At 44.2% G+C, this 115,343-nt stretch carries 100 protein-coding genes, 2 pseudogenes and 1 other annotated feature (1 of these 103 cut by a window edge); of the genes and pseudogenes, 72 read left to right on the forward strand and 30 right to left on the reverse strand.

Features of this window, described 5'->3' with window-relative positions:
• Positions 1-349 precede the first annotated feature (349 nt).
• From abc-f to A8F94_RS20045, 4 genes are all read left to right on the forward strand, one after another.
• On the forward strand, positions 350-2,269 hold the full coding sequence (gene abc-f / locus A8F94_RS20035) for a ribosomal protection-like ABC-F family protein (RefSeq protein WP_066205111.1): 1,920 nt from the start codon (positions 350-352) through the stop codon (positions 2,267-2,269).
• Positions 2,270-2,410: 141 nt separating this feature from the next.
• A complete protein-coding gene (locus tag A8F94_RS20040; RefSeq protein WP_066204490.1) occupies positions 2,411-3,574 on the forward strand; it encodes a Gfo/Idh/MocA family protein in 1,164 nt (387 codons plus the stop codon).
• Between the two features lie 16 nt (positions 3,575-3,590).
• Entirely contained in the window at positions 3,591-3,752 is a 162-nt protein-coding gene (locus A8F94_RS25945; RefSeq protein WP_175384480.1) for a hypothetical protein, read from the forward strand.
• Between the two features lie 627 nt (positions 3,753-4,379).
• Positions 4,380-5,900, forward strand: a complete 1,521-nt coding sequence (locus A8F94_RS20045) for a malate:quinone oxidoreductase (RefSeq protein ID WP_066205115.1) — start codon at positions 4,380-4,382, stop codon at positions 5,898-5,900.
• A gap of 75 nt (positions 5,901-5,975) precedes the next feature.
• Here A8F94_RS20045 and A8F94_RS20050 read toward each other — a convergent pair whose 3' ends face one another.
• Positions 5,976-6,965, reverse strand: coding sequence for a Gfo/Idh/MocA family protein (locus A8F94_RS20050; protein ID WP_066204493.1), 990 nt, complete (start codon positions 6,963-6,965; stop codon positions 5,976-5,978).
• A 183-nt stretch (positions 6,966-7,148) separates the two neighbouring features.
• Here A8F94_RS20050 and A8F94_RS20055 point away from each other — a divergent pair, with 183 nt between their 5' ends.
• On the forward strand, positions 7,149-7,865 hold the full coding sequence (locus A8F94_RS20055; RefSeq protein ID WP_139070147.1) for a hypothetical protein: 717 nt from the start codon (positions 7,149-7,151) through the stop codon (positions 7,863-7,865).
• Between the two features lie 421 nt (positions 7,866-8,286).
• Here A8F94_RS20055 and A8F94_RS20060 read toward each other — a convergent pair whose 3' ends face one another.
• On the reverse strand, positions 8,287-11,622 hold the full coding sequence (locus A8F94_RS20060) for a polysaccharide deacetylase family protein (RefSeq protein ID WP_066205119.1): 3,336 nt from the start codon (positions 11,620-11,622) through the stop codon (positions 8,287-8,289).
• 838 nt (positions 11,623-12,460) lie between these two features.
• Here A8F94_RS20060 and A8F94_RS20065 point away from each other — a divergent pair.
• The 8 genes from A8F94_RS20065 (at position 12,461) to A8F94_RS20100 (ending at position 23,013) form a co-directional block, all read left to right on the forward strand.
• Entirely contained in the window at positions 12,461-15,700 is a 3,240-nt protein-coding gene (locus A8F94_RS20065) for a BTAD domain-containing putative transcriptional regulator (protein WP_066204503.1), read from the forward strand.
• Between the two features lie 459 nt (positions 15,701-16,159).
• Positions 16,160-17,368 (forward strand): substrate-binding domain-containing protein, encoded by a 1,209-nt coding sequence (locus tag A8F94_RS20070; protein ID WP_066205124.1) that lies wholly within the window; start codon positions 16,160-16,162, stop codon positions 17,366-17,368.
• Positions 17,369-17,460: 92 nt separating this feature from the next.
• Positions 17,461-18,234 carry an ABC transporter ATP-binding protein gene (locus A8F94_RS20075; protein ID WP_066204505.1) on the forward strand — a complete coding sequence of 258 codons (774 nt, stop codon included), beginning with the start codon at positions 17,461-17,463 and terminating at the stop codon, positions 18,232-18,234.
• Positions 18,212-18,919, forward strand: a complete 708-nt coding sequence (locus A8F94_RS20080; protein ID WP_066204508.1) for an ABC transporter ATP-binding protein — start codon at positions 18,212-18,214, stop codon at positions 18,917-18,919. Before A8F94_RS20075 ends, A8F94_RS20080 begins: the two co-directional genes overlap by 23 nt.
• A gap of 132 nt (positions 18,920-19,051) precedes the next feature.
• On the forward strand, positions 19,052-19,912 hold the full coding sequence (locus A8F94_RS20085) for a branched-chain amino acid ABC transporter permease (protein ID WP_066204511.1): 861 nt from the start codon (positions 19,052-19,054) through the stop codon (positions 19,910-19,912).
• Positions 19,913-19,919: 7 nt separating this feature from the next.
• Entirely contained in the window at positions 19,920-20,930 is a 1,011-nt protein-coding gene (locus A8F94_RS20090) for a branched-chain amino acid ABC transporter permease (protein WP_066204514.1), read from the forward strand.
• A complete protein-coding gene (locus tag A8F94_RS20095; RefSeq protein WP_066204517.1) occupies positions 20,930-21,109 on the forward strand; it encodes a hypothetical protein in 180 nt (59 codons plus the stop codon). Before A8F94_RS20090 ends, A8F94_RS20095 begins: the two co-directional genes overlap by 1 nt.
• Positions 21,110-21,477: 368 nt before the next feature.
• Positions 21,478-23,013 (forward strand): class I adenylate-forming enzyme family protein, encoded by a 1,536-nt coding sequence (locus A8F94_RS20100; RefSeq protein WP_066204520.1) that lies wholly within the window; start codon positions 21,478-21,480, stop codon positions 23,011-23,013.
• Between the two features lie 139 nt (positions 23,014-23,152).
• Here the strand turns inward: A8F94_RS20100 and A8F94_RS20105 are convergent, their stop codons facing one another.
• A complete protein-coding gene (locus A8F94_RS20105; RefSeq protein ID WP_066205128.1) occupies positions 23,153-23,788 on the reverse strand; it encodes a LysE family transporter in 636 nt (211 codons plus the stop codon).
• 519 nt (positions 23,789-24,307) lie between these two features.
• On the opposite strand from A8F94_RS20105, the gene A8F94_RS20110 reads away from it, so the two are divergent.
• From A8F94_RS20110 to A8F94_RS20135, 6 genes are all read left to right on the forward strand, one after another.
• A complete protein-coding gene (locus A8F94_RS20110; RefSeq protein ID WP_066204523.1) occupies positions 24,308-24,796 on the forward strand; it encodes a DUF1456 family protein in 489 nt (162 codons plus the stop codon).
• A gap of 213 nt (positions 24,797-25,009) precedes the next feature.
• Entirely contained in the window at positions 25,010-25,387 is a 378-nt protein-coding gene (locus tag A8F94_RS20115) for a rhodanese-like domain-containing protein (RefSeq protein ID WP_254660912.1), read from the forward strand.
• 12 nt (positions 25,388-25,399) lie between these two features.
• Positions 25,400-25,663, forward strand: a complete 264-nt coding sequence (locus A8F94_RS20120) for a metal-sensitive transcriptional regulator (protein WP_066204525.1) — start codon at positions 25,400-25,402, stop codon at positions 25,661-25,663.
• Between the two features lie 131 nt (positions 25,664-25,794).
• Positions 25,795-26,091 carry a rhodanese-like domain-containing protein gene (locus tag A8F94_RS20125; protein ID WP_066204528.1) on the forward strand — a complete coding sequence of 99 codons (297 nt, stop codon included), beginning with the start codon at positions 25,795-25,797 and terminating at the stop codon, positions 26,089-26,091.
• 307 nt (positions 26,092-26,398) lie between these two features.
• On the forward strand, positions 26,399-27,448 hold the full coding sequence (locus tag A8F94_RS25175) for a peroxiredoxin family protein (RefSeq protein WP_077247839.1): 1,050 nt from the start codon (positions 26,399-26,401) through the stop codon (positions 27,446-27,448).
• A 234-nt stretch (positions 27,449-27,682) separates the two neighbouring features.
• Positions 27,683-28,219 carry a DsbA family oxidoreductase gene (locus tag A8F94_RS20135; RefSeq protein ID WP_254660923.1) on the forward strand — a complete coding sequence of 179 codons (537 nt, stop codon included), beginning with the start codon at positions 27,683-27,685 and terminating at the stop codon, positions 28,217-28,219.
• Between the two features lie 218 nt (positions 28,220-28,437).
• On the opposite strand, the gene A8F94_RS20140 is transcribed toward A8F94_RS20135, so the two are convergent.
• On the reverse strand, positions 28,438-29,154 hold the full coding sequence (locus A8F94_RS20140) for an anthrax toxin lethal factor-related metalloendopeptidase (protein WP_066204530.1): 717 nt from the start codon (positions 29,152-29,154) through the stop codon (positions 28,438-28,440).
• Between the two features lie 234 nt (positions 29,155-29,388).
• Here A8F94_RS20140 and A8F94_RS20145 point away from each other — a divergent pair, with 234 nt between their 5' ends.
• Together A8F94_RS20145 and A8F94_RS20150 are read left to right on the forward strand one after the other, a co-directional pair.
• Positions 29,389-30,777 carry a TldD/PmbA family protein gene (locus tag A8F94_RS20145; protein ID WP_066204534.1) on the forward strand — a complete coding sequence of 463 codons (1,389 nt, stop codon included), beginning with the start codon at positions 29,389-29,391 and terminating at the stop codon, positions 30,775-30,777.
• Positions 30,778-30,780: 3 nt separating this feature from the next.
• Complete coding sequence (locus tag A8F94_RS20150) at positions 30,781-32,115, forward strand: TldD/PmbA family protein (RefSeq protein ID WP_066204536.1); 1,335 nt, start codon at positions 30,781-30,783, stop codon at positions 32,113-32,115.
• A gap of 200 nt (positions 32,116-32,315) precedes the next feature.
• Here the strand turns inward: A8F94_RS20150 and A8F94_RS20155 are convergent, their stop codons facing one another.
• The 3 genes from A8F94_RS20155 to A8F94_RS20165 form a co-directional block, all read right to left on the reverse strand.
• Complete coding sequence (locus A8F94_RS20155) at positions 32,316-32,795, reverse strand: hypothetical protein (protein WP_066204539.1); 480 nt, start codon at positions 32,793-32,795, stop codon at positions 32,316-32,318.
• 136 nt (positions 32,796-32,931) lie between these two features.
• A complete protein-coding gene (locus tag A8F94_RS20160) occupies positions 32,932-33,297 on the reverse strand; it encodes a hypothetical protein (RefSeq protein WP_066204542.1) in 366 nt (121 codons plus the stop codon).
• Positions 33,298-33,405: 108 nt separating this feature from the next.
• A complete protein-coding gene (locus A8F94_RS20165; protein ID WP_066204545.1) occupies positions 33,406-34,425 on the reverse strand; it encodes an acyltransferase in 1,020 nt (339 codons plus the stop codon).
• Between the two features lie 183 nt (positions 34,426-34,608).
• Here A8F94_RS20165 and A8F94_RS20170 point away from each other — a divergent pair, with 183 nt between their 5' ends.
• On the forward strand, positions 34,609-34,959 hold the full coding sequence (locus A8F94_RS20170; RefSeq protein ID WP_066204547.1) for a rhodanese-like domain-containing protein: 351 nt from the start codon (positions 34,609-34,611) through the stop codon (positions 34,957-34,959).
• 276 nt (positions 34,960-35,235) lie between these two features.
• On the opposite strand, the gene A8F94_RS20175 is transcribed toward A8F94_RS20170, so the two are convergent.
• Positions 35,236-36,900, reverse strand: coding sequence for a bifunctional metallophosphatase/5'-nucleotidase (locus A8F94_RS20175; RefSeq protein WP_066204553.1), 1,665 nt, complete (start codon positions 36,898-36,900; stop codon positions 35,236-35,238).
• A gap of 246 nt (positions 36,901-37,146) precedes the next feature.
• Between A8F94_RS20175 and phaZ the strand changes: the two genes are divergently transcribed.
• Entirely contained in the window at positions 37,147-38,052 is a 906-nt protein-coding gene (gene phaZ, locus A8F94_RS20180; RefSeq protein WP_254660913.1) for an intracellular short-chain-length polyhydroxyalkanoate depolymerase, read from the forward strand.
• A gap of 63 nt (positions 38,053-38,115) precedes the next feature.
• Positions 38,116-38,481, forward strand: coding sequence for an immunity 22 family protein (locus A8F94_RS20185; protein WP_066204557.1), 366 nt, complete (start codon positions 38,116-38,118; stop codon positions 38,479-38,481).
• 146 nt (positions 38,482-38,627) lie between these two features.
• Here the strand turns inward: A8F94_RS20185 and A8F94_RS20190 are convergent, their stop codons facing one another.
• Complete coding sequence (locus tag A8F94_RS20190; RefSeq protein WP_066204560.1) at positions 38,628-39,281, reverse strand: carboxymuconolactone decarboxylase family protein; 654 nt, start codon at positions 39,279-39,281, stop codon at positions 38,628-38,630.
• A gap of 172 nt (positions 39,282-39,453) precedes the next feature.
• Positions 39,454-40,170: a 3-ketoacyl-ACP reductase gene (locus tag A8F94_RS20195; protein WP_066204563.1), complete on the reverse strand. Its 717-nt coding sequence runs from the start codon at positions 40,168-40,170 to the stop codon at positions 39,454-39,456.
• Between the two features lie 154 nt (positions 40,171-40,324).
• On the opposite strand from A8F94_RS20195, the gene A8F94_RS20200 reads away from it, so the two are divergent.
• The 4 genes from A8F94_RS20200 (at position 40,325) to A8F94_RS20215 (ending at position 41,999) form a co-directional block, all read left to right on the forward strand.
• Positions 40,325-40,633, forward strand: coding sequence for a hypothetical protein (locus tag A8F94_RS20200; RefSeq protein WP_066204566.1), 309 nt, complete (start codon positions 40,325-40,327; stop codon positions 40,631-40,633).
• 19 nt (positions 40,634-40,652) lie between these two features.
• Complete coding sequence (locus tag A8F94_RS20205) at positions 40,653-40,913, forward strand: DUF7662 domain-containing protein (protein WP_066204569.1); 261 nt, start codon at positions 40,653-40,655, stop codon at positions 40,911-40,913.
• A gap of 61 nt (positions 40,914-40,974) precedes the next feature.
• Positions 40,975-41,247: a DUF1801 domain-containing protein gene (locus A8F94_RS20210; protein ID WP_077247840.1), complete on the forward strand. Its 273-nt coding sequence runs from the start codon at positions 40,975-40,977 to the stop codon at positions 41,245-41,247.
• 197 nt (positions 41,248-41,444) lie between these two features.
• Positions 41,445-41,999 (forward strand): GNAT family N-acetyltransferase, encoded by a 555-nt coding sequence (locus tag A8F94_RS20215; protein ID WP_066204572.1) that lies wholly within the window; start codon positions 41,445-41,447, stop codon positions 41,997-41,999.
• Between the two features lie 123 nt (positions 42,000-42,122).
• Here the strand turns inward: A8F94_RS20215 and A8F94_RS20220 are convergent, their stop codons facing one another.
• From A8F94_RS20220 to A8F94_RS20240, 5 genes are all read right to left on the reverse strand, one after another.
• Positions 42,123-42,923 carry a CPBP family intramembrane glutamic endopeptidase gene (locus tag A8F94_RS20220; protein ID WP_066204579.1) on the reverse strand — a complete coding sequence of 267 codons (801 nt, stop codon included), beginning with the start codon at positions 42,921-42,923 and terminating at the stop codon, positions 42,123-42,125.
• Positions 42,924-42,953: 30 nt separating this feature from the next.
• Positions 42,954-43,565 (reverse strand): hypothetical protein, encoded by a 612-nt coding sequence (locus tag A8F94_RS20225; RefSeq protein WP_066204582.1) that lies wholly within the window; start codon positions 43,563-43,565, stop codon positions 42,954-42,956.
• Positions 43,566-43,761: 196 nt separating this feature from the next.
• Entirely contained in the window at positions 43,762-44,760 is a 999-nt protein-coding gene (locus A8F94_RS20230; protein WP_066204585.1) for an LLM class flavin-dependent oxidoreductase, read from the reverse strand.
• 106 nt (positions 44,761-44,866) lie between these two features.
• A complete protein-coding gene (locus A8F94_RS20235; protein WP_066204587.1) occupies positions 44,867-45,223 on the reverse strand; it encodes a hypothetical protein in 357 nt (118 codons plus the stop codon).
• A 316-nt stretch (positions 45,224-45,539) separates the two neighbouring features.
• A complete protein-coding gene (locus tag A8F94_RS20240; RefSeq protein WP_066204590.1) occupies positions 45,540-46,607 on the reverse strand; it encodes an LLM class flavin-dependent oxidoreductase in 1,068 nt (355 codons plus the stop codon).
• A 448-nt stretch (positions 46,608-47,055) separates the two neighbouring features.
• Positions 47,056-47,265: a binding site (T-box leader), on the forward strand.
• A 254-nt stretch (positions 47,266-47,519) separates the two neighbouring features.
• On the opposite strand from A8F94_RS20240, the gene A8F94_RS20245 reads away from it, so the two are divergent.
• The 3 genes from A8F94_RS20245 (at position 47,520) to A8F94_RS20255 (ending at position 51,196) form a co-directional block, all read left to right on the forward strand.
• Entirely contained in the window at positions 47,520-48,695 is a 1,176-nt protein-coding gene (locus tag A8F94_RS20245) for a pyridoxal-phosphate-dependent aminotransferase family protein (RefSeq protein ID WP_254660914.1), read from the forward strand.
• A gap of 34 nt (positions 48,696-48,729) precedes the next feature.
• Positions 48,730-50,325 carry a phosphoglycerate dehydrogenase gene (gene serA / locus A8F94_RS20250; RefSeq protein ID WP_066205143.1) on the forward strand — a complete coding sequence of 532 codons (1,596 nt, stop codon included), beginning with the start codon at positions 48,730-48,732 and terminating at the stop codon, positions 50,323-50,325.
• Between the two features lie 88 nt (positions 50,326-50,413).
• Entirely contained in the window at positions 50,414-51,196 is a 783-nt protein-coding gene (locus A8F94_RS20255; protein WP_066204596.1) for an alpha/beta fold hydrolase, read from the forward strand.
• A 36-nt stretch (positions 51,197-51,232) separates the two neighbouring features.
• Here the strand turns inward: A8F94_RS20255 and A8F94_RS20260 are convergent, their stop codons facing one another.
• The gene (locus A8F94_RS20260) at positions 51,233-52,201 is read right to left on the reverse strand and encodes an NAD(P)-dependent alcohol dehydrogenase (protein ID WP_066205148.1); all 969 of its coding nucleotides are present in this window, start codon (positions 52,199-52,201) and stop codon (positions 51,233-51,235) included.
• Between the two features lie 561 nt (positions 52,202-52,762).
• On the opposite strand from A8F94_RS20260, the gene A8F94_RS20265 reads away from it, so the two are divergent.
• On the forward strand, positions 52,763-53,815 hold the full coding sequence (locus tag A8F94_RS20265; RefSeq protein ID WP_066204598.1) for an LLM class flavin-dependent oxidoreductase: 1,053 nt from the start codon (positions 52,763-52,765) through the stop codon (positions 53,813-53,815).
• 264 nt (positions 53,816-54,079) lie between these two features.
• Here A8F94_RS20265 and A8F94_RS20270 read toward each other — a convergent pair whose 3' ends face one another.
• From A8F94_RS20270 to A8F94_RS20290, 5 genes are all read right to left on the reverse strand, one after another.
• Positions 54,080-55,207, reverse strand: coding sequence for an HAD family hydrolase (locus A8F94_RS20270; protein WP_066205152.1), 1,128 nt, complete (start codon positions 55,205-55,207; stop codon positions 54,080-54,082).
• 75 nt (positions 55,208-55,282) lie between these two features.
• Complete coding sequence (locus A8F94_RS20275; RefSeq protein ID WP_066204601.1) at positions 55,283-57,022, reverse strand: ABC transporter ATP-binding protein; 1,740 nt, start codon at positions 57,020-57,022, stop codon at positions 55,283-55,285.
• A gap of 142 nt (positions 57,023-57,164) precedes the next feature.
• Positions 57,165-57,974 (reverse strand): CAP domain-containing protein, encoded by an 810-nt coding sequence (locus A8F94_RS20280; RefSeq protein WP_066204604.1) that lies wholly within the window; start codon positions 57,972-57,974, stop codon positions 57,165-57,167.
• A 484-nt stretch (positions 57,975-58,458) separates the two neighbouring features.
• Positions 58,459-59,490, reverse strand: a complete 1,032-nt coding sequence (locus A8F94_RS20285; protein WP_066204608.1) for an alpha/beta fold hydrolase — start codon at positions 59,488-59,490, stop codon at positions 58,459-58,461.
• Positions 59,487-59,870, reverse strand: a complete 384-nt coding sequence (locus tag A8F94_RS20290; protein WP_066204610.1) for a hypothetical protein — start codon at positions 59,868-59,870, stop codon at positions 59,487-59,489. Before A8F94_RS20290 ends, A8F94_RS20285 begins: the two co-directional genes overlap by 4 nt.
• A gap of 246 nt (positions 59,871-60,116) precedes the next feature.
• Here A8F94_RS20290 and A8F94_RS20295 point away from each other — a divergent pair, with 246 nt between their 5' ends.
• Together A8F94_RS20295 and trhA are read left to right on the forward strand one after the other, a co-directional pair.
• A complete protein-coding gene (locus A8F94_RS20295; RefSeq protein ID WP_066204612.1) occupies positions 60,117-60,359 on the forward strand; it encodes a hypothetical protein in 243 nt (80 codons plus the stop codon).
• Between the two features lie 147 nt (positions 60,360-60,506).
• Positions 60,507-61,142, forward strand: a complete 636-nt coding sequence (trhA, locus tag A8F94_RS20300) for a PAQR family membrane homeostasis protein TrhA (protein ID WP_066204614.1) — start codon at positions 60,507-60,509, stop codon at positions 61,140-61,142.
• A gap of 93 nt (positions 61,143-61,235) precedes the next feature.
• Here the strand turns inward: trhA and A8F94_RS20305 are convergent, their stop codons facing one another.
• Positions 61,236-62,126 (reverse strand): manganese catalase family protein, encoded by an 891-nt coding sequence (locus A8F94_RS20305; RefSeq protein WP_066204617.1) that lies wholly within the window; start codon positions 62,124-62,126, stop codon positions 61,236-61,238.
• Between the two features lie 51 nt (positions 62,127-62,177).
• Positions 62,178-62,402: a YuzF family protein gene (locus tag A8F94_RS20310; RefSeq protein ID WP_066204619.1), complete on the reverse strand. Its 225-nt coding sequence runs from the start codon at positions 62,400-62,402 to the stop codon at positions 62,178-62,180.
• Between the two features lie 165 nt (positions 62,403-62,567).
• On the opposite strand from A8F94_RS20310, the gene A8F94_RS25950 reads away from it, so the two are divergent.
• Positions 62,568-62,711: a hypothetical protein gene (locus A8F94_RS25950; RefSeq protein WP_175384481.1), complete on the forward strand. Its 144-nt coding sequence runs from the start codon at positions 62,568-62,570 to the stop codon at positions 62,709-62,711.
• 272 nt (positions 62,712-62,983) lie between these two features.
• The gene (locus A8F94_RS20315) at positions 62,984-64,441 is read left to right on the forward strand and encodes a protein adenylyltransferase SelO (protein ID WP_066205156.1); all 1,458 of its coding nucleotides are present in this window, start codon (positions 62,984-62,986) and stop codon (positions 64,439-64,441) included.
• A 478-nt stretch (positions 64,442-64,919) separates the two neighbouring features.
• On the opposite strand, the gene A8F94_RS26255 is transcribed toward A8F94_RS20315, so the two are convergent.
• Both A8F94_RS26255 and A8F94_RS25190 read right to left on the reverse strand, forming a co-directional pair.
• Positions 64,920-65,234 carry a hypothetical protein gene (locus tag A8F94_RS26255; RefSeq protein WP_066204621.1) on the reverse strand — a complete coding sequence of 105 codons (315 nt, stop codon included), beginning with the start codon at positions 65,232-65,234 and terminating at the stop codon, positions 64,920-64,922.
• Positions 65,235-65,420: 186 nt separating this feature from the next.
• Complete coding sequence (locus A8F94_RS25190) at positions 65,421-65,618, reverse strand: methionine aminopeptidase (RefSeq protein ID WP_077247841.1); 198 nt, start codon at positions 65,616-65,618, stop codon at positions 65,421-65,423.
• A gap of 222 nt (positions 65,619-65,840) precedes the next feature.
• On the opposite strand from A8F94_RS25190, the gene A8F94_RS20325 reads away from it, so the two are divergent.
• The 4 genes and pseudogenes from A8F94_RS20325 to A8F94_RS20340 all read left to right on the forward strand — a co-directional run bounded on the left by A8F94_RS20325 (position 65,841) and on the right by A8F94_RS20340 (position 70,802).
• A complete protein-coding gene (locus A8F94_RS20325; RefSeq protein ID WP_066204623.1) occupies positions 65,841-66,821 on the forward strand; it encodes a phosphotransferase enzyme family protein in 981 nt (326 codons plus the stop codon).
• A gap of 79 nt (positions 66,822-66,900) precedes the next feature.
• Positions 66,901-68,151, forward strand: coding sequence for an MFS transporter (locus A8F94_RS20330; protein WP_254660915.1), 1,251 nt, complete (start codon positions 66,901-66,903; stop codon positions 68,149-68,151).
• A 329-nt stretch (positions 68,152-68,480) separates the two neighbouring features.
• Positions 68,481-69,154: pseudogene (locus A8F94_RS20335) on the forward strand (C39 family peptidase).
• A gap of 91 nt (positions 69,155-69,245) precedes the next feature.
• Positions 69,246-70,802 carry a hypothetical protein gene (locus A8F94_RS20340; RefSeq protein ID WP_066204626.1) on the forward strand — a complete coding sequence of 519 codons (1,557 nt, stop codon included), beginning with the start codon at positions 69,246-69,248 and terminating at the stop codon, positions 70,800-70,802.
• Positions 70,803-70,854: 52 nt separating this feature from the next.
• On the opposite strand, the gene A8F94_RS20345 is transcribed toward A8F94_RS20340, so the two are convergent.
• Entirely contained in the window at positions 70,855-71,343 is a 489-nt protein-coding gene (locus A8F94_RS20345; RefSeq protein WP_077247842.1) for an STAS domain-containing protein, read from the reverse strand.
• A 372-nt stretch (positions 71,344-71,715) separates the two neighbouring features.
• On the opposite strand from A8F94_RS20345, the gene A8F94_RS20350 reads away from it, so the two are divergent.
• The 5 genes and pseudogenes from A8F94_RS20350 (at position 71,716) to A8F94_RS20370 (ending at position 73,982) form a co-directional block, all read left to right on the forward strand.
• Positions 71,716-72,006, forward strand: a complete 291-nt coding sequence (locus A8F94_RS20350) for a DUF5658 family protein (RefSeq protein ID WP_066204629.1) — start codon at positions 71,716-71,718, stop codon at positions 72,004-72,006.
• A 104-nt stretch (positions 72,007-72,110) separates the two neighbouring features.
• A complete protein-coding gene (locus A8F94_RS20355; protein WP_066204632.1) occupies positions 72,111-72,491 on the forward strand; it encodes a RidA family protein in 381 nt (126 codons plus the stop codon).
• 30 nt (positions 72,492-72,521) lie between these two features.
• A pseudogene (locus A8F94_RS20360) lies at positions 72,522-72,861 on the forward strand (DMT family transporter).
• 70 nt (positions 72,862-72,931) lie between these two features.
• Positions 72,932-73,087: a DUF1540 domain-containing protein gene (locus A8F94_RS20365; RefSeq protein WP_066204634.1), complete on the forward strand. Its 156-nt coding sequence runs from the start codon at positions 72,932-72,934 to the stop codon at positions 73,085-73,087.
• 181 nt (positions 73,088-73,268) lie between these two features.
• Complete coding sequence (locus A8F94_RS20370) at positions 73,269-73,982, forward strand: DsbA family oxidoreductase (RefSeq protein WP_066204636.1); 714 nt, start codon at positions 73,269-73,271, stop codon at positions 73,980-73,982.
• A gap of 508 nt (positions 73,983-74,490) precedes the next feature.
• On the opposite strand, the gene A8F94_RS20375 is transcribed toward A8F94_RS20370, so the two are convergent.
• Together A8F94_RS20375 and A8F94_RS20380 are read right to left on the reverse strand one after the other, a co-directional pair.
• Entirely contained in the window at positions 74,491-75,552 is a 1,062-nt protein-coding gene (locus A8F94_RS20375; protein ID WP_066204639.1) for a dihydrodipicolinate synthase family protein, read from the reverse strand.
• 1 nt (position 75,553) lies between these two features.
• Complete coding sequence (locus tag A8F94_RS20380) at positions 75,554-76,570, reverse strand: NAD-dependent epimerase/dehydratase family protein (RefSeq protein ID WP_066204643.1); 1,017 nt, start codon at positions 76,568-76,570, stop codon at positions 75,554-75,556.
• A gap of 417 nt (positions 76,571-76,987) precedes the next feature.
• Here A8F94_RS20380 and A8F94_RS20385 point away from each other — a divergent pair, with 417 nt between their 5' ends.
• From A8F94_RS20385 to A8F94_RS20455, 15 genes are all read left to right on the forward strand, one after another.
• Positions 76,988-79,828 (forward strand): carbohydrate binding domain-containing protein, encoded by a 2,841-nt coding sequence (locus A8F94_RS20385; RefSeq protein WP_066204645.1) that lies wholly within the window; start codon positions 76,988-76,990, stop codon positions 79,826-79,828.
• Positions 79,829-80,030: 202 nt separating this feature from the next.
• Positions 80,031-81,734: a hypothetical protein gene (locus A8F94_RS20390; protein WP_066204646.1), complete on the forward strand. Its 1,704-nt coding sequence runs from the start codon at positions 80,031-80,033 to the stop codon at positions 81,732-81,734.
• Between the two features lie 15 nt (positions 81,735-81,749).
• Positions 81,750-82,991, forward strand: coding sequence for a DegT/DnrJ/EryC1/StrS family aminotransferase (locus tag A8F94_RS20395; RefSeq protein WP_368072801.1), 1,242 nt, complete (start codon positions 81,750-81,752; stop codon positions 82,989-82,991).
• A gap of 46 nt (positions 82,992-83,037) precedes the next feature.
• Positions 83,038-84,870, forward strand: a complete 1,833-nt coding sequence (locus tag A8F94_RS20400; RefSeq protein WP_066204649.1) for a hypothetical protein — start codon at positions 83,038-83,040, stop codon at positions 84,868-84,870.
• A 41-nt stretch (positions 84,871-84,911) separates the two neighbouring features.
• Entirely contained in the window at positions 84,912-85,997 is a 1,086-nt protein-coding gene (locus tag A8F94_RS20405; protein ID WP_066204650.1) for an alpha/beta hydrolase family protein, read from the forward strand.
• A gap of 88 nt (positions 85,998-86,085) precedes the next feature.
• Positions 86,086-87,510, forward strand: a complete 1,425-nt coding sequence (locus A8F94_RS20410; RefSeq protein WP_066204653.1) for an extracellular solute-binding protein — start codon at positions 86,086-86,088, stop codon at positions 87,508-87,510.
• Between the two features lie 260 nt (positions 87,511-87,770).
• Positions 87,771-90,071, forward strand: coding sequence for a heparinase II/III family protein (locus A8F94_RS20420; protein WP_066204658.1), 2,301 nt, complete (start codon positions 87,771-87,773; stop codon positions 90,069-90,071).
• Between the two features lie 92 nt (positions 90,072-90,163).
• The gene (locus tag A8F94_RS20425) at positions 90,164-90,790 is read left to right on the forward strand and encodes a YesL family protein (protein ID WP_066204659.1); all 627 of its coding nucleotides are present in this window, start codon (positions 90,164-90,166) and stop codon (positions 90,788-90,790) included.
• Between the two features lie 210 nt (positions 90,791-91,000).
• Entirely contained in the window at positions 91,001-91,906 is a 906-nt protein-coding gene (locus A8F94_RS20430; protein WP_066205170.1) for an ABC transporter permease, read from the forward strand.
• A 20-nt stretch (positions 91,907-91,926) separates the two neighbouring features.
• Positions 91,927-92,799, forward strand: coding sequence for a carbohydrate ABC transporter permease (locus A8F94_RS20435; RefSeq protein ID WP_066204663.1), 873 nt, complete (start codon positions 91,927-91,929; stop codon positions 92,797-92,799).
• 71 nt (positions 92,800-92,870) lie between these two features.
• Positions 92,871-94,484 carry an extracellular solute-binding protein gene (locus A8F94_RS20440; RefSeq protein WP_066204666.1) on the forward strand — a complete coding sequence of 538 codons (1,614 nt, stop codon included), beginning with the start codon at positions 92,871-92,873 and terminating at the stop codon, positions 94,482-94,484.
• A 377-nt stretch (positions 94,485-94,861) separates the two neighbouring features.
• Positions 94,862-95,026, forward strand: coding sequence for a hypothetical protein (locus tag A8F94_RS26260; protein ID WP_254660916.1), 165 nt, complete (start codon positions 94,862-94,864; stop codon positions 95,024-95,026).
• A 207-nt stretch (positions 95,027-95,233) separates the two neighbouring features.
• Positions 95,234-96,586 (forward strand): Ig-like domain-containing protein, encoded by a 1,353-nt coding sequence (locus A8F94_RS20445; protein ID WP_139070149.1) that lies wholly within the window; start codon positions 95,234-95,236, stop codon positions 96,584-96,586.
• Between the two features lie 51 nt (positions 96,587-96,637).
• Entirely contained in the window at positions 96,638-97,321 is a 684-nt protein-coding gene (locus A8F94_RS20450; RefSeq protein ID WP_066204672.1) for a WxL domain-containing protein, read from the forward strand.
• A 67-nt stretch (positions 97,322-97,388) separates the two neighbouring features.
• Positions 97,389-98,411 (forward strand): DUF916 and DUF3324 domain-containing protein, encoded by a 1,023-nt coding sequence (locus A8F94_RS20455; protein ID WP_066204675.1) that lies wholly within the window; start codon positions 97,389-97,391, stop codon positions 98,409-98,411.
• Positions 98,412-98,479: 68 nt separating this feature from the next.
• On the opposite strand, the gene A8F94_RS20460 is transcribed toward A8F94_RS20455, so the two are convergent.
• Positions 98,480-98,992: a hypothetical protein gene (locus A8F94_RS20460; protein WP_066204678.1), complete on the reverse strand. Its 513-nt coding sequence runs from the start codon at positions 98,990-98,992 to the stop codon at positions 98,480-98,482.
• 95 nt (positions 98,993-99,087) lie between these two features.
• Between A8F94_RS20460 and A8F94_RS20465 the strand changes: the two genes are divergently transcribed.
• The 3 genes from A8F94_RS20465 to A8F94_RS20475 all read left to right on the forward strand — a co-directional run bounded on the left by A8F94_RS20465 (position 99,088) and on the right by A8F94_RS20475 (position 101,631).
• Complete coding sequence (locus tag A8F94_RS20465) at positions 99,088-99,672, forward strand: vWA domain-containing protein (protein ID WP_066205177.1); 585 nt, start codon at positions 99,088-99,090, stop codon at positions 99,670-99,672.
• A gap of 274 nt (positions 99,673-99,946) precedes the next feature.
• Positions 99,947-100,936 (forward strand): L-glyceraldehyde 3-phosphate reductase, encoded by a 990-nt coding sequence (mgrA, locus tag A8F94_RS20470; protein WP_066204681.1) that lies wholly within the window; start codon positions 99,947-99,949, stop codon positions 100,934-100,936.
• A 323-nt stretch (positions 100,937-101,259) separates the two neighbouring features.
• On the forward strand, positions 101,260-101,631 hold the full coding sequence (locus A8F94_RS20475; RefSeq protein WP_066204684.1) for a DoxX family protein: 372 nt from the start codon (positions 101,260-101,262) through the stop codon (positions 101,629-101,631).
• 42 nt (positions 101,632-101,673) lie between these two features.
• On the opposite strand, the gene A8F94_RS20480 is transcribed toward A8F94_RS20475, so the two are convergent.
• Positions 101,674-102,198 (reverse strand): phosphatase PAP2 family protein, encoded by a 525-nt coding sequence (locus tag A8F94_RS20480; RefSeq protein ID WP_066204687.1) that lies wholly within the window; start codon positions 102,196-102,198, stop codon positions 101,674-101,676.
• A gap of 184 nt (positions 102,199-102,382) precedes the next feature.
• Between A8F94_RS20480 and A8F94_RS20485 the strand changes: the two genes are divergently transcribed.
• The 9 genes from A8F94_RS20485 to uxuA all read left to right on the forward strand — a co-directional run.
• Positions 102,383-104,104 carry an ABC transporter ATP-binding protein gene (locus tag A8F94_RS20485; RefSeq protein ID WP_066204690.1) on the forward strand — a complete coding sequence of 574 codons (1,722 nt, stop codon included), beginning with the start codon at positions 102,383-102,385 and terminating at the stop codon, positions 104,102-104,104.
• Positions 104,105-104,355: 251 nt separating this feature from the next.
• On the forward strand, positions 104,356-105,723 hold the full coding sequence (locus A8F94_RS20490; RefSeq protein WP_066204693.1) for an MATE family efflux transporter: 1,368 nt from the start codon (positions 104,356-104,358) through the stop codon (positions 105,721-105,723).
• A gap of 440 nt (positions 105,724-106,163) precedes the next feature.
• Positions 106,164-107,504 (forward strand): MFS transporter, encoded by a 1,341-nt coding sequence (locus A8F94_RS20495; RefSeq protein WP_066205183.1) that lies wholly within the window; start codon positions 106,164-106,166, stop codon positions 107,502-107,504.
• 231 nt (positions 107,505-107,735) lie between these two features.
• On the forward strand, positions 107,736-109,496 hold the full coding sequence (locus A8F94_RS20500) for a glycoside hydrolase family 3 protein (protein ID WP_066204696.1): 1,761 nt from the start codon (positions 107,736-107,738) through the stop codon (positions 109,494-109,496).
• Positions 109,497-109,648: 152 nt separating this feature from the next.
• Complete coding sequence (locus A8F94_RS20505; protein ID WP_066204699.1) at positions 109,649-110,365, forward strand: GntR family transcriptional regulator; 717 nt, start codon at positions 109,649-109,651, stop codon at positions 110,363-110,365.
• An 854-nt stretch (positions 110,366-111,219) separates the two neighbouring features.
• Positions 111,220-111,861: a bifunctional 2-keto-4-hydroxyglutarate aldolase/2-keto-3-deoxy-6-phosphogluconate aldolase gene (locus tag A8F94_RS20510; RefSeq protein WP_217490925.1), complete on the forward strand. Its 642-nt coding sequence runs from the start codon at positions 111,220-111,222 to the stop codon at positions 111,859-111,861.
• Between the two features lie 4 nt (positions 111,862-111,865).
• On the forward strand, positions 111,866-112,879 hold the full coding sequence (locus A8F94_RS20515; protein WP_066204705.1) for a sugar kinase: 1,014 nt from the start codon (positions 111,866-111,868) through the stop codon (positions 112,877-112,879).
• 23 nt (positions 112,880-112,902) lie between these two features.
• A complete protein-coding gene (uxaC, locus tag A8F94_RS20520) occupies positions 112,903-114,315 on the forward strand; it encodes a glucuronate isomerase (RefSeq protein ID WP_139070150.1) in 1,413 nt (470 codons plus the stop codon).
• Between the two features lie 16 nt (positions 114,316-114,331).
• Positions 114,332-115,343 carry the 5' portion of a mannonate dehydratase gene (uxuA, locus tag A8F94_RS20525; RefSeq protein ID WP_066204707.1) on the forward strand. The gene runs 41 nt beyond the window's last position, so the window shows 1,012 of its 1,053 coding nt (coding positions 1-1,012); it begins with the start codon at positions 114,332-114,334; the stop codon falls past the right edge of the window.

Here is a 115,343-nt window from a genome sequence, read left to right on the forward strand (position 1 = left end):
CCACTTAGCTACCACCTAAATTGGGCAGAAAAAAAGCTCTATTGACGACCGTAACAATTAATTTTTAGTTACAAAGTCGAAAATACGCTATAGACGACTGTACGCGGTAATTATCGCTCACACGGTCGGCAAGAAGCTCTATTGACGACCGTACGAAGAAATAATTGGTCACAAAGTAGGCAAGAACCTATTAACGACCGTACTCGGTATGATTCGTCCACACGGTCGGCAAGGGTATTCCGGTAGCAGGGCTCCATACTTGTACTAAAAACAACAGCGACATTAGGTAAGGTATTCTTCTTTGCCCTGTCCATAAAGAGAGATTATGGATGAAAGAAGGGTAATTTTTATGATGGAGTTAAAGGTAAGAGGTTTAAAAAAATATATGGAAGCCACTCTTGTGGTGAATAATATCACCTTTGAAGCGTACGAAGGAGATAAAATCGGAATTGTTGGGGCAAACGGGAGCGGCAAGAGCACGATTTTGAAAATCATTGCCGGGATTGAGCCGATGCACTACTACCCGGGTTATCCGCAAACATCCAGCCCAGGCTATGATGAAGGGGTGATTTTCCTTCCAAAAGAAGCGACGAAAGCGTATCTTGATCAATCGCCATCCTATCCGGAAGGCTTGAAGGTCATTGATGTGTTAAATCTGGCTTTTGAGGAGGTCGATGCAATTGAACAGCAAATGCGCGAGCTGGAAAAGAAAATGCAAACAACGGATGAGGACCAACTGGAAAAAGCACTGAATAAATACAGCAAGTTGATTCAGCATTATGAGGCAAAGGGCGGATATGAGCGGGAAGAAAAGCTAAGCAAAGTTTCCACAGGGCTGAATTTTTCCGAAACCTTCCTTGATAAGGACTTCGATTTGCTGAGCGGCGGCGAGAAGACAACGGTTGTGCTCGGGAAGCTGTTAATCCATAACCCGGACATCCTGCTTCTTGATGAACCGACCAATCACCTGGATATGGAAGCAATTGAATGGCTTGAAGGATTTCTCAAAAACTACAAAGGAATTGTGCTCATTGTGTCCCACGACCGCTATTTTCTCGATAAAACCGTAACAAAGGTTGTTGAGATTGAAGACATGGAGTCCACATTCTATAAGGGCAACTACTCCTCTTTTATCAGTCAAAAAGAGGAGAATATGCGAATTCAATATGAGCATTTCCGCGAACAGCAGAAAAAAATCAACAACATGGAGAAGCAGGTGCCGAGCCTGAGGGATTGGGCTTTGCGGGCAGATAACAACAAGTTTTTCAGGCGTGCAGCTTCGATTCAGAAAAAACTCGATAAGCTGGAGCGGATCGATAAACCTATCTTCCAACGGAGAAACATGAGGCTGGATTTCAAGGCTGCTGAGCGTTCCGGGAATGAAACCATTAAAGCAATCGGGCTCGAAAAACGTTATGAGGATAAGGTGATTTTCAAAGGTGCTGATATGCTTATCCATTACGGAGAACGGGTCGGCCTAATTGGTCCGAATGGGAGCGGAAAAACGACCTTCCTGAACATGCTGCTGGGCGAGGAAACACCGGATCGTGGTGTTGTCAAGCTTGGCGCCAATGTACAGGCTGCATACCTGCCACAGAAAATCAATTTCCCTGACGAAGAATTGACTGTTCTTGAAGCGTTCAGGGAAGGAATTTCTGTCCTCGAAGGGAAAGCCCGTGAGTATCTGGCGAAGTTCATGTTTTATAAAGGCAGCGTTTTTAAAAAAGTAAGGCATCTCTCTGGTGGAGAGAGAATCCGCCTAAAGCTGGCAATGCTGATGTTCAAGGATATTAATCTGTTAATCCTTGATGAACCGACCAACCATCTTGACATTGACTCAATCGAAACACTGGAAACAGCGTTAGAGGAGTTCAAGGGGACGATTTTCTTCATTTCCCACGACCGCTATTTTATTAACAAAATCGGTGACAGAGTGGTTGCAGTTGAAAATGGTCTCCTTACTAGCTATCCAGGGAACTACAATTATTATAAAAGTGAACTGGATCAGCGGAAGGAGCTGGCCGTACCTCTTGCTAAAACAAAAAAGGACAATAAGCCGGCCATTCGGGTCCCTGAGCGGGATTGTAATCAGGCTGACAAAGCCCTTAAAAGGATTGAAAGACTGGAGCGTGAAATAAGCTTACTCGATTTGGAGCTGGCCGCCAGCCAACTCGATTATGAAGAGCTTCACAGGATGCATTGCAGGAAATTGGAATTGAGTAAGGAAATTGAGACAGCCATGGAAGTCTGGTTCAAATTACAAGCCTAATGAATTAAAAGCAGGAACCTTGCCAGGGTTCCTGTTTTGTTTTAAAAACTGCGGGCATATGAGGTTTGCTTTTGAAAGAAAGGAAGTGCTATGTTAGGTTTGTAGACTAGTATACAACTTATCCTATAAAGGTGGTATTCAATGAGTACAATTAAAGTGGGTGTCATCGGAATCGGCAATATGGGCAGCATCTATGTCAAGATGCTGGACAAAGGCCAAATTCAGGGAGCGGAGCTGGCGGCAGTTTGCAGCCGGAATGAAAAAAGGATTGAATGGGTCAAAGCCAATACAAGTAAAGATGTGAAAATATTTAAGGATGAGGATTCCTTTATAGAGGATTCGGGGATTGATGCGGTTCTAATTGTGACCCCACATTACAGCCATCCTGATTTGGCGAAAAAGGCATTTGCAAAAGGGCTTCATGTTCTTGTTGAAAAACCGGCGGGTGTTTTCACAAAAAATGTCCTTGAAATGAATGATGCAGCGAAGGCTTCCGGCAAAGTGTTCGCCATCATGTATAACCAACGGGCAAATCCCCTTTATCAAAAAATCCGCGAGCTGGTCCACTCGGGTGAACTTGGTGAAATTAAGCGGACGAATTGGATCATTACTGATTCCTACCGGCCGCAAAGTTATTATGATTCAGGTACATGGCGCGCCACCTGGAAGGGCGAAGGCGGTGGGGTTCTCTTGAATCAGGTATTGCATCAATTGGATATATGGCAGTGGACGACAGGACTGATGCCAAAAGCCATTCGTGCAGTCTGTGGTGAAGGAAAGTATCATGATATTGAAGTTGAAGATGATGTGACCGCTTTTGTGGAATATGAAAATGGGGCGACTGGAGTTATTATCGCTTCTACAGGAGAAGCTCCAGGTACGAATCGGTATGAAATTGTTGGCGACCGCGGGAAAATCGTTGCCGAGAATGAAGAACTTGTTTTTTATAAACTAGCCCAATCCGAACGTGCATTTAATGCCTCCTTCAAAGGTGGATTCGGTACCCCGGAATATGAGAAAATCACAATTCCTGTAGAAAGCGAGAACGGCAATCATGCCTTTATCATCCAGAACTGGATCGACGCAATTGCGAAGGGAACGCCTTTGCTTTCGCCTGGGGAAGAAGGGCTGCTTGCATTGGAAATCACAAATGCGATCTACCTATCTTCCTGGCTGAATGAACCAGTCAGTTTGCCAGTAGACCCGGACTTTTATTACGAAAAATTGCAGGGAAAAATCAATAGATCCACGTTTAAAAAAAAGAATGTAACGGCACAGACACTGGACGTAAAGGGGACGTATTAAGAAAGGAGCAGACCGAATGATTAAGGTTGTCTGCAAACAAAAACTCAAACCTGAAGTGAATCTTGAAGAGTATTTAAGCCTGGCCAGTGCACATCAAAGCGAACATAAAAGAATCGTCCCACAGCTCAGGAGCATGCGCGAAAGTACGGAAATCAGCATTTATAAAGAAGTTGAATGAAGTGGCAAAAAGCTTATCGGGCTCTTGCGTAAATATCATAGGTGCGAAAAAAGAGTCTTGATTCTTTTTTGCATCTTTTTTCTTTTTTGGCTTAGCAATTAGGGGTATTCCCAATCTTTTAATTCTCCACAACTATATAGAAATAATCTTTGTATATTTATTTGACTGTTAAAACGTCAAATAGTGCCTTCTTAATAGATTGAAATTAATATTTTCTAAATGCCTGTTGATTTCCGTTCCAGGCGCTTCGCTTTCCGCGGGGCGTGCGGTGAGCCTCCTCGCCGCCGTTGGCGTCTGTGGGGTCTCACCTGTCACGCTGCTCCCGCAGGAGTCTTCACGCCTTCCTCTCCAATCAACAGGACTTCAAAAAAGAATTTTTCAAATTCAACAGATATAAACAGATTTTGCTCTCGTAAACCTCTGTTTTTATAGGATAAAGGCCTTAATTTACAAGTTTCCCACTATTATAATAGCATAATGTTTAAATTTTCCTACTATTTGTGATATAATATTCAAAGTTTAATTGATACAGAAAAGGTGTGTGAATAGGACGCGCCGGCTTGCTGTAAGACAAAGGCAGGAGCGCCTACATCCTTTCTGCAAACTTAGGGGAGAAGGATGGTAGAAATGAGTAACGGACAAACGAAATCAGACGTAATTTTAATTGGTGCCGGAATCATGAGTGCGACTTTGGGAACTTTGCTGAAAGAATTAATGCCAGATTGGAAGATTACTATTTTTGAGAAGCTTGAAAGTGCAGGGGTAGAAAGCTCGAACGAATGGAATAATGCAGGTACCGGGCATGCCGCACTTTGCGAGCTAAACTATACCGTCGAAAAGCCAGACGGTTCGATAGATATAGGCAAGGCCATTAAAATTAATGAGCAGTTTAGGGTTTCACAGCAATTTTGGTCTCATTTAGTAAAAAAGAATTTAATTCATAATCCACAGGATTTTATTAGACAGCTTCCACATATGAGTTTTGTTAAAGGGGAAAAAGACGTCTCTTTTTTAAAAAGGCGATTTAAAGCGCTATCAGACAGTCCGCTTTTTCATGGAATGGAATATTCAGAGGATCCAGATATTCTCGAGAAGTGGATGCCACTAATGATGGAAGGCCGCAGATCGGATGAGCCAATTGCCGCAACAAAGATTGACTCCGGTACTGATGTCAACTTTGGAGCGCTCACACGAATGCTGTTTGAACATTTAAAGAGAAAAGGTGTCGAGATTAACTATAAACACAAGGTCGAGGATTTAAAACGGACAAGCGATAGCTTATGGGAATTAAAGATTAAAAATCTTGAAAGCGGTACCGTAGAACGCCATACTTCAAAATTTGTATTCATCGGTGCCGGTGGCGGAAGTTTGCCATTGCTGCAAAAAACGGGCATACCGGAAAGCAAGAATGTTGGAGGCTTCCCGGTTAGTGGACTGTTCCTTGTTTGCAAAAATCCGGAAGTGGTCGCCCAGCATCATGCAAAAGTTTATGGGAAAGCAGCGGTTGGAGCGCCTCCAATGTCTGTGCCGCACCTTGACACACGGTTTATTGATGGACAAAAATCATTGCTGTTCGGCCCTTTTGCCGGCTTCTCTCCGAAGTTTTTGAAGACAGGATCCTTGCTTGACTTCCCTGCTTCTATCAAGCCTAGTAATTTTGGAACGATGATAGCGGCTGGGGCGAAAAATATCCCTTTGACAAAATACTTGATTCAGCAGCTTATGCTATCAAAGGAACAGCGGATCGAAGAGCTTAGAGGATTTATTCCGAATGCCAAGAGTGAGGATTGGGACATCATTGTTGCGGGGCAACGTGTCCAAGTGATTAAGGATACTGAAACAGGCGGCAAAGGAACGCTGCAATTCGGTACCGAAGTTATCAGTGCCGCGGATGGCTCCGTAGCTGCATTGCTCGGTGCTTCCCCAGGTGCTTCGACAGCTGTCAACGTCATGCTTGAGGTCATGGAAAGATGCTTCCCGCAGCATATGTTTGAGTGGGCGCCAAAACTAAAGGAAATGATTCCTTCGTTCGGCGAGTCGCTGGCGAACAACCCGCAGCTTATTCGCGAAATAGAGACTTCTACTGCAGAGGCACTTGGTTTGGCTGCAGGCGAGCCGTTACATGCCACTGGAGTTAGTTCATTTTAATCCATAAAAAAGAGGGCATCCAGTTTTGAAATGGATGCCCTTTTCGTTCGCTCAAGATAGCTGCTAAAAAAATAATTAGCTGTAAAAAGATTTGGTCAGCTCATCCATGACCCAGCTCGCTCTGGAGCCTGTTTCACCCGTGCTTGGACAAACCCCGCTGCTTCCCGTCAACTCTGCTACAACGGTTTCAACCAGTGGCTGGTGAACGTGCCGGGGCGGCTCAAAGCTCCACTGCTCGCTGCCTGCGGCTGTTTCCAGGACGACCGGATCATTTCCAAATGTGGAAAACGTTATTTTGCCTTTGCTGCCGATGATTTCATTGACACCTTTATTTTCAAAGGCTGAAAAGCACCAGCTGCCTATACCGTGGGCTCCTGATTCAAAACGGTAGGTTCCTGTAACAATATCCTCCGCCTGGTAGCAGCCTGCCTGGTTTGAAGCGAAGCCTTTCACTTCTTTAATTGGGCCAAGCAAAAAATCCAATAGATCAAGAGTGTGGCTGCCAAGGTCATAAAACAACCCTCCGCCTGAAAGTTCAGGCTGAACCCTCCATGGTAGATTGGCAGGGTCTTTCACGTCTTCCGAAGCCATTTGATGCTGCGTGGTTGACACGAACCGAACGTCACCGATTGCGTTCATATCCAGCAGTTCTTTTATCTTTAAAAACCGCGGCTGTGCTCTTCGGTAGTAGGCCACATACAAAGGAACACCAGCTGCCTTGCATGCAGTGATCATCTCTTCGCATTCGGCAAAGTTTAAGGCCATCGGTTTTTCAACATAGATGGGTTTGCCAGCCTGTGCAGCCTTCAATGTATATTCTTTATGCGAGCCTGGTGGTGTAGCGATATAAACAGCGTCAACTTCAGGATCATTGATAAGCAATTCTGCATTATCATACCATTTAGGAACATTGTGCCGTCTCGCGTAGTCCTTTGCCAGTTCGCCATTTCTCCGCATGACCGCAACCAACTCTGAATTCATTGATTTCTGGAATGCCGGGCCGCTTTTTACTTCTGTTACATTGCCGCAGCCAATTATGCCCCATCGGACTTTTTTACCTATCATTACAATCCACCTGCCAGTTTTATTAAGATTGTCTTGATTATACAGGACGGAATAGATGAATTCATGCATATTAGTAGAATTGGAATGAATTGATTGGAAAACAAAACGATACGTTACCCCCTTAATAGGAAGTGGTCGGCTCGTATCCTTTCAATAGGATAAAACAACAAACGGGGTAATGAGATGAAGCGATTTAAGGGAGCCCTCCCAATGATTCTGGCGGGGGCTGTAACATTTTCTGTCACCAATGTAGTATTATTTGAGGACGCTACTAAAAAAGTAATCAAAGAGAGTGCCTCCGCTATTTCGGAAGGATTAAAAAAAGCGGATATAATCGGGCAGACTGCAAAAGCGGAAGCACCAAAAACAACGGTGAAAATGAAGCAAACAAAGCCTTCTCAGGAGAGACCTAAAACAAAAGAGCTTAACTCGGCAACGAAAAGCGACCAGGAATCTGGGGGCATAGCAGCAGGGACAAGGCAATCAGCGTTAACGGAGCCAGTGACAGTAAAGCCAGTCACAACAAAACAATCCGGGGCAAAGCCACAATCCACAGTCACTATAAATAAACCAGCTGCAACAGCTCCAACAAAACCTGCGGCGACAGCAACACAAGCTCCAACAAAACCTGCGGCGACAGCAACACAAGCTTCAACCAAAAAGGGGACGGCCGCAGCAAAACCGCAGCCTGAACCAACTAAGCCTCCTGCATCAGCTGCGCCGAAACAAACTATAAAGCCAGCGCCTGTTACCGAACCAAAGACAACTGGACCGAATCCAAATGCGTCCGAAAAAGCCACTACCAACCGCGGGAAAGAGGTCTCCCAAGCTGCGAAAGAAAAGACTGCCGCAAAGCAGGGACAAAAAGAAAACAATGAAACGAAAAATTTAAACGGATAATTAGCAGGTTGATTCATAAGGTCGTTTACACACGTTCCTTATGGGTCAACTTTTTTATTTGGGACATTTCCTGGAGAGGTAAACCACCGGGGATGTTTGGCTGATGCAACTAAATGGATTCTGTAAGATCGTTTACTTGGTGGTAGGTTTTCGATGCACGAACGGATTGTGTCTGAAGTGTGAAAATATCGGATATATGCCAAAGAATCCTCGGATATAATAAAATTTCCTCGGATAAATACTTCAAATCTCCGGATAAAATCTTAAACCCGGATAAACTTTTCTACTAACTGAGATAAATTCTTCGTTTAATAATACTCTATCAATGAAAAAAAGGTTAAATACCAAAAAGAAGAGGCGGACCTAAAATGTATTCTTAGGCCTGCCTCTATGTTAGTTCAAGGATTGCAATTTACTTTTGTTAGCCTGGCAAACTAGAACCATCTCTGTTGGTTGACTGGATTGCGTTGCCGTTTCGGTTTAGTTTGCCCCAGCCGACGGTTACTCCTTTGATGGCGGAGAAGATGGACTTGATGACCACGTATGTCATGATTTGCTTGTACAAAATTCGCTGCAGAAAGAGCGAGATTAGCGGCTTGGGGCTTTCCTTTTCCAAGCTGAACGCATAAAGGGCAGCCAGGAAATCCAACAGGTAAAACAGAATAAAGCCAATAACTGCTCTCTCAGGGTGCGGAGTAAACAGTGCCATGATGAACAAAAGGTCGGCAATCGGTGCTACGAGTTGATAAAAATACTGGAAGATCCACATGTTCGGAAGAGCGATATACCCTAATGAGTGATGCTTTGTATTAAATAAAGCATCCCGATGCTTCCAGAGGCATTGCAATGTACCATAAACCCAGCGGTATCGCTGCTTTGCCAGGCTTTTAACGTCTTCCGGAACTTCTGTGAAGGCATATGCCTTTTCTTCGAACTCGATTTTTTTACCGTTTCGCAATAGTGTAAGAGTAAGATCGGTATCCTCGGCAAGTGTATCTTCTTTAAAATAGCCTGCTTCTGCAACAGCGGATTTTCTCCATGCACCAATCGCACCCGGTACAACCGTTATGCAATTGAGTGCCGCAAAGGCCCGCCTTTCCAGGTTGAAACCAGTAACATACTCGATATGCTGCCATTTTGTAAGCAGGTTCCCTTTATTGCCGACCTTCACATTTCCGGAAACAGCGGCAACTAGGTTATCGGTAAAATGGCTTACGAGCAGGGAGATGGCATTTTCGGCAATCAGTGTATCAGCGTCGAGAGCCACTACGATTTCCCCTCGGGCTTCTTTAAAGCCAAGGTTCACTGCAGAAGATTTTCCGCCGTTGTCCTTTTTAATTAATCGAACGAGGCGATTGCTTCCATATGTTTTTTGGACAAGGTCAGCTGTACGGTCCTTTGAGCCATCATCAATGACTAGCACTTCAAAGCATGGATAATTGCTAGCCAATATTGAATCTACCGTTTTGCAAATAACCTTCTCTTCATTGTAGGCAGCAATTACAACACTTACAAACGGTGTGAAGTCAGGGTCAAGCGGTTTTTTTTCAGCTCTTTTAATCTGTTTCCTTGAAAGGAAAAGGAACAAAGTGAGTCTTATGATTCCTAACAGAATAACAGAATAGAATAGAACGGTAAGGCCTTTTTTCCAGCCCTGCATAATAGTGAATACTGCCTTGTTATAGACAAGATAAGGATTGCTCTCATCAACGGGAGGCATAATCTCTTCGTTGCTTTTTCCCAGCAATTCTCCGACAGTGGTAAACGAATAACCCCGGTCTTTAAGCTCCTTAATGACTAAAGGCAAAGCCTCGACCGTACTGGAACGGTCACCCCCTGCATCATGCATTAAAATAATATTTCCTTCAGGAAGCTGCTTCATGACTTCCTTGACTATTTCGGTCGATGACAAAGTTCTCCAATCATCGGAGTCGATCGATTCTCCAACCATTGTGTAACCCAGTTTCTGAGCTTCCAGGGCTGCTTGCTGTTCGCCCTTTTTCTTGAGTACTGTATCAGCATCATAGGTCGGCCGAAAAAGAGTCATTGAGTGGCCTGTGATTTGTTGAAATAACCGCTGATTGAGATTTAACTCCATTTTCATTTGAAACGGCGAAATCGATGTTACATCAGGGTGTGTAAATGTATGGCTGCCAATTTCATGGCCCTCATCATGCATTCGTTTCACCAGGCCCTGATGCTTGAGGGCATTTTCCCCAACAATAAAGAATGTTCCTTTAATATTATTCTTTTTCAAAATATCAAGAATTTGTGACGTGTAGGCTGGGTCCGGTCCATCATCGAACGAAAGAACGATTTTCTTCGAAGCGGGTTTGCCATATTGAGTCACTTTAAAAGGTTTTGGCAGCTTAGCGTAATCCACGGAATGAATTAAGCCGTTTGTATCCTGTTCGATTTTTCGATTGCCAGATTCGGCCTTTGAAACCTTTAAAATCTCCCCAGTACCGATCGCGATATCCTGCTTGTTGTCTGTCAACGTTTTCAAAGCTGCAGATGGGTTTTGCATTTGTTCAGGGTTATTTAGGAAGTTCCAAATCGACGGATCCTCGGAACCGAGGCGCCATAAGGCGATTCCACGTGAACCGCTATCAATAGCCAGCCTCATTTGGTTGTAAAATGTCGCAGCGTCGAGGAACCAAACCGTATGATTGTTGTTCCCTTGCTTATAACGGAGATAAGGATTCCCAGCCTTGCTGTTCCAATGGATTTGAAGGTTGGAGTGACTTCCCAACTCCATAATTTCGCTGAACGCAATGGGTTCTGCCGGCTGTTTTGAACCTTCCTTCCAGTTGTATCCATAGTTACCAAGACTCACAATCAGTTTTTCTGAGGGAATCTTGAGTTGGCTTAGGCTCTCCTTTGCCCATTTCTGTGGGGCAATCGGACCGGGCGAACTTTCGGCATGATGCCTATCATAGAGCATGACGAATACCCGGTCAGAACGTTTTGCAAGAGAAGAATAGTCGAAACTCGGATTGTCCGGCGGGACGTCTACAGTGACCATAAGTCCTTTGGGGTGAAAGACATTGTACAATTTGTCCATAAACTGGCTGAATTCATCCCTGTCTTTTGGATGGACTTCCTCAAAGTCTATGTTTATCCCGTCAAATTCATTTCGTTTTACATAGCGCATCATATTTTTAATAAATTCTTCCTCAGCCCCTGGAACTGTAAAAAGTCGGTGCAATGTATCACCATCCCACTTGTTATCTACAACATTATTAACGAGTGGAAGGATTTTAATATTATTTTTCTTTGCCTCTTCGACAATCGACTTGTCAATGGTAGTTTTAAGCCTGAGTTCGGACGTAAGCTGAAGCCACTCCGGTACAAGGGTAGTAATTGTTTCTTTATGTTTTTGGAAAGACAATTTACTATTTTCATCCCAGTTGACGTAAAATGCGTAAATCTCTTGTTTCGCAGAGAGCTGTTTATCAGTAAGCTTGCCTAGATTCTCAGGTGCATTCTTAGCTTTTGTTCTAGATAACTGGGATTCTAATTCCCGATCAATTAAACTTTCGTTAATGGGTTCAATTTTATTTTGTGCGGTATCCGTATCATTTAGCTGGAGCTCGGGAAATACTGGGTTTTTCGCCAGGCTTTCAATAAAAATAGTTGAAACAAAAACAACCAATAAAATAAAGCCGACAGCCATTCGTTTAATAATGGACCAGCGCCTTTTTGCGGGGTCAAGGAATACTGACTCCTGATTAGCCTCTGCTGTTTTCAAGCCCAAATTATAAAACCAGTGAAAGAAAAAATAGGTGATGAGGCCAACGAAGCCTCCAACAATCCCCGAGGCAGCGGCAGGGGAAGCTTCAAATCTAGCTTTAAAATCAGAAATGAACTGAATATCCTCCACTAGTGGCAAATCCAATAGAGGCAACTGCCGGATGTGCGGAACGAAAAAGGTAATCAATGTTCCAAGAAACAAAGCGATGATATTAAGGCGAAACAAAAGGGATGTAGCTACCAATACGAAAAGTAGCGGTATGTTGAAACGGTCTAAAGGCAAGAAGGCGAGAAAAAAACCAAGTGTACTTGCAATTGCCCCGGCACTTCCCGTCACAGGTGCGAACAAGGATCTGACAATCCACCTGAAAATCCGATCCACTCAATCTCCTCCTCATAGGTGTAGTATGTACCTTGGAACTCTTGTTGAATTTCTACTATTTGCAGAATGATAGGGTGGCCTGGTTGATAATCTTCTTTAGTGACTTTGCGGGAAAAAATAAAGTGACAGAGTATTAATAGACGTTCTAAGTGACTTTACCGTGAAAAATTATGTGACAAAGTTATTAATAGATACTCAAGAGTTTCATGACAAATCATTCACGTATAATTAAAAAAATTAAAATGGCCAACAAAAGATGTTTAGGTTTGAAGTCTGTGCTTTTGGGGGTAAATATAGTAGTTTTTACTGGAAATTAACGAAGACGGCTTTTCCCCAACTTGAGAACATTAGATTCCTAAAGATTCAATGGGAAGGTTACTTTATTTTAAACATCTTCTCCAAGAGTAAGAGTTTTATGTTAAAATAGTTTCAAAATTACAAAAAATGGGACGGAGATACTATGCAGGGAACATTGCCGTTAATCAAAACAAAATTGGTTGTCCCAGCTCAGCAAGACCAATGGATAAGAAGGTCGGCTGTTTCCAGGAAATTGAAAGCGGTTACTTCAAAACCACTGACGATTATCCAGGCTGGCGCAGGGTATGGGAAAAGCTCTGCGCTCGTTATGTATGTCCAGGATGAGAAACAGGATTGCAGCTGGTACACGATATCCCCCTCCGATGACGATATTCTTCCTTTTATATCGTATTTAATTGCCTCTGTACGGACGAAATTTCCTGAGTTTGGCCTGGAATTAGAAACCTATATTAAATCGATGGACCGATATATTCGGGATGAAGAACTTAGCAGGCTGTGTTCTATTTTTATAAATGAAATGATGACCATTCATGAGCCTATGGTTATGATTCTTGATGATTTTCATTCGATAGAGCATTCCTACCATATCAATGTCTGGATGGAAATGCTGCTCGAGCATATGCCGGGTAATCTTCATTTGGTCATTTCAACAAGGACAAGGCCAGGCTGGAAGATCCTTTCAAGAATGAAGGCGAGAAATGAACTGAACGAGCTAACAAAAGCGGATTTGCTTTTTGGTAAAGATGAGATTGAACTGTTGTTAAGTGATTCCTACGAGATGGAGCTCCCAGATGAGCAGCTAGAACAACTTTTCTCACTTACCGAAGGATGGGTTATTGCGATCGGGATGATTGCCCAGCAGCTTCCCCATTTGCGGAGCCTGGACGACTTGTTGGTCCAGCCGTCAAAGTCATTGGAAGATTTGTTTCAATACCTGGTTCACGAGGTCTTTTCGAAACAGCCGCCGATGATTCAGCAATTTCTCGAACAAACCTCGATATTCGAGGAAATCAGCATCGATGTCTGTGATTATGTACTGGGAATGAACGGCTCACTTGCGATGCTTCAACAGTTGACTGCAAAAAATCTGTTCATTCACCAGATTGGTGAAAGCCAATACCGGTATCATGCGCTGTTCCGCGAATTTCTCGAGGAGCGGTTCGTTGCTAACCAGCCCGCCCTGCATCGCCAGCTTATGCTGAACAGTGCCCGTTTTTATGAACGCAATAGCCAATGGGAAGAGGCCCTGTACTGCTATGAGAAAATTGGCCAATTTGATGCGGCTGCCGCGGTTATGAACGAGCAGGGGATGAGGCTGCTCCAAAACGGTAAGCTGGAAAGCCTTCATGAGAGGCTTACGAAAATTCCCTTGTCTGAAAAACAACGGTATTCCCGGCTGCTGTTCCTCGAGGCTGAGGTTAATCGGTTCCGCTCTAACTACAAAGATGCTGAAACATTATATGAACAAGCCATTCAAGCAGCCGAAACATCCGTTGATTTGGAATGGAAATGCAAGGCGCTTGAAGGAAAGGCCAAGATTTACCTGGATACCATACAGCCATTAAAGGCTGAACGGATTCTTGCCCAAGCGATCGAGCTTCGCGAAAAGAACCTTCCAGACAGCTCTGTTGAAGATACGGGGAGACTGTACCGGCTGCTTGCCGAGAATCTTATCAATTCCGGCCAGGCATTAAAGGCGGAAAAGTGGATGGAAAGGGCAAGGGCAATGGGAACGCCGGTTGAGGATGGAAACCTTCAGGCAAGGCTTTACCTTCGGACGGGAAGGTTTGAAAAGATGCGGCAACTATTGGAGCCTGCTATTCCACTGGCCGATTCGTCCAGTAAACAAGCGCTGCCGCAGTCCCATCGGGAAACCGATTTGCTGTTGGCACTGCTTGAGGCGTTTACAGGAAATGGCCGTAAAGCGAAGGAGCTGGCACAGTCGGGCATTCAACATGGCATAAAAATCCAGGCACCTTATGTAGAGGGCTGCGGCTGGATTCGGATGGGGCATGCAGTTCAGCTGATTGGCCAGTATGAACTCCATCTAGCCGAACAATGCTATCAGACATCCCTTGAAATCATGGGGCGCCTGAATGTTGAAAGAGGCAAAGCGGAGCCTCTAATGGGACTTTGTGTTTTGTACGGTAGCCGCCGCGAATATGAAAAAGCACTAGAGGCTGGCAGGCTTGCCCTCGCTGAAACTGAGACCGTCAAAGATATTTGGCTTTCTGCACTCATTACCCTTTGCATGGGAATGGCAGCGATCGATAACAACAAACTCGAGGAAGCAAGGAATTATTTTCATAAAGCAAGCGGGCTGGTTACGGAATGCGGGGATGAGTTTGGAAAAATGCTCGTTGCGTTTTGGCATGCCTATTATGCTTATTTGATTGAAGACGAACAGGAGTTCAAAGATTCCTTTGCCAGATTTCTTACCTTGATGAAAACAGGCGAGTATGAATTTTTTATAAAAAAAAGAACAATCTTCAGTCCGCGTGACATGCAAATCTTTGCACCGATGCTCATTAATGCCATCAAACAGGGAATCATGCCTTCCTACTCAGAAAAAATGCTGGAGGACATGAACTTGCCCCGATTAAGCGCGCATCCGGGATATACAGTAAGAGTCCAGGTACTTGGTCACTTTAAGGTCTGGCTTGGAGGCAGGGAAGTGTATGACCGTGAATGGCAAAGGGGAAAGGCAAAGGAGTTATTCCAGCTTTTTTTAACAAAGAAAAAACAATTTCTTTTGAAGGAAGATATTTTTCAGTTGCTTTGGCCCGAACAGCCGGAAAAGAGTGCCGACCGGGATTTCAAGGTGGCGTTGAATGCACTTAACAATGTTCTTGAACCAGCGCGAAAGGCCCGTTCGGCTTCGTTTTTTATCATAAGGGAAGGGAGTGGATATGGAATTAATCCGCTTGCCGCGATCGAACTGGACTCTGGGCAATTTGAAGAGCTGGCCGAAAGCGGATTGGTCGAGACCAACCCTGAAAAATCAGGAGAATACCTGGAACGCGCCCTTCAATTTTATCAAGGTGATTTTCTTCCTGATAAACGTTACGAGGATTGGTGCATCAATGAACGCGAGCGGCTGGTGGTCTATTTCTTGCGCAGCGCCGAAAAGCTGGCCCAGTTGAATGTCAGAAAAGAGAACTATGATGCCGCTATCCATTGGTGCCAGCGTATCCTAGAAAAGGACCGGACATGGGAGGAGGCCTACCGGCTATTGATGTTCTGCTATTACCGGAAAAACAATCGTCCTCAGGCAATCAAATGGTACAAAAAATGCTGCGAAATCCTCGAGGAAGAGCTTGGCGTCACCCCGCTCGAACCAACCAGGCACATGCATGAAATGATCATCCAAGCCCGCAGTTGAAGAGGCGGTTCTGGTTTGCCATCAGCAAAACTAAGTAAGGATATATAGTACTCTCTGATACGTCCAGCTTTATATATACATGCAATTCATACCTATGAGGCAGAGGGAATACGCACCAAACAGTTTCGTGGACAATTTGGGTGTCCGAGGTCGAGGAAAATGTCCAGCAAACAGGTTTTCGTGGACAATTTGGGTGTCCGAGCCCCCAAATTATTGCCGAAATTCAGAGTACCTATTTTTCAGCAACTGCGAGCCATTTTAAGTATCTCAAAAGGTACACTTTTAATTTATATATTTAATTAAAACATCGGTCTCCCTTAATTGAAGGGAGATTTTTTTAATGTAACTCATTTGCAACTTCCTGCTTTTAAGATGAACTCACAGCTTAAGGCTTTCGATTACCATTTTAAAAGGGGGAAGAAAAAAGTGAAGGCAAAACGGAATATTGGACTACTCGTTATGCTCGTAATGGTTCTCTTATTTGCAAGTGCATGTGGGGACGAAGAGGCTGGCGGTTCAACAAGTAAAGGCGGAGGTGGCGGAGGCGGTGAAAAGAACACCGAGCCAATCAAAATCGGTGTCCTTGCTTCCCAGACGGGCGGACTCGAAGCCTATGGAAAACAGACGCTTCGCGGATTTGAACTAGGCCTAGCTTATGCAACGGATGGCACCAATAAAGTTGCTGGAAGAGAGATTAAATTTATTGTAGAAGATACTGAAACAAAACCGGAAGTCGCTGTCCAGAAGGCAACCAAGCTACTCGAAGAAGACGAGGTTGATTTCCTGGTCGGATCATCAAGCTCTGGTGACACACTCGCTGTCCTGCCGCTTGCTGAAGAGTATGAAAAAATCATGATCGTAGAGCCGGCTGCCGCGGACAGTATCACTGGCGAGGAATTCAATAAGTACATTTTCCGTACGGCACGGAACTCGTCCCAGGATGCCGTTGCAGGAGCTGCTGCCATTGCCAAGAAAGGAACGAAGATTGCAACACTCGCTCCAGATTACTCCTTCGGGCGTGACGGTGTCGCTGCCTTTAAAGAAGCGGCCGAAAAGCTAGGCGCGGAAATCATCCATGAAGAGTACGCTGACCCAGCTGCTACAGACTTCACATCTAACATTCAAAAAATTGTAGACAAAAAGCCTGAATACCTGTTTGTTGTTTGGGCGGGTGCAAACTCCCCGTGGAACCAAATTGCTGACATGAAAGTTCAGGAAAAAGGCATTAAGATTTCCACTGGCGCACCTGATATTGCTGCGCTTGCAACGATGGAGCCGCTAGTCGGCATGGAAGGCTTCACGGTGTACTACCATGACCTGCCGCAAAACGACATTAACAAATGGCTTGTTGATGAGCATAAGAAGAAATTTAACGGCGATGTTCCTGACTTGTTCACTCCAGGGGGCATGTCCGCTGCAATTGCGATTGTTGAGGCTTTAAAGAAGACTGAAGGTGACACAGACACCGATACATTGATTAGTACGATGGAAGGTATGAGCTTTGAGTCACCAAAGGGTAAGATGACATTCAGAAAAGAAGATCACCAAGCACTTCAATCCCTTTATGCCATCAAGCTTGAGAAGAAGGATGGTTTCAACTATCCAGTTCCAGTCCTGATCAGGGAACTGTCTCCTGAAGAGACAGCTCCGCCGATTCGTAACAAATAATAGGATAATGAACTTCGGTCACGCAGCCGAAGTTCATTGTTCTTTTCAAAACAAGCGTAATTTTTTCAAAAAGAAACCGGGTGGTGAACAAGATGAATACGATTTTGGAAACAAAGGATTTAACGATCACATTCGGTGGCCATACGGCTGTTGATTCAGTGACCATATCTGTCCCGGAGAACCATTTCAAGTCGATCATCGGCCCGAATGGTGCCGGAAAAACAACCTTCTTTAATTTGTTGAGCGGCCAGTTGCTGCCGACAAAGGGCCAGGTTCTATATAAGGGAAGGGAAATTACAAAGCTTTCTCCAACAAAAAGGACTCGTGCCGGAATTGGCCGTTCCTTTCAGATTACAAATGTGTTCCCAAACTTGACCGTAATGGAAAATGTGCGCTTGGCTGTCCAATCCCAGGCAGGTATCCGTTATCAGATGTTAAGGCATTTCGAGTCGTATAAAAAGCTTGAGGAGGAAGCAACAGACTGGCTAAAGCTTGTCCTGCTAGAAGATAAGAAGGATGCCCTTGCGGCTAACCTCGCACACGGCGAGAAACGGAAACTTGAAATTGCCATGCTGCTCGCGCTGAACACCGAGGTGCTGCTGCTTGATGAGCCGACCGCGGGCATGTCACTTGAAGAAGTTCCGGCGATTCTCGAGGTCATTAAGAAAATCAAGCAGCGAGGTGACCGTACGATCATTCTAATTGAACACAAAATGGATATGATAATGGATTTGTCGGATTCAATCATGGTGTTGTTCAACGGCGCTTTATTGGCAGATGGAACTCCTGAGGAAATTATGAAAAATGAAACAGTCCAGTCTGCTTATTTGGGAGGGTTGCATAGTGAGCACGCTGCTAAAGCTTGATAACGTTGAAACGTATATAAGCCAATACCACATCCTTCAGGGAGTTTCGTTTGAAGTTCCGAAGGGGGAGGTCACCGTTTTGCTTGGCCGGAACGGTGCCGGAAAGACGACTACCTTAAGGACAATTATGGGCCTAAATCCTGCCACAAAAGGATCGATTCACTACAAAGGCGAGGATATTAAAACTCTTCCCCCTTATAAGATTGCCAACAAGGGTATCGGCTACGTTCCTGAAGACCAGGGCGTTTTTGCCGGGCTGACTGTCGAGGAGAATATCAAGGTTGCGATGAAAAAGGAAAACGAGTCAACAACCAAGAGGCTGAACTATATCCTTGACCTTTTTCCTGACTTGAAGAAATTTTGGAAAAAGCCAGGCGGCCAACTTAGTGGCGGGCAAAAACAAATGCTCTCCATTGCGAGAGCCTACGTAAATGACAATGAGCTGCTTCTCATTGATGAACCAAGCAAGGGGCTTGCGCCCATTGTTGTTGAAAAGGTGATGGATTCAATTCGGCAGATGAAAGAAACAACAACCATCATCCTTGTTGAGCAAAACTTCATGATGGCCAGCACAATTGGTGACAGTTTTTATATTGTCGATGATGGCCGGACAGTTTCAAACGGTCCGATGAATATTCTGAGAGAAGATGAAGAAATGCGGCGGAAGTTCCTCGGCATCGCATAGGAAGTAACAACGCCCGAGTATGTTGTGGGAAACCATCCCCACAACCTGGGCGCTAAGGGTGAAAAGAACAGCGGCTAATTGGAACTCATTCGTACAGCTGCACCCTTTTCCAAACGGAAGGAGGAGAAACGGTTGGAACTACTAATTAATTTAAGCATTAATGGCCTGGCGACAGGGATGCTTATATTCCTGCTGGCTGCCGGCCTAACTTTGATATTTGGGTTGATGGATGTCCTGAATTTTGCCCATGGCGGGCTATTTGCCTGGGGAGCCTATAGCGGTATATGGATTTATAATCAAACAGGCAGTTTTCTTTTTGGTATCGGCGTAGCCATTTTGACCGGAATGATTCTTGGCATTCTAATCGAACGATGGATTATCAAACCAGTCTATGGAAACCACATTCAGCAAATCTTGATTACTTTGGGATTAATGCTTGTCTTGTCTGAGTTGCTGAAGGTATTTTGGGGACCGAACCAAATCTCAGCAAAAACACCCGCCTTTCTGGCTGACAGCTGGGAAATTGGCGATGTACTGATTATTAAATACAGAGCCTTTATTATTGCGGTAGGTTTCCTGGTGTTCCTATTTGTCCAATTTCTTCTTAAGCGGACGAAAATTGGTCTGATTGTCCGGGCCGGGGTTATGAACAAAGAAATGGTTCAGGCGCTTGGCATTAATATTCAAAAGGTGTTTATGTTCGTATTTATGATTGGGGCTGGAATGGCGGCTCTGGGCGGGATGCTGCTCGGACCGTATTCAGGGGTCATTTATGCGGAAATGGGGATGGAGTTCGCAATCCTTGCCTTTATCGTTGTCGTTATTGGCGGGATGGGCAGCATTTCCGGCTCGGCGATGGCAGCCATTCTCGTTGGCCTGTCAGGATCATTCATGGCCTATTATGTGCCGGATTTGGCATTGGCAGCAAATATGCTCTTGATGGTCGTTGTACTAGTCTTCAGGCCGCAGGGCTTGTTCGGGGCAAAGGGGTGAGAAGAGCATGACACGATTATTTTCAAGTAAATTAACACTACTTTATGTGCTGGTTGCTGCATTCCTGGCCATTCTGCCGTTTGTCTACGAATCAAGGAGTCTTCTGATTCTTCTTTCGCAGGTGTTTATCTTTGCAATCTTTGCGATGAGCTACGATATCCTCCTTGGCTACACTGGGATTGTTTCATTCGGGCATGCGATGTTTTTTGGAATCGGCGCGTATACTGTCGGTGTCTTCATGAAACAGTTTGAGCCTGAAACGAACTATTTCCTGCTGGCGGTTCTGGTCACGATTTTACTGACAGGGATTGTTAGCTACTTTGTCGGGCTGCTGACCCTCAGGCTCAAGAGCCATTTCTATGCAATGCTGACATTGGCATTCTCCGGGCTGTTTCTCGTTCTTGCTGAAAAATGGCGGACTATCACGTATGGCAATGACGGCTTTACGTTCAGGGTGCCAGATTTCTTAAAGGACAGGACGGAGTTTTACTTAATTTGTCTTGCCACCATGGTTGTTGTATTCCTGCTGCTGCAGCGCTTCACCAATTCCCCGCTTGGGAAAGTGCTCCAGGCTATCCGGGAAAATGAGCAGCGTACAGAATCGCTTGGCTATAGCGTCCTGCAGTACAAGGTCATTGCGAGCGTGGTCTCAGGTGTGCTTGCGGGAATTTCGGGAATCCTTTACGCTGTGTCATTAAGATTCGTAAACACGAGCGTATTCGCGATGGATGTTACCCTTGATGCTCTGATGATGACGATTATCGGCGGTGTCGGAACGCTGGTGGGAGCCATCATTGGAGCGGGAATCATTGAATTTTCCCATCACTGGCTTGTTGAACTCGCCAAGGTACACGTCATCTTCGAGCGCTGGATCATCTTCTTCGGAATTATTTACATCCTTGCAGTCATGTTCTTCCCGAAAGGCATTGTCGGCTCGCTGCGAAAGCTTAGCTTTAAGCGGAAAAAGAAACAAGCGGTTCCGGTGAAAACAGAAGCGATCAGCCAGGGAGATTCCTAATGGAGGCCAAACAAGTGACATCATTTGTCCTTCGGTTCCAGCTGACAGATATTGAGCTGGACAGCGGACGGAAAAGCTGGCGGGTCAAAGTTACCCATGTTCAGGAAGACAAGGATATGCTTTTCGAATCGGTCGATTCAGCAATGGAGTTTATTAAAGAAGTAGTAGGAGAGTCATAGTTTTAGTCTGAGTGGAGCGCATAAGGTGCGCTCTTTTTCTATTGGTTTTCTTTAGTGGAATCCATGGTTTATGGCTGTAATCTAGTCTTTGTCTCATTACAATTCCATGGCTAGTGAAAACTAGCTAATGTAGCAGGCCTGTAATGGTTATAAGTTGCAATCGAGCGTTTAGTATCTATCAGGCAGTAACTATATCGAAAAGATTTTAACTACTGAAAAAGTGTGGGTTTTTAGAAGGGCTTTTCCAACAGCACAACCTGTAAGCAGCTGCCAACTACTTTAATGTCTACAAATCGCCCACTGTAACTGCCGTGCAACTATCTTTTCCTAAAATAAACCCAAGATGAAAGGGAAAAGGAGAGAGTGCTGTGAGGTGTGAGCTGGATTGGCTTGAATCAAGGGCGAAACTAACGCCGTCAGCCACCGCGATTTCCGATGCGGAAACAGATAGATCCTGGAGCTTTGAACAAATCAATACCCGGGCAAAGGCGATGGCCCGCTGGCTTTTCGAGCAGGGGATCCAGCAAGGGGACAGGGTTGCGCTGCTTGCACCGAACGATATCAGTTATTTCGATTTATTGTTTGCCTGCGGGAAGATTGGTGCTATTTTTGTTCCGCTCAACTGGCGGCTGGCACAAAGCGAGTTGTCGTTCATTATCCAAGATTGTACTCCTAAGATACTCTGCTTCCATTCCAATTTTGCTAAACAAGTATCATCGTTTTGGAATGGGCTGGATCTCAGTCTTTGCATCGATGGCAGTCACTATGAAGGGGTGATAACCCATTATACGGATAAACTCAGTCAAACAGCCGCCAAGTTTGCGGAAATTAACGACGAGGATCCGCTGGCAATGATTTATACAGGCGGTACGACGGGCTATCCGAAAGGTGCGGTTTTATCCCACAGGGCGATCCTCTGGAATGGGATCTCGACGATTGTCAGTTGGAACCTGACTAACGAAGACAAGACACTGACATACCTGCCGATGTTCCATACCGGCGGGCTCAATGCATTAACGATACCAGTTTTGATGGCAGGCGGCTCGGTCGCAATAGCAAGGGAATTTTCCCCCGAGAAAGCAGTAGAAAACTTGGTCAGATACCGATGTACAATTGTGCTGTTTGTGCCGACGATGTATCATCTGCTTGTAAAATCAGAGCGTTTCCAGGCAACAGAATTCAATGATATGAAACTATTCCTGTCAGGCGGGGCACCTTGCCCTCTTGAAATCTATGAAGCTTTTTCGCAAAAAGGAAAACAATTTAAAGAAGGGTACGGGCTGACGGAAGCAGGCCCGAACAATTTTTATATTGACCCGAAAGATGCCCAAAAGAAGCGAGGATCGGTTGGAAAGCCAATGATGTACAACTCTGTAAAAATAGTAAATGAGGTTGGAGAAGAGGCGCGACCGGGAATGGTAGGGGAGCTGGCCATCCAAGGGCGGCATGCTTTTTCTTTCTATTGGGGGAATGAGCAGGCAACGCAGGATGCATTAAGAGAGGGCTGGCTGTATACAGGGGACTTGGCTCGTCAGGATGAGGACGGGTACTATTATATTGTTGGCCGGAAAAAAGATATGATTATTACTGGCGGGGAGAAAGTGTATCCGCTAGAGGTCGAGCATTGGCTATGCGAACATCCGGAAATTCAGGAAGCCGCAGTTGTAGGAGCTCCGGATAAAAAGTGGGGGGAAGCTGTGACAGCCTTCGTTGTACTTGAGGAAGGAAGCACACTGACGGAAGATGGCATCAAACAATTTTGCCGGTTGAAGCTCGGCGGCTATAAGGTTCCAAAGAAAATATTTCTTGTTGAAGAAATGCCCAAAACCCATGTAGGAAAAATCAGCAAGGTAACACTAAAAAATATGGCAGCAGAGCATAACAATGAAGAGCCAGTGGTATAAGAAGCAGGGGAGCGTCCCCCGCTTCTTTTTAATTAAACGAAAATTGTCGGACTTTTGTTAATCAAACGTTTGATTAAATTTGCAAAAACCCTTTTGCAACAAGGGCTTGGCTATTGAACAGGTTTCGACAATAGCCTAATTATAACCCGGCAAGCGCTTGTATCCCTTGCACCCCAAAATATACCCCGAAACCGACCAGTGACAGTCCCGATAAAACAGATATGGCAACGAGGGTATTCGCATTCAGGAACCTTCGCGAGCCGCTTGCCAGTACGGCTACAAAAATATCCCATAGGCAAAGACCGAGAAAGATCATTGAGCTGTAAATCAGCAATTTTTCAGGGCCGTAGGAGGAAGCTGTTTTTGCAAGAACTGAACCGTAAATGCCGAGCCAAAATAAAATCGACATTGGGCTGGAGATGGAAATAAGAAACCCGGAGAAAAAGCATTTTAAAATTGAGTCCCTTGCAGTTCTGTGTTCAAGCTTAAGATTCTGCGCCCCAAGAATGCTCTCGACTCCGGAATAGATTAGAATAAAGCCGCCGAATAGCCAGAGAAACACTTGTACATATGGATAGTCAAGAAAACGAACCAATCCAAGATAAACTGTCAGCATAAAGGTGGCATCAGCCAACATCGAGCCTGTACCGACTGCCCATGCGTGCCAAAACCCATTTTTAAGCCCCTTATCAATCCGAGCCGAGTTAACCGGGCCAATTGGTGCGGCCAATGTAAGCCCTAAAATAATGTAACTCAAATATAAATTCAGAACAATCACCACTCAAAGAAGGACTTGTACATTTTATGCATGTCCATTAGCGATTATGAGAGGGACCGCTTCTTGTTTGCCGAAGGATTACAGGAAAACAATTCAGGGTGGATCAACGCCGACACGGCGGTGGAATCAATTAAGGCCGTTGCTGAGTATGTCTCAACGCCCTTAACAGCTCAGGAACTCAATTAACGGCGTCGATGAGTGTGTCTCAACGCCCTTAATAGCTCAGGAACTCAATTAAGGTCGTTGATAAGTGTTTCTCAACGCCCATAAAAGCTCAGGAATTCAATTAAGGTCGTTGATAAGTGTTTCTCAACGCCCTTAATAGCTCAGAAATTCAATTAAGGGAGTCGATAAGTATGTCACGACGCCCGAAACGGCAATAGAGGCATAGACAGTCCGCTGCCGCACCCGGCTATAAAAGGAAAATTCGGAAAAATCGTCCCTGTTTGCGACACTCAAGACTGCAGTGTATAGTTGTTTATAACTTTAGTTTGTGGATCGATAGGAGTGTAATGGATGGAGAATAATGATATTTTAATCCGGCTGCGGTATGCATTGGATATTAAAAACACGGATATGGTTGAGATTTTTAAACTTGGCGGAATCGAAGTAACAAAGGAAGATGTGCTTAGAATTTTAACAAAGTCTAATGAGGAAGATGACAACGGCCAGTTGAAAATCAATGATAGTAAGCTCGATGCTTTCCTCGATGGGCTGATCGTCTTTAAAAGAGGAAGGCAAGATTCGAAACCTGGGCAGCCTGAAAGTCCTGCACCTGTGAATGTAAGAGAAAGTGTTAATAATTTGCTGTTGAAAAAAGTGAAAATTGCCTTTTCGCTGACAAGTGAGGACATGATTGAGATTTTTGAAATGGCAGGCATTACAGTTACGAAGGGTGAATTAAGTGCCTTGCTCCGGAAGAAAGGGCATAAAAATTATAAAGAGTGCGGAGATAAGTTTGCGCGAAATTTCCTGAAAGGCTTAACGGTGAAATATAGAAATTAAATTTGGGATGGTTCTGTCTAGAGGGAACCACCCCTTCTTTAATGTATCCCTCAGTCCATGGAAGCTAAATAAGAATTAAAGAGGCATAAAAATTATCTATTTATCAATTCTCTCCCTATGACACATAGGGAGTGTTTTTTTGAGCAATATCATTGATTATATACCTATGGGGGTATAATATAAAACTTGTTATCCAAATAAGGGGTGGAACAAGTGACACTATTGATATTAATGGTAATGGCTTTTATTTCGATTTCTTTATATAAACGCTATATTCCTGTGCTTGGGGCTTCATATATAGATTTAAAAGACCTGAGTATGGATAAACAAATAGTAGTTGATATCAGAAATTATAATGAGTTAAACATACACCCCATTCCAGGAGCGATCAACATTCCTTATGCGTATCTTAATCGTAATTTTCATGAAATACCTAAAAACATGGATTTGGTTTTAGTTGTCTCTAGTACATTGGATAAAAATATAGGAGCCCGTTTTCTTAGGAAAAAAGGCTTCCGTGTTTCCGGATATACCATGATTAGCCCCACATATTTAATTACAACAAACAGCAAAAAGGCGGAACCTTGTTAAGGAGGACATTATATGGAGTATAATGACCAAGTTAAAAATAGAGTTAAGCGAATGGAAGGCCAATTAAGAGGAATTTTAAAAATGATGGATGAAGATAAGGACTGCAGAGATGTGATTACCCAGCTGTCAGCTGTACGATCTGCGATGGACAGGACAATTGGTGTAGTTGTTAGTTCGAATTTGGTGCATTGTGTCCAAGAGGCAAATGAGGAAGGCGAAGGCAACCCTGAGGATCTAATTAAGGAAGCTGTCAATCTTCTAGTCAAAAGCAGGTAACATAAAAGGTGAAAGTCTCTTCACCTTTTTGAAACATACCCATTGGGGTAATTTACTCCTTTTGTTTTTTTGTTCTCTTTAATACCTGCCGGGGTATATAATATGGTCCCATTAAACAGGAGGATTTAACTATGGAAGAAATATCACCTAAAGAAGTTCAAGCTTTGCTAACTGAAGGAAAAGCACTAAATATCATTGATGTACGTGAAGTGGATGAAGTTGCTGCTGGGAGAATTCTAGGATCTGTAAACATTCCGCTCGGATTGGTTGAGTTCCGCAAGCAGGATCTCGAAAAATCCAAGGAATATATTATCGTCTGCCATTCTGGGGGAAGAAGTGCCCGTGCAGCACATTATCTGGAAAGCCAAGGTTTTAAGGTAAGGAATCTTTCTGGGGGCATGCTAGCATGGGAAGGCAAAGTCGAATAACAGCTAAGATTAATTTGTTTTAGAAAAACATCTGGAAGGAAGTTTGACAAACATAAGCGTAATGAGTCTGCATACGAAGGGATTGGCATGGTCAATGCTGAAGTCCTGTAGGGAGGGCCTGAACATGAAGAAATCTCGAGAAAAAACGTGTAAATCCGGCGGTTGAGCGATTGGAGAAAACACCCGAAACAGGACGGTGCCGCCTGTTTGACCTGGTGTTTTCATTTGGCTCCTGGTAGGAGCTGTTATGTTAATTAGCAAATTTTTATAAGCTTTTGGTAAGTCGGACTGCAAAAAGGGAGGGCATATGCAAGTTATACAGATTGGTTCTTTATCCATTTTATTAAAATGGGCTCTGCTTGGAATTGCCATCCTAATCGGTCTTCTATTTTTAAAGCTATGGATGCGGAAGGCAGAAACCGAGTTAACCAAAAGGGTATTTGATAGTCTATCAAACAGCCTTATAGTAGGTTTTGTTTTATGGAAGTTGAGCTTACTCCTATTCGAGCCCTCTCTTGTGAAGGAGAGTTTGCTTTCCTTGCTCTATTTTACCGGAGGCAGTAAAGGGTTGATGTTAGCGATCCCTGTTTCAATCCTGTTCTTCTTTATCCAGGGGCGTAAACAAAATGTACCTGCTTTGGTAATGGTGCAGTCAGCCTTCATGTTTAGCTTTGCGGTCATAAGCAGCTATTATTTGCTGGCTTTTTTCATTCTTGAACCCCGTAATATGGCTCATCTCCTCTTGGGATTATATGCTTTAGCCATACTAGGCATTTCTTTTATAAAGCCAAAGAGCCTCTTTGCGAAAAAAGGTATCATTACCTCTGTGCTTATTTTGTTCGTTTTGATTAGCATGTCCGTGAATGGGGCTCTTTCAGAGGACTCGGTGGATCAAGCTGCACAAGTGAGTACAGAAGATGTGAAGACAGGAGTAAACAAAGGTGATTTGGCTCCTGACTTTCAAGTGCAAACACTGGATGGAAAATCAATCAGATTGTCAGAGCTGCGCGGAAAGAAGGTTATCCTGAATTTCTGGGCAAGCTGGTGCCCGCCCTGTAAGGCAGAAATGCCTCACATGCAGGATTTTTACTCAGGGACGGAAAACAAGGACATTGAAATCCTTGCCGTGAATCTAACGGATACTGAGAGAAATTCCGGCCATATCAAGGAATTTGCAAAAGAATATAGGCTAACCTTCCCTGTACTGCTTGATGAAGATGGCGAAGTTGGCCGGACATACCAAGCCGTTACCATCCCAACTAGTTATTTTATCGACAGCGCCGGGATTATACGCCAAAAAGTAGTTGGCCCAATGGATAAAGAAATGATGTCAGAGCTTAGCCAAAGTATGAAATAAGTAAAACAGAGACCGGTACAAATCGTAGGTTGCTGATTAGTCACCTTTGATATTCCTATTTCTCGTTGGAGTCAATTTTCGTGTAAAAACGATCATTTACCCCTATACTATGTTAGAAGATACCAGTAGGAGGGATGAACCGTGCACATTGAAATGTGGACAGATTTTGCTTGACCGTTTTGCTATATTGGCAAAAGGCGTCTGGAGGACGCTATTAAACAGGTTAATCATCCAATTGAAGTGACATATCGCTGTTATGAGCTTGATCCAACAGCTAAGCGTGATATAAAAGAAAGTATGAATGAGACTTTGGCCAAGAAATATGGCATGAGCCTTGCCCAGGCAAAAGCTAATACGGACCGTGTCGTGCAAATGGCGAAGGAAGTCGGTCTGGATTATCAGATGGATACCTTGATCCAGACGAATACGTTCGATGCTCACCGGGTGACAATGTTCGCCAAGGAAAAGGGCCTGATGAAGGAAATGACCGAGCGGATTTTGCAAGCCTATTTTACTGAGTCCAAGCATATTGGCGACCAAGATACACTTGCGGATTTGGCTGCCGACGTGGGGCTGGACAGGGAAGAAGTTAAAAACATGCTTGTCAGTGAGGAAATGACTGCTGAGGTTCGTACCGATGAGCAACTGGCTCGCCAGTATGGAATATCAGGAGTTCCATTCTTCCTGATCAACAATAAATACGCCCTTTTCTGGTGCACAGCCAGCAGAAGTTTTCGTGCAGGCGCTCCAGAAAGTGATTGCCGAGGATGAAAAGAAGATTACAGTCCTTGGTCAGGATGGGGACTTCTGTAATGATGAAGGTTGCGAGATCCCTAAAAAGTAAATAGTAATTAAAAAGCCTAGCCGCGGATTCCTCAAATGGAAGACAGGGCTAGGTTTTTTTGTTTAGTTTGAGCGCTTATTGTGTTTGAGAAATTCTACCTTTATTCAAAAAAGCCATCTGTTTTCCAAAACAGATGGCTGGCTCATTAATTCTTTACTGTTTGGTGGTTTTCCGCGGGGATATTGCGCTGCAGCTCATGGATGAATTTATACGTTAATGGCGCGCGATCCTTCAGTGTTGCTCGGGACTCCTCACTTGCATAATAGAAGGCAAATGCCTCGGCAAAATACTCTTCTTTGTAGTCATAATAATAGAAGGTGCTAAAACTGTCATGTTCCAGCGCGTGAAGCCGGTTGAACTCATCGGAATAACTAATATTGTTAAAAACATAATAATCAATCGCATGGGCCAATTCATGCAATTCGAGGTTAACGGAGCTGTGCATCCTCTGGTAGCTATAGCCAATCCTGGCTACCACTGTTTTGCCTCCAATCCCCGGAACATCATCCCACGTATAGCCGGTATTTTCCCAGCCCCTTGGAACGACTCCTTTTAGATAAGCATATTCTGGCAGATCAGTAATCGGGAAATCAATAAACTTTAAGCGGACTCCCTGTTTGTGCGCTACATTCAGAATATTACGCGGGATGCTCCAAATACGGTCTGACATATTGAGCGCCTCTTCGTACGGGTTCTTAATATCAGATTCTCCCTTGATCTCAATCGTGACCAATCTTTCAAGAACCTGATTTAATTGAGGGTCCTGCGTATTCCCTTTTTCCGCGAAGGTCTGGGCTGGAACAATTATCGAAAAGAGCAGCGCAAAGACAATGAGTAAGGCCGGCCGTTTCTTACGATTCATTTTTCATGACTCCCCCTATTTATTTGTTAACAATGTAATTCTTTACGCCAGCCTGTTTTCCTCTATTATAAAAGCAATAAGTGAGAAAGCCTTCTTTAGGCCCGAGTTGAAATAGGACTTACGACCCGAAAAGGGGTTCCCAATATATTCTTTTTAGGAAAAAAACAGGAATATTGGCGGAATATATTGAATATACAAACAGGGTGGTCAAATTTTCGATAACAGGAGGGCTATATGCTAAGTAAAAGTGTAGTTGAAGATGTACTTACCGCGGCTTTATCGACGGGTGGGGATTTTGCGGAGGTTTTCGTTGAGGATAGGTTTACCAATAATCTTACTTTCCAAAGTGGGAGAGTTGAAACGGCCTTGTCAGGCCGGGATTTCGGTGTAGGAATTCGCGTGTTTAACGAGTTTCAGAGTTTCTATGCGTATACGACCGACTTTAGCCAGGAAGGGCTTGTGAAGGCCGCCAATCGTGCAGCCCAGGCGATTAAAGGGAAAGCGTCCGTTCGTTTGGCCTCTTTCACCCAGCAGACGGTGGATTCCATTCACCCAATCCAAGTTATGCCCCAGGATGTTGAGAAAGCACGCAAGGCAGCAATCATAAAGGCTGCCTACGAAAAAGCTAAGAACTATCATTCCTCAATTTCTCAGGTGACAGTCCGCTATATGGACGAAGAGCAAAACGTACTGATAGCAAATTCGGAAGGAAAGTTTGTTGAAGATAAACGGGTTCGGTCAAGGCTGGCAATCCAGGCTGTCGCGGTCCGGGACAATAAAATGGAAACAGGCTTTTATGGCCCTGGATCTTATCAAGGTTTTGAGTTCTTTGAAAATCTCAACCTCGACCATTATGCGAACGAAGCGGCCCGCATTGCGGTAACAATGCTGGATGCGGCTCCATGTCCAAGCGGGAAATTCCCGGTCATTATTGATAATGAATTTGGTGGTGTCATTTTCCACGAGGCATGCGGACATGGTTTGGAAGCTACGGCTGTTGCGAAAAATAATTCCGTGTTTGCCAACAGGATTGGCGAGCAGGTGGCACCGGAAATTGTTTCCTACATAGATGATGGAACGATTCCAAACGAATGGGGTTCAATCACAATCGATGATGAAGGCGAAAAGGCGAGGAAAAATGTTCTGATTGAAAATGGAATTTTAAAAGGATACTTGATTGATAAATTCAATAGCCGGCGAATGGGAATGGACTCGACTGGATCAGGGCGGAGGCAATCATTCCGGTTTGCGCCAACCTCAAGGATGACGAATACGTATATTGCACCGGGAAAATCGACACCTGAAGAGATTATCTCCAATACAGAACATGGCATTTATGCGAAGTATATGGGCGGAGGACAGGTCAATCCGGCAACAGGCGATTACAATTTTGCGATTGAAGAAGCATATGAGGTGAAAAACGGGAAACTTGGCCGTCCGCTGAAAGGCGCGACCTTAATAGGAAATGGGCCGAAAACCCTCCAGCTCGTTGATTTGGTTGGAAACAATCTTGGCCACGCAGCTGGCATGTGCGGTTCCCAGAGCGGAAGCATCCCGGTGAATGTTGGCCAGCCGATGATCCGTGTCAGTGAAATCACTGTTGGTGGGACAAAGGGGGAATAGGCGATGACAATACGTGAGCTGCTGTTTAAGGAAGCGGAGAAGAACGGTTTTACGGATGCGGAAATTTATTCGGAGAAAAAGGAAGTCTTTGGCTGTCAGGTGTACAAGGGGGAAATTGACCAGTACGAGATAGCCGAAGACGGTGGCTTGTCGTTCCGGGGCATCGTCGATGGAAAGATGGGTTATGCCTATACAGAAAAACTGGATGAGGACTCGATTCCTTTTTTAATAAAAAATGCGCTGGAAAATGCGCAGGTAATGAATGATGAGGAACGGGAAGAGATTTTCTCTGGAAGCAGCTTTTATGAAGAAGGGGATTTTTATTCGGACTCGCTTGACGAGGTAAGTATCCCTGAAAAAATTCAATTTGTTAAGGACATGGAAAGAGAATTGTTTTCCATTGATTCGCGGTTTAGCTCGACTGACTGGTGCTCAATCCGGCATGAGTCTGTTACGAGAACCCTTGCCAACAATAAAGGCTTGAATGTAAGCAACCGTATCAATTACTTGTACGTTTTAATTGAGGCAGTCGTCAAGGACGGCGACGAAACCAAGACGGCCTTTGAATTTAAACTAACCCAGGATTTTAACAGCTTAAATGCCAGGGAGATTGCCCAAAGGGCTGCGGAGAAGGCACTTGCCCAATTGAACTCGAGGCCAATTGAGAGTAAAAATTACTCTGTGCTGATTAAAAACGATGCCGCAGCCCAGCTGCTGGCAGTGTACTCGGGTAATTTTTCAGCAGAAAATACGCAGGCAGGCGTATCTCCTTTAAAGGATAAAAGCGGGAAAGAAATCGCCTCTAGCAAGATTACAATTGTCGATGATCCATTCCTGAAAGGGGGACTTGGCTGCCGAACGTTTGACAGTGAGGGAGTAGCGACAACTAAATTAACTGTTGTTGAGTCAGGTGTACTGCAATCCTTGCTTCATAATCAGAAAACTGCCAAGAAGGATGGAACCACTACGACAGGCCATGCGCATAAGGATTCATATAAATCCGCCGTAAAAGTCGGCCCGTCCAATTTCTATATCGAGCCTTCTTCAAAGGATTTTGACGCTCTGCTCGGTTCAGTGGATGAAGGTGTTCTGATTACGAGCCTATCCGGATTGCATTCCGGTGCCAACACAGTATCGGGGGATTTCTCAGTTGCGGCTAATGGATTCTATATTAAGGATGGTAAGGTGCAATATCCGATGAACCTGATGACGATAGCGGGCAATTTTTATCAAATGCTCAAGGACGTCAAGGCTGTCGGCGCCGATCTTGCCTTCCCGCTCTCGCCAGTCGGCTCACCATCCATCTTAGTAAAATCACTCTCTGTAACAGTGGAGTAAAACCGGACGGTTTTGGTTTGCTGTGGTCGAGGCAGGATTCCTTTGGTTGCATAGGTCTCGTATGGATTTAATTAAAAAAGGACGTTTTGTCGGCTCGATTGAAAGCAGGCAGAACGTCCTTTTGAGTTTAATATGAGTGAGTGGAACCTGAAAGGAAGGCGATTCGAGTATACTCCCGTGCTAATGGATTGGCAATCCTATTAGTCAAACTCTTTAAAGGAGTATCCATATCGTAAGGCTAGGTAGATTGCTATCCCGTCGCTTGGGTTGTCTTCGCCAAAGTTTACAGGCAAGAGAGCAAAAAATATATAGTAAAGAGAAAAGTAACCCAATTGATAGAAGAATTGATGCGTTGGCAAAATGCCCTCGATAATCAGTAAGTTCACAATAAGAATGGTTAAACCGTTGAATATGACGCCGCCTGCATAAATTAATGCGTGTTTCCACCTCTTCCCGTTTTTAATTTCGGTGTACGCACATGCAGCATCAATGAAATAAAGGAGGAAAAAGTGCATCCGCCCCAATGTGAATATCTTTCTTCCTCTTCCGACCGTTAAGTCTGCCTTTCCTCCAAATAGATAGACGAAAAAAACGTGCCCAAAGGCATGTATGAAGGCTACAATTGGTAATACGACAAAAAAAGCCCACGCAAATGTATGGAGGTCGTCCCATGAAAACACCGCAATCCCCCCTCCATAGGACGTTACCTCACATAAAAACTATTAAACATGTTAAATAAATTCCCTATACATTGTTAAAAATGACATCAAACAAAAAGGAGGCTGCTCGCATCAAACGAAACAGCGTCGCTTCTCCCTACACCCGCTCAAGAAAAAAGATAGTTGTTCTATCGTCCTCCATGAACTTTACATAAATAGAGATAGTTGCACCAATAAGGGAATTCAAAGTCGATGGCAGGGTAGCTTCTTCGTAAGCAATTCCAAGGTTATCGAGATCTGAAATGAGCAGATCGACTCCGCCTGGCTTATCAATCCAGTGAAGGTGTTCAAGGATCCGATTGCTGTTCATTACGGCAAGGTCCCATTTAATGGGCCTTCTTCCGTCGTCAATTTGTTTTACACTTACGTCTGCAATTTTCGCAAGGTACTCCCCTTCCCTAATCGGGGCGTTTCCTGCTAAACGATATACGATTTCCTGGGCATCAAATGAATAAATAGGCATAAAAAATTCCTCCTCGGATTTCAATTTCTCTTTCCATCCTTTATATATAGGTTTGAGGTCGAAAAGGACATGCCTTAGTCAAAAGAAGATAGGAATTTGGGTGAAGTGCTATTTGGGTAAAAAGCGTCTCTTAGCAATTTGTACAAGCTGGTATGCGAGATACGATAAACTGAACACAAGGAATGTATCAATCAGGTTCCAAATAATCAGATGCGAAGATTCCTTAAGGCCTATTGCCCGGAATAACACATCGACCATATCGATTAGAAAAACATGAACCGCATAAATTCCAAGTGCGTTGCCGCCAATTTTGGTGATCAGCAGCCCTTTGCCAAGCTGTGGGTTATGCAACGCAAACGAGAAAAGGAAAATGGCAAGGAATATGGTGGATAAAAAGAATTCGCCATGACTTGACCCCAGCTCTTTTTCAAGCCATAGCCCTTCTAAAATCTGCAAGATTGAAAACAGCATAAATAATAGGAGGTTAATCTTCTTGCTCAAGTGCTTTCGATGTTGCAGAGGTTTGTAATAAGAAAACCAAAACCCTGCTGTTGTGTAAAACAGGCCGAAAAACAACGCGTCACGAGTGCTTTCCGGCAGTTGGAGAAATATTGAGTAGGCTTGGCCGAAAAGACCGACAATATGAAAACAAAGGCTGGCCGCCAGTAACAGTCCGATTTTACCAAGCTTGAAAAATAAAAAGACAACTGTAATGCTCCAAACAAGCGCAATAACAAACCACAGCTGATAACCGCTCGTCCCCTGCCCATAGTACAACAGCTTGAGAACAGTAAATCCCTTCATATAGTCGAAGAGCTTCTCCTGTACATCCCCGCTGCCTATTAGAATTCTAATAACATCATATACAAAGTAAAAAACCAGCCAGCTGGCATATATCTTCAGGATTTTAATAACGTACTTTTTAAAATAGTCTCCGCTATTAGGGGTTATGTTCACTTTAAGGCCGAAAAAATACCCGGAAGCCATAAAGAAAAAGGGCACGGCAAATCTTGAAACGTTATCAAGAATAAAGTAGCCAATCACATGGTCACTCGGAAAGGTGTGGATCACCACAACAGCCAATATAGCTAAAAATTTTATAAAGTCGATTGCGTAGTTACGGTTCATATAGTCACCCTGGTTATTTCCTATACTGATTAGTATGGCCGAACCGTGGAGTTTTATTTTTAATGGCTTGTTTCGAAGGAAAGTGCACAAAATCGTAGAATGGTTGTCAATATTAACAAGATTTTTCAACGGAAAACAGTAGTAAAATGTCCATAGGAGTCCAAACAGAAAGGAATTGTATAAATGAAGAAGTTTTCAGTCTTGTTTCTCCTTCTCATTCTTGCATTAACAGGTTGTTCCGGCAGTTCCTATGAAACGGTCAATGCAGAAAAAGCGAAGGAACTGGTGGACAGCGGAAAGATTGATGGAATTTTGGATGTTCGTACCCCTGAAGAATACCAGGCTGGCCATATCGAAGGTGCTATCATGATTCCCCTTCAGGTCATTGAAAGTCAAATGGCCAAGCTCGGTAAGGACAAAACCTACTTAGTATACTGCAGGAGCGGGAACAGAAGCCAGCAAGCCTCGGAGATTCTCAGCCAAAATGGGTTCAAGCATATTTACAATATGAGCGATGGATATTCGGAGTGGTAGATGTAGCTGATTATATTGGAGTGGTTTATTGCCACTGTTTTTAGTTAGTATGAAATGGTTACGGCATGTTGCTGTAAGAAAAAAGGCCTTTCTTTCTGCTAAGTGCAGGTGAAAGGCCAAACTTTTATCCCGCATTAACGGGCTGTAAGCCCCACAATAATGCCTAAGGGGAGCCGAAGAAGCGAAGGTGGGGGGACAAACAGCCCGTAAAAGCCCGATTGGTTCAACTATCAATCAGTGGGGGATGAGAACCCCCTCACTGATTGAAGTTTCACTTTATCGTGCTAAATCAACGATTCGTCCTTCAATTTGCGGGTTGACAGTTCCGAGTTCCTGCACGTATTCAGTAAAGACTTCCCAGTCAGGGGTTCCCAAGTCGGTGACAAGGCCCTGATTGTACACCTCGGCGAATACGGTATATCCATCCCCGCCTTTAGCAGTGAAGGCATTGGTCGCCACAGTATAGGTTGCGGTAGGGTTCAATGCAGTATAGGTGCCATCGGCATTCATTACTTCAACAGACTGGACTCTGCTTCCAGCGGGCTTGCTGCTGTCATAGGTGAATTTCATTCCTGATACTTGTAGAAATCCGCCGTTCTCTCTTGGAACGGAGCTAACGCTGTGTTCAAGAGCCCTGATAATTTGCGATCCAGTTAAGTCCATGACTGCCAAAGTATTGCCGAACGGCAAAACAGTCAGGACATCGCCGAGGGTAATATCACCTTGATCAATTGCTGCACGGATACCACCGCCGTTCTGGAAAGCAATAACTGTGTTGGGGTTGAATTCTTTTGCTTTATCAAGCATTCCATCCGCAATCAGATTTCCAAGCGCTGTTTCATCTCTCCGGACACTGACAGGTGCTGGATCCGTAAGGCGTGGATTTGGCAGGGCCTCGACCGCTGTTGCGCCAGTTGAGGTGTTTTTGAGTTCAGCAATTTCACTTGAGTATTTTGTCAATAATGCTGCTACTTCTGGATCTTCCGTCTTTTTGCTGATTTCAATCAATGCTCCGCTTTGTCCGACTACGACTCCTTTTTTATCAAACTGAACATCCAAGGTTCCGAGGAAATCATTGTATTGATAAGCCTGGACAATAACGGTAGGATTTTTAGCAACGCCCTTTTCATCTTTATTCACAACGACTGGCTCAATCAATTTTGTATGGCTATGGCCGCCGACAATGACGTCAATCCCGTCAACCCGCTCTGCAAGGACGAGGTCATTATCAACAGTAGGATTATCGTCATAGCCGAGATGGGTTATGGCGATTATTTTATCAACGCCGACTTTTTCAAATTCTGCAACTGCTTTTTCGGCTTCCTTAATATAGTTTTCAAATTTAACCTGTGGGCTGGAAAGGTTGACGGTTTCTTCTGTGGTTAATCCGAAAATTCCTACCCTCTCGCCATTAACTTTCTTGATAATCCCTTCGTAAATCTGGCCACCCTTTGGGTTGTTTTTGATACGATCCTGATAGAGTTTTGCGAACTTGGGATCAACGGAGAAATCGACATTTGCACTAACCAATGGGAATGAGGCGTTTCTAACGAAATCGGCAAGCACTTGGTGGCCTTCCGGTGTTGAACCTGAGTCAAATTCATGGTTCCCAAATGTCATAGCATCATACCCCATGAGATTCATAAATTCTAAGTCTGCCTGTCCAAGAAACTGATTGTAATAAAGAGTACCTGTAAGTACATCCCCGGCATCAAGCAAAAGGGAATTCGGCTTTTCGGCTCGTACTTCCTTAATTGCAGTTGCCTTTTTGGCGATGTTGTCCAAGTGTGCATGTGTGTCATTGGTGTGCATAATCGATAGTGTAAAAGTTGTTTTATCCTTTGGGGCAGCTGAAGCAAATGGTACAAAAGTAGAAACCAATAACGCAGCAGTGGCAACAGAGGCCAAAATCCTTCGGTGGAGCCTGAGTTTTTTCAACATTTACCTTCTCCTTTTAATAGAATTTAAGTATGTATAGACATAAAGTTGTCCAAGTCTATTTTACTATATTTCAGCCTTTTTAAAAAATTCCAGGCAACTAGGATTTAAGCCCAAAAATATAGTTTTCCAGATGAAATTCTTCCTTAAAAGAAAAAAATGGAAGGGTTTTCATAATAAAAACAGAATTATTCAATAGACTTACAAATATACATAAATGCGCCATACCATGAAGAAAGGGTGTTTGCAGTGGAGAAGACAGAGACGCTGGCAGTCGAATTCAAGAAGGTTGCTTTATCAAATGGAGAGACGCTCTCTTATCGGAAACGGGAAGGCGGGGAGAGAAAGGTCCTACTTGTGCATGGCAACATGACATCCTCCAAGCACTGGGATTTGCTGATTGACAGGATGGATCCGGAATTCAAAGTCATTGCCGTGGACATGAGAGGATTCGGGGAATCAACCTACTACAAAAAGGTTATGTCTATCAAGGATTTTTCAGATGATATTAAGCTATTTGTTGATGAACTTGGCTTAAAGGATTTTGCAATGATTGGCTGGTCGACGGGTGGAGCTGTCTCCATGCAGTTTGCGGCTGACTATCCAGGGTACTGCGATAAACTGATTCTGCTCGAATCCGCTTCAACAAGAGGTTACCCATTCTTCGGAGTAACCCCTGAAGGCCAGCCGGACCTGAACAACCGGGTTGCAACTTATGAAGACGTGAAAGTACATCCAACCACAGTTGCCATTCAGACAGCATATGACCAGAAAAACAGGGATTTCCTTCAGACAACCTGGAATATGCTCATCTATACAAAGAACCAGCCGGACCCTGAACGGTATGAAGAATATGTCGATGATATGCTGACCCAGCGCACGCTTGCTGAAGTCTATCATTCTCTTAATACCTTCAATATCAGCAGCAGGCATAACGGCCTAGCGGAAGGGACGAACCAGGTAAAAGATATTACCATTCCTGTTCTTGTCCTATGGGGGGACCGCGATTTAGTTGTGAATAAACTTATGACTGAGGAAATCATTGCGGATTTCGGCGGGCATGCCAAATACGTAGAGCTCACCGACTGTGGGCATTCACCGCTCGTTGATGACCTCGAACAGCTCAACGGGCATATTGAAGGGTTTTTGAAGTAAATAGGGACGGTTCTTTGGTTTGCCGGCAAACAAAGAACCGTCCCCTTTAGAAGGGAGATTGGGATGGAGAGAGAGGGATATGTTTCGCTATGGGTTGGCGGGTTTGAATCCAAGAGAGACCTTGATGAGTATTTGAAGATTGAATTTACAGAGGACGGTGATGCGCTGCCATCCCGATTAGGAGAGGATTTTTTCATAGATTACTATGATGAAGATTTTCGAGAAGCCAAATTTTTTGAAAAGCCCCCGGAGAGCCTAGAGGAAGCATTAAACGGTTTTTCCTATGATGAAGTTATCGTTCCTGCATTTGAGGGCAAGTACAAGGGCTTTCTTAACACAGCTGTCCTTCTCTATAATTTTTACTATGAAGAAAGGGCAGAAGGTAAAAAAAGTCCTTTATTATTTGTTGGTACGATCCGGTATAAATGATAAAAGGATGGTTCCGGGCAGAACCATCCTTCCCTATTCCATAGAGGTTTTTTCCGCTAGCATGGGTATTTACAGTTCATACTTTTGGAGAAAACCGTCTATCGTAAAGTGCGCATAATCATCAAGAAGTAAAACAGCCGAAAAGCTTACTCCCCGTAGCTTTCAATCAGATTGGCGATATGGGCGTATGCTCCGCCGGCCAGCATTGCGGATGAAACAAGGACTGCTTCAGACAGTTCCTCGTTTGTTGCGCCAGCCTCAACCGCCTTTTTCGTATGGACCTCGATACAGTATGGGCATTGGGTTGCATGAGCTACCGCAACAGCGATTGTTTCCTTGAATTTAGTGCTTAACTTTCCTTCCTTCGTTGAGGCAGCACTGAAATTGGAGTAGCCCCTGAACCCGACATGGGCATTTCTGCCAATGAAGCTAAGGTTCTTTAGGTTGCTTCTTGTGTACAGGGAATCCTCGGCGTCAGAGTCCTGAGCGTTTTTGATGTGGGTACTGTGGGTGATCGCACCGCCAGCTTCAATTCCTGCCGTTACAAAAGCTGCCTCGACAAGTTCTTCGAGGGAGGCGCCTTCTTGTTTTGCCTTTTTCGTGTGCGAATCAATGCAGTAAGGACACTGGGTAACATGTGCGACCGCAACCGCAATGATTTCCTTTTGTTTTTTGCTTAGGGCACCTTCCTGAAAAACAGCTTCATTAAAATTTGAAAATGCTTCAGCCTGTTCCGGTGCTAGTTCACTTATTCTGTTGAAATGGCGTGTGTGTGATTTGTCATAAAAGTTCGTTGACATTGTAAAACCTCCTCTTCTATTGTTTGCTAGTGGACGGTTCCCCTTCATTGTAATTCTCATAATTTTTTAGAACAAGCAATCGGCTTTTGCCAAAAAAGATTGCAGTCATATAAAAAGAAGGATGGTTTCTGCATAAGCACAAAAACCATCCGAAATGAACTGCTGTAACTCTTTACGGATTCGTCGACCACAGCCCAGCAGATTTAACAAATACCCTCGGATTCAGCTTCAGCCCGGCTACGAGATATTCTGCCAGGTCCTCTGGATGCATGACTCGTTCAGCGTCTCCACTTATCAAATTCGTATCCACCGCCAAGTCAGTAACGACGGTACTTGGTGTCAAAGCGGTTACACGGATATTATGCTTGCGGACTTCGAGTGCCAAGGATTCAGTCAAGCCCAGCACAGCAAACTTTGATGCGCTGTAGGCACTTGTTACTGGCGCACCTTTTTGTCCCGCGGTAGAGGAGATATTTACAATGTCTCCTGTCTTGCGTTCAATCATTTCAGGCAACACCGCTCTTGTGACATTGTAAACGCCCATCAGGTTTACTTTAATGATGTTTTCCCATTCATCGGGCGGAAGCTCAAGAAATTTGCCAAACTTCCCGATTCCGGCATTGTTGATAAGGATATCAACCGGACCCAGGTCGGATTTGATATGCTCAACAGCATGTGTGACCGCCTCCAGGTCTGTGACGTTTGCGGAAGCTGCTGACACATTGACATCGTATTGATCCAGTTCGGCGCTGACCTTTTCAAGGTTTGCCATGTTCAACCCAATCAACCCTACATTGACGCCTTCCTTGGCGAGTTCAATCGCTATCGCACGTCCGATTCCCCGGCCTGCTCCGGTAATAATCGCATTTTTTCCTTTTAAAGAAATCATATGTACAACTCCTTCATCCTTATTTTCACAATAGTAATCATACCCTTGAAAAGGGCTTCCTACTCTATTTAACACGTTAACTAATTAACCACAAGGAAGACGTACTCCTTTTAGCGAATATGTAAAAAAGAGATACCAGAAGGAAGGGCAGGTAATGAGAGTCATTTATAGCGTGCTAAAAGAAATTAACGAAAAAAGGTTTGTACCTGAGGGGGCTGATTATGGCTTGAAGGATATTGAATTCGAAGGCCTCATCCGATTTTTGGAAAATGAGAAAGCGATCGAGCGAGTGTTAAGAATGCATGATCAGCTTTTTTTAAAACCAGCCCGTTTAACGAAAATAGGACTAGCACTACTCGAAGAATATAAGGAATATGAAAAAATCTATCCTGAGAGAGGCCAGTTAAAAGACTGGGTCCAAGTCGACAAAATCTTATATTCCAATGATGCAGAGGATGAGTAATAGGTGGAGGGGTATTAGTATGTATAACGGAAAATATTATAACCTGCATGAATATCTAGCTAAAAAGAAGAATGAGGTCTCCCGTTTAACATTAACATTGAGTGAGATGGAAGAGATTGTTGGTTTTAAGTTGCCTCAATCTGCATATGTATACCCTGCCTGGTGGGCAAACGAAAACAAGGGAAGCCATACCCATGCAAGGTCATGGCTGCTTGCTGGCTGGAAAACAGCGGAAGTAAAACCAGGCAATCAAGTAACCTTTTTTTATTATGGCAATTAACCCAAAAAGAGAGGCTCCACTGTAATTATTTATAAAACCGATTGAATCGGAGGTGACTTTTATGGCTGGTAAAGGAAAGAAGGTAACCGTCAGTGAATACCTGGAAAATTGTAATCATCCAATGAAGGAACTAATAGAACAAGTACGTTCTATCATTTTAAGTATGGATGTAGGTATAACAGAACATATCAAATGGAATGCACCAAGTTTTTGTTTTAATGGAGACGACCGAATCACCTTTAGGCTGAGTAAACCTGATTATGTCCAGCTAGTCTTTCATTCAGGGGGCACAGGGCAAAGAAGACAAAACAAAGAAACCTATTATTACCGATGAATCTGGTTTATTGGAATGGGTCGCTGACAAACGGGCCCTAATGACCTTCCGCAGCATGGATGAAGTGAAACAAAGGCAGGGGGCATTGAAGACGATTGTTAAACGATGGCTCGAGGCAGTTTAGAAACTGAAGGTCTGTCTTAACTGGATTCAAGAAGGTATATTCCAAATGTAAATATAGAATTAGGGGCGGGAACATGGACACTTTATTTACAATTGACTGTGGAGACATTGTACTTCGAGAATTTACAATTGAAGATGTTGATGCTATTTATGAAATTACCTCCCAGCCAGAAGTTTACGAATATCTGCCTGATTGGAGGTCAACGAGGGAGCAGCGGCTGGAGTGGGTTGCCAATTATGAAATTCCATCAAACAAGAGTTTTTTATCAGCATTGCCTGCTATTGATGAGGAAAACTACCTGAAGTTAGGGATCATCCTAAAGGATACCGGCGAGTTTATTGGTTTTTGCACGACAGGAATCAAAGAGGAACTTCCTCCCCCTAATAGAGAGATTGCTTACGCCATTTCAAAGCATTATAGAAACAGAGGTTATACAACAAAAGCGGTAAAAGGATTAATCTCCTTTTTATTCGAGCAAACAAACGTCGAACTTTTAAATGCGATTGTTCTTACACAAAATATAAGTTCGAGTAGAGTGATTCAAAAAACTGGCTTTACTTTTGCCGGAGATATAGAAATTGAAGGTCAACACTATCATCATTACATTCTTCGGAAAATTGGTAAATAGAAGATTGAGTACCTCTTGCCATAATTAAACAGACCTAAAAGCTTGGAGTTATAGACCCAAGCTTTTTTGCGCTAACTCAATGATATGGCCCCTTATTGTCCTAATAGCTTTATAAACCATATCTCATATTGAGGGATCGATACCACTTCCTGTAAGTGCTTCTCTTTGCTTCGCCCTTTTGAGCAATACCACTACAAAAAGGAACATCAGGGCAGGAATGAAATATCTGATTGATTCCAGCAGGAAAGAAGAACTGGCAGGTTCCGTCCTGATAAAAATACCCCCGTTTGCCTCACCAAGCGTTCCATTGAACAGCCCGTAACAGACATTCAGTCCCCAGTGGATTCCCGTGGTCATCCAGATTGAGCCAGATTTATAGAAGGCGTATGTCAAAGACAGGCCAAGCAGGATTGAAAATACCGTATTGGAAAAACTGAAACCTTCATGCCAAATGTCATCAAAGGAATACACCGCAATGGAAATCGTGAAAATCCACGGGAGCGGGATACGGCCTTTCAACTGAGCAAAAATATAGCCTCTAGTAATCAAGTCGTTCAGGAAGGACCCGATCAGGAAAGTTCCCAAAACCAATCCAATTGTCAGAAGTGATTCCGATAGAGGCTTTATTCCGGTGATTTCATATCCACCGAGAATCCAGGAGAGGGTATACATTGTAAGCCAAAAGCCAAACCCCGTACCAAACCCAATTACTACATTTCTACTCCAGCTAGGGTGGAAGTCAATTCCCGCATCTCTGAAGCCATTCAGATTGGTCCATCTTAAAAGGAAGTAAAAAACAGGAAAGAAGCCTGCTACTAACAGTAATTGAATCAAAATGCTGCCTGCCCCTGCTATGCCTGCATTTAGATACACATCGAGAATAGTGAACCCAATCAATGCCTTTGCATAATTCCGTTTTGCCAAAACAGCCACCCGCCCATGCTTACTAAACTTCTACTTTCCAAGAACCTTGCGTACGAACGACTTTAAAAATGATTCTTTGCTTGGAGGTGCTTTTTCACCTTGCCTTATGACCGTCCAGCCGTCATCATTGCCGGTAGGGTCCAGCATATGTTCAATTCCAAGGTTTTGGCAAAAATCCTGTATATCATTGTAATCAAAGAAGTGGGTTTCATTGTCGATGCGGGAAAGCATTTCTTTTTCAAATGGAAAAGGAGTGCCTTCTTGCTCAAGTCCGTCTGTATCCTCACCGGAATGCAGCTTACGAACCAACCGGCCGTCTTTATGGACGCTTAGGAAATAAGAGTCTACCGTGCTTTGGCCCATTGCCTGGATAACAGTGGTAGTAAATTCAGCAGACAATAAGTCAGCCAGCTCGACCTGGGGTTCAAAGGAATCGTGGAGTACTGTTACCCAGCTGTCGTGTACAGTACCGACTGCAAAAGATGAAGGAATTTCACTCCTGAAAAAATCAAATGCCAAATTGCTTTGATTCTGGATTGTAGGCTGCTCACTATGTGTTTGGCTAAGCCAAAAGCTTAAAAACTTCTTTACATCATTCGCTTTTGAAGTCTGTACATATAATCCATAAATATTGATAGACATAAATACCCCCTGGTTAAAAGCTTTATCTATATTCTAATTGATATAGCGAGATTAGGGGAATATTTTTCCAAGTGGAGTAAAAAAGAATTTTAACTCAAGGCTGAAATAAGGGGGATCTTTCGGGGTAAATAATAGTAAGTTTAGTTAATAACGAAAGTTAAAACAGGCCTTCTCTCAATGGAAAAGACCTGTTTTTTTATGTTGCTAGAAACATTTCTGTCAGCAGCTCGTACGTTTTCCATTTGGCACCATAGTCGTAGACATTGTTCAGTATCATGAATTCATCCGTTTTATAAACCGCGCTTAAACGAAGAAGTTCTTCTTTCACTTTCTGCGGTGTGCCAATCACCATCCGCTTTCGGTTTACTTGGATTTTTTTCTTATCGTCATCAGATAAAGTTATCTTTTTTGCTTCTTCGGGGGAAAGAATCCTTGTATCCAACCCTTTTTCGACTGCAAGCAACCATAAATCCTGGGTGAGGGCGAGCTCTTCTGCCTCTTCTTGAGTAGGAGCACAGACGACAAATATACACACATTCGCTTTTGGTTTGGACAGCAAGCGGGAAGGCCGGAAATTTTCATAATAATAGTCCAGCGCACGTTTGCCATTAACAGGGGAAATAAAGTGTCCATATGTAAAAGCTGTTCCGTACTCGGCAGCAAGCCGGGCAGCGCGGTGTGAAATTCCGAGGATCCACACATCTGGATTTGAGTTGGGCTCTGGAAACGCCTTAACCTCCTGGAAAGGGTGCCCGTCATGTAGCTGATTTTGCAAGTAGCCCTGCAAATCACGTACCTGCCTTGGAAACTCATTCATGCTTTTACTTAAAGAGTCAGTCAGCGCCAGCCTGGTTGCCGGATTTCCGCCTGGTGAACGGCCTATCCCAAGGTCAATCCGGTTCGGGAATAACGTTTCAAGCAGCTTAAAATCCTCTGCAATTTTATATGGGCTGTATTGGGGCAGCAAAACTCCGCCAGAACCCACCTTAATTTTATTTGTTTTTGAAGCAATATGTGAAATCAGAACCTGGGGAGATGAGCCTGCGATTCCATTGCTGTTATGGTGCTCGGCAACCCAAAACCTGGTATAGCCAAGTTCCTCGGTCAGCTGCGCCAGCCTTACTGTGTTTTCCAAAGCTGAGGCTGGTGATTCCCCCTTTCGAATCACCGATTGATCCAAAACACTTAATTTCATTTTAAGAATCCTCCATTACAAGCCGATACCCTTTATGTTCCCTAATATCAGGGATGTCTATCTCTTTTTTTAAATAAGAAAAAAGGACCCTGGGGCCCTTTTAAACTTATGATATTTGGCTCACGATGAATTCAGCATTTGTTTGGTATTCATCCTTGCCCTGAACTTTATCAATTTTTTCGACGAACATTCCAAACACTTTCTTCTTTTCCTCGAGGTCCTTGATCTCTTCTTTAAGCTGATTGAATCTCTCCTCAAACGGCTTATGATAAATTTCGCGGATGGTGCGGATAATGTCCTCATTCACCGTAGATTGCGTGACCTGCTTGGTGATGCTGAATTTGTAGCCGTATACCTGAAGCTCTTGTTTTACACTATCATATTCTTTATCAATTTCCGCCAGAAGCTCGAGGATTTCTTCCTTCCATTCATCCAGCGACTTTTTTAAATAGGATGTTTCCATGCCCCGTCTCCTCCACCATATATGTATAAAATGTCCTTCCATCATAACATTTTAAAATTACAGAGCCTTTTCTAACAGATTACAAATAGGGCCCGTATATTAAATGGATGTAACAAGGCGAGTGGAGGAGAGCCCAGTTATTTGATGTTGAAAGGGAAATGTCCTGAATCATACGGAAGTGGTCCTGAATAAAGAAAAAACCTTGAGTTGCCGAGATGAACTGCCTAACGGATTCAGAATGCTGTCTAATCTTTGAAAACTTTATTCTATAAAGGCATCCAGCGGTCATGTGTCTGCTGGATGCCTTTTTTAGCGCTTATTTATTTAATTCCCTCCGTAAAACAGGAGCCACTTCAGTTGCCAACAGTTCAATCATCTCGGCAACCTTTTTGAACGGCACCGCGCCAATGTCCATTTGGGCCAGGAATCGTGTATGGCCAAACAGTTCATGCTGATAAAGGACTTTTTCGATAATCTGCTGCGGGCTGCCTACGAATAGGGCTGTATCCGGACCAGCCATCTTATCAAAGTCATTCCTTGAAATGCTCGTTGCCATTCCGCGCTGGCCATTAACATATTTCCAGTAATTGGAGTAATACGGATAAAATTCATCTTTAGCCTGCTCGGTTGTCTTTGCAATAAACCCATGGCCAGTTACACCGAGTTTCAGGCGCTCCTCAGGATGGCCTGCTTCCAATCCTGCTTTGCGATAAATATCGGCAAGTCCCTTAAACCGGACAGGATCGCCCCCAAGAATAGCCATGGCCATCCCGACACCGAGTTTCCCGGCACGGATTGCGCTCTCGGGTGAACCGCCGACGCCAATCCAGAGCGGCAGCTCTTTTTGGTGAGGGCGAGGCGCGATTTCAGCATTGTTGATTGAAGAACGGAACTTCCCTTCCCAGCTGAGCCGTTCATTCTTGTTTAGCTCTAGCAGCAACTCCATATTTTCTGAAAATAAGGCGTCATAATCATCAAGGTTGTATCCAAACAGTGGGAACGATTCAATGAATGCCCCCCGGCCGGCAATGATTTCGGCGCGCCCATCTGAAATTAAATCAAGTGTGGCGAAATCCTCGAACAGTCTGACTGGATCAATTGTGCTGAGTACCGTGGTGGTGCTGGTAAGCTTAATCTGTTTTGTTTGCTGGGCAATTGCAGCAAGAACAACTGCAGGAGTGGAAACCGCATAATCAAGGCGATGATGTTCACCAACCCCAAAAATATCAAGCCCTGCCTCGTCAGCAAGCTTGGCTGCTTCCATAATCTCCTTAAGCCGCTGTCCGGCGCTTATCGCGTTTCCTGTATGTGGATCCGGGCAAATATCCCCCAGCGTATAAAGGCCAATTTCAAATTGTTGCTGACCTGATTCTGAATTTATCATAGGTAGTTCCTCCGGCAAAATAATTTAGTTACTTTATACAAGTAGGTTATATAATATTAGAATAAAGATAAATTTTTACATTAGCAAGCTTTTTTCCAATTTTCATAATGGCAGTTGCTGATACGAATAAGATTGCCTGGATTCAAAGTGATTGGCAGCTTTCATATTGGTTACAAAAGTAAAAAACGGGAAAGTGCCTTAGAGGAGTTATTCAAAACTTATTGGATTAAGTGGGTGCGTCTTGGATCGAAATAATCTAATAGATAATCCGGCTAGTTTTGAAGTGAAATAATCTAATATCTCCTATTTATTAGATTACTCTTCCACCGGTAGAAGCAAATTAATCCAAAAATGATCTTTTCGTTCTGCAGCAAAATAATCTTACCAACTTTTTATGCCGATATATCTTTACAAATCGAGAATAGTACGTTAGTATTTTCTGTATATTCAAACAGTTATGACGAAGACGGCTGTTAGAAGAGGTCCCAGAGAGTCGGTGGCTGCTGCGAACCGATACCGAATCTTTCGAGCCCAGCCCTTCTGAACTGGTCTGCCGAAACACCTAGTAGGCTGGCCCGGTGAAAACCGTTATATTGTGAGAGGTTGCTTAAAAGCGGCAACAAACGAGGGTGGCACCGCGTATTTCCACGCCCCTCATAACAGACAAAGACTCTGTTATGGGGGGCGTTTTTATTTTGCAATCTTGTGCATATGGTTTATAAGGGATGAAGGAAAAGCGCAAGCGCCTCGGTCAGCGCCGTATGGACTGGAGGGCCTCGAAGGAGATAAAGGAAACACGATGAGCTTAAGCGAATCGATGTTGACTTATCGTAACGAGGGGACCGAAGTACATTAGGCGCTAGGCGCTGGAGCTGGATAGTAAAAAGCGAAGGGAATGATGGAAAAATGTTAATGAACCAGCAATCTTTATTTACTCCGGGGCCAACGCCTGTACCTGAACGAGTGAAGCATGCGATGAATCAGCCGATGATTGGGCACCGCAGCAAGCAGTTTTCAACTCTGCTCGAGGAAGTTTCCTCGCGGTTGATGCCTATTTTCGGATCGGATAGCCCGGTGACCATCATTTCCGGAAGCGGCACAGCTGCATTGGAAACCGCCGCAGCAAATACAATTGAGGAAGGCGATCACGTTGTCGTTATTGTCACCGGTGCTTTTGGAGACAGGTTTGCGAGCATCTGCGAAGCATTTGGAGCAACTGTCCACCGTTTGGAAACCGAATGGGGAAAAGCATGCTCGGCACAGGAGCTGAACTTATTTTTAAAAAAGCTAAAGGTTAGCATTAAAGCAGTCATTGCGACGTATTGCGAGACGTCGACAGGCGTGTACAATCCGATCCGACAGCTGGGTGAAGTCGTAAAGAATCAATCAGATGCTTTATTCATTATTGACGGAGTTAGCTGCATTGGGGCTGTTCATGTTGATATGAAAGCCTGGCATATCGATATCCTTGTATCCGGGTCGCAAAAAGCATTAATGCTCCCGCCAGGACTGGCGTTTATTGCTGTAAGTGAAAAGGCAAGAGTGGCAATCAAAAGCTGCCAGTCAAAACGGTTTTACCTTGATTTAAACCGATACTTTTCTTCTTTTGAAAAAGAAACGTCTACGCCCTTTACTCCGGCAGTGTCATTGATTTACGGAACGCTCGAAGTTTGCAGAATGCTGGAGGAAGAAGGGTTAGAGAACACTGTTGCCAGACATCATTTGATGAAGGAAATGGTTCGCGGGGGCGTCAGGGCATTGGGGCTGCCGCTTTTGACAAGCGATGAAGATGCCTCGTCAACCGTGACAGCCATCGTCACCGATACCGAGGCTTCGAAGCAGGTTAAAAAGGTGATGCAGGATGAGTTTGGCATTACGATTGGCGGCGGGCAGAAAAAGCTGAAGGGTAAGACGATCCGGATTGGCCATATGGGCTACTGCACACCATTTGATGTGTTGAAGGTATTAAGCGGACTTGAGCTTGCACTTACAGAGCTAGGTGAAGTTGGAAAACTTGGGTTGGCAACCGGCAGAGCAAAGGAAATTTGGCTTAAGAGTAAGCTGCAAAGGTCAAAGGAGTATGCGTGAGGCGAATCCTGAACAAAAGCGGGGAGGCAATACAATGTTTAAAGTACTGATTACCGATAGCATTAGTGACAATGGCTTGCGGGCTTTATATGACCATCCTCTTTTTACCGTCGATAAACGGGTCGGCCTTCCGCAAAGCGAGCTAATGTCCGAAATCCGGAACTATGACGCGCTGATTGTCCGCAGTCAGACGAGGGTAACCGAAGAAATCATCCAGCAGGCAGACCGTCTTCAGGTAATTGCCAGAGCCGGTGTAGGGGTCGACAATATTGATGTGAATGCAGCAACTCGGAAAGGGATTCTTGTTATTAACGCGCCGGGCGGAAATACGATAGCGGCGACAGAGCACACTTTGGCGATGCTGCTTGCACTAGCCAGAAATATTCCGCAGGCTCATCAAATCACCACGAAAGGCGAATGGAACCGTGGTGCGTTCCAGGGGGTTGAGCTGTATAGAAAGACACTTGGAATTATTGGCATGGGCAAAATTGGAACAGAGGTAGCCAAACGGGCGAAAAGTTTTGGGATGGAGATTCTTGGTTTTGACCCGTATCTGACAGAAGAGCGGGCTGCCAAACTCGGTATAGCGAAGGCCGACCTTGAAACAATAGCAAGAGAAGCTGATTTTATTACGATTCACACGCCACTGATCAACGCAACCCGAAACCTGATTAATGACGAGTATTTGGCAAAAACAAAAAAAGGCGTCCGAATCATTAACTGTGCGCGCGGCGGCATCATTGACGAAGAAGCACTTGTCCGGGCCATCAATTCGGGCCATGTTGCCGGGGCAGCTCTTGATGTGTTCCAAACCGAGCCGCCAACCAACAACGGTTTGCTCAATCATCCACAGATTATCACCACTCCGCATCTTGGCGCTTCGACGGTTGAAGCACAGGAGAAAGTTGCCGAAGAGGTTAGCGAGGAGATTATTGACATTCTTCAGACGAAGATTGTCCGCCATGCAGTCAACATGCCGCAAATCTCCACGGAAGCAATGAAAAGTCTTCAGCCGTACTTGCGGCTTGGGGAACAAATGGGCCAGCTTGTCATTCAACTATTGAATGAAGCTCCTGAAAGAGTCGAGATCGATTATTATGGGGATTTAATTAAAGAGGACACAGACCTAATTTCCAGAACGCTCGTAAAAGGCTTGTTAACCCATCATTTAAGCGACTCTGTCAATCTAATTAATGCCTTACATCTGTTGAACGAGCAGGGAGTCCCGCATACAGTCAAGAAAAATACGAAGAACAAGGGTTTTGCGAATTATATGGAAATAACGGTTTTGAACGGGGATAAAGTGGCCTGCATTGGTGCCACTGTCCTCAATGGTTATGGGGAACGAATTGTGAAAATGAACCAGTACCGGGTCGATATCCGTCCGGAGCGCCACCTGTTATTTATTAACCATCATGATGTACCAGGCATGATTGGCAAGGTTGGGGCTCTCCTAGGAGACTATCAAATTAATATTGGAACAATGCAGGTTGGCAGGGCGGATGTTGGAGGGGAGGCTATCATGGTCCTGACACTAGATAAACCAATCAACCAGGATCTCCTCCGCGGCCTGACCGCTATCGATGGATTGAAGGAAGCGCAGCTATTGGAATTGTATCCTGAGCACTAACAGGAAAGAACGCACATTCCGGTGTGCGTTCTTTTCCATTATTCGGATAAAAAAGATGATACTATTAGTAGTAGAGGAGGCGGACCAAATGGCACTACGTTATCAAGAATATGGTGAAAAAAATGCACCTCTGATTGTTTTTTTGCATGGAGGGGGTGTAAGCGGATGGATGTGGGATAAACAAATTCCACATTTCATGAATTATCATTGCCTCGTCCCCGACCTTCCTTGGCACGGAAAGAGCGATAACCATTTGCCTTTTTCAATAAAGGAAAGTGCTTCAGAGGTAATCGACCTGATTGAAGAGAAGGCTGAAGGTAAAGAGGTAAACCTCGTTGGCTTCTCATTGGGTGCACAAGTGATTATTCAGATTTTGGGCATGAAACCGGATCTGGCCAATCGTGCAATTATCAATAGTGCGTTGGTCAGGCCGGTTCCTTATGCTAAAAAAATAATAAAACCCATCATACGAATGAGCTATCCATTTGTAAAATACAGGTGGTTTTCAAAGCTCCAGGCAAAAACGTTGTATATAGGTGACGATCACTTCGAACAATACTACCGGGAAAGCCGCCAAATGAAACAGGACGCCCTTGTAAAGGTTTTGGAAGAAAACATGTCGTTTGGAATACCGGAAAATTTTCAGGAGGCTAAGGGCAGGATACTGGTTACTGTAGGCGAAGAGGAAAAAGCAGTGATGAGAAAATCTGCGGTAGATGTTGTGCGAAGCAACCAAAATTGCACGGGAATACTAATTCCGGGAATTGGCCATGGAGCACCATTGGCAAAACCTGAATGCTTCAATCAAATCGTGGAAACCTGGATTAAGGATGAAGCCGTACCAACCGAATGCAGTCGAATACGCGCATAAAGGACTTCACGCTAATGAAGTCCTTTTGTAGTAGTGTTAAATTGTAATAACCACTTTACCCTGTGCATGCCCCTCTGAAAAATACCTAAATGCATCAGCGATATCATTCAGCTGGTACGTTCGATCAATTACCGGTTTTACTTTTCCTGTTTCAACGAGCTCTTTAATTGAAATTAAATCCTGTTGATTTTGCCTTTGAAGGAAGCTGCCGACTTTTTTGCCGCTGGTCATCGAGATCCACGGGCCGAGCGCCATCGCCTGGAACATTTGGGACTCCGAGCCGCCAACATGGACAAAAATGCCGTTATCATTTAAGGCTCGTTTGTAGACGGAAATCGGCTGACCCCCATTTACACCAAGTATCAGGTCATAGCGCTCGGGTTTATGGGCGAAGTTTTCCTTTTTATAGTCAATCACATAGTCTGCTCCGATGGACCTTGCAATTTCCGCATTCCTCGTGCTGCACACCGCAGTCACCTCGGCACCCATCGCCTTGGCAATCTGGACAGCAAACGTACCGACACCGCCTGATGCTCCATTGATCAGCACCCTTTTTCCTGCCTGAACTTTTCCTTTGTCACGCAGACTCTGCAGGGCAGTTGCGGCTGCCATCGGGATCGCGGCTGCCTCTTCATACGATATATTTGCCGGCTTCAAAGCGAGGGCACTCTCAGGAACAGCAACATACTCCGCATACCCGCCCCATCCACACCCTGAAAGATCGCCGAACACCTCGTCACCAGGCTTGAATTGAGTAACATCCTTACCAACCGCTTCAACCCTGCCAGCGATATCGCCGCCTGGTATCGGGTATTTTGGTTTACGAAGACCGAATGCCAATCGAGCGAGGTACGGCTCTCCTTTTAAAAGGACGAGGTTGCCAAAATTAACGGACGAGGCATGGATTCTTACAAGTACTTGATTGTCTTTGGGAACAGGCTTTTTAACATCCGATAATTTCAGAGTTTCTGGCGGCCCATATCGATCACTAATAATAGCCTTGATACAAATCACTCCTTATTTTTAGTTAAAGAAAAGTCGTACTGATAAAGTCTTTTTTATATACGCTTGCAATTAGACTAAGTTTCTAAATACTCTGTTATTTTTTTCGACACCGTTTTGTTGGAAAAAGGAGAAGGGTGGCGAGGGAGTCGCATTATAGATAGGAATTGTGGCATGAACAGTTAACTTCAAATTGATTCGGTGCCAGCCCGGCAATCAGTTGCGTAACCCTCATGGTCACCTGAGATTGATTCTTTTCAAAGATAACCGATTTATAAATAGAACAGCATTTTATAGAATTAGACAGTTTTTTCGATATTCAAGACACTTCCCGAAAGATATAGGACATTTCCCAAACTATTCAGGACAGCTTTCCGATTTTTTAGGACAAACTCCATTCCAAGCCAACCGATTGGCCATCCCACAACCAGTTAGTACAAACTGCACCGAATATATTGAAACCGTACTAATCATTCCAGCACGCATTTGTTGAAAATTGTGGAAGGGTAGGATACGTTTATCGTATCTCTTCATGAACGAGCCAATTAAAGGGAGGAAATCAAAATGGAAATAGGGATAAGCACGTTTGTCGAGACCACGCCGGATCCACAAACAGGTGAAGTCATCAGCCATGCGCAGCGGATCCGCGAAGTGGTTGAGGAAATTATATTGGCTGACCAGGTTGGACTTGATGTATTTGGAGTAGGGGAGCATCACCGCGAGGATTACGCCGCTTCAGCGCCTGCGGTCATACTCGCGGCAGCTGCACCGCAAACAAAACGGATCCGCCTGACAAGTGCAGTCACTGTACTTTCATCCGATGAGCCAGTCCGGGTCTTTCAGGACTTCGCCACCCTTGACGCAGTTTCGAATGGGCGCGCAGAAATCATGGCAGGCAGGGGATCGTTCATTGAATCGTTCCCGCTATTCGGATACGACCTGCAGGACTACAATGAGCTATTTGAGGAAAAGCTTGACTTGCTTTTGAGGCTGCAAAAATCTGAAAAGGTAACCTGGAGTGGCAAACACCGCGCGGCCATCAACAACTTGGGCATTTACCCGCGGCCTGTCCAGGATCCATTGCCAATTTGGATTGGCAGCGGAGGCAATCAGGAATCAGTAGCCAGGGCTGGACTTCTCGGCCTCCCGCTTGTCCTCGCAATTATCGGCGGCAGCCCGAAGTATTTTGCGCCGCTTGTTGACCTTTATTACCGCGCAGCTGAGCATGCCGGACACGATCGTTCCAAGCTGAAAGTTGCTTCGCATTCTCATGGATTTGTTGGGGAGAGTACGGAAGAGGCAGCCGATAAATTTTTCCCATCAACGGCACAGGCAATGACCAAACTAGGCAGGGAAAGAGGCTGGGGCCAGTATACTCGTTCGACATTTGATTCAGCGCGCAGCCTTGAGGGAGCACTATACGTTGGAGACCCTGATACGGTTGCGGAAAAAATCATTCATTTGCGTAAAAATGTAGGCGTCACAAGGTTTATGCTGCATTGCCCAGTGGGCACGATGCCGCACGAAGACGTCATGCAATCGATTGAGCTGCTTGGCAAGGAAGTGGCACCTCGGGTGAGGGAAGAAGTGGCCCGCTGGGAAGCAGAGCAGAAGTGAGTGTCTGCGAGCCAGGATATGCGATATAACATTTAGTTTAAATTAACTTAAACATGTTGGTCGCATTTCGAGTGCTGAAACCGTGTGAAATATGACCAATAGACGGTATTGGTACGTTTCGAGCACTAGAACTGTGCAAAATGTAACCAATAGTCCAATAAACTGAATTGAAAATGTTCAGCAAACAGATTTTCATGGATAGTAGAATACGAGCCTCAAAATCAGAAAAGCTGTACGACCTTCATTCGGCCGTACAGCTTTTTATCATTTACGGACAAGTCCGAGTATACCCATCACATTGTCAAAGATATAATCTGCTTGATGTTCCTCGAATAAACCTCTTGCCTTTTCCCCCGTCAAACCAGTCAGGACCGCGGCAAATTGGCAGCCCATATCCCTGGCCGCGAGCAGGTCAGCGAGCGAATCGCCAACAACCAAAACTTCATTGCCATTCTCTAATGGCAGGGAGGTTCCCAGGACCGTGTCCACGTTCACCCTTTTACCAAGAAGGGCATGCATAAACGTATATGGGTGCGGCTTAGCAAGTGATTTCCGGTCAGGAAATTGCCGTTCAGCCCTAAGCACGTCATCAGCCGTGACAATATACTCCACATTAAAATACTTGACCCAGTCAAGATGGTTGAATGGCTGAATCGTTTCAAGCTCGGGCCTTCCTGTCCCAATCCCGATAGAAACTCCCGCATCCAGCAAACCGGAGAACAGTCCTTCAATCTGTTCCTGTGGGCATAGCGTGGTTTCATTGGCGAGAAACCCCTTTTTACCAGTTTGGACCGACGGGCGCCCAGTTGATTGAAATACATGCTCATCGCCAACATACCATTCCTGGGAAATGTGCTCGCAAATCGACCACAATACCCCTTTTTCACCGAACGCTTTTGTTTCAATGCCCATTTTTTCAAAAACAAGTTTATCAAGATGCCGGAATAGGCCCCGTTTTGTTTCTGCCGTTTTTTGAAAATCGTCCAGGAAGTGTTCGAAATCAAGTTTGGCTCCAGTTTTCTTCAGCTCTTTGCCAATCGTCATCAGCGCCTCGCGGTCCAATTCCCTGCTAAGCAAGGCCTGAACCAGGTCGGAATCCTCAACCTGTGATAGCAAGTGAATCAGCTGGTAGCTGAATGTTATGTATATCATGTCCCAGTTGGCATTCAAGCCACGTGATTTCATGAAGGACAGGACCTTGTCATCTTGGAAAACCTCGCGCCGGATTGCATCAATTTCTTCCTGCTGGACATCTGTATGGAATTTGTCCGGTGCCAGCCCCAGGTAGTTCCCGCTATACAAAAGCTCCCAGACTGTTAACGCCGAGGCATCAAAATAATGTTCTTCGCTTAAAAGTACTCCATCCACATCAAACAATACTGTTTTAATCATCCGCATTCCCACTCCCTTTTACTTTCTTACTTTAATGTAACACAGCGCCTAAAGGATAACTAGCACTACCCAACCTCACCCGTTCGCAAGCTGCTGCTCGGCAAATTCCCGGTAAAGTGGATGTGATTGCGTTAATTCCGAATGCGTACCAATTCCGGTTACCCTGCCTTTTTCAAAAAAAACAATTTTGTCTGCATTGACGATGGTAGAAAGCCTGTGCGCAATGACGAAAGTAGTCCTACCCTCCATCAGACGGGATAGCGCTTGTTGGACAATTCCTTCCGATTGGCTGTCAAGGCTCGCTGTCGCTTCATCCATCATCAAGATTTTAGGGTTGCGCAAAAATGCCCGTGCAATTGCAATTCGCTGCCTTTGTCCGCCGGAAAGCTTCACACCTCGCTCGCCCACCTCTGTGTCCAACCCTTTCGGGAATTCCTTTATAAATTCTTCCGCATATGCCATCCTGGCTACTTCCCAGAGACGATCATCGGAAATCACACCGGCATTTTCAAGGCCGTACGTAAAATTCTCGCGTATGGTTCCAGCCATCATCGCACTTTCCTGCGAAACATAGCCAATTTGGCTGCGCCAGGACGATAAAGCCAGCTCCCTGATCGGTGTGCCGCCGATCTTGATTTCCCCGTTTGTTGGTTCATAATAGCGGTCGAGAAGGGCAAACATTGTTGTTTTCCCGGCGCCGCTCGGACCTGCAAAGGCAATCATCTGGCCAGGTTCCGCAGACACGGACACCCCTTCAAGAACCGGCTCTCCTTCTGCATAGGAAAAGGAGACGTTATCAATTTCCACTGGGAGATGATTAATGTCAATATCAACACCCGTTTGATCTTCCTCCAACGGCTCTTTCAGAATCGCAATGATTCGTTCAGTTGCCCCTTTTGCCTTCTGAAGCTGGGTAAAAAACATCGCGAACGATGTAATCGGCATGATGATTTGGAACAAATAAAGAAGGAATGCAATCAGTGAGCCAGTCGACATCGTCCCGTCGGCAACCCGTAAGCCTCCATAGCCAATAATCATAACAATGACAACCATGACGACCAAATACATGATAGGGCCAATTAGCGCAAAAATCCGTGCTTCTCTCAGGCCGAAGCCCAGCAGCGAGTGGATGCCGTCCTTGCCTTTTGATTCTTCAATATTCTCCGCAGTTGACGCCTTCATCAGGCGAATTTCACTGAGAGTCTGCGTAATATGGCCTGTAAACTTAGCTGTTTCGTTTTGGAGTCCACGCGAAAGAGCAGCCATTTTCCTGCCAAGCGGATACATGATGGCCATTGTGAGCGGAACAGAAACGAGCATGAGCAATGTCATTTTCCAATCCATCACAAGCAGGATTGCAATCGCCCCGATAATTGAAATAATGCCAGTAATAAAATTGGAAAAATGATTGGTAATCAAGTCGCGAACGACGCTCGTATCATTAATGACCCGGCTGACCGTTTCCCCGGTAGCTTGCTTATCATAAAACCCGACCGGCAGGCGAAGCAGCTTCGACCACATTCTCTCACGAAGTCCAGCTACCACCTTCTGCCCGGTGTAGCTGAGAAGATAAATGGAGATTCCGCTGATGACTGCCTGGATGATGAATGCAGCAGCTATTCCAATAATGAGCGGGACACTTAACGATTTAACGGAAAAGCCATCAACCAGATTTTTTGTAAGCAATGGAACAACAAGGCCGGCCAGCGTCGTCAGGACACTGGCTGCCAGCCCTGTAACCAGTGCGGCCTTTGGTATGTTCGTTGACAAAAGTAATGAAAGGAATGGCTTTAAATCCATTGATTGTTTTTGCATATCCGGCTCCTATTCGGTACAAATTTAAATTAGGATAATGCCTATATTATAGCACTTGCATACGTAACGCTCGAATGGAGGGAGAAGCATTGTACGAAAAAAAACAGCCTCAGAAAGTCTGAGACTGCTTTTCGCTTACTACTTATTTTCCAATAAACATCTGTGTCCAGTAGTTGCCGTTCTCGATATGGCCGACTCCGATGTGTGTGAAGTCTGCACTCATGATATTTTTGCGGTGTCCTTCAGAATTCATCCACGCTGTAACAACTTCCTGTGGAGTTTTTTGTCCCATCGCAATATTTTCACCAGCTGTACGGTATGAGATGCCGAATTGCTTCATCATATCAAATGGTGAGCCGTAAGTTGGGCTTGTGTGGCTGAAGTAGTTCTTCGCTTGCATGTCACGGGATTTTTCACGTGCCACTTTGCTAAGGTTTGCATCTGCTTTCAATGCTGGCAGGCCAGCTTTTGCGCGTTCTTGGTTTGTCAAGTTCACAACCTGCTGTTCAAATTCACTTAATGTGCTTGATGCCTGTTCAGTTGGAGCTGAAGCTGGCTTTTGTGCAGGCTTTGCAGTTTCGGTTTTAGCAGGTGCTTTAGCTGCAGGCGCAGGTGCCGCTTTAGCAGGAGCTTTAGTTGCTGGTGCCTGTTCCGGTTTAGCAGGAGCTTTTGGTGCCGGAGCCTGTTCTTTTTTAGCAGGCGCTTTAGGTGCCGGAGCTTCAGCTTTCGGCGCAGTTGCTGCCTGTTTAAAGTAAGACGTTAAGCCATAACGCTTAAGTGTGTCTTCTAGTAATTTATTAATATCGTTAACGTTGCCGCTCTTATAAACATATACATGCTTCTGGACAGTCGGTGTAACGGATGCCGCTTCAGTTTTTGCTGGCATCTGGCCACCCATCCAAAATGCTGAAGCAACTGCAAAGGATAGTAGTGCTTTTTTCTTGTTTATCATTAGGATTTTCCTCCTGTTGTATGATTTTGCCTGGTATAAGTCGCTTGTCCCCCGGGCAAACTTATCGTAACACAGGTTTTTTGTCATATTTCAGGAAGAAATTTGAAATAGAAAATAGGACTAATTACCTAATTTTTCTAGAGTGAAAAAACAATTGATATAAAAGGGATTTAGTTGTTTTGGCATAAATATCCCTAGCTGGTTCAAATCTCGGAATCTAGCAATGATACCAAATATTTCAGGAAAATCCGGGTTGACAGCCTATTGAAACTCGCCGTTTTGTTACAATTTGTTTAGAGTTTTATTACAAAAAGCAGTATTAGTTGGTGAAAAAACTGTCTTTTCCAGCTCTTCTATTCTTTTGGTAAATTGAGAACTCTTTCACGGCTTTCGAGGGGAACCATTTCCCTTCGCTGCTCTTGAGAAAAACCTCCCCGCTTTGCCGCGACCAACGAGAACCGTCCCTCTTCGCCTACCTCTTTGCTTATTTTGACCTTTGAGGAAGCCAGTCGGCAAGGAATTTTGGCAGGCCGTTCCCTTTGACGGCGAGGGTTGTGTGGCCGCCGGATACGAGGGTGTAGGTTTTGTCTTTGCTTGAGACCAGGTCAATAAAGTCCTTGCTCATGTTTTCCGGGACGAGCCGGTCTTGGCTGCCGGCGACGACAAGCAGGTTGGCGGTAATGTTGGCTGGGTCAGCCTTCCGCCCTCTAATCACAAGCTTTCGGTTCATGAATTTATTGTCCTTGCCAAGGTCGTTCATCAGTTGCTTTGATGCTGCACCAGAGAATCCGACGTGGCCGTTTGCCCATTTATTAAAGCGGCGCCAGCGGTCGACATATTCCTGGTCGTAGGCTTTATTCAAAAGGGAAAGATAGTGGCTGAAATAGACCGGGGAACTTGCCATACGCATCCCGTATTTCATCTGTGTTGGCGAAATAAAATCAGGGGTAGTGAGAAGCCCATCAACATCCAGATCGCCTCTCCTGATAGCGTTGACCCATTTATCATAAAGAGGTGGTTCGGCGAAGTTGAGCGGAGCGACGCATATAATCAGGTTCCGAATCGGTTCAGAGGCAAGAGATGCGTAAATTGCGGCAAGTGTGCCCCCGAGGCAATAGCCAATGACGGTGATTTCTCTTGCCCGCGAGTGATGCAGTGCTTTGCGTACGGCAGTCTGGATATAGTCAATTACATAATCATCTACAGTAATATCCTTGTCACCAGGGTCCGGAGCCCCAAAATCGAGGAGATAAACATCGTACCCATTTTCCATGAACGTTTCGATCATGCTGCCGCCTGGAGCCATATCGAGGACAAACGCTTTGTTGACGAGAGAATAAACAAGGAGTAATGGAACAGAATGCCGCTTATTGGAAGACCGGTAATACCAAAGGGTCGCTTTGTTCTTTTTCCAGACGGCAGTCCTGGGGGTTTGTCCCACTTCGGGGTCGGGCGTTGTCCAGACGCTGAAAAAATTCTTCCATCTTTTATACTCTTTTTCTGGCCAGTTTGTCATAATAGCTGTCTCCTTTGGCGGTTTAACTGATCTTCGAATATGCTGTTTAAAGTAGAGAGCAATGCAGCTTTTGATTGTTTGGATCGTTTCTTTCTTCGAGCAGAGGATAGAACTGATGCGGGAACGGTTTGTCGATTAGTAGGTTTAGCTGCGCTGTTGACTATGTCGACTGGAGCAGGGCAGCCGAGAGAGAGAAGAGTTTGCGGTTGCTGTGAGAGCTGCTTAAGCTTTTTGCTGGTTTTTGAGATGGTTGATGCGGCGGCAACCAGATTTTCACTATTAAGGCCGTTTAGGATGGCCTGATTGATTCCCATTTCAAGTTTATAACCGGCATTCCTAAGCGCCTCGTACATATCTTTGGGCGCATTTTTTTCTGTCATTTTTACCCTTCCTTTCTATAATGTCGTTCATATTAGTATAAACAAGCTGTCCTGCTAATGTGACAAAAATAGGATAGAGCCCGTACTTGTGGTGCAAATTGTCCGGTGGTCGCTGGTTCTTCTTTTGTGGAGCGGAAAATCAAAGTTATTTTTTATAGAATAATTTTTTTAAAAAAGGCATGTACCGCTTCGATTTTAGTCATACTGCATATCGTATGAAGTATGACTGGTGAAGGAGGGGTAAGGATGACAGAAGAGGAAATGGCGGATGTGTTTTCTCTATATGGCCACGGAAAAATTTACGAGAAGCTGAAATATCCACTTTACGTATCTGGGGAACTGGATGAGGTAGACCGGGACAAGCTGGAATCATTCTTTTCCTGGTATAGCTTTGACGGAGAAAAGCCGGTTTTCTTTGACGACTTTATCTATCATTTCCGACTGTTTCAAACGATAACAGATAGGAATATATTGCCCGAAATCTATTAAAGCAGCGAGAAAGTGGACAAACCATGGGCAGGTCACTTAAGAAAGGCAGCCTTGAAAGGTATCAGGCTGCCATCTATTTGTACATGTTTTCAAACTCTCTATCATGATATAGTTAGAAAAAGTGCCCATTTGGGAGGGACAGCAAAAATGAACACTCATATCTTTACAAAAGGCGAGGAAATTGCCAATGCCATCATTCACGGTATCGGCTTTATATTAAGCATAGCAGCACTGGCTATTTTAATTGTTTTTTCGGCCATGGAGGGGACAGCCTGGCATGTGGTCAGCTTTACGATATTCGGTACCACCATGGTGATCCTTTATACATCATCTACGCTGCTTCATAGTTTCCCACCCGGGAAAGCGAAGGATGTCTTTGAAGTTCTTGATCATTCGTCCATCTACTTTTTTATAGCCGGTACATACACACCGTTTTTGTTCCTGGCAGTTAAAGGAGCATTGGGGTGGACCTTGTTCGGAGTTGTCTGGGGCCTGGCAATTGCAGGCACCGTGTTTAAATCCTACTTTGTGAAAAAATATCTCATCCCTTCAACAGTTTTGTATGTCATTATGGGCTGGCTTATTGTATTCGCATGGGAGCCGCTCGTTGAAAACCTCACACAAGAAGGACTCAAGTTTCTCATCATTGGCGGGGTCCTATACACAGTGGGTGCAATCTTCTACGTATGGCGTGCCTTTTACTATCACCACGCCATCTGGCACATATTCGTCCTAGCCGGCAGCATCATGCACTTCTTTGCAGTCCTGACTTTGTTGAGTTAGTGCAATACTTCACAAGGGGTCTGACCCCTTTGTGAAAATGTGAACGACCCGAACAGTTTCGGGCCGTTTTAACTGGATGTGTATTTGCTTGTTTTAAAGGTTGCTCATGAGTCTTTTCAGGATTCGCTCATAGTCATCCCGGTCGATGCCTGGGGCGAATTGTTCCGGTTTTTCTTCAAAGTCAGGAATTGGAGCCCCTTCAGGGATTCCGTCAATAACCTGGAGTGGTTGGCCTGTTTCTGGATTCGGACCTTTCCATATTTGTGCAATGTCCCTATATTCCGGTTCACCCCAAGTATAAAGGACATTATACAGGCCCTGATCCATGTATTTTTTTGCATGGTCAAATTTATAATTATCTAGATCCGGAACTGGAAGCATTTTGCCTACTTCTACCCCAGTTGCCATTTCCAAAGCTTTTGCATAAGCAATGATGTGGGTGCCGCCGCGTACAAGCAAAAAGCCAGTCAATTCGCGGGCAACCGGATTGGTTGTCGTTTCATATACACGCATTTTTTGTATACGCGCACCTATTTCAAGTAAGTAATTGTGAAGGAGGTCCTGAACAAGGACCCCGGTATTTGTGACAAATTCACCATTCCAAGGGCGGCCCATGCTGTCTCCCGGGTAGGCAGTTTGGGGAGTTAATAAAAAATGGAGCGAATATCTTGCGTCCTTGCCGAACTGCAGCGGGGCAAGATCCGGATCTGCCGCATAGGTGTTCCCGTGTGAAAGCAGATTAATTGTATTGGCAACAAGTTCAACATGCCCAAACTCCTCTGCGGAAATACTTGCAATTAGGTCATAAAAGGGTTTGAACCTTTTTTTGCCGCGGAAGTTGAACGATTGAAACATATAATTGTTTAGTGTCGACATCTCACCAAATTTTCCGCCCATCAGCTCCTGTACAGCAGCTGCTGCATTCGGATCACCGTGTTCGGGGATCGGCAATTCAACCTGGAGCCTATTGATTCGTCTCATCATGTGGGCCACCCCCATATAAGTATATTTTTAACCGGACTATAAAGAGCCATTTTATACAAGTACCTGACCCGGATTAGGCACCACCCAAATAATTTGGGCTGTCCTTATGAAAAATGCATTCCCGCCAAACTCCACCACAATATGATCAGGCTGTACATTGGCCAGCCGGCCACGCACTGAACCTCTGACTGTTTCTACCGCTATCTGGGAACCAACAATCCCGGCGAGCGTCTGGAAAACATAAGGGTCGCTGATTTTCCATTCAATATTGTCCATTCTTTTCCCCTCCTGCAAACATTTTCTAAGCAAGTATATGAGCTTTAGGATAAATTTATATTTGTCCTACAAAAATCTTCCATAAGCATAGTCATAAAAACAGCGGGCATAGTTAAACTGCTTGTTGGGGGAACATAATTGGAGAATGAATAAGGAGGCAACCAGATGGCTGAAACAAAGAAGATCAAGAGGAAGCCTAAAGGATCTACCAAGCAGGAGAAGGTTAAAAAGAAAATAAGGGAGGAAGCTCCAATCCTGGAGGATGGCTTCCGTTATGATTATGACGATTCAACGGACTTGCAAAACTAACCCAGGTAAGGTTTCGGTTTATATAAGTGGAGATTCGTTACCCTGGATCCAGATTCTCGTTTCCATTGTAGAAGTGTCAGCTTTCAAAGAGTAACGCTCTCACTATACGGCTATACGAGTGACAAAGTGCTTGATTACCCTGGAAAAGTGGTATAAACATAAAGGTACCTATATTGGTTCAATGGAAGGAACACAATGATAGCAGGACCCGTGAAGTGCGGGTGGCAACGCGGACATTCGCTATCCGTGTCCGAATTCTGAAAGGAGCTACAATGACAAACAATAAAAACCAAGGCTGGAACTTTGACAATAGCTATGCAAGACTGCCAGATTTCTTTTTCTCACCGCAGGAACCGACCCCTGTAGAAGCTCCGAGGCTTGTCACATTCAATGAGGACCTAGCAAGGAAACTGGGATTGAATCCCGAAGCACTAAAACAAGCTGACACTTTTGCGGGGAATGAGCTTCCGGATGGGGCTTTCCCACTCGCACAGGCATACGCCGGCCATCAATTCGGCCACCTTACAATGCTTGGGGACGGCAGGGCCATACTACTCGGGGAACAAATTGCGCCAACTGGTGAACGGTTTGACATCCAGCTAAAAGGCTCTGGAAGGACACCGTATTCACGTGGCGGTGACGGAAGGGCGGCTCTCGGGCCAATGCTGCGTGAGCACATAATCAGCGAAGCGATGCATGCTCTTGGAATTCCGACGACAAGGAGCCTGGCGGTAGTTTCAACCGGAGAACCGGTATTCAGGGAAACCGAGCTTCCTGGAGCGATTCTTACCCGGGTAGCTGCCAGTCATCTTCGTGTCGGAACCTTCCAATATGCTGCTGGGGCCGGAGAAGCGAACGAGCTTCGCCAGCTAGCTGATTATGCGATTGAACGCCATTATCCGGAGGTTGCTGATCAGGAAAATAAATACTTGTCTTTCTTGAAGGCAGTGATTGACCGGCAGGCCTCTCTCATTTCAAAGTGGCAGCTCGTTGGTTTTATCCACGGTGTCATGAATACGGATAACATGACAATCAGCGGTGAAGCGATTGATTACGGGCCGTGTGCTTTCATGGATGTCTATGATCCGGCAACTGTGTTCAGTTCGATTGATAGGGAAGGCCGATATGCGTACGGAAATCAGCCATATATAGGCGGCTGGAACCTTGCTCGCTTTACAGAGGCTCTGTTGCCGCTCCTCGATGAAAATCAGGAAAAGGCTATAGAAATCGGACAGGAAGAGATCGCGGGCTATATTAAACTCCATCATGCCTATTGGATTGCCGGAATGCGGAAGAAGCTCGGCTTATTTAATGTAGAAGATGAAGACGAGATGCTCGTTGATGAACTTCTTGGGATGATGAAAAAGTACCGGGCTGATTACACGAATACATTCCGCGTGCTTACCTTTGGAAACACAGATGAATCTGTCCTGAAAGGGTATCCGGATTTTACGGAATGGTTAGAACGATGGGAGGCGAGGAGAGGAAGGCAGGAACCATCCCGAGACGATTCACATGAGTTGATGAAAAGCAGCAATCCAGCAGTGATCCCTCGGAATTACCGGGTTGAGGAAGCGCTTGAAGCTGCGGTCAAGAACGACGATTTCAGTGTAATGGAAAGGCTGCTAGATGCACTATCCAATCCTTATGCCCACATTCCGGAACAGGAAGAATACTGCAAACTGGCCCCGACGTCTGACCGGCCGTACCGGACTTTCTGTGGAACTTGAACTACTCCACCTTAATTTTCTTGCGAAAATTTGATGATGGAGATTCCTGCGAACAACGAGGCATTCCTCAGTTTTTTTAGCAGGCTATCCCCGCCGCACCGACGGTTAGCAGTACAAGTGGCGTGAGCCTCCTGCAAGTGTTGCAATTTGTACGTTGGACTCGCCACGTACCCTACTTAGCTTGGTTTTCGCATCTTCGGTGTATGTGGCGTCGAATTGTGCTTGGAAATTTTTAGTGCGAAGCCTTTCTCGCACTAACCTATATATCCAGTTTTCAAAGAACAACTTACAGGAATATTATACCATGCGAACGAGTGTTTTGGCTATCCGCCAACCGACGTTCATCTCCCGCTTATTTTTGGGCTACGCCCTGCATAAAATTTAAGTGGGAGTCTTCTGTTGGAAAAAGATAAAAAAAAACAGAAAGCCAGGGCGATGAAAACTGCCCTGGCTTCCTGTGCATCAATAAACCGGAGGATTATCGTCTGCGTTTGTGCTTTCGGCGGTGGCGATTACGATCCTCATCCTCGTTCTCGTCCTGAATGCCGGCAACCAGATCACGGATGATACAGCGGCGGACTTCACGGCAAAAATTATCGCGACGATTGAATCTGTCACGGAAGTTTTCGTCAAAAATTCCTGCAATATCTTCAAAGTCTCTGATACCTGCGATATCATCAAAGTCACAATCGCAATGTTGCCTTCTGCGGCGCCTAATGCGTTCGCCAAGAACATCATTTTCCCTGAAGCGTTCTGCCAGCAATCTTGCAAACTCATTCCTAAAGAAGGACATTAACTTTCCCTCCTTTCCTTATTGATACTGCATTCTATTCAAAGTTGTACAAGCTGTCAGGGCTTGTATCCTATTCTTTTAAAAATCCGCTAGAATCCAATTTACTAGAACACATCCTTAGCCGAAGAACCCCTACATAAAAAAGACACCCCACAAAACATTTATGGTGATGTCCCTTTTTAACCATTATTCAACAATATTTTCCCATTCCGAATAAAAGCCGCTCCCGTTACAGCCGACACAATCGTACGTATCGTGATAGTAATCAAAGGCGGGATAAATGATAAATCCCCTGCCGTGACAGAGAGGACATCGGTTTTCGCCTTTCATTTTAGAGATATATTTCTCCTTTTGTGCTGCTCTCCAGTCATTGAAGATTCCCAATCAAATCCCTCACTTTCTTCGTTAACTTTTGCAGGTTAACAATATTTATACATCGAAAACCAGATTGAGGGATTTTATGGTAATATTGGAAAAGTAATAAACTGTTAGAAGAATGAAAGGGGTGACGTTTTTTTGGTAAAAGCAATTTTTCAAACTAAGTTTTGGATGAGAGGGCGTGCCTCATAGTGAGTAATTGACTCTCATCTCCTAGGAGTGAATGAGATGATGAACCTGAGATTGATGGAAAAAGGATTGGCCAATGAGAGTATTGTTGAAGGACTCATGCGAAATTGGCAACATGAAAAAGAAACTCTTCGATTTTGGCGTGCCAGTTCGAATTTTGTTTTTGCTTTTTCAAGTAATGAACATCGATTTTTCCTGAGATACAACCATGAAAGTGAAAAAAGTATTCCGCAGTTCGAAGCCCAGCTCGATTTTATGAGCTATCTTTCCGGGCAAGGCTTTCCGGTCGTTCAGGCTGTACCAACAAGAATGGGGCACTATATCCAAACAGTCGAAACGGAAGAAGGAACTTACGTTGGGGTTGTATTCCGTGAAGCAAACGGAATGAATTTAGAAGTGGGCTTGACCGAAGAAAAGGCGTGGGAATGGGGAAAGGCGCTTGCTCACCTGCACTCCTTATCAAGCGACTATCAAACAGAAAGCTTAAGCCTGAAAAGCCATGAAACGATCGTTGCTGAAATCCAGGCCATATTAGATAGGCACCCTGAAGAAAGGGAAGCCTTTGAGGAGCTTGGGAGCTTAAAAGCCTGGTTTAGTTCCCTTCCAATATCCAAAGAAAATTATGGGCTGATTCATTACGATTTTCAGCATGACAATTTATTTTACAATGAAAAGAGCCGTACTTATGAGGCAATCGATTTTGATGATGCTTTTTATGCGTGGTATGTGCTTGATATCGTTACTGCACTAGATGGCTTTCTTCACTGTTCCAATGATTCCGTCCAAACCCCTGAAGTAAAAGCTTTTCTCACCGGATATCGCTCAATCAGGCCTATTGAGGAATCATTGCTCAAGCAGGCGGAATATTTTCATAGATTCGCCAATTTGTATAAGTTTGCAAGATTGCTCAGGTCACTGGAGGGGACTGACCCAGTAAACATGCCAGATTGGCTAAAGGATGTTGTTGAAAAATTTGCTGCAGTAAGGGACAGGTTAAGAAAAGGCTTCAATCAGATATAGGAATTCTTTTTTTCTGGTATGAAAATGCTTGTTCCGCAGGTATACTGATATGTACTTTACCGTGAAAAGGGGGTCTTTTATGTCTGAAATAATAAATCCAAATGAAAAACTCGGGATGGGGGCATTGTTTCGAAATCGTGTAATCAAAACAATTTTGCTGTCCATGCTGTTTTTGCAAATAGGGATATGGGTCCGGAATTATTCAATTTTGCTATACGTTGTTGAAAAAACAAACGGAGACCCAATTGCGGTGTCGCTCATCTCAGTTGCCGAGTTTGCGCCGATTTTCCTGTTTTCGTTCATAGGCGGAACCTTCGCCGACAGGTGGCGCCCGAAACGGACAATGATTTGGTGTGATGTTTTGAGCGCGGTATCTGTTTTCGTTGTCCTGCTGACACTGCTATTCGGGAGTTGGAAGGTAATCTTCTTTGCTACCCTGGTGTCATCCATTTTGTCACAGTTCTCCCAGCCTTCCGGAATGAAGCTCTTTAAGCTTCATGTTCCAGACCAGCTTGTCCAAATGGGCATGTCCATGTACCAGACACTGGGTGCCCTATTTTTGATTCTTGGTCCGGTGCTTGGCACGTTTGTATACCAGCATTTCGGCATTTCAGCGGCGATTGGTGTCATGGGTGTTGCCTTCCTTTTTTCTGCTGCAGTCCTGGTCATGCTGCCTAAGGACAGGATACCAGTAAAAGAAGAACAGCAGTCAACCTTGATGCAGGAGATGAAGGAAGGGTTTCGTTATGTACTGGGGAGCAGGCCATTGTCGCTTCTCGGAGGCTGCTTTGCTATATCAGGGCTTGCGATTGGCTTGACACAGCCGCTTGGTGTCTTTTTAATAACCGAAAGGCTTGGCTTGCCAAAGGAAGACCTCCAATGGCTGATGGCGGCTTTTGGAATCGGCATGATCCTTGGAGGCGGAATTACTGTTGCTGTATCAAGGAAGGTCACACCCCAGCTGCTCCTTGCTCTGGGCTTGGCGGCGAATGCGATTGGGTTTGTTGTACTTGGGCTGTCGACCACGCTATGGCTGACACTTGCCGCACAATTTTTCGCAGGAATGTTTATGCCGTGCATCCATATTGGCATCAACACGATGATTTTAAAAAATACCGAAGAGGCCTTTATCGGAAGAGTGAATGGCATTCTGAACCCGCTGTTCATGGGAGCAATGGTCATCATGATGTCTGCTTCAGGCTGGCTAAAAACACATACGTCCATTGTCTATATGTACCAGGGTTCGGCAATTCTTTTGGCAGTTGGAATTATCATCCTCGTTCCTTTAATTAAGAAGGGGCTGGCTGTTAAAGTCGCCAAGGGAATGTAGAATCTGGATGTAAGCCTGGAGGCGATTGCTTCCAGGCATTGTTTTTGAAGCACAGTACTTCCTGATAGGGCTTTTTTGGAAAAAATAAAGGCATCCTGTTTATAGTGGTCTGTTTTCTTAGGTTTGCCTGGAATGGCGAGAACTTCTTGTACGACGGATGCACAGCAAACCTTTGCTTCCATTGTCACTGCCCCTTGATTCAATCCACCGTTTTGACTCCTCATCAATTTGAATAAACATAGAGTTCCCACTGTTCCGTATTGCATGGTTAGGTCAGACGCTATGCCGGGAATGAGTTTATTAGATGAAAACAGGAGAGAGAACCAACGATGTTAAGGGCAATCTTAGTTCTTGGAGTCGTGCTTGCCGGGTGTCTCGGAAAAGAGGCATCCATTCCGCCTCCTCAAGAGGAACGGAAATCAGAAGCAATACTTGATGCACCGCATATCTCTCAGTTGCCGGAATGGGATAGAGGCTGTGAAGTCACTTCGCTGGCGATGCTGCTTCAACATGCCGGGGTTGATGCAGACAAATTGGAGCTTGCCGCCGAAGTCAACAAGGTTCCATTTGAAGAGAATGGAAAGAGAGGACATCCGAATGAAGGTTTCGTCGGGAACAGGAAACCTTTGATGAACCAGGAATTGGCGTTTTCCATAAACCAATTGCCGAACTTGCTGAAAACTATCTGCCTGGGAGGATTCTTGACCTGACAGGGGAAGATTTTGAAGCAGTTTTGGACCATATTGCTGATGGCCGGCCTGTTTGGGTTGTAGTAACCAGCACATTTGCCACAGTTCCTGAAAGCGAATGGGAAGTTTGGGATACAAAGCAAGGTGAAGTAAAAGTAACCTACAGATGGCATTCGGTCCTTGTGACTAGATATGATGAAAAACATGTGTATGTAAATGACCCTCTGGATAAAAAGAACCGGAATCTGGACAAAAATAATTTCAAAGAAGGCTGGGGGAAATTTGGAAAACAGGCGATTACTTACAAGGGTTAAAGGCCTAATGCCAAAATTTTATAAACAAGCTCCCGCGAGATAATAGTATAGTAGAAAGGTAGATATCTTTTTGGACAGGACGTGCTGATCCATGCCAAATCAAACGAAAAGCCTGCTAGAGAATCAAAAGCTATTTATAAGCATCGCCCTCGGCGGGAATCCTTTTTTACATCCATCTATCGATGAAGCCTATCGAAAGAACCAATGGGAATATTATGAGGCGTATCTTCAAAGCGGATTGAAAGGAAAACCGCTCATTTCCATGTACTCGACACGAAACGAGGAGAAAATCAGGCAGGTTGCGGGAATTGTGGAATGGTGCTATACGCATAACCATTTTACCGCTCTTGATGGATTAATTAAGAAAGGCTATAAATTTGCCTGGCTATTTGTCCAAAGGAACGAAGAAATAGATTTTGAACAATACATCCGGGCATACGCCAAGCGGCAAAAGTATAGGGCACTCAAGGAAATCGAGTTGTTTTATCAAAACATTGTCCTTTGGTATTTAACAAGCAGGGAAGGGAAACCAATCCAAAGCCTGTCGGTTACATGGCAATCGTTTCAGGAGATGCTGCATTCCTCGTTAAAAGAGGCAAAGGTACAAGAATTGAATTTTTCTGAACGCCATATCGAGGAAAACAGGGAGAAACTGCTGCACCTCTATGAGATCTATAGTATCCCGAAGGATCCGGAGTTTGATTCTTTGGGTGCTTTTCTTGAATATATGCTGGGGGTAAGCCTTCGGCGTGTGTATGAACAGGATTTTGAATTTGATTCTGAAGAGGCCCAGCAAAGAATGTTCCAAGTCTCTCCAGGCAAGTACATTGGCGCGCTGGGAGGTTGGCTCAAGGCGCTAGGCATCAACGAACTCGATGCGACCGAACAAATTCCATTTACAAAACATGCCCTTGATTGCGCATTACTTGAGCTTCTATATGCAAAAAAATACAATGACATTTCAGACGATGAACAAGATTTGTTTTTTGTTGCCAGTCTGTATTTGCACTGTGTTGTTTCCTTATATAAGGAAGCAAAGCAGTTTTATTTGGATGAGTCCAAACAGGATTATTATGTGGAAATGAAAACGAAGGAGGCCGCCATTCTCCAACAGGAAGCAGAATTGCTACGGAATGAACGGACTTTGCAGACAGCCAGGAAGAGACATGAGAGTGAACGGGCAGGCCTTGAAAAAGAACTCCGGGAAGCACAAGCGAAAATCCGCCATTTGGAGCAAAAAATTGAAGGCATGGAGGATTATGCTGGAGAGGTACATGCTCTCAGGGAGTACCTTTATTGGGAAGAAGCCGAAGATCAATTTTATGAAAAGGCACCCTCGGTGGATAAAATGGCAGAGTTGATTGCTTCCAAACGAATCATTGTGTTCGGGGGAAGCCCAGCCTGGCAGCAAAAAGTAAAGGATGTCTTGCCTTCCGTCGAGTTCTTTGACATCGATTCAAGGAATAGGCAGTTAGGGAAAATCAGGCGGGCGGATGCTGTTTTCATTAATACTTCGGCATTGTCCCATGCTTTTTATTATAAGATTATGAAGGAATTAAGGGGTTCCGGGGTTCCATTTTATTATATAAAGGGCCAATCGAATAGTACAAAAACCATAATGGAACTATACAAGTGGATTACGAATTGAGTTTTATAAAACAGCAGCCTAATCACAAAGGGAAGGCTGCTGTTTTTTGGGTTTATAGAGTTTTCACGGTGAGGGCAAGCCCTTTTTCCTTCATGACGTGCTGAAGTGCTGCCTTGAAGGTTGAAAATGTCTTGAGCTCTTTAATAAAACTTAACCCCGAGAAAACCAGTTCTTGGGCAAACTGTGGTGTGATGCCGACAACTAGCACCTGAACTCCGATAAGATTCAGGGATGCCACCAGATTCATAAGGTAATGGCCCAGGATATTCAAATCACCGAGCTCTTTGACACTAATTGCGGTAAAATCGAGGACTGCCGTATCAATTTCCTCATCGGTTGCATGGCTTAAAATTTTCGGCGCAATCAAATCAAACAGCGCTGGGGAAGCCTCACCGGCAATTGGAATCAGGATGACTCCGGGAATGATGGATGGAATGATTGGTACGGAAACATTGCGAACAAGATGCTCAAGTTCAGCAATTCGTTTTTTCATTTGCTCATTTTGTTCCAATAACATGTTTAGCTCACGTTCTTCAGCCATAGTAACCTCACAAAATGTTTGATATGTATAGTTACTTCAAGTATATTTTTAATTTTGAAAAAAAGAAAGTAATTGTGCCATTTTCCCAATAGAGGTTTAGGGTGAAAGCATCGCATCATGGAAGATGGCCCGAATTTGGGTTAATTTTTGCAGAGTTTAAAAAACAAGAGTGCCTTGCCGGTAATTGTAACAAGGATGCTTTACCGATACCCAGCTCATATGTATAGCAGTGTGGCAGTTGCGGGGCAACTAAAAACTATAATCTTTGCTTTTTGTCATGCTAGTTTAGGCGATTCTTGAATAAGGTAAAGGAGGAGTGGAAAAACTATAATAGAAGGATTTGTCCGAAGTATTAGGGAAAGGCTGATTTTCATGAAAAAATGGGGCTATTTGCTTGCCGCCTTGAACTTCTTTGATGGAATATGCACATATATAGGTTTAAAGTTTTATTTAATTGAAGAAAGCAATCCGGTGCTTGCCTGGATGCCGCCCGAGAGAATAGTGGGATTAAAAGCACTTCTGAGTCTTGCCTTGCTCTACCTCGTTTTTCGAGTAGAATTAAAGAAACCTGTTTTCAAGTATTCTTTGCTGACAGGGAACGGCATTTATTCATTGCTGACAGTTTTGCATCTGTATTGGATTGGACTTGCGAATTCCACCTAAAAACTTGATCCGAGCGGATTAAGTTTTTTCGTTTTAAAGGAAAAAAGAGAAACAAAGCAGAATGTATAAGAGAATAGTAGAATTCATGGTAAAGGGTGAATGGTATGAGCAGAAAAGCATTTGAGGCAAAGGGAGCAAGGGCAGTCGGGCCGTATTCCCATGCAGTTGAAGCTGGAGATCTGGTCTATCTCTCCGGCCAGACACCAATAGATGCGGGGACGGGGGAGTTGGTCACCGGAGGAATAAAAGAGCAAACGGCACAGTGCTTCACCAATCTGTTTGCAGTATTGGAGGCTGCCGGCCTATCCTCGGATGATGTAGTAAAGGTGAATGTGTTTTTAACGGATATGAACTACTTCTCGGAAATGAATGAAGTGTACGCTATCCACTTCTCAGAACCGTTCCCGGCACGAACGACGGTTGCAGTTCTGGGGCTTCCACTCGGAGCAAACGTAGAAATTGAAATGATCGCCAAAAGGCGTTAAGTTAGCACTTCAGCAAAGGGAGGACATCATTTGAGCTATTTTTATTTAGCATTCGCTATCATTGCTGAACTAATTGGCACGTCACTTCTCAAGGCATCGGCAGGTTTTTTCTAAGCTTTGGCCGACAATCGGGCTTTTTGTAAGCTTTTTTGTTGCCTTCTTTTTTCTATCACTTTCTTTAAAAACAATTCCTCTTAATATTGCCTACGCGCTTTGGTCCGGGCTTGGGACAGTGGCGACTGTCGTAATATCCATTTTAATATGGAAAGAAAGAGTTACGACTGGGAGTGTAGTTGGGATTGCCTTGATAGTCCTTGGAGTTGCAGTCCTCCAATTCTTTGGTCCGGGCCAAGGCCAATCGTCTGGCTGAAGACAGGGAAGGATTACACACTTCCAAATGCGGGTACGGAAAGGTACAGACCTTACAGGGAGGTGCCAACATGAAGATTGAAGTGAAATGTGATGTAGAAAACTGTAAATATTGGGCAGAGGGTGACCAATGTGTGGCTGACTCGATTATGGTTATTGCCCACCATGACAGAGAAGCTGCAAACGTAATGGAAACTGCCTGCAAGACATTCGAACATAGCGAATAGCTAAAAAGTATGCGGCCGCCGGGTTGAATTCCGGCGGCTTTTTAGATTTTTCGAGCATATTAAAAGCAACTCTAGAGATAATGAAGCACCCATTCAGGCAGGATAAAAGACTCATTTCGCCTGGAGATATATAATAAAACGGTAGTTACATCTTGGTCAAGGCTATAAGGAAGTGAAACAGATGAAAATAGAGATTTGGTCTGATTTCGTTTGCCCATTTTGCTATATTGGAAAGCGCCGGCTTGAGGCAGCAATTGAGCATTTGGCATATGCCGATGAAATCACCGTAGAATATAAAAGTTATCAATTGGATCCAAATGCAAAGTATATTCCAGATAAGGACTTTTACGAAATGTTTTCAGAATTAAAAGGAATCCCACTAAGTCAAACGGTTTCCATAAACCAGCAGGTTGCCTTTCAGGCACAATCTTTTGACCTCGATTTCAATTTCCAAACGATGAAATATGCCAATACATTTGATGCCCATCGGGTTGCAAAGCTTGCCGAAAAAAAAGGAAAAGGCAAAGAATTGACAGAGCGGTTTCTGTTCGCCTATTTCACCGAGTCCAAACTGCTCAGTGACCATGACACTTTGGCTGAGCTGGCTACTGAAGCAGGCCTGGACAGAGACGAGGTTGTCGATGTATTGAATACAAATCGCTTTGCCAGGGATGTTCGCAACGATATTAGTGAGGCCCAGCAAATAGGTGTTAGGGGCGTACCGTTTTATGTATTAAATGAAACCTATGCAATATCCGGTGCCCAGCCATTGGATATCTTTATAAGGGCATTAGAAAAAGTCCGGGAAGAAGAAAAAGACAGGCCAGTGTTAAAAAAACTTGGGACTGGCGCTGATTACTGTGTTGATGGGTGCTGTGAAGTTAAAGAAAAATAGGCTGCTCTCGGCAATGGTTAACTCGATGAAAGAGAGGGCAGTCCAATAACAGAGACTCTCCGTCCTTCATAAAGAAATGGACAATTGGGAAGAAACTGGAATATTCCTGCCGGGATTGATTGTATTATTTGAAAAGGATAAAGCAGTTAAGGCTGAAGCATAGCGGCCACCCCCCAAACATCGCTTGGGGGTGTTTCTTTTTATTCGGCGCTAAAGAGCAGTTTATCATAACGACAAATAGGACCATGAAACCCCCTGGGTAGATATGCTTTCTGCCCGGGGTTCTTTTGGGATTTGTTTATGGAGAAGTTTGTAAAAGTATGAAAACGCAGAATGAATGAACACCCCCTTTATATGAAAAGGATGCGAGGAGTCATTTAGTAACTGGGTACACTCAGGGTATTGGGAGGTGTTAGTCAACCATGCCAATTTTTAATAGTTTTCCCGGTTCATCCAGATAAAAAAGAACACTCCCATTAAATTGAAAGTGTTCCTTTTCCTCTGTTTATTAAGATGTTACTTTTTTATAGTTTCCTAAAAAGGTTTTTACAAACTCATCATCATGTAAGTGAGGATAATCCCTGTAGACTCGATTAATTTCTTCGGATTGGCCAGGGCTCAATTTCTCTTTTTCAAGCAGGCACCAGTTTCCTTTTAGCAATCCCTGTCTGGCCAGTACTTCATTAATGCCGGCAATACATCCTTTAAACTCATTGGCAGAATCGAAAAAGGCTGCATTTGCATCTGTGATCTCCTGAGCTGTAATCAAAAGGGAAGAAGGGAGGATATTCCCGTTTCGGACATGCTTAATTTCTTCAAACAATTCAACGGCTTTTTTTGTCCAAACGGCCCAGTGGCCCAGCAAGCCGCCGATGATAGGTTTTTCAATCAACCGTCCGTTTACATTAAAGCGATACGTTGTAAGTAAATCGGCCACAATATTGTCATCATTGCCGGTGTAGAGGGCGATTTCGTCATATCGTGATGAATGGCAAACAGCCCTGGCAACATCCAGTGTTTGATAACGGTTAAAGGGTGCCATTTTGATTCCATAAACATTCGGGATTTCGGCGAATTCCCTCCAGAATTCAAAGCTAAAAACCCGGCCTCCAACAGATGGCTGCAGATAGAAGCCGAATACTGGGATAATTTCGGCAACCCGCCTTGTCCTTTCAAGCAGTTCTGCTTCTGTCACTGACGGCAATCCGCCGTTACTCAGCAGCCCTAAATCATACCCGAGGCCACTCGCAGTACGTGCTTCCTCGACAGCCTGTTCAATCGGTCCGCAAATTCCGGCAACTTTGATGAACGGGCGATCCAGCTTTTTCTTATCTATTTCTTCAATTGCAAGGCGCAGTACTTTTTCAAACAGATTGAATTCAGGATCCCGAATCTCGAATTGCGTTGTATGGACGCCGACTGCAATTCCCCCGGCGCCGGCATCCATATAGTAGTTGGTAAGCCTGCGCTGGGCTTCTTCATCTAATTGCCTGTTAGGTTCAAGCGCCAACGGATGGGCGGGAATGACCGTTCCGTCAAATAGCAACGTTTTAATTTCATTGTTTAACATATTAATAGGCTCCCTGGCGTTCCTGGAAATGGGTCGGTTTATTTATAGTAGCGCCGCCACCGGCAACCCATTCAGCTGTCCACTCAATCATCTGGTTCAAGGAAACCCGCGGGTAGCCAAATAGTTTGTGGGCTTTGCCGGAGTTGTTAAGCAAGGCCGTAGGCTGTTCCTCATTTGAAAAAGAAACCTTTTTATCAAAGGCTTTTCCAAACTGTTCAGCCAGCCAGCGGACTGAAATTGTTTCCGGGCCTGTTGCATTCAGGATTTCCGGTGGTGTATTTGCAAGAAGCAGCGACCGGATTGCGTATTCGTTTGCATCTCCTTGCCAGATAACATTGACGTGACCCATAGTCAAATCTACAGGCCTTTCTTCATAAACGTGACGGGCGATTTCCAATAAGACACCATAGCGCATGTCGATAGCATAATTTAATCGAAAAACCGTTATTGGAGTCTGGTTTTTGACAGAGAAATTAGTGAAAATCCTTTCCCTTCCCAGACAGGATTGGGCATACTCCCCAATTGGGTTGACTGGGTGGCTTTCATCGCATCCGCCTGTTGAGACCGGAACGAGAGGATACACGTTTCCGGTCGAGAATACGACAATCCGTGAATGTTTGAATTTAGCTGCGACTCTGCCAGGCAGGTAAGCATTCATTGCCCACGTATTATGTTCATTGCCTTTCGTGCCAAATTTGGTTCCCGCCATAAAAATGATGTTTTTTACATCAGGTAGGCCATTGAGCTGCTGATCGTCGAGTAAATCGGCAGCAATCGTTTCCACGCCGGCCTGCTCAAGTTCACTTTGAAGGGGTCCGGAGGAAAACCTTGAGACACCGATTACTCTTTTCTGTGTATTGCCTTCCCTAAGTGCACGGACTGCCATTTTAGCTAAAGTAGGCCCCATTTTGCCTGCAACCCCGAGGATCATAATGTCGCCATCCAGCTTTTTGAGGTCCTCAATTAATCCATTACTTGGAATCGTCATGATTTCTTCAACTTGTTCGATCGTTTTCAACCCAGCCACCTCTATTTCATTTGATAGTAATAAAATTGCATAACTAAACCGCTGACGTAGAAATAACAACTGTTTGCCTGTTCCTTTTTGATAAACAATAGATTACTGCAGACCGTAGGAGCCACCGAGTATTTCTTCCCAGCACTCAACGGCCTTATTGATGACCGTGAGAGCAAGCCTAAATCCCCGTGGGGCTACCCCCGGGTTTTGGTGGTGACAAAGTGTGCTGCAGGCATTTTGTTCGTGATGCAAAAGTCCTGTTCTTTTCATATTTCCATAAACTAATTGATTTTTCAGTAAATTGTGAGTACCTTTAATATAAATACAAGTCGTATACCTGTATTTTAACTTACTATTCTAAAAAAGGGGAGGACTTTTGAAAAAAGTTTTATAAATTTAAAAGATAGAGGTGAAAGCATGAACAAGAAGAGAAGTTTTGTAGTTTTAGTTTGCTGCATCCTGTTAATACAGCTTATTTATCCGGCTATACAAAAGCCTGTATTTGCACAGGGGAATGAAGCAGAAATGAGAATTGCGAATCCAGGGTTTGAAGAAAAAGCAGTGAATGGGAAAATACCAGGCTGGACACAGATTTTTGGGACAGCAGGAGTAACGGTAGTCACTAATGAATATGCCTCAGGTAAACAAAGTCTTGAAATTAAGGATGGGGATAGAGGCAACTACGGCCTGATTAGTGATAATGTTACGGTCAACCCTGGCTGGGAGTACCGTGCATCAGCCAAGCATAAGAGCACCGGGGGATCCGGGGAAATTTACATTCGCTTTTTTGATGGGAATGGAAAATATATTACCGGTTTTAATCAAGCCGTGAGAGGGCCTGTCCCGGAATGGAAAGATATCACCGTGACAGCCACAGCCCCTGCGAATGCGGCTTCAGCAGCGATTTTGTTTTATTCGGGCCAGGCCAATACTGGAACTTATTACTTTGATGATGCCAGTCTGACTGAAATCAAGCCGATTCTGCCGATAGAGCAGGTTGGCGAAAACCTGGGAATCCAAATCTCCAAGACGACTGTTATGCTTGGGGATATTGGGAAGGATGCAAACGGCCGGGATGTGTTGTATACCGTTGTTGCAGGTGCTCCAGCCAAGTTTGCGATCGTGGACGTTGAAACAGAGCAGCTAATTAAAAGCTATCCGCTCGAGGATACATCAGGAGCATGGGGAGTTAAGGTGGCTGCGGATGGAAGCGTTTACTTGGGCGGCTATAACAAGGGCTATCTCTTCCGCTACATACCGCAAACCGACACATTGATAAATCTGGGGCATCCAATTAGGTCGACGGATGCCGTTCTTTATCCGATGGATACAGCCAGTGATGGGAAGATTTATGGCGGCGCATACAGCTCGGGAGCCGTGTATCAGTACGACCCGGCCACGAACCAATTCACGAACTATGGAACGCTGGCAGCGGGCCAAGGCTGGGTGCGAAGCACGGTTTATGATGAAAAGAACCACAAGTTTTATGCAGGTGTCGGCAACCAGGCACACTTGATTGAATATGACATTGCCACCGGGGAAAAGCGCAATATTCTGCCGCCACAATATTCGAACATCATTTCCGTTTATGACATGAACCTGGTGGACGGAAAGCTGTTTGCGCAGAAGGAAAACAGCTTTGAAATGTTTGTCCTTGATACGGAAACCGAGCAGCTGGTAGAAGCAGTGAATGGGGATACAGGACAAAAAACGTTTGATATCCCTGAATCTTCACGCAATGTTTCGGATAAATCGCCAGTAGCCAACAAAGTGTATTACACTCACATGGGCATTCTCCACGAGTATGACCTGGATACAAATACGTTCAAATCTCTCGGTGTTGATATTAAAGGGAGTGCAATCAGCTACAAGTTCCTGCAGCTGAATGAAGAAGGCTTCCCGGGTTATACCCTGGTCGGCCTGTCCGGAAACAGCGGCAAGATGTATAAATACAATCTGGAGACCGGAAAACTGAAGCTTACGGATTTAACGCTACCTTCTGAGCCGGTTCTAATCCATGATTTAAATAAAGGACCAGACGGTAAAATCTACAGTGCAGGGTACCTCCCAGGGAATCTTGGCGCGTATGTGCCGACAACAGGGGAAAATATCCGCTTTGATGGCATTGGCCAGAGTGAAGGAATGACCAATCTCAATGGCAAAATGTATCTTGGAGTCTATCCGAATGCCAAATTCTATGAGTTTGATCCGTACAAGGAATGGAACCGGACAGATTCAAATTCAAAATTGAACCCTGATTTGCTGTTCAGCATTGAAAAGAATCCCGACATTCCAGGGTATATCCCTCAAGATCGGCCGTTTGCGATGCTTGGCGTTGAGGAACATAATCAGTTGTTCATAGGTACAGTCCCGAAAAACGGAAGTCTTGGCGGGGCGTTTGCAATCTATGAGCCAGGCAGCGGAAAGGCACCAGAGGTTTACTCGAATTTCATTACTGACCAGAGTATCATTTCCCTCACCTATAAGGATGGCTTCGTATACGGCGGGACGACAGTTACTGGCGGACAGGGGTCAGTGCCGACAACTACTGAAGCAAAGCTATTCGTATGGGATGTGGAAAAAAAGGAAAAAATCGCCGAATTCGTACCAGTTCCCGGCAAGAGGGCTTTGACTGCATTGACTGTGGGTCCGGACGGGAATATATGGGGAATGGCTGATGGAGTTCTGTTTTCACTTGATCCTGAGACAAACAAGATCATTTCCACGTATGAACTGGATCCGAAGGCATCGAGCAACTGGCGGAATGCTTACTTGGAAATTGGCACGGACGGTAATTTTTACGGCATTATCAGCAAAAAGTTTTTCAAATTCAAGCCAGCTACGGGTGAATATGAATTCATAGCGGGCAATGTCGAACATATGGCCCAGGATGACTTTGGCTCCTTCTATCTATCCAGCGGGATCAACCTGTTCAAGTATTCAGATGAATCGCTTCTTGTAAAGCTCCAGGATGCGGAATTGGTTGTTGAGAATCAGAGGCTGACTGTTGGTGACAGCGTTCCATTGAAATTGAAAGGAATCCTTGAAAAGGGAAGAAGCACATTGGAGCTTGCGGGTGCAACTGTTGACTATAAGATTGATAAGCCAAAAATGCTCTCAGTCGAAGATGGCGTCCTGACCGCTGTGAAAAGCGGAAGGGCACAGATAACGGCAACGGTTACACTGGGCGGGGTGACGGTTGAAACAGAGCCTGTTTCAATCTGGATCAACAATGCAGGTGGAAACAAAGAAAATTAATAAGATTAATAGGTGTGTGTTTCAGCCCGGGGAGAAATGCTTTCCCCGGGCATTTTCATGGTGAACGAAAAACACACTGGATGTACCGGACGAAATTTTTAAATTGTCGAACTATTCATTGAAAGAATTGGGAAAGTATAATACTATTAAGTAAAATAAAATACAGGTTAAATACATGTATTTTAGAAAGACGGTGAACTAGATGAGGATGGCTAAAGTTGGGCTCCTTTTTGATCAGCGAGAAGCCGAAAAGAAGTGGGCGGATGGGGAAAATGTATTTGAGGTCTATCTATTCGAGGTGTTTGACCATTTAAGAATTCCTTATGAAAAAATCGGTAATGAAGCGCCTTTTCATTCCTATGATTTGATAATTGAAGTATTTTGCAGGGATCAAGGGGTGATAACTGAAAAACTATTATCCTATCTTCAATCAGGAGGTACGCTTATTTCCTATGGGGGCCTGAATGGATTAAAAGAAAGTTTGGGCTTGACGGCAGGCGGAACAATGGACAAAGGATATGCACGTCTGTCAGATCTGTTGTCAGGGGAATTGCCTCCGCTTCGTTTCCTCCATGCCCAAACTTGGGAGAATACTGCGGGCGTTTCGTCCATGGCGTCAAAAGGCACGTTAAGCAGCACAAAAGACGCTCCTGAACAATCCACTCTATCTGCATTTCAGCGGATTGAATATGGTGCTGGAAAAATCGAACGCTGGTCCATCTCGGTACCTGGAACAATTGCAGGAATTCAGCAGGGGACCGGGCCTGTTGAAAAAGATGGTGTACCGGCGCCGGATGGAACGGCTAATTTGGATGAGAATTTATTAAAAGCGGATGATGGGTTCGAGTTGGATTGGGTTATGGACCGGTCCATAACTGAAACGGGAATGCCGTATTTTGACCTGCCGTATGCAGATCTCTGGAAGAAAGCAATTGTGGAACATATATTAGCGTGTGCAGCAGAAAAAGGGCTCACACTTCCATTTGTAGATTTTTGGCCGGATGGTATCGAGCATATCGCGATGATTTCGCATGATAGTGACCTTAACGTAGATGAATCTGCCTTAACCACGCTTGAAGTATTGAAATCGGAAGGGGTCAATTCAACCTGGTGCATGATTGCTCCTGGATACAGCCCGGCAATCTATGAAAAAATCAAAAGTGATGGCCATGAAATTGCCCTTCATTATAACGCGCTCGAGCAGGAAGATGGAATTTGGTCGGAGGATGAATTCATCTCACAATTGGAATGGCTCAAACAGACAACGGGAACGAACGATATTGTATCCAATAAAAATCACTATACAATTTTTAAAGGTTGGGGTGAACTGTTTTCGTGGTGCGAAAAGCACGGCATTCAGGCCGACCAGACAAGAGGGCCAAGCAAGAAGGGGAATATAGGCTTCCTGTTCGGTACCTGCCATCCTTATTTTCCGGTTGCCTGGGCGGATGAGAAAAACCGTTTTTATGATGTAGTGGAAATAGGGTTCCTGACACAGGATTTAAATCATCATACATTGGCTGATTCTAGTGTGATCCAGCCTTTCCTTGATGGTGTGAAGAATGTCAATGGCGTAGCCCATTTTCTGTTCCACCAATACCATATCTACAATCAGCCGCCTGTCAGGGAAGCACTTATCGAGTTGATGAAAACAGCCAAGAACCAGGGATTTTCATTTTGGACCAGTGCTGAAATTAATAAATGGGAACGGGAAAGAAGGAAAGTATCGATAAGGGGAATTTCCGGTGAAATAGAGTTTGACGGGCAACCTGAACAGGACGGCCTTGTCCTGCTCATCCCTATTGAAGCCGAAAAAGGCACAAATCAATTGCAGGGAGATACCGAAACAGTGACAAGATTTGGTTTCAGGTGCCGGAAGGTCAAGCCAGTATCATATGTCTTGTAAAAGGAGCAGAGTGATATGATTAACATGGACACCCGCCTGGCTATTAACGGGGGGCCGAAGGTGAAAACGACTCCATTTGGTGTGGGAAAACGGTTTGGGCTGGAAGAGGCCAGGGAATTGCTGGAGGCACTGGAACAGAACACACTGTTTTACCATTTTGGAAACAAGGTTAAGCGCTTTCTTTCTGATTTTAATAATCTGTATAATGTTAAATACAGCGTCGCTGCCTCATCAGGGACAGCTGCCCTCCATATTGCACTCGGAGCTGCCGGAGTGACGGTGGGTGATGAAGTTATTACAAGCCCGATTACAGATCAGGGCACGGTCATAGGGATTCTCTACCAAAATGCGGTCCCAGTCTTTGCTGACCTGGATCCACATAGTTATAATCTTACAGCTGAAAGTATTGAAAAAAAGATTACGAAGAGAACCAAAGCAATCCTAGTGGTCCATCTGGCGGGGAATCCATGCGACATGGATCCGATTATGGAATTAGCAAAAAAGTATAATCTTAAAGTTATTGAAGATTGTGCCCAAAGCTACCTTACAACATACAAGGGGAGGCTGGTCGGGACAATTGGCGATTATGGCTGTTTCAGTACAAACGATTTTAAGCATATTTCAACTGGGGATGGCGGCATTGTTACCGTAAATTCAGGAGATGAGAAAGATTATTACACGACACATGCCTTTGCGGATAAAAACTACCAGCGGCATGGCAGTTCGGTTACAAAGGATCTCGAATATCTGGCGCCGAACTACCGGATGACTGAGCTGCAGGGAGCGGTCGGCATAGCGCAGCTTAAGAAGCTAGACTGGATTTGCACGAGGCGGAATCAGCTTGGCGAAAGGTTGAATGAAGGGCTGACGGGAGTAAAAGGGATTCAGCCAATGAAAATAACTGAAGCCGGCTGGTGCAGCTACTGGTTTTATATGTTTACCTTGAATCTGGATGAATTGTCCTGCTCCCGTAAAGAGTTTTCTGAAGCGCTGGATGCGGAAGGCATTCCGAACCAGGCAGGCTATATTCCGAAGGTTCTATATGCCCAGGCATTGTTTCAGAACCAGCACGCTTATCAAAACAGCCATTTTCCTTTTGACCAGGCTTCTTACGATTATTCGCCGGGAAGCTGCCCTAATGCCGAGAACATTCTGGAGACGGCAATCCGGTTGAACATCAATGAATTTTTTACAAATCAGGATATTGATGAAATGATTCAGGCCGTCAGGAAGGTTTCCGCCCATTATTCCCTGTGAGGCGGGCAGGCCCTAATCGGAAGTCGGTTGAAAAGGAGGAACTTCAGTGGGGAGAAAATTGCTTGGTTTGGACCATGGCATCCCAGTCCAGGCTGAAGAAGAAAGGACTGCCGCGTTTTGTATAAGGGACGGCAAGTCAAGGCTTGTGATTGCGGCAAAAGGATTTGCTGTCATTATAGATCCTGAGAACGGGGATTCCAAGCAAGTGTTGTTCCCGGGCGGCAACAAGGAGTACCCTTTTTCATCGTTCAGCAGCAAAGGGCTTTTCTATACCGGTGCAGGGAATATGTTATTGGTTCTAGACCCTTTTATTGAAAACTTTATTTTCCATAAGACGGTCGAGAATGGGGAGGAAATTGTTGGCTTCAGCTTCGCGGAGGATGAGGAGGGATTGATCTACTTCACTACTTATCCCCACTGCCATTTGCTCAGTTACTGCCCCGACAGCAGCAATATCGTTGATTACGGCTCGATGGATCCCTCCGAAAAATACCCTGGCAGTCTCGCTGCGGACAGGAAAGGATGGTTGTATATCGGAATAGGAACAGAGCGGAAAAATATAATCGCCTTCCAGCCTTCAACAGGCATAAAGAAGAGCCTTGTCCCGAAACTTGAAAGGAAAAAGGGGGCTGGCCATGTTTATCCCGGAATAGACGGCGGTGTCTACGGCCATTGGCAGGCCAATGATATGAGGGAAGTGAACCACTCCTCCAGGTGGCTGGAATTTAGCGGCGGAACGTTTCGGGAAATAGCTGACAGCGGATTGCCCCGATCCTTTTTTTTCGGTGCTGGTTTTCAAAAGGTCCACCGGAATCATGAATCCGGGTACCAGATCCGCGCTTTCAGCCTTGCTGAGGGTTATGCAATTTTGGAAGAAAAAGAAACAGGCAGAGAGAAACAAGTCAAAATTAACTATCAATCCGGCGGAGCAACATTATCAACGCTGTTTACCGGTCCGGACGGATATTTATACGGGACTTCGATGCACCCGCTTCAGCTTTTCCGTTACGATTTCATTTCGGGAGACATTGTAAATTATGGCGGAGAAGTCATCGAAGAGGGCGGCGGCGGAAATATACCGGCTTATGCTTCTCAGGGTAATGTTATCATCGGCGCCGCCTATGCCGGGGGGAAGCTTTACAGGTTTGATACAAAGCAGCCTGTTATTAGGTGTGAAAATCCGAGGCTGATCTTTCGTACGGAGGATATTCACCGACCGCGCTGCGCGATCTCAATAAGTGATCACAAAACTGTCGTATGGGGAGGATTTCCGGGATACGGCATGGTTGGCGGCGGCCTTGGCATATATAACGTGGAAACTGACCAGGCGATTGTTATAAATCATAAGAGGCTGATTCCCAATCAAAGTACGATCAGCCTTGGAGAATTAAGTACAGGAGAAATGGTAGGGGGGACGAGTATTGATACCCCTGGAGGGGCCCGGACACCCGAAAAGGAAGCCTGCTTGTATCTTTTTGATTGGAAGCGGCAATCAGTTATTGATCGCTTTGTCCCTGTTAAAGGGGCGCGTGAGATTGTACAGATTTTTGTCGACCCATTTGATCGGGTACATTGCCTGACAGACGAAAGCCTTTACTTTGTCTGCGATCCATTTACCCGGGAGATCCTTTTTCAGCAGGATTTATCGAATTGCGGTGCCGTGGTTCGAAATGGATTTGCCTTTGAGAGGTTTTCAGGAACCTTATATCTTCTGCTGGAACGGGCAGTTTTATCAGGGAGGATGGGCGGTTCCTCCTTGGAACTGAAGGTGAATGGTTTACTGCCTTTTCAGGCAACAAGCGGGGTTGCCTTGTATAAAGGCAGGATTTTTTACGGAAGCGGCAGCCATCTTTGCAGTGTAGATGCTGAAATGGAGTAGTTGGCAGGCTGCATTAATAAGTGACACGAAAAGAGGTATGAATGTTGTATTCCTTAACAGAGATGGCTTCATCCGGTATCCCGCCTTTGCTCCGAAATATCAGCAGTCCTGAGGAATGGAACAGAAAAAGGGAGTCTATTTTGAAGGGATGGCTCGACTGTATCGGCGGCATCCCGCCGCTTGTCCAGCCGGAATTGCAGATAATTTCATGGTCTGGCTTTGAAAGCCACTTGCTGATTAAAATCCGTTATTCAACTGTTTATGAAGATTGGGTCCCAGCTAATTTGTTGGTCCCGATGCAAGGAAAGAAGGTTGAATGCAAGACGCCAGAGGACGTCAGGCGGTTGCTGGATTCGGGAGGGGGAGAGGGGCGGACCCGCTATCCGGCGGTTCTTGCCTTGCATCCGACAAGTGAAGGGGGAAAGGACGATATCTCCCTTCCGACTGGAAGAGAAAACCGGATGTACGGGCTCGAATTGGTAAAGAGGGGGTATATCGTCCTGGCGCCGGATATTATTACAGCGGGCGAACGGATTCTCCCAACTCGGAAGCCATTCCATACAGCTGCGTTTTATAAACAACACCCTGGCTGGTCCGCAGTCGCAAAAATGATTTCCGATCATAGACAAGGCGTCAGCCTCCTCGAAACAATTAAGCTGGCTGACTCAGGGAAAATCGGTGCGATTGGGCATTCCCTTGGCGGTTATAATGCCTATTTCCTGGCCGGGCTTGATTCGAGGATAAAGGCGGTTGCCTGCAGCTGCGGTTTCAGCACTTTTGCCGGCGATCCAGAAACCCATAGATGGGGGAAGCGGGAGTGGTTTTCCCATATCCCAAAATTAAGTGATTATATTCAAGCTGGCAAAGTGCCATTCGAATTTCATGAAATTGCCGCGCTTGCTGCTCCAACACCCATGTTTTTCTGGATGGGGCAGAGTGACAGGATTTTTCCGCATTGGCAGCCAGCAGCTGAAGGCCTTGCAGAGCTGAATGCTTTATATGAGTGGCTGGGAGCAGGAGGTAATTGGGCTTCTTTGATCGGAAATTCAGGCCATGATTTCCCACCTGAAATCAGGGAACTTACATACTCTTTCCTTGATCGCTGGTTGTATGCGGACGGGTCTTAATCGCATAGGCAAAAGGCTTGATGTTTTTTGCAATACCCGGATGTCTCTATTAAAATAGGGCTTAACAAGCTGTATGGGAGCTGTATGTATGCTGAAAAGAAAAAGCGATTTCGAAGACCGTTTTAATAAATTCATCCATGAATTAAAAGAAGAGATTATTTCGGGCAAAATTAAACCCGGGGAATTTATTCTTCCTGAAAATACGTTAAGCAAGGAATATGACTTGAGCAGGGTGTCTATTCGTAAAGCCCTGGCCCAGCTCGTTGAGGAAGGCCTAATTGAAAAAATACCCGGCAAGGGAAACAGGGTAACGATTCCTCAGGATACCCAGAAGCAAACAATTACACTTGGCTGGTTTTCAGATTCATATGAAATGGAAATTGTCGAGCAAATTGTGGATCGATTTGAGCAGCTGAACCCATTTATTAAGGTTCAAATACAAATCATGCCGAACGGCCAGTATATCTATAATTTAACTGAATCGATTGATTCCGGGAATGGGCCGGATGTTTTTATTGTTTCTGATTACCATTTCCGCCAGCTTGTCGAAACAAACCGCCTTGATATTGTTGATCCTTTTCTGCCTGAACATATTAACCCCGAAAAGGACAGCTATGAAAAGGTTTTTGAAATGTTCACTTATCAAAATAAGGTTCTGGTCACTCCGTTTGTCTTTTCCCCTGTTATGATTTGCTACAATAAAAAAATGTTTAATGAGGCCGGTATACCCGAAACTGTGGCGATGAATGGATGGGATGACCTGCTGGAGATTGCCCGCCAAAACACAAGGGATATTGACGGGAATGGTTTGATTGATCAATATGGATTTTGCTTTTCGGCATCAACAAACCGGTGGCCAGTTTTCCTGTTGCAAAATGCTGGGCGGTTTATGGCCGAGGATCGTTCAAAATCCGTGATGGACAGCAAGGAAAATATCGAGGCGCTTCAATTCTGTGTTGATTTAATGTATAAGCATCAGGTGTCTCCGATTTTTTCCCATGGAAGTAATGTCCTGGCCGAGAATCTGTTTATGAGGGAACGTGCCGGGATGATCCTTACAACCTATTATTTTATGAATGAGTTCAGGGACCATAAAATTAAATGGGACGTCCTTCCTCCTCCGAAAAAGGCTAAACAAGGTACTTTACTTTTAGGAGGCGGACTTGGAATGAATGCGAATAGCACCATGAAGGAGTCCGCGCAGGCGTTGATCAGCTATATGGTAAGCACAGAAGCCCAGACAATGCTAAAACAGAACGGCTGTACGATTCCGGTCCTCCGGTTTGTCGCCGAGGATAATTATTTGCTTCAGCCGGGAGTGCATCCTACTTACTATAATGCATTTAAGGACATCATGCCTTATGCAGTGACAATGAGGGAACTGGATGTAACAATCAAGGAATTGGAACTGATTGAAAGTGAACTGCATCTGCTTTGGGCCAATATGGAAACGGCTGAGGATTCATGCAAACGGATTGACGAACTGCTGAACCAGAAAGTAGCCGTCTCTTGATACAGGCAAGGGTGTACTGAATTCTCTTGTGGCTTTTATTTGCTGAAATACTATAAAAGTTGAATGAAAGAATTACGCTTCGTTTGGACCGGATGGTGCGAGGACTCCAGTGGGAATAGCAGCCCAGGGGTGGACCCGCGGGCCGGCTTTTGCCTAGGAAGCTCCCGGTCTGCCCACGGATAGCGAAGCGCCTGGAGTGCAAATTTATATGAATCGTCCCCTTGCTTTACCTTTGCTTTATAGCAGAAAGGAATTGTTTGATGCATGATATGAACTGGTTTTTAGAGAATATAAGACCCCGTCCCAGGGTTTTGTTCAACAAGGGTGAAATAGCGGAAATAACGTCCCGCTTGGATACCCAGGGAACGGAGAATGGCATACGGTTTGCCGATATCTGGGCCGATGTGAAGCTTTTGGCAGACGAATATGCCGGGGAACAGAATTTCTCTGTAAACTATCCAGTTTGTAATGTCCTCCTGGATATCCCACTCCCCCTTATTCAACTTGAACCTATTGGCGATCCGCCCGGATACATTGATTTTCCTTTCTGGACGATGTATTCCAGGGCAATTGAAGAAAGGATTAAAGTCCTGTCATTTGCCTATGGTATGACCGGGGAAACGAGATTTTTCTCCAAGATAAAGGAATACCTTTTGGCCCTTTCCCGATTTGACCACTGGTTTGAATTTAAGCACAGGGGAGCAGAAGGCAATTTAAGCATTGCACATTTAACAATAGGCATGGCAATCGGATATGATGCGATCTTTTATAGCCTGAAGGATGAGGAAAAAGGTATTATTAAACGTGCCATTTTTGAAAAAGGCCTTAGGCCTCTTGAAATTGATTTTATGAATAATGATAGTCATAACATCATTGCGTCGAAGCGGGTTGCAATGATGATTGGGTCACTCGCCATTCTCGATACAACGAACAACGATGAACTTGAACCGTTTCTTGAAAACTCCTATGCATATATTAATAGCTACCTGAATAATCGGCTAAGCGATCCCGAGATTGAAGGCCTGTTATATCTGAATGTTGCGGCACGCCATATTTTGATGGCTGCTGATGTTTTGAAGCGTTCGACAGGTAATGAAGGGCTAATTAAGCATGAATACTTCCGTTTCCTTCCTGACCTTTTTATTTACATGCTAGGAACAGGGGATAAACCCTCCTTTGTAAACTTTTCAGACTCCTTTTATCATTTGGATATCTTTTATTTAATGTCTGTACTGGCGTCCAATACGGGTAATGGTGTTTCAAGCTGGTATATCCATCACTATTTCGAACCTAAATTTGATATATTGCTTGATTTAAAGAAAGTGCCCGTACCTATGAGGCCTGAGGATTTTTATCATGGCTGTGTTTCAAAGGTTTTCCCTCTTGTCGGGTGGGCGGCATTCAGGAGCGGCTGGAGCGAGGAGGACCATTTATTAGCGTTCTCATCAAGCCAATCGGCAAAGGACCATAACCACTTTGACCAAAACAATTTCGTCCTTCATGCAGGAGGGGAATGGCTGATTACCAATCCTGGTTACCAGGACTATGTGGAAGGTCCCAGAAGGGAGTTTACGCTAGGGACAGTTGGCCATAACAGTATGCTAATTGACGGAAGGGGCCAGATACAAAGGGGCGAAGGCAACTTAACAGGGTGGTTTACGTCAGGCAACTTTTCCTTTTGTCTCGGGGAAGCGGGAAATGCCTACGACTCTTCTGTTTTACAATGGGAGCGGAAACTAATTCACGTGGACAAGCGCTATTTTCTGATTTTGGATAAGGTGGTTAAAGAAAAGCCGGATAGTATGCTCTCCTTCCTGTACCATACTCCAGCAGCCATTCAGGCAGGCGGAATGAAACTGCTGCCGGGTGACGTAACGACTGAAAACACAATACGATTTACAGGGGAACAGGCAGCGGCATCACTGACTATATGTTACCCGGCGGATGCCGGGAAGTCCGTCAGCCAGCATCCAGGAGCGGAGCAGTACGGTACATGCCTTGAAGTGGCGGTGAATGATCCGGATGAAGTTAATTACCAGGTTGCATTGATTAAGCCGGAACACTCCTTTGGCACTGCCCCCAACCAATTATCCTGCTCTGCCAGCCGTACGGGAGCACTGTGGGAATTGAAAGTGGCGGATGCATGCCTGGCCTTGACAGACTATATTTTGACTAATGAGGATCGGGGAACTGTCTATCAGTCATCTAGTGATAAGAGAGTCGAGATAATGGGTGAGCAGGGATGGATTTCAATCCGGCAGGGAGAAGACAGCCCTATAAACTATGCCTTGATAAATGGCAATCAATTAAAAATTGATAACACTATGATTCTGCAAGCCAGCACAAGTATTTCTGCCTCCATTCACGTCCATGAAAAAGGCGCAACAGGAACGGTGGAAACAAGCAAGCAGACTAGGGTTTCTTTTCATATCGCGAAACCCTTGGCAATAAAAATCAATGGCTGTACGCTTGAGGAAAACCAGTTCCGTTTCATTCCGGCATCTGGGGAATTGGTCATGGATTTGCCTGAGGGCACTTCTGAAATTGTGATAATTAGGTAATCCGGCATATTGGAAAACCCCGGATAAAATAGGATTATATTCTCATAGGATTAATCCTGGTTTACGCAGCAGTATGGAAGAGGTGCAGACTAATGGAATTGACAGGATGGAAGGGAAGCTTATACCGCTACGGAAATTGGGCCATGAAGCTGGCTTGTCTAAATCTGCTCTGGCTGGCCGGTATTGCCATTGGAGCGGGCATAGCCGGATTTTTCCCTTCCACCGCCGCCATGTTTTCAGTAATCCGCAAGTGGCTTCAGGAAGGAAACTTGGACTTGCCTCTACTTGCACACTTCAAGCAGGCATACAGGAAGGATTTCTTAAAATCAAACCTTTATGGTTACAGCTGGCTTATCATTGGAGCAATCTTATATGTAGACCTTCAATTTTTCCGGGGAATCCCAACTTTATGGGCAGCTCTATTATCCTATGTCTTTTTTATACTAGGCGCAATTTATATTGGGGCGCTTTTATTTGCCTTTCCTGTGTATGTCCAATTCAACTTAACAATTCTTCAGTACATAAGGAATACAGTATTGATTACGTTGTCTAATCCTTTATATGCTGTTTTTATGGCTTTGGGGTTTTATTTTCCCTATTATGCCATGATGAAGATTCCAGGCCTCCTTCCTTTTTTTGGGGGAACCTTAATTGCCTTTCCTTTAATGCATCTCTCATATCGCCTCTTTGAACTGCTGGAGAAAAAAGCAGCAGAGTAAGAAAAATTGTGTATTCCTAAAATAAACATTGAATTTTTGTAAAATTTGTATTATTGTTTCTTTATAAATACATGTCGTATACATGTATGAAAGGGAAAGTGACAATTGATAAATACATAAGGAAAGGGGAGTTGGATATTGGAAGTAAAGAAAAGCTCAGAACAAAATCCTTCCCTGGTCATTCAAAATGAACTTCAGCGCGATACCAAAATGAGCAAATTTAAAAAGAAACTATGGCGCGATCGATACTTGATCTTGCTGCTTCTCCCCGGAGTTCTGTTTTTCCTGATTTATCGCTATATTCCAATGGCTGGCCTTCTGCTTGCATTTAAAGATTACAGCCCGTTTCGAGGCTTTGCGGACAGTCCGTGGGTAGGTATGAAGTATTTCAAGCTCATTTTTGAAGATCCCGAGGTTATCCGGGTAGTATGGAATACCTTGCAAATTTCATTGCTTCAAATTATATTCGCTTTTCCTATTTCCATTTTGCTCGCTTTAATGCTGAACGAATTAAGGAACCAGGTGTACAAAAGGTTCCTTCAATCAATTGTCTATATGCCCCATTTTCTTTCCTGGGTAGTTGTAGTTGGCATTACCGTCATCTTTTTGCGAAGTGAAGGACTGGTTAATAGCTTGTTGAATGATGTGTTCCAAATGGAAGCGCTGCCATTTCTGACTGATCCCGCCTGGTTTAAACCTTTAATCGTCTTGCAGATTATCTGGAAGGAGTCAGGTTGGGGCACAATTATTTTCCTGGCTGCACTTTCAGGCATCAGCCCTCACTTGTATGAAGCAGCTGTCATGGATGGTGCGAACCGCTGGAGGCAAATCTGGCATATCACACTTCCTGCATTGAAAAGTACCATTATCATTCTATTAATCTTGCGTCTTGGAACCGTAATGGACAGCGGATTTGAACAAATATTTTTGATGCTCAACCCATTCAATATGGAATCCGGAAACGTCCTTGATACATTTGTTTATTTTAAGGGGATTCAGCAGGCGAATTACAGTTTTGCCACTGCAGTGGGCCTGTTCAAAGGAGTGGTCGGCCTCGTGCTGGTAGTGGCAGCCAACCGGCTTGCGAAGCGGTTCGGCGAAGAAGGCCTATATTAATATGAAATGGGGGGAATGCCTTGTATAAAACATCAACTGGTGAAAAAATCTTTGACGGTGCAAACAATATTATACTTCTAATTATTGCTGCAACGATGATCTTCCCTTTTCTGTACATATTTGCGGTTTCATTTTCAAGTTTAAGTGATTTCTTGGAGAATGACTTCTTTCTATGGCCGAAGGAATGGGTAACGGATGCCTATGAATATATCCTTGGCTCTGATCAATTTATTCGGTCCCTCCTTGTAACGATATATATTACAGTGGTTGGAACCTTTGTCAATTTGTTTTTTACATCGACTATGGCTTACGCATTGACACGGAATATATCCGGGCAGCGGATACTTCTCTTCCTGGTGCTTTTTACGATGTTATTCTCAGCCGGTATGATTCCAACCTACATGATTGTAAAGGAAACCGGATTGCTTAATACCTGGTGGGCATTGATTATACCTGTGGCCATCAGTCCATACAACTTAATCATCATGAGGCAGTTTTTTATTGGAATTCCTGAAGAATTAACTGAAGCAGCAGTCATTGATGGGGCAAACGACCTGCAAATATTTGCGAAAATCATCCTGCCTTTGTCAAAGCCAGCAATTGCTGCGTTTGGTCTCTTTTATGCAGTCAGCCACTGGAATAGTTACTTTACCGGAGTATTGTACCTAAGTGATCCGGCAATGTGGCCAATCCAGGTCATCCTCAGGCAAATTGTCATTGTAAACGAACCCAATGCTGCGCTTGGCGGACATGAAATGATGGAGGCCTTGCCGCCGCCTGAAACGGTTCAAATGGCAGCTATTCTTTTAGCGACCGTTCCTATATTAATCGTGTATCCGTTTCTTCAAAAACACTTTGCCAAAGGGGTGATGCTCGGCTCTGTTAAAGGCTGATTTTCCTCGTGGAATGCCACTAGTCCGTTGATACTTGTTACCCACTGAAAATATGAACCGGAGGGGTTAATTTGAAAAAAAAGAATCTATTGCTAAGTTTAATAACAGTTTTTCTTAGCTTTTCGGTAATTGCCTGCAGCTCGGAAGGAACAAAGGGTGAACCCGGTAAGGATAAAGAAAAAGAAAAAGAAAAAGAAAAGGAAACTGCTGTTGATCCGTTCGACCATAGCAAAAAGTACACAATAACAGGTATGACCTGGCGTTTTGGTGATCCGCCTCCAGCAACAAGCCCTGGCCTTGATTTAATCAACGAACGTTTTAATGTAGAGTATAAGCCGGAAATCATTCCGCAAGCCGATTATGCAGAAAAATCTTCGGCAGTTGTAGCCTCTGGAAGCATGCCAGACCTGATTGGCTTTACTGCTGATGATGCCCGCTTCTATCAATGGGCAGAGCAAGGCGCATTCCTGCCGCTTGATGACTACCTGAAACACTATGAGACTCTTGGCAAAATCCCAAGCCATGTGTATGACTCTTTTAAAGTGAATGGAAAAGTCTATGGTATCCCGCGCTACTCCAATCCTTATCCACTTACGCCAATTATTAGGAAGGATTGGCTTGATAGTCTGGGATTGAAAGTACCTGCAAGCTATAAGGAACTTGAGGAAGTGGCAGTAGCATTCACGAAAAACGACCCAGATAAAAATGGGAAGAATGATACGTACGGCCTTGCAATTGGCGAGAATATCAATCCTAACTACAATTTGGGTGCCTATTGGGATGCTGACGCCTGGTACCATAAGGATAAGGATGGAAATTACATCCCAGGAATTATCTCTGACGGCCGTAAGGAAGTAATCCAGTTTTTAGCCAATCTTTACAAGGAAGGCGCTATGACAAAGGATTTTGCTGTTTTGAACTGGGCTGATACTAACAATGAGGTTTATTCAGGCAAGGCAGGTATTTTTGTTGCCGGGGTATCCGGTATGAATGAAGCCTATTTGACCGGACTGAAAGAAATTCATCCTGATGCAGAGTTCATTGCGCTTGCTCCATTTAAAGCACCTGATAATTCACAAGGCTTCACAATGGGCTCTGGCTATTCCGGAATCCTTGCGTTGAATGCAAAGCTTGCCGATGATGAAGGAAAGATTTACAGGGCCTTAGAAATGGTTGACTTTGGCAAGAAATTCTTCCCGCTTGACCAAAAAAATCCGCAAAACGCAGACTTTGATTGGATGTGGGGCAAAGAAGGTACTGGTTATACAATGGAAGACAATGCAGCTGTCCGCGTTCCGACCTTCTCCTCTGAAGGTCTAGCGCCATCGACGTATTTCCTTGATAACAGGGAACATGTTCCTTCAGATGCCAAAGTAAGCTATGCTGACGATTACAAAACTCCTGAAATGAAGGCGCTTGTCAGCTCCCTCCAGGAAATCTATGAGGCACATAAAATGTATATTAACCCTTCCAATGGAGTCGTTTCAAAAACCAACCAGGAAAAAGGTGCTGACCTGAAGCAATTCATCATGAACGAGCAAGCCAAAATGATTGCAGGCCAAAGGCCGGTATCCGACTGGGATAAACTCGTGGATGAATACAAACAGCGGGGCGGCAAGGCTATTATTGATGAAGTAAACAAAGGAATTAAAGACAAGGGCTATAAAGAGCATAAATGGGAGTAGGAGTTTAAGTAAGATTAGATAAGGACCTACAAGAATATTTTAAGCTAGAAGCCCGGCAGAGTATTTTATCTGCCGGGCTTTCCAGTTTAACTTTTAATGTTTTTGGTTTCTATTATTTTTTGCACCGGGCAGAACTGTCTTGTCTATGCCATCCTTTCGGCTCTATTTGCTGCATTGACGGCAATTCTGGGCAAGATTGGAATTGAAGCTGTTGACTCAATTTTGGTACGGCCATTCGCACAATTGTAGTCTTATTATAGCCTGGGCGATTGTGTGTGCCGCCAACAAGCAAGGCGGATTGGAAAGTAGCAGGAAGAGCTGGCTGTTCCTGATTCTATCGGGGCTAGCAACCGGGCTTTCCTGGCTGTTTTATTAACATGCACTTCAGGATGGGCAAGCTAGTATTGTTGTACCGAATTGATAAGCTAAGCATCCTTGTTACGGTTGCATTTGCTTATTGGGCCTTTAAGGAAAAGCTGTCCAGGAGGTTGGCGCCCGGCCTTGTATTTGTCGTAGCAGGGACGATGCTGCTGCTTGTATGAGTGGAAGTGTAAATTAACTAGTGGATTTGTTATGAAGAGGAGCTGGTCAACCAATAAAGCGGTTTTATAAAGCCGTGTTTACGTATATCAAAATAATAAGAAATTGGTACCTTTATCCTATAGATGAAGGTAGTTTTATGTCGGCTGACGGGTTCTTTTTTATCAGAAAATGCAGTTAAATCAGAAAAAAGGAGTCATTTTGTCGCATTGTGGAAGAAGATTATGGTAAACTATCAATTAATATACACTATAAAGATAGTGCAAATTAACTGCATTCTGAGAGACGAGGGGGCTTGGAGATATATCTCAATGAAAATATTGAAAACCCTTTTAATAATTGTGATTGCTACTACATTGATACTAACTCCAACAACCAGTTCACTATCACGGACTCTTGGCAACGGTTTAAATACTGAGTCCAGTTTGTCACCAATAGATATCCTTGGCATCGTTGATATTGCTCTATTAAAAGATTCTACACTCAACGTTTTATACAAAGCAGATACTGGTGAGCTAGTTGTCGGCCTTAAGGGATGGACAGCACTTGAGGTAAATCTAATAAGTTTACAAATCTTTGCATTTCAGTTGCCTGAGGAATTGGATTTCATCTTAGAACATCCACAGCTTTTAAATTACACAAAAATAGATTTACGTTTAAATGGATTGCTATGGGATACGCTTACCGAAGAGAATATAAAGAAGGATTTGAATATCAGGACTTTATATGGATCTAAGGTGTCTCCGCTCTTGGGAGTGGGCCTCAATATGGAGGCAACCTTAACTATAAATTTAAAAAGCCTCGGTATTACGAATTTACCTGGAAGTTCTGACTGGTTTTATGAGTTCTATGGGGTGGCTCTAAAGGATTCCTGGGCTAGTATTGAAATATTTACAAACATTGGTGCTGTTGATTATCTTCTTCTCCCGCCAATACTTGATACCATAACTGATCTTGATACACACATAACGGGCATTGGGTACCCAGGAGCGACGGTAACATTGAATCTGCCAAAAGAAGTATACATAGGAAACGTATCTGAAGATGGAACATTCAATCTCTCCATTCCCCAACAGTCGGCTGGTACCGTAATCGTAGCTTCTCAGAAAGATTCAATAACACAAAAGGAGAGTCATGGAACTTCAACAAAGGTTATCGGAACCCTGAGAATGGAGGCACCTCCTGATATAAATTTTATGGAAACTGTAATGGAAAAGCGGGAAGTGATCATTAAACGGGAAACCGGTGACTACTCATTAAAAATCCGCGATACTCGGGGGAGCGGTTCAAAGTGGAGGATAAAAGCAAGTACACCAAATCCATTAACGAGTATAGAAGGACACACTTTGCCAATGGGTGCAATCGTGTTTATTGATGACGGTAAGACTTTACCGATGAGTGATGAGGTCCTGATCTTTGAAGGTGAAACGTTTAATGATCCCGACACAACCATCAAGTGGAACCAGGAAGAAGGAATTTTTATTAAAATAAATCCCGCTGGTGCTTTGCCAAATACCCAATATTCCACAACGATACATTGGACACTTGAAGATGCACCATAAGCAAATGGATTTTTTAAAATATATATTTTAATCGAAAGAGGAGGAATTAGCTTGAAGATTAAAAAGGTAGGTATGGTCTCACTCATTGCCATGTTGATTTTATTATTAGCTACACAGACTATATACGCCCAGACGGAAACTTCCAAGGCAACAGTAACCTTTACACCATCAGTTCCAGAAATCCTTAATCCCGAAGATCCAGATCAACCATACGAACCGGGTGAAGACGAAGGTACGGATACAAATAACCCTGGCCCTTTAAGCCTTGATTTCGTATCCAACCTACAGTTTGGGGACCAGCAATTTTCCCTAAGCGACCAGACATATTTCGCTAAAACTAAAAATCCATTTGTCCAGGTTACTGATAACCGCGTAGATCCAAATGGTTGGAAAGTAACGGTTTCTGCATCGGAATTTAAAGCAATTGATAACGATTCGGAAATATTGGAGGGAGCAACGCTTATTTTTACCAATGGAACAGCTGTTACCCATATAGGAAACAATTCGCCTAAGCCATTGGCGAATTCAAGTTTCGAGCTTACCACTGACAGCACTGCAGTTAAGTTCTTCTCTGCTAAGCCTGGTGAGGGAGAAGGAACTTGGATTAACAGATGGCTTCCAACCGATACCGGAAGTAACTTGAATAACAGCGTTCAGTTGAAAGTAACAGGTGGGACAATGAAAATTGCCGAGTATGAATCAACACTTACGTGGACTTTGACAACCGGGCCGTAAAAGGGAAGTTACTTCACGAATGATAGCTTGCTATTATTCGTGATTTTTTTATAAAGGAGGTAACAACATGAACATTGCTAAAATGGCCCTTGTGTTTCTCTTTGTAATCGTGCTTTCATTTTATGCGGTCCCGAAGAGTTCTGCAGCAACTGAAGAAGTTGTTGGATATACAGTTAGGGCAATCCTCCCGGAAAACCAGGTGGACAAAAGTGTTTCATATTTTGATTTGCTCATGAATCCAGGACAAGAGCAAGTAATTGTGGTAGAAATTATTAATAGTTCTAAGGAGGATTCTGAGTTCGATGTCCATATTACAAATCCTATTACCAACAGGAATGGTGTAATTGATTACACAAAAGTGGATGCTCAAGTGGATGATAGCCTTAAAATCCCGATAACTGATATCGCATCTATTGAAAAGAACAAGGTCAAGGTTGCTTCCGGGGAATCGGTTGCTGTACCGATTAAGCTCGAAATGCCTGAGCAAGAGTTTGATGGAATAATTCTTGGTGGAATTTATATTGAAAAGTCATTGGATGAAAATGAGGATGCTCAAATTACAAATAAGTACTCGTATGCTATTGGATTGAAATTGATGGAGAATGATAAGGAAGTTGCTCCTGAGCTCATATTAAAAAAGGTGGAGCCTGCCCTGGTAAATTACAAGACAGCGATTGTCGCTTATATTCAAAATAGTAGCCCTGTTCTTGTTGATAACCTGACTATAAATGGGGTAGTTTATGACTCTAATGAGAAAGAGTTACGAAGAGTTGATGTTGATGAGTATAGAATTGCGCCTAATACAACAATGGAATTTGCCATAGATTGGGAAGGGAATGAACTTGAACCTGGTATCTATAAGGTGAAAATTCATGCAAATAGTGGTTTCACTAATTGGGACATGGAAAAGAAGTTTGAAATACTAGACAAACAGGCAAAAGAACTAAACAAAAAGGTTGTCAAGTCTGGAAAGGACTATACAAGAACCATTATTGGTGGATTTTCATCTATCATTTTAGTCCTGCTTGGCATTATTGGTTTTTTAATCAAGAAAAACAAGACCTTACATAAAGAATCCCAGAATCTTTAATATTCCGGGGAAAAGGAGCCAGTCTTAGAAGCAGGCTCCTTTTAGTTTCAATTAGAAAATCTTCTTAACTACAGCACCCCGCCCAGTGGTTTGGCGCTGAAATATTCCAGAGTCTCGTTTACTTGATAAATGTCGTATATACGATGTTCAATAAAGTATTTTATGACCAAGTCTCCTGTTTCACTGTCAGAAAGTGAATACCCAACCGAGTTTAATAGCTTATCCGTTTCTTTAAGGTTTAGTTCAAGAGCGAGTGCCAGGGCAATAACTGTGTTCTTTCCGGGCCTATATTCAGGATTTGAACGGATTTTCGAGAAGAGGCGGCGGTCAATGCCGGCCTTTTTATACACTTCAGAGTCTGCTGCACCTTTTTTATCAATATAAGAAAAAAGAACTTCTCTTAAGGAACGCTTGCGATTTCCCTTTATAAACTCTTCAATTTCCAGGGGCGGGATGTCATTGAGGACGTGTCGGGAACTTTCCGAGGATTCCTCTAGTTTATAGGAAGATTTCATTACGATCGGTTGTTGATGATCAAGGATATACTCTTTAACCCTTTGCAAAAATTCTTGATCAAGCATTCGCCATTCCCCCAAAAATGTCGCCTCGAAAGCGACCAGATTATGGATTTCTCAAGTTACTATTATATCAGAACCTAACTGGGAGGATGATGGCCTTGAATAAGAAATTAACCGAAATCATTTTTTTACTGGATAGAAGCGGCTCGATGTCAGGTTTGGAAAATGATACAATCGGAGGCTTCAATTCATTTGTTAAAAGACAAGGGGAATTGGCCGGGGAGACGCGTTTGACGACCGTACTGTTCGATGACAGCTACGAAGTTCTATGGAATGGGATTGACGCTAAAGACGCATCGCTGACAAGCAGGGAGTATTATGTCAGAGGGACAACGGCACTTTTGGATGCTGTCGGAAAAACAATTCTTGATGTGGGCAGCAGGTTGTCCAGAACAGCGGAACAGCAAAGGCCGAGCAAAGTTATTTTTGTCATAACAACGGATGGCCTTGAAAATGCAAGCAAGGAGTTCACATATAAAAAAGTGAAGGAGCTCATCCGCCACCAGCAGGAAAAATACAGCTGGGAGTTTATCTTCATGGGAGCAAACATCGACGTTGCCAAAGAAGCGGATAGCCTTGGCATTCAGGCTGAACATGCATACAAATTCGAAGCTTCTGAAGCAGGGATTGAAAAAATGTATAACAGAGTCTTCGATGCTGTTTCCGAGGTTCGGATAAAGTGAACTTCCACAGATGGTTAGTCCCGTTCTACTGCCGCTAATTTCGCCAAATAGCTCGGCAAATAAGCGGCAGTACGAACCCGATTGGTTCGACTAAGCCGATGAAACCCACAGCGGCAGGTTTCACTGTATCTCACCAATCGGGCATTTAGGGACAAAAGAATAGGTACAAGCGCAAAAACCCGTTACTCTGTTTCGGGTTTTTGCGTTTTTATTATGATGATTGGTGTGGTATGGTAATTTTAGGTATTCATTTACGACAGGGAGGTCATCATATATGAGTTATCAGCCAAGCGAACAACGATATGAATCGATGATTTATAACCGCTGCGGGCGCTCCGGGGTAAAACTGCCGGCCATTTCTTTGGGGCTCTGGCATAATTTCGGTGGAATGGATGTGTTTGAAAATGGACGGGCTTTGATTCAAAAGGCCTTTAATCTTGGGATTACACATTTCGATCTCGCTAATAACTATGGCCCGCCGCCTGGCTCTGCGGAAGAAAAATTCGGACAAATTTTGAAAAAGGATTTTGCAGGATATAGGGATGAAATGATTATATCCACAAAAGCCGGCTACACAATGTGGCCGGGGCCATATGGCGATTGGGGCTCCAGGAAATATCTCGTTTCAAGCCTCGACCAAAGTCTTAAAAGGATGGGGCTCGAGTATGTCGACATTTTCTATCATCATCGCCCAGATCCGGAAACACCTCTTGAAGAAACAATGATGGCGTTAGACCATGTTGTCAGGCAGGGAAAAGCCCTGTATATTGGTCTTTCGAATTACCGGGTTGAGGAAGCGAGGCAGGCTATTGACATACTGAAGGAGCTTGGAACCCCGCTTCTGATCCATCAGCCATCGTATTCAATGTTTGATCGCTGGGTTGAAAATGGGCTGACAGACTTGCTGCAGGAAGAAGGCGTTGGCTCGATTGCATTCGTGCCGCTCGCACAGGGCCTGTTGACAAGCAGATACCTAAACGGCATCCCAGCTGACTCCAGGGCAATGAAACCAAAAAGTTTTCTGCAGGAAAGTGATGTTACTGAAGAAAAGCTTGAAAAGGTTAGGAAGTTGAACGAGGTCGCATCCGAGCGCGGCCAATCGCTGGCTCAAATGGCGCTCGCCTGGGTGCTTCGCGAGGGAAAAATCACTTCCGCATTGATTGGTGCAAGCAAGGTGAGTCAGCTAGAGGAAAATGTAGGTGCTTTAAGAAATCTGGATTTCAGTCAGGAAGAGTTAAATAGAATAGAAGAAATTTTAAAGTAAGATATAGAAGAGCATAAACAATACTCATTGTGGGTTTACCGATCTTTAGAAGATGGTCTCTGTACTTAACAGGAACCATCTTTTTCATTATAGGAATATGGTTCATTATTTTAGTAAGTTTGTACTTTAATATCCTGGAGCCTCCCGAAGAGATTATTCGCATGTGCAAGGGAGAAGAGTAATCTAATAGAGCCCTCCAAATAGCTTAATTATGCATCTTTTATCCTTGATACTAAACCCATTTACTTTTCAAAACCGTTCATTGTATGTTCATGGAAAGTTACTATTACCACTACATATATATGAACAAGGGGGAGAGGTAAATGGAAATTTCGGCATACGTACTGCAGGGGATATTAGCTGCAATGTTTTTGATTGCGGGTTCCGGAAAAATTACTGGATCTAAAATGCATGTTGATAACTTTACTCATTGGCGGCTGCCGCAATGGTTTAGGGTTGTAACGGGACTGGTTGAAGTCGCAAGTGCAGTGGCGCTTGTCGTTGGTTATTGGCACCCAAGCTGGGCTGCTGCCGGAGCACTTGTGCTTGGCCTTACCGGAGTAGGTGGAGTCCTCACCCACATGAGGGTAAAGGATCCCTTAAAGCAAACCATTACCATCCTTGTTCTTGGGGTTCTGGCATTTGTGCTAGTATTTATCCGCTGGCAGGACTTATCCAGCTTTCCTGGATTTTAATTTTACGAAAAAAGGAGCGGCTGTGCCGTTCCTTTTTCCTTCTTATAAAAGATACAAACAAATGGCTCCCGTGGATAATCCAAGCAAGGCTCCGGCCAGTACATCGGAAGGATAATGGAGGCCGAGAAAAATCCTTGATAGGCCGACTAAGGAAGCCAATGGGACAAGAGCGAATGAAAGGATAGGAAACTGGATGGATAACGGCGTCACAACAGAAAAGATGGCAGTCGTGTGTCCAGATGGAAATGAATGGTCCTTTAATGGATTTTCGGGTATCAGAGCTCTTTCAAGCGCCAAGTAAGGGCGTCTGCGAGGAAAGAGCTTTTTGATTAAAAAAACAGGCAGATGGCTTAAGAAAAGCGCCCATGCAGAAGCTATAGCCGCAGTTGTAGCCTGGCCCGTAGTAAAAAATAGGAGAAACAGCACCGTTCCTATTGTAAATGAGGCTCCGCCAAAATGGGTAATCAACTGAATCCATTTATTCAAGGCCTTATTTTCGAAGTGGCGATTAATACTGTAGAAAAGCTGGCACTCAAAGTCGTAACAAGTTTGAAAAAATTTTGTCAAGGTGCTTCCCCCTCCATCGTATCTGATTCTTCTATTATATAACAATACCCAGGACGTTTTAAGATGAGGTTAAGTCAATGTAAAAAGTTGGTAAATAAGCAAGGTGTTTTTTTCAAATTCAATATATTGTAAAAACGTCTATCTCTGGACTATAATCGGTAAGACAAAGGGGGGGAAGCATAAAATGATTCGCAGATTTTTTACATATTATCGGCCTCATAAAAGATTATTTATTATTGATTTCACTTGTGCAGTCATTGTTGCACTGCTCGAGCTTGCTTTTCCGCTCGCCGTCCAATGGTTCATTGACAAACTGCTGCCAGGCCAAAACTGGAATGCAATTGTAGGGGTAAGCATTGGGCTATTGCTTTTATATGTCGTAAGTACTTGCCTTCAGTATATTGTCAATTACTGGGGCCATAAGCTTGGCATCAATATAGAAACAGATATGAGGCAAGACCTTTTTCAACATGTCCAAAAGCAGTCATTCCGCTTTTTTGACAATACGAAGACCGGCCATATTATGAGCCGGATTACGAATGACCTATTTGACCTCGGGGAACTTGCCCACCATGGACCGGAGGATTTGTTTATTGCGGCGATGACCTTCATTGGCGCCTTCTGGATTATGCTTACAATCAACGTCAAGCTTGCGCTGGTCACGATGATTATTGTGCCGTTCCTGATTTGGCTAATGTATGTTTCAAACAAGCGGATGAATGCGGCATGGAAAAACATGTACAGCAACATTGCTGATGTTAATGCTCGGGTCGAGGATAGTGTCGCAGGGGTTCGCGTCGTTCAGTCGTTTACGAATGAAGACTTTGAGATTGATAGATTCAGGAAAAATAATCGCAAGTTCCGCCTCGCAAAATTGGCCGGCTACAAAGTTATGTCGTTCAGCCTTGCAGGCATGTATATGTCGACCAGGCTGATGGTATTGATTGTTCTTGTTTATGGTGCATGGTTGAGCTTTACCGGATTAATGACCTATGGGCAACTGGTCGGGTTTGTTCTTTATGTAAATGTCCTGTTCAAACCGATTGACAAAATTAGCGCCATCCTTGAGCTTTATCCTAAAGGAATGGCTGGCTTTAAACGGTTTACCGAGCTGATGGACCAGGACCCGGATGTAATCGATATAGAGGATGCAATTGAAGCCCAAAGCCTGAAAGGGAATATCGCCTTCAACAATGTATCATTCAGCTATGACGACAAAAAGCCGGTCCTTGAAGGAATAGATCTTAGAATCAATCATGGTGAAACTGTCGCTTTTGTCGGTCCATCTGGGGCCGGGAAAACAACAATTTGTTCACTGATTCCTCGTTTTTACGATGTGAACGGAGGCTCCATCACAATTGATGGAATAGATATCCGCAATATGACGAAAAAATCATTGCGTTCCCAAATTGGCATCGTCCAGCAGGATGTCTTCCTGTTTACCGGGACACTTCGTGAAAATATTGCCTATGGTTCATTAGGTGCCACTCAGGCTGATATTGAAGAAGCAGCACGCAGAGCCCATCTCGAAGACTTTATTGCGGGCCTGCCCGATGGCTATGAAACCCAAATTGGTGAACGCGGGTTAAAGTTGTCCGGCGGCCAAAAACAGCGGATTGCAATTGCGAGGATGTTTTTGAAAAATCCGCCAATCCTCATTCTTGATGAAGCAACCTCTGCGCTTGATACAGAAACGGAAAGAATCATTCAGAAGGCATTGACTGAATTGGCACAGAACCGGACGACCCTGGTCATCGCACACAGGCTGGCGACAATCCGCAATGCCGACCGAATCATTGTTGTCACTGAGGACGGCATTGCCGAGGAAGGAAGCCATGCGGAACTGATTGAAAAGGGCGGCATTTTCGCCAATCTTCATAAAGTACAATTCGAAACAATATCTTAAAAAGGAAAGTGCCAGCATCCAATGGAGAGGTTGGCAATTTCTTTCGTATTTCGAAAAATCATCTAGACAATTGGTAAAAAATAAACTAAAGTAATGAAGTTTGGGATAAAGTGAAACTTCCATCAGTGGCGCCTTTCCACTGATCGTTAGTTGAACCAATCGGGCATTTAGGGACAGTTGCCTCTGAAAGAGGCTTACTGACCCTTAATGCGGGAAAAATAACGCAATTGCGTTTGGGAGAAGGTACACAGATGCAGCAAGTCCGGAAAAACACCTTTATTGAGCCAGGATTATTCACTCTGACATGGCCCATTTTTATAGAATCATTTCTATATATATTAATGGGAAGCACCGATACGTTCATGCTTTCGTATGTATCGGATGAGGCAGTAGCTGCAGTCGGAGTTGCCAACCAGTTAGTCTTCTTTGCTATCCTTGTTTTTCAATTTGTTGCAACTGGTACAACGGTCCTAGTATCACAAAACCTGGGGGCGGGGTTATTAAAGGAAGCAAGAAAGGTCTCCGGTATTTCAGTATCCTTAAACCTGTTTTTTGGAATCGTTGTCAGTTTCTTGGTTGTCCTGTTCAGAGGCCAATTTTTAGGGCTCTTTGAACTTACTCCTGAAATCCACAAGCTTGCAGAACAATATCTGTTAATTGTCGGTGCAACACTATTCTCTCAGGCATTGCTTGTAACAGTTTCTTCTATATTACGTGCGAACGGTTTTACGAAGGAAGCAATGTTCACTTCCGTTTTTATGAACATGATCCACCTTGTCGGAAACAGTTTGTTTATTTATGGGTTGTTTGGCGTACCGCAGTTGGGGATTCAGGGGGTAGCCCTCTCAACCGCGCTTAGCCGTATCATTGCTGTCGCGCTTATTTTTTGGTTTATGTATAAACGCTTGCCTGTCCGAATCAAGCGGGGGGACTATACAAGCTTCAACCTTTCTTATATAAAAAGGATCCTTAGAATTGGCATTCCATCAGCAAGTGAAAATATTGTTTACAATACGAGCCAGATGGCGATGACAGCGATCATTGCTTTAATTGGTGCCATGGCATTGACGACCAGAGTGTATACATGGAACATTATGTCGTTTATGATGCTGTTCGGGATGTCGCTCGGGCAGGGAACGCAAATCTTGATTGGCTATAAGGTTGGCGCTGGTGATTTTGAAGGGGCATACGAACGTCTCTTAAAGAGCCTCAGACTTAGCCTGATGCTGACAATCCTCTCGGTTATACCAATTGTTTTGGTTCGAGAGTCTCTGCTTAGCATCTTTACAGCTAATCAAGAGATTATAAAGGAAGGCGCCAAGCTGCTGCTTCTCTGCCTCATATTGGAGCCAGGGCGGACCTTTAATATGGTCATTATCAGTGCGCTCCGGGCCGCAGGGGATGTTAATTTTCCTGTAAAAATGGCCGTCCTGTCCATGTGGATTATAAGTGTTCCGCTCGGATACTTTCTTGGCATCACACTGGGCTTCGGGCTTACCGGCATTTGGATCGCGTTCATATTTGATGAATGGTTCCGCGGCATCGTCATGTACTTCAGATGGAAAAGCCGCGTCTGGGAAAAGAAGAGCTTTGTTGACCACTCTGTACAGCCAGCTTGATAAAGAAACCATTTTAATAAGGTGGTTTCTTTTTTTTTTTGTGCAAACATGATTGGTTTTTATGTCTGAGATAGTGATAAACCAAATTGCAAGCAAAAATATAAGCAGAAAATAAAAAAGAAGAAAATTATGTAGAAAATGTTACCGGTTTCACTTTTTTGTTGCAAACGTATACAAGGAATGCTAGTATACTAGTATAACGAATGAGGGGGATGATTTCTCACATCTAGTAATTCTACTAGGCAAAAATCATTGAATGAACAAGGACAGGTTAACCAAAGCTAAGACAGACGAGGGACCTGACGAAAGTAAAAAGATTAAAAAACATTATTCATTTTTCAATTTAGAGCTTCACAAAATTAAACTTAAAAAACATCATTGTAAAACATTCATATTTTGAGGTGAGAAAATTGAGTGAGAAAAAAGTTCGCCCCTTCGGTATGAGGGATAAATTAGGTTATATGTTTGGTGATTTCGGGAATGATTTCTTCTTTATACTTGTAGCAGCATTCTTGATGGTATTTTATACAGATATTTTTGGCTTGAATCCGGCAGCGGTGGGCGTGTTATTCGCAATTGCGCGTTTGTGGGATGCAGTTGCTGACGTAGCTTGGGGCCGCTTTATTGATACAAGAAAAGCAGGTAAAAACGGAAAGTTTAGGCCGTGGATTCTAAGGATGTCTTTCCCGCTTGTGTTTACTGGTATTCTAATGTTCGTTTACATTCCAGGACAGTCTGAAGGATTTTACTTAGCCTATGCTTATGTAACGTATATTGTTTGGGGAACTTTATATTCCACTGTCAATATTCCTTATGGTTCGATGGCTTCTGTTATTACATCCGATCCTGTGGAACGTACTGCATTATCAAGTTGGAGAACAGCTGGGATGCAAATGGCTGGTTTAGTTATTAACGTAGTTGGGCCGATGATTCTATTTGTTAATAATAAGGCCAACGCCGATCGCTTCCTGCTGGCTGCATTAATTTTCGGGGGATTGGCAATCGCATGTTATCTGGCATGCTATACCTTGACTACCGAACGTATTGTAATGGATGAAACAAACAAGCAAAAGTTAAATTTGAAAACAACAATGAGAGGCCTTGTGAAAAACAAGCCACTAATGGTGTTCCTAGTTGCCGCTTTAACGTTTATGATTGTGTTTATGTTAATTGGTACTGTAAACGTTTACCTATTTAAGGATTATTTTGAAAATGCAAAAGCATTAAGTATGGTTGGACTTCTTCAAGCCTTAGCAGTATTTGTTGCTATGCCATTTGTTGGTCCTCTCGTTAAGAAATTTGGTAAAAAAGAAGTTGCTTCTGGCGGCTTATTGGTAGCAGCTGTAGTATACGGGGTCCTATATCTCCTTCCAAATATTACAGCAACTACGTTTATTGCCATCCTGTCAATTGCTATGATTGGTTACGGAGTATTCAACCTTGTCGTTTGGGCTTTCGTAACTGACGTTATCGACTATCATGAATATTTAACTGGCCTTCGTGAAGATGCAACAGTTTATTCGATCTATTCCATGGCACGTAAAATCGGCCAGGCTGTAGCAGGTGGTGTCGGCGGTGCTGCGATTGCGGCAGCAGGATATAATCCAAAGCTTGCTGAACAAACAGCTGAAACTCTTTCAGGAATTCATGCTCTTGGTACATTAGTTCCTGCACTCACATTTGCTCTTGTATTCTTAATCATGGTATTCCTATACCCATTGAATAAAAAGCGCACTGTTAAATTGGCTGAAGATCTTGCGGCGAAGCGCGCTGAGAAATAAGGTTGTATAGAGAAGATAGCTGCCATTGCCGCAGCTATCTTCTTCCATAATATAATTGCTTGTTTTTGATTTAACTTGTATGCTAGTATACAAATGAAAACCTATACAAACTATAGGACAAGTCAGTCGTTCCAAAAGGGGTTTCCATTAAGTATACTTGCTGGTCAGGCTGGAAAACCTATTGAGGGCGAATTGATGATGTAGCGTTATATTGTAAAGGAGTGGACAACATTGGCAAAAGTAGATTTAAAAGCAGTGCCTTTTAATCTGACAGATGAGGACATTAAATGGGTTGAACAAACAATTGGATCCATGTCTCTGGAAGAAAAAATCGGACAGCTATTCGTAAATATGGGTTCTAGCCGTACAGAAGAATACTTGACCGAAATGGTTAACAACTATCATATCGGGGCTGTTCGTTATAACCCTGGAAAAGCAGAGGAAGTATACGAGCAAAACAGGATTCTTCAAGAAAAAAGTAAAATTCCTTTGCTGATTGCAGCAAACACTGAAGCAGGCGGGAACGGTGCTTGTACTGACGGCACAGAAGTAGGCGTTGAAGTGAAAATTGCTGCAACGAATGATCCGAAATGGGCGTACGAAATGGGCCGGGTTTCAGGTGTTGAGGCATCCGCAATCGGCTGTAACTGGAGTTTTGCTCCAATCGTAGACATTAACTACAACTGGCGCAACCCTATCATCTCAACTCGTTCATTTTCATCTGATCCAGATAAGGTTCTTGAAATGAGCCTTGCTTATATGAAAGGTATCCAGGAAAGCGGCATTGCTCCTGCAGCTAAACACTGGCCTGGAGACGGCGTTGACGAGCGCGACCAGCATCTATCCTTCAGTGTAAACAGCCTTTCAACTGAAGAATGGGATCAGACTTTTGGTAAAGTGTACAAAGGACTTATTGATGCAGGCCTTCCGTCCATCATGGCTGGGCATATTCACCTGCCTTCCTATGAAAGACACTTCAACCCTGATATTAAAGATGAAGAGCTAATGCCAGCTACTCTTTCTAAAGAAATTACAACTGACTTGCTTCGCGGCAAATTAGGCTTTAATGGTGTTGTAGTAACAGACGCTAGCCACATGCTTGGGCTGACTGGTGCAATGAAGAGAAGCGAACTTCTTCCAACATCCATTGCTGCAGGCTGTGACCTATTCTTGTTCTTTAACGATCCAGATGAAGACTTCGGTTACATGATGGATGGTTACAAGAATGGTATCATCACTGACGAGCGCCTGGAAGAAGCTCTTACACGCATCCTTGGCTTGAAAGCGAAACTTGGCCTGCATAAGAAGGCAAAGACTGAAATCCTTCAGCCAAAAGAAGAAGCGCTTGCGAAAATCGGCCTTCCTGAAAACACAGCCTTGTTCAAGGAAGTTGCTGACAGAGCGATCACTTTGGTTAAAGATAAGCAGGATATCTGGCCAGTCACTCCTGAAAAATATAAACGGGTATTATTGGTTGATGTAAAAGGTGTAGCCGGCGGATTCGGTGCATTGATTGGAAGCAAAGAAAAAGCTGTTGATATCATGAAAGAATTGCTTGAAGCACAAGGCTTTGAAGTAACGGTTTGGGAATCGACAGAAGAGAGAATCATGAAGCTTCCTGAAGAAGAGAGAAGCGCAGCGCTTGCAAACGTTTATGCACAAAAGCGTCCGATTACCGAGTTGACTGATAACTATGATTTAGTCATCAACATTGCCAACGTTAACCCAGGAACCGTTCAAAGGATCGTATGGCCAGCAAGTAAAGGTACTCCGGATATTCCATTCTATGTACATGAATTGCCGACGATCTTTGTATCTGTTCAATACCCTTACCATTTGGCAGATGTACCGCAAGTAAAAACATACATCAATACGTATGACAGCAGAAAGCAAACACTAGAAGTACTGGTAGATAAGCTGATGGGCAAATCCGAGTTCAAAGGTGAAAGCCCAGTTGATGCATTCTGCGGATTTATCGATACACGGATCTAAATTTAAAATGGAAGGATCATTCCTCAACTAGTTGGGTGAATGGTCCTTTTTTTCGAATGGGGGTTTAAAAGAGAATCTTTATTGTAGGAACGCGAGGAGAATGCTATCATTGTTAATAACAATGGTATCTAAAACGGGGAGTGCGAAAAAGCATGGTTACATTATCACCAAGGCTGCCTGGTGAAAATATTAAAGAATATTCATATAGGGTGATTAAGGATTCCATCATGGCTCTCGAGCTTGAACCTGGGAAGGCTATTAGTGAAGTAGAGTTGGCGGAAGCTTTGCAGATTTCAAGAACACCAATTAGGGAGGTCCTTGCAAAGCTGCGGGAGGAACACCTGGTCGAAGTATTTCCACAGGTTGGTACATATATTTCAAAAATCAAACCCCAACTGATAGTTGAAGCCTCTTTTATGAGATTTACTCTTGAACGTGAAATACTGAGGCTTTCTTGTGAGTACTATCCACTGCCGAACCTGTATGATTTGAAGAAGAATGTCGCTCTTCAAAAGGAATTGGTCGGAAAGAAAGGTACTGAAAGAGAGTTTCATAGGCTGGATAAGGAATTCCACAGGATTATTTTTGAGGGTAATGGAAAAGAAAATGTCTGGTCTGCCATTACTCGGATAAGTACTCATTATAATCGGATTAGGCTGTTGTCTGAGATGCAGCATAATTTCGATGATGCAATTGCTCAACATGAAAGAATTGTAGAGATTATAGAAAATAAAGAATGTAAGAGTGTAGAAGAAATCGTCAGGCGCCATATTCTTGAGCCTATCAGCCTCTGGGAGGATTTGTTCAGGGATGATAGCCCATATTTGAATTATTTTGAACTGCCAACTGCCAGACCGGTATTCCAGTAGGGGAATGCTGGTTTTTTTTCGTAATTTCCAGTCAGCCGTTATTGCGAAGATTTTGTATTTATTCTGAGATCCAATTATTACAGGATGGCCGCTTCCAAGAGGCAGCCGTCCAGGGAATTCAGTGCAATATCACCCAAAAAGGAATGCCTGTCGATACCGATCGTATTTTTTTGAGGAAACTGGTGTGAAGTAAAGGGCAATTATCCGAACTGTCCTTCTCCACGCGCATATAGGTTGAGCGAGCTCCTGATAAATAGCCTTGCAACAATAAGCCAGGTTTGAATAGTCTTTTACGTACAGCCCATTAATATTTAATAGGGCTTTTTCTTTTTCACTTCCAAAAAATAGAGATTCTCTTTTCTCATAAAGGCGATGAAGGGGGGGGAACAGTCCCAAAATCCAAGGCGAGCAACCAGCCCTGATGTTGTGTAAAACCGTTTTCAATGATGAACTTTAGGGAAACGTATAATTTGGCGGTAAGTTTAAGTAATTTGATGAAAAGGACATTTGGATTTATGATGCATTCTTTAAAGCAGGAGGCATATTTCGAAGACCACTACGGCTTACGGCCATGTAATTTGGCAATAATCAGCCCTTTATGACTGTATTAAGTTCACATGTTAAAAAAATGATTAAAATAATCAATATAACTGGCATTAACTTTTGATGTATGCTAGTATACAAGATGTATGAAAGGCGTTTCAAAAATGGAAAAAGTTTTCGTATACTATGCCATTTGCTATGCACACTAAGATAAGGTAAATGTGCCAATTGTATATGCAAGTTTTTTTTAAAAAAACGCCAAGTAATTAAGAATTCTTTCCAAACCAAAAAAGGAAAGGGGAAAAATAATGCTGCAAAAATTCGAAGTGCTTAATGAAATGCACAAAGGCTATCTCGTAGCCGTTATTCGTGGCAAGAACAAAGAAGAGGCTGTAGAAATTTCCAAGCGAGCGTTTGCAGGCGGTATCCGTTCACTTGAGGTGACGTTCTCGACACCTGGAGCGGAAGATGCTATTGAAGAACTTGCCAAGCTTGGCGACAGCAACATGATTATCGGGGCAGGCACTGTGCTCGACGCTGAGACAGCGCGAATCGCAATCATGAAGGGTGCGAAATATGTTGTTAGCCCTCACTTTGATGGCGCAATTGCAACAATGTGCAATCGCTATGCGGTTCCGTATCTTCCAGGCTGTGGATCTGTTACTGAAATCATGGAAGCTCTCTCATTTGGTGTAGATGTTGTGAAATTGTTCCCGGGAAGCCTGATGGGGCCTTCATTTATAAAGGATGTTAAAGGTCCAATCCCTCACGTTGAATTAATGCCGTCTGGCGGGGTAAGCCTTGACAATATTGATAAATGGGTAAAAAATGGCGCTTTCGCTGTCGGAATCGGCAGTGCGCTGACAAAGGGTGTTTCAAACGGAGATTACAGCTCTGTGCAGGACGTGGCCCGTTCGTTTATGAACAAGCTAGCTGAAGTAAAGGCGGACTAGTGAAATGAAAAAAGTAGTCACACTTGGGGAAATCATGCTTCGTCTCTCCGCCCCAAACTTCCAAAAGATTGTCCAAGCACAATCCTTTGATGCGGTTTACGGTGGAGGGGAGGCTAATGTGGCTGTTTCACTGGCTAAGTTTGGCTTGCAAAGCTCGTTTGTTACTAAGCTTCCTGAAAATGCAGTTGGCACCAGCGCCGAACAGCAGCTTAACAGATTTGGTGTAGATACCAGTCATGTTTTGCACGGTGGAGACCGGCTTGGTATTTACTTTTTTGAAAAAGGATATTCAATCCGTTCATCAAAGGTTTACTATGACCGGAAACACAGTGCCTTTGCTGAGTCCAAGGCTGAAGAATACGACTTCGATGCAATTTTTGAGGGTGCCGACTGGTTCCACATTAGCGGAATTACACCGGCATTGAGTGACGAGTTGTTCCTGGTTACAAAGGAAGCGCTCTCGGCCGCCAAGAAAAAGGGTCTAACAACCAGTTGTGATCTGAATTATCGAAGTGCTTTATGGCCTTTCGATGAAGCGCGTAAAAAAATGACTGAGCTGATCAAGGACGTAGATGTTTGCATTGGCATAGAGCCTCTAAGCCTTCCTGATGAAGACGGCGAGGATATCAAAGAGCGTCTTCCGGAAAATCCTTCGACTGAAGATTATAAAGGGATTATGGATGAGCTATGCAAGCGTTTTGGTTTTAAACATGTTGTCATGACAAAGCGTGAGCATGTTTCTGTCAACCGGAACCGTCTTTATGCCCTCCTTTATGATGGAAAGGAAATTTATCAGTCCAGGGAAGTGGAAGTGGACATCATTGACCGGGTTGGCACAGGCGATGCTTTTTCAGCTGGGATTATCTATGCATTGATAAGTGAATATAAGCCTCAGGATGCGGTCGAATTCGCAACAGGCTGCTTTGCTTTGAAACATACGATTGAAGGGGATGCTAACTTAATCCCGATTGCTGATGTAGAAAGATACATGGCACGATCTTTTGCGATTGATCGTTAGATAATTTTTAGGAGGTGTGTGACTTGGCAGCATTCATTCATGATAACTTTATGCTTAAAAATAAAGCGGCGGTGGAGTTGTATCACAACTATGCCAAAGATATGCCGATTTATGATTACCACTGCCACCTTTCTCCAAAGGATATTGCTGAAAACAGGAAATTCAGCAACATCACTGAACTATGGCTTGAGGGTGACCATTATAAGTGGAGAGCATTGAGGGCAAATGGTGTTGACGAGCGTTATATTACAGGAGATGCCGATCCGAAGGAAAAGTTTGCGGCATGGGCAAAAACCGTTCCAAACACACTGGGAAACCCACTCTATCACTGGACCCATCTTGAACTTAAAAAATACTTCGGAATTGAAGAATTGCTTGATGAGACTAGCTGGGAACGCATTTGGGACAAGTGCAATGAACTACTGGAAAAGGATGAGTACTCCGTACAAAACCTAATCCTTCGTTCCAATGTGAAAGTAATTTGTACCACGGATGATCCGACAGATGACTTGCAATACCACGAGCAAATCGCAAATAGCAATTTTCCGGTTACAGTATTGCCAACCTTCCGTCCGGATAAAGGTGTTGAAATTAACAAGGATTCCTTCAAAGGCTTTGTTGAACTGCTGGGCAGTGTCGTTGGCAGGGAAATCAAATCATTTGGGGATTACCTGAACGCCCTTGAGGAGCGGGTTGAGTACTTCCATCAAAAAGGCGGCAGGCTTTCCGACCATGGACTCGGATCAATTCCATTCGCAACTGCCGAGCCAGCTGAACTCGAGAAAATTTTTGAAGCTGGATTGAGCGGCCAAAGCGTGAGCGCTGAGGATGAAGAGAAGTTTAAAACAGCAGTACTTGTGTTTTTAGGAAAATGCTACAAGAAACGCGATTGGGCCATGCAAATTCACTTTGGTGCGATTCGCAATAACAATACTAGATTGTTTAATAAACTTGGAGCAGATGCTGGCTTTGATTCCATCAATGATGAGGGCGAAGTCGCAGCACCGCTTAATGCATTGCTCGATGCCTTGGATAAGGACAACTCTCTTCCAAAAACCATTCTTTATAACCTGAACCCTATCCATAACGATTTGATTGGGAGTACGCTAGCCAATTTCCAGACTGAACCGGGTGTAGCCGGCAAAATTCAATTTGGTTCCGGCTGGTGGTTTAACGATACGAAACAAGGGATGATCCGTCAGATGAATGCATTGGCTGATCAAGGACTGCTTATGCATTTTGTCGGCATGCTGACTGACTCCCGAAGCTTTATTTCGTACAGCCGCCATGAATACTTCCGCCGCATCCTTTGCAACCTGGTAGGAGAATGGGTTGAGGATGGAGAAGTACCGAATGATAAGGATCTATTGAAAAAGCTTATTGAAAATATTTGCTATAACAATGCAAAAAACTACTTCAGTATTGAAGTGAAATAAAAGGAGGAACTTTATTATGCAAATGAGTTTTCGCTGGTACGGCAAGACTGACAGTATTTCATTGGAGTACATCCGCCAGATTCCTGGTATGAAAGGTATTGTAACTGCAATTTATGATATCCCGGTTGGCGAAGCATGGCCAATGGATAAAATCGAGGAATTGAAAAAGACTGTAGAAGATGCAGGCCTTGAAATCTCTGTTATCGAGAGTGTACCTGTCCATGAAGACATCAAAATCGGTCTTCCAACACGTGACAAGTACATTGAAAACTATAAAGAAACAATCCGTAACCTAGGTAAAGCTGGCATTCCGGTTGTTTGCTACAACTTCATGCCAATCTTTGACTGGACTCGTACAGATCTTGATTACCGTCTTCCAGATGGTTCAACAGCTCTTATCTTTGAAGAAGAAGTTGCTAAGAAAATGGACCCGCTAACAGGCGAACTTTCCCTGCCAGGCTGGGATTCCAGCTACAAAAAGGAAGATTTGCAAGTATTGTTTGACCACTACAGCAAGGTCGACCATGAAAAGCTATGGGAAAACCTTGGATATTTCATTAATGAAATCATTCCAGTTGCAGAAGAAGCTGGCGTGAAGATGGCAATCCACCCAGATGATCCTCCGTACGATATCTTTGGCTTGCCACGTATCATTACAAACAAAGAAAACCTTGAGCGTTTCATCAACCTATACGACAGCCCATACAACGGCTTGACTATGTGCAGTGGTTCCCTAGGATCACACCCTGATAACAATTTCCCTGAAATGCTTCGTTACTTTGGCCAAAAAGGCCGCGTGAATTTCGTTCATGCCCGTAACATTAAGCTGACTGGCGGACTTAGCTTTGAAGAATCTGCACATCCATCCGAATACGGTTCTATTGATATGTATGAAGTTATCCGCTCAATGGCAGACTTCAACTATGAAGGTCCAATCCGTCCTGACCATGGCCGCATGATCTGGGGCGAAACTGGAAAGCCAGGCTACGGCTTGTACGACCGCGCACTAGGCGCAACATACCTTTACG

The sequence above is a fragment of the Bacillus sp. FJAT-27225 genome (assembly GCF_001685025.1).
In the GTDB taxonomy this organism is placed as follows: domain Bacteria; phylum Bacillota; class Bacilli; order Bacillales; family Cytobacillaceae; genus Bacillus_D.

Bases quoted from the DNA above. Each gene is read 5' to 3' on its own strand.
- A8F94_RS20195 (WP_066204563.1), bottom strand. From the start codon at position 40,170: ATGATTTCTTTAAAAGGAAAAAATGCGATTATTACCGGAGCAGGCCGG.
- A8F94_RS20050 (WP_066204493.1), bottom strand. From the start codon at position 6,965: ATGATAGGTAAAAAAGTCCGATGGGGCATAATTGGCTGCGGCAATGTA.
- A8F94_RS20315 (WP_066205156.1), top strand. From the start codon at position 62,984: ATGACAAACAATAAAAACCAAGGCTGGAACTTTGACAATAGCTATGCA.
- A8F94_RS20210 (WP_077247840.1), top strand. From the start codon at position 40,975: ATGGCTGGTAAAGGAAAGAAGGTAACCGTCAGTGAATACCTGGAAAAT.
- A8F94_RS20460 (WP_066204678.1), bottom strand. From the start codon at position 98,992: ATGCTTGATCAAGAATTTTTGCAAAGGGTTAAAGAGTATATCCTTGAT.
- A8F94_RS20140 (WP_066204530.1), bottom strand. From the start codon at position 29,154: ATGAATCGTAAGAAACGGCCGGCCTTACTCATTGTCTTTGCGCTGCTC.
- A8F94_RS20310 (WP_066204619.1), bottom strand. From the start codon at position 62,402: ATGGACAATATTGAATGGAAAATCAGCGACCCTTATGTTTTCCAGACG.
- A8F94_RS20515 (WP_066204705.1), top strand. From the start codon at position 111,866: ATGAAAAAAGTAGTCACACTTGGGGAAATCATGCTTCGTCTCTCCGCC.
- A8F94_RS26255 (WP_066204621.1), bottom strand. From the start codon at position 65,234: ATGTCCTTCTTTAGGAATGAGTTTGCAAGATTGCTGGCAGAACGCTTC.
- A8F94_RS20365 (WP_066204634.1), top strand. From the start codon at position 72,932: ATGAAGATTGAAGTGAAATGTGATGTAGAAAACTGTAAATATTGGGCA.
- A8F94_RS20395 (WP_368072801.1), top strand. From the start codon at position 81,750: ATGATTAACATGGACACCCGCCTGGCTATTAACGGGGGGCCGAAGGTG.
- A8F94_RS20405 (WP_066204650.1), top strand. From the start codon at position 84,912: ATGTTGTATTCCTTAACAGAGATGGCTTCATCCGGTATCCCGCCTTTG.
- A8F94_RS20350 (WP_066204629.1), top strand. From the start codon at position 71,716: ATGAAAAAATGGGGCTATTTGCTTGCCGCCTTGAACTTCTTTGATGGA.
- A8F94_RS25945 (WP_175384480.1), top strand. From the start codon at position 3,591: ATGATTAAGGTTGTCTGCAAACAAAAACTCAAACCTGAAGTGAATCTT.
- A8F94_RS20175 (WP_066204553.1), bottom strand. From the start codon at position 36,900: ATGTTGAAAAAACTCAGGCTCCACCGAAGGATTTTGGCCTCTGTTGCC.
- A8F94_RS20425 (WP_066204659.1), top strand. From the start codon at position 90,164: ATGGAATTGACAGGATGGAAGGGAAGCTTATACCGCTACGGAAATTGG.
- A8F94_RS20430 (WP_066205170.1), top strand. From the start codon at position 91,001: ATGAGCAAATTTAAAAAGAAACTATGGCGCGATCGATACTTGATCTTG.
- A8F94_RS20110 (WP_066204523.1), top strand. From the start codon at position 24,308: ATGGAGAATAATGATATTTTAATCCGGCTGCGGTATGCATTGGATATT.
- A8F94_RS20305 (WP_066204617.1), bottom strand. From the start codon at position 62,126: ATGATGAGACGAATCAATAGGCTCCAGGTTGAATTGCCGATCCCCGAA.
- A8F94_RS20420 (WP_066204658.1), top strand. From the start codon at position 87,771: ATGCATGATATGAACTGGTTTTTAGAGAATATAAGACCCCGTCCCAGG.
- A8F94_RS20120 (WP_066204525.1), top strand. From the start codon at position 25,400: ATGGAGTATAATGACCAAGTTAAAAATAGAGTTAAGCGAATGGAAGGC.
- A8F94_RS20205 (WP_066204569.1), top strand. From the start codon at position 40,653: ATGTATAACGGAAAATATTATAACCTGCATGAATATCTAGCTAAAAAG.
- A8F94_RS20230 (WP_066204585.1), bottom strand. From the start codon at position 44,760: ATGAAATTAAGTGTTTTGGATCAATCGGTGATTCGAAAGGGGGAATCA.
- A8F94_RS20340 (WP_066204626.1), top strand. From the start codon at position 69,246: ATGCCAAATCAAACGAAAAGCCTGCTAGAGAATCAAAAGCTATTTATA.
- A8F94_RS20390 (WP_066204646.1), top strand. From the start codon at position 80,031: ATGAGGATGGCTAAAGTTGGGCTCCTTTTTGATCAGCGAGAAGCCGAA.
- A8F94_RS20285 (WP_066204608.1), bottom strand. From the start codon at position 59,490: ATGACAAACTGGCCAGAAAAAGAGTATAAAAGATGGAAGAATTTTTTC.
- A8F94_RS20185 (WP_066204557.1), top strand. From the start codon at position 38,116: ATGGAGAGAGAGGGATATGTTTCGCTATGGGTTGGCGGGTTTGAATCC.
- A8F94_RS20485 (WP_066204690.1), top strand. From the start codon at position 102,383: ATGATTCGCAGATTTTTTACATATTATCGGCCTCATAAAAGATTATTT.
- A8F94_RS20065 (WP_066204503.1), top strand. From the start codon at position 12,461: ATGCAGGGAACATTGCCGTTAATCAAAACAAAATTGGTTGTCCCAGCT.
- A8F94_RS20345 (WP_077247842.1), bottom strand. From the start codon at position 71,343: ATGGCTGAAGAACGTGAGCTAAACATGTTATTGGAACAAAATGAGCAA.
- serA (WP_066205143.1), top strand. From the start codon at position 48,730: ATGTTTAAAGTACTGATTACCGATAGCATTAGTGACAATGGCTTGCGG.
- A8F94_RS20385 (WP_066204645.1), top strand. From the start codon at position 76,988: ATGAACAAGAAGAGAAGTTTTGTAGTTTTAGTTTGCTGCATCCTGTTA.
- A8F94_RS26260 (WP_254660916.1), top strand. From the start codon at position 94,862: ATGCACTTCAGGATGGGCAAGCTAGTATTGTTGTACCGAATTGATAAG.
- A8F94_RS20280 (WP_066204604.1), bottom strand. From the start codon at position 57,974: ATGATAAACAAGAAAAAAGCACTACTATCCTTTGCAGTTGCTTCAGCA.
- A8F94_RS20095 (WP_066204517.1), top strand. From the start codon at position 20,930: ATGGAGGCCAAACAAGTGACATCATTTGTCCTTCGGTTCCAGCTGACA.
- A8F94_RS20190 (WP_066204560.1), bottom strand. From the start codon at position 39,281: ATGTCAACGAACTTTTATGACAAATCACACACACGCCATTTCAACAGA.
- A8F94_RS20170 (WP_066204547.1), top strand. From the start codon at position 34,609: ATGAAGAAGTTTTCAGTCTTGTTTCTCCTTCTCATTCTTGCATTAACA.
- A8F94_RS20270 (WP_066205152.1), bottom strand. From the start codon at position 55,207: ATGATTAAAACAGTATTGTTTGATGTGGATGGAGTACTTTTAAGCGAA.
- A8F94_RS20355 (WP_066204632.1), top strand. From the start codon at position 72,111: ATGAGCAGAAAAGCATTTGAGGCAAAGGGAGCAAGGGCAGTCGGGCCG.
- A8F94_RS20240 (WP_066204590.1), bottom strand. From the start codon at position 46,607: ATGATAAATTCAGAATCAGGTCAGCAACAATTTGAAATTGGCCTTTAT.
- A8F94_RS20125 (WP_066204528.1), top strand. From the start codon at position 25,795: ATGGAAGAAATATCACCTAAAGAAGTTCAAGCTTTGCTAACTGAAGGA.
- mgrA (WP_066204681.1), top strand. From the start codon at position 99,947: ATGAGTTATCAGCCAAGCGAACAACGATATGAATCGATGATTTATAAC.
- A8F94_RS20040 (WP_066204490.1), top strand. From the start codon at position 2,411: ATGAGTACAATTAAAGTGGGTGTCATCGGAATCGGCAATATGGGCAGC.
- A8F94_RS20410 (WP_066204653.1), top strand. From the start codon at position 86,086: ATGCTGAAAAGAAAAAGCGATTTCGAAGACCGTTTTAATAAATTCATC.
- A8F94_RS20325 (WP_066204623.1), top strand. From the start codon at position 65,841: ATGATGAACCTGAGATTGATGGAAAAAGGATTGGCCAATGAGAGTATT.
- A8F94_RS20160 (WP_066204542.1), bottom strand. From the start codon at position 33,297: ATGCCTATTTATTCATTTGATGCCCAGGAAATCGTATATCGTTTAGCA.
- A8F94_RS20495 (WP_066205183.1), top strand. From the start codon at position 106,164: ATGAGGGATAAATTAGGTTATATGTTTGGTGATTTCGGGAATGATTTC.
- A8F94_RS20275 (WP_066204601.1), bottom strand. From the start codon at position 57,022: ATGCAAAAACAATCAATGGATTTAAAGCCATTCCTTTCATTACTTTTG.
- A8F94_RS25175 (WP_077247839.1), top strand. From the start codon at position 26,399: ATGCAAGTTATACAGATTGGTTCTTTATCCATTTTATTAAAATGGGCT.
- A8F94_RS20235 (WP_066204587.1), bottom strand. From the start codon at position 45,223: ATGGAAACATCCTATTTAAAAAAGTCGCTGGATGAATGGAAGGAAGAA.
- A8F94_RS20370 (WP_066204636.1), top strand. From the start codon at position 73,269: ATGAAAATAGAGATTTGGTCTGATTTCGTTTGCCCATTTTGCTATATT.
- A8F94_RS20145 (WP_066204534.1), top strand. From the start codon at position 29,389: ATGCTAAGTAAAAGTGTAGTTGAAGATGTACTTACCGCGGCTTTATCG.
- A8F94_RS20075 (WP_066204505.1), top strand. From the start codon at position 17,461: ATGAATACGATTTTGGAAACAAAGGATTTAACGATCACATTCGGTGGC.
- A8F94_RS20455 (WP_066204675.1), top strand. From the start codon at position 97,389: ATGAACATTGCTAAAATGGCCCTTGTGTTTCTCTTTGTAATCGTGCTT.
- A8F94_RS20070 (WP_066205124.1), top strand. From the start codon at position 16,160: ATGCTCGTAATGGTTCTCTTATTTGCAAGTGCATGTGGGGACGAAGAG.
- A8F94_RS20055 (WP_139070147.1), top strand. From the start codon at position 7,149: ATGAAGCGATTTAAGGGAGCCCTCCCAATGATTCTGGCGGGGGCTGTA.
- A8F94_RS20245 (WP_254660914.1), top strand. From the start codon at position 47,520: ATGAACCAGCAATCTTTATTTACTCCGGGGCCAACGCCTGTACCTGAA.
- A8F94_RS20255 (WP_066204596.1), top strand. From the start codon at position 50,414: ATGGCACTACGTTATCAAGAATATGGTGAAAAAAATGCACCTCTGATT.
- A8F94_RS20090 (WP_066204514.1), top strand. From the start codon at position 19,920: ATGACACGATTATTTTCAAGTAAATTAACACTACTTTATGTGCTGGTT.
- A8F94_RS20265 (WP_066204598.1), top strand. From the start codon at position 52,763: ATGGAAATAGGGATAAGCACGTTTGTCGAGACCACGCCGGATCCACAA.
- trhA (WP_066204614.1), top strand. From the start codon at position 60,507: ATGAACACTCATATCTTTACAAAAGGCGAGGAAATTGCCAATGCCATC.
- A8F94_RS25950 (WP_175384481.1), top strand. From the start codon at position 62,568: ATGGCTGAAACAAAGAAGATCAAGAGGAAGCCTAAAGGATCTACCAAG.
- A8F94_RS20290 (WP_066204610.1), bottom strand. From the start codon at position 59,870: ATGACAGAAAAAAATGCGCCCAAAGATATGTACGAGGCGCTTAGGAAT.
- A8F94_RS20165 (WP_066204545.1), bottom strand. From the start codon at position 34,425: ATGAACCGTAACTACGCAATCGACTTTATAAAATTTTTAGCTATATTG.
- A8F94_RS20375 (WP_066204639.1), bottom strand. From the start codon at position 75,552: ATGTTAAACAATGAAATTAAAACGTTGCTATTTGACGGAACGGTCATT.
- A8F94_RS20225 (WP_066204582.1), bottom strand. From the start codon at position 43,565: ATGTCTATCAATATTTATGGATTATATGTACAGACTTCAAAAGCGAAT.
- A8F94_RS20215 (WP_066204572.1), top strand. From the start codon at position 41,445: ATGGACACTTTATTTACAATTGACTGTGGAGACATTGTACTTCGAGAA.
- A8F94_RS20045 (WP_066205115.1), top strand. From the start codon at position 4,380: ATGAGTAACGGACAAACGAAATCAGACGTAATTTTAATTGGTGCCGGA.
- A8F94_RS20330 (WP_254660915.1), top strand. From the start codon at position 66,901: ATGTCTGAAATAATAAATCCAAATGAAAAACTCGGGATGGGGGCATTG.
- A8F94_RS20150 (WP_066204536.1), top strand. From the start codon at position 30,781: ATGACAATACGTGAGCTGCTGTTTAAGGAAGCGGAGAAGAACGGTTTT.
- abc-f (WP_066205111.1), top strand. From the start codon at position 350: ATGATGGAGTTAAAGGTAAGAGGTTTAAAAAAATATATGGAAGCCACT.
- A8F94_RS20200 (WP_066204566.1), top strand. From the start codon at position 40,325: ATGAGAGTCATTTATAGCGTGCTAAAAGAAATTAACGAAAAAAGGTTT.
- A8F94_RS20475 (WP_066204684.1), top strand. From the start codon at position 101,260: ATGGAAATTTCGGCATACGTACTGCAGGGGATATTAGCTGCAATGTTT.
- A8F94_RS20295 (WP_066204612.1), top strand. From the start codon at position 60,117: ATGACAGAAGAGGAAATGGCGGATGTGTTTTCTCTATATGGCCACGGA.
- A8F94_RS20490 (WP_066204693.1), top strand. From the start codon at position 104,356: ATGCAGCAAGTCCGGAAAAACACCTTTATTGAGCCAGGATTATTCACT.
- A8F94_RS20505 (WP_066204699.1), top strand. From the start codon at position 109,649: ATGGTTACATTATCACCAAGGCTGCCTGGTGAAAATATTAAAGAATAT.